Here is a 115,343-nt window from a genome sequence, read left to right as displayed (position 1 = left end):
CCGTGTTCATCCGCTGATCTCTGCGGTTAAAAAGTCTTCGCTAATTTGCCTTTCTACAAATTACTGGCAATTAACTCGCGGTACTGGCTTTTCGGCTTAACTCCTTTGAGCTCAGCCACCAAATCTTTGTCTTTGAAATACTGAATCGTCGGCGTACCAATCACGCCAGCATTTTCAGCAATTTCTGGATCTTCTTCGATGTCAATTTCCACATAGTGGATTTTGCCCTCGAACTCATCTACTACTTTGCTCAAAATTGGCTTGAGGCTGTGGCAAGGCCCACAACTCGGAGAGGCATATTTGACCACAATCAGTCGATCGCTATCGTGGAAAAGTTTCCGCAGAGCATAACCTCCTTCGTGGCGCGTGTCTTGGATATCAAAGTTCGCGCTGGTTTTGCGTACTTTTTGAGCTTCCGGCGCTGCGACGGGTTGCTCGGATTCCTCGGTTTGGTGGAATTCCTGAGCTAAACCATTGGACGACAGCCACCTTTCTGCCAACATCGCCCCCATACAACCGCTACCGGCGGCGGTGATGGCTTGGCGAAACTCGTGGTCTTGTACGTCGCCGACGGCGTAAACTCCCTCGACGCTGGTTTCTACCGAACCGTGTTTGGTAATGATATAACCTACTTCGTCGAGTTCTAGCTGACCTTGGAACAGTTGAGTGTTGGGAGTGTGACCGATCGCATAAAACAATCCTTTCACCAGCAAATCGCTCTCGACGCCGGTCTCGATATTTCTAAGTCTCACCCCGTCCATTTTGCCCCCTGGCTCTCCCAAGATATCCACTGCTTCGGTGTTCCAGTGCACGGTAATTTTGGGATTGCTCAGCACTCGGTCTTGCATGGCTTTGCTCGCGCGCATTTGATCGCGCCGCACCAGCATATGTACGTGAGAGCCGTATTTTGTCAAATAAATAGATTCTTCCGCTGCTGTGTCGCCCGCGCCGATTACAGCTAAATCTACTCCTTTAAAAATTGGGGTAGCGCCGTCGCAAATCGCACAGGCAGAAATGCCGTGACTCCAAAATACGTGTTCGCTAGGCAGCCCCAGCCTTTTCGCTGTCGCGCCTGTAGCGATTACTATCGTGTGGGTTTTGATTTCTCTGTCTTCCGATCGCACTGTAAACGGACGCTTGGTCAAATCCACCGAAATTACATCTTCTGTGTATAATTCGGCACCCCAGCGCGCTGCTTGAGCTTTCATCCGATCCATCAGTTGCGGCCCGGTGATGCCTTCGGGAAAGCCGGGGAAGTTTTCGACTTCTGTGGTGGTCATCAGTTGACCGCCGGGGACGCCTCCCGCTTGGTAGCCTTCAAACACTAAGGGTTTCAGGTTTGCCCTCCCAGCGTAGATTGCCGCTGTGTAGCCTGCAGGGCCTGATCCGATAATTACTAGGTTTTCTACGGTTTCGTTGGTCATAGCTATTTACTTAAACTCATAACGACTTCGTTTTACTAATTCTAGCAGAGTTAGATCGAGTTTGGTTTGATGCCATTGGGCGATCGAGCATCTGTATCTATTGTTGAGGGTCGATCGGTCTTCGGGGCAATTCCACCTACTTTAATAAGCAAAAACAATCTAAAAGTCGATTTAGTTTTAAATGTTCGATCTATTTTAAGGGCTGAAATCTTAAGAAAATCTAAAGACGACCAAAATTATTGACTTCATTCTCAATTATTTTACCTATTTACTTGTTTTGAGGCTTGTGGTACGATTTTCACAATCCAGGGGCATTATGACTAATTTAAGTTTTTGACCCTGAAAGCTTTTAAAATCGTAAAATTAACGAACTCTGCAAATGTAATAAGTACAATTATTTATGCAAAACCCGCATTTTATGGTTTAAGAATTGTAACGCCGATTTTGCCAAGTTTGACAAAATATAGTATTTGTGGTACAGAAGGTGCGATCGGGGGAAAATTAGAAGGAAATTTTTAACCGCTTTGGAAGCACAGGCGGGACGCCTGTGCCACGATAAACATAGAATTTTGTAATTGTGTCTGAATGGATAAAATCAAGATATTGTTTGTGTGCAGTCAGAATAAGTGGAGAAGTTTGACTGCCGAGAAGATATGCGAGAAGGTTAGCGGCTACAGTGTACGATCGGCTGGAACGGAAAAAGGTGCAAGAATTAGAGTCACTGAGGGTCTTGTTGGTTGGGCGGATTTGATATTTGTGATGGAGAAGAAGCATGGCGATCGACTTCGCAGCAAATTTCCCGAAAGTCTCGAAGGCAAGAAAGTTATTTGCCTGCAAATCCCGGACAATTACCAATATATGGAACCGGAGTTAGTCGAGCTTTTGCAGGCGAAACTGAACCCCTATATGGAAATGCCAGAGAACGAGATAAATTTTATGCAGCGAGTTTTGGAACCGGAAGTGATGGATTCCTTGGAAGAGGCGATCGAATACGATTCGATGGATTTTGCTGAGGTTAATGCTGCTTTTGCTCAGAGTGCTGCGGCGTTGGGGCCGGTTTTTGGAAACGTTTTGGATGCGGGGACGGGTACGGCGAGAATTCCGATCGCAATTTCTCAAATGCGGCCAGCATGGAAATTGACCTGCATCGATTTGTCGGCAAATATGCTGAAAGTCGGGGCCCAAAATGTGGAAAAGGCGGGCGTGCGATCGCAAATTAAGCTGGAACTGATCGATGCTAAAGCCATGCCGTATCCAGACAGTTATTTTGACATGGTGATTTCCAACAGCATTATCCACCATTTGCCCGATCCGCTGCCGTTTTTGCAGGAAGTCAAGCGGGTGTTGAAGCCACAGGGAGCAATTTTTTTGCGGGATTTGCTGCGGCCGGAAAAAGCGGAAATCAGGGATAATTTAGTCAATCTGTATGCGGGAGATTGCAACGCGCACCAGAAACAGTTATTCAGCGATTCGTTGCAAGCAGCATTTACGCTGGATGAAGTTGAGGAGATGATCCAAAATGCCGGGTTGGATGGGTTGAGGATTTATGAATCTTCGGACAGACACTGGACGGCAGAACGAGCTTGGTGCGAGTCTTTGTAGGCACAGGACGATCGCCCGATAACATTTCAAATGAGAATAGGAGCGATCACGCCTTTCCAGCTATGCGCCTTAGCGTTGCAGGATCTGTTTGTTGTTTAATTACTGTTTTCGGGTCGGAAAAATTAGTATGATTGAACCGCGAAGACGCGAAGGACGCGAAGGAAGAGTCAGGAAGAATCAGAAGTAGATAATCTTCTCCGGGGAAGCAAGTAAGATGTTTAAGCATCTGATCGGAAAAATCTGCGATCGAGGTTATGCCGAAAAAGCCCGTTCCGTGACCTGAAGATGAAGAGTCGCATTTGAAGAAGCTCAGGGAAGAACTGGAGATGAGTCAGGAAGATTTGGCGCGAGAGCTTGGCGTTTCGTCGCAAACAATCAGTCGTTGGGAGTTGGGGAAGAATGTGCCGACGTTCACCGTCAAGCAGATGAAAGCTTTGGAGAAATTGCTGGCTAGCATCGGCAAGTCGATCAGCGATTTGCCCGATAATCTATGATGGAAACCATTAAACAAGCCCCGGATAAATCCGTGGATCACTTTTTCCAATCTAAAATCTCAAATCTCAAATCTCAAATTACTCGATCGCGCCCTCGGTCTTTAGCTTGATAAAGCGAACGGTCTGCCGCTGCAAGCAGGTTTTCCGGGGAAGTTTCGGGCTGAGGAAACGTGTTCGCTACCCCCAAACTCAGCGTCACGAAAGAACACACCGCTGAATTAAGGTGTTCGATTTCTAGTTCTTTTACCCAAACTCGAATTTGCTCTGCAATCCAAACAGCTATTTCAGACGAAGTGCGGGGTAAAATTACCGCAAATTCTTCACCTCCGTAACGAGCCACCAGAGTCTCCCCCGAAACTGCGCCTGCGGAGTAATGTACAGCCTCAACAATAGTTTTGGCTACCTGCTGCAAACAAGCATCTCCCGCCTGATGTCCGTAAGTATCGTTGTATTTCTTAAAAAAGTCAACATCGCATAAAATCAAAGATATTTCTGATGCTGCTTCTCCCAACTCTTGCCATTTTTTCTCTAAGTATTCGTTAAAACAGTGGCGGTTGGCAATCTGAGTTAAACCATCTAAGTTGGCAAGGCGATACAATTCGGAATTAGCTGCTTTTAATTGAGAATTAGCTGCTTCTAACTCGGATTGCGTGAGCGATAAATTGTAATAAAGTTCGCTCATAGACCAAGTAGCTTGTTGGTGAATTTGGGATAAAGCTACCCAGAGTTGATGCACGTCTAAAAGTCGGTAAACTTGAGGTTCTAACTGCACAACAATCGGCTCGTAAAGCAGTTCCGGCGGTCGCTGCACGGAGCGCTGAGCTGCCATGACAATTAAGGCTACTCCTGGTAAAATCAAAATATCGGTTTGAGCTATTTGATACAAGGCTATAATCGGTCTGCAAGCAAATATATCTACTCCGTAAGGGCGGCTCATGCGTTCCATAAATCGCCGACGCGATATCATCCCTAAAAATTCCCCATTTACGGTCAAGATAACTCCCGGAAGCAGCGGGTGAGATTGAAACAACCGAGCTACTTCTTTGGCGAGATATGAGGAGTCAACCTGAAAATTGAATAGAGCCAGATCCTTAAGAGTAGACTCTAAAGATAAATTTTTGGGTGAGTTTTCTGGTGAGTTAGACGGCTCAATAAATTCAACAGACACAGCGCAGACCCGAATAAATAATAAAGCAGCAACAAAGCTAGTGTCAACTATTAACTTATATTAGTATTTATTTGTTACCATTGGTTGTATTATTTACTACAGTATTTTTTATAATGGAAGAAGCTGCTGCATATTTTGCCGTAGCTGCATTTCCGTGATTCGTCCTGACTAAATTACAGATTCATTGAATTATTCTCGATTTTTTACTACGGGCTTTTTACGGCGTAAAAAAAACGATTTCCGCGCCATTCCTCAACTCATTGATGGTGTATACAAACTCAAGAAACCTGGTTTTTAAACCGGGGTCGAGGCTGTAACGAGGTTTTGCGTAAAAAAACGCGGTGTCTGCCGCTGTCCTCAACTCAAAACTAAAAACTCAAAACTCCCTCACCACCCCCAAGTTCCTGGCCCTCCCTTAAACGGGCCGACAATATCTTTGGTAATCCAGCCGCCGTAAAAATCCCCTGGTTGAGATTGCACTAATTCCCCGTCCACATAACAGGCATCCATCTTGCTCGGATAAAAAGCCACATAATCTTTAATAGCTGCAAAAACCTGATTAGGATTGGGATAAAACCAAGCAGCATTTACTACTTCTTTCGACTCTACCGTCACAGTGTAATAACCGGCTTGTCCCTTCCACTCGCACCAAGAACCCCGTAAAGTTTTGTGCAAATATTCCATTTTGATGTCATCGGGGCAGATATAGTAGACAGGAGGGTGACTCGTCTCCAATACCCGCTGAGGACGGCGCGTGTCGGCGATCGTCACTCCATTAAAAATTATCTGTACGTGTTTGGTCGATTCCTCAAGTCGAGGGGGACGTGGGTAATCCCAAACAGACTCTTCACCAGGGCCGGGCTCTATTCGATCGAAGTTCATTCGCACAATCTCCCCTGCAAAAAAACACTTAGCGACTTAGCATTACAATTTAATGTACCCTTAATCGAGTCGCTGCTTCAGAGCAAACCAGCTTTTCTCAACTCTTCGTCATATGAGTATTCGCGGTATAGATGTTTCCGACTACCAGCCCAATGTCAATTGGCCAGCAGTTGCCAGGGATGGTATTACCTTCAGTTTTGTCAAATCGACCGAGGGTGCAACGTTCGTTGCCCAAACTTTCGCTCGCAATTGGGCGGCGATGAAAGCGGCGGGGATTCAACGCGGTGCTTACCACTTTTTTCAACCTGCAAGCAGCATTCAAGGACAAATAGATTTGTTCTTGAAAACTGTAAAACTCGAAGCGGGGGATTTGCCGCCAGTCTTGGATATCGAAACTACAGGCGGTTTGAGTGTGGAGCAATTGTGCGATCGAGCCGCAATTTGGTTAGAAGCAGTCGAAAAAGCCACCTTGATGCGGCCGATTATCTACACCTACCCCGGTTTCTGGGACAACTTGGGAACAAAACGGTTTGCCGATTACCCACTGTGGATTGCTCACTATACCACTGCTGAGGAACCTTGGGTTCCCGGCGGCTGGAAAACATGGACTTTTTGGCAGTACAGCGACAGCGGCACCGTGTCCGGTGTATCGGGCAATGTTGACACCAATATTTTTGAAAGCGTCCGAGAAGGCGCCGTAAGTTATAAAGTTGCAGACATCCAGAAGGAATTAAGAATTAAAGGTTTCTATCAAGGCGCGATGGACGGTAAATTTGGAGCTACCACCACAGCGGCGCTCATCTCGTTTCAGAAATCTCAAGGTCTCAATCCAGACGGCATTGGCAGCCTCAAAACCTGGGCCGCTTTGATGCGAAAATCTCCCAAAGTAATTGTTCCCCCTCCAGCCCCGACACCCGTCCCGCAGCCGACTCCTTCTCCGACTCCCACTCCTATATCAGACGTGCGGCTGACTCAGGTATTTTCGTCTTATCAAGCTAAGGCTAGCCAAGATACTGCCTTAATTTGGCTGCAAAGCCAAGTTTCTACCTCTGTTTTAGGGGAATTTGCTCAAAAATGGCGGGCAACTACCTTACCTCAAGACAGTAATTTGCGATTGATAGATGTGGGCAAATTTTATCGCGGTTTAGCACAACAAGACCAAGCTTTAGATTGGCTGCAAAAACAACTTTCTCCGGCTATTATTAACGAGTTTGCACAAAAATGGCGCTCTCAATCTATAGTCACTAATTCTCCGATTCGGCTGATAGATGCGTGCAAATTTTATCGAGCCGCACCCCAGCAAAACCAGGCTTTAGATTGGCTGGAAGGGCGAATTTCGCCGGCCATTCTATCGGAGTTTTTTCGCAGGTGGCAGAATGCCACTAGATTTTAGATTGACTATACAGATGAATCTTGCGATTTAAGATTGATTTGAGATGGGAAATCTACTCTAAAGAGGGAGCATCTCATATTTGTAAAAACACTTATTCCTCTTTCCTTCTGCCTCCTGCTTCCTGTCTCCTGCCTCCAATTTCTAGCTTTGCTGAAAAAGTGAGATGCTCACTCTAAAGATGGCGTTGCTGATTTACGGTATGAAAGGGTAAATATGCAAATCATAGAAACCAGTATCCATAAAGCTTCTGGATTTTCAACTAATTTTTTCATACCCTGATTAAGCAACGCCCTAAAGATGAGCCTGAGGGCAAGCAATTTGAGATGTGAGCTTTTTGATGGGAAATTGACTCCACAGATGAATCGGGAAGTTGAAAGGCTCTATAATGGGAAATCTGGCAAATCTTGCTATTTGAGATGTGAGATTGACTCCCCATCAAAATTCGTCAAACCCTCTCCCTCTCAGCCCGTATCCCGTTGGACTCTCGAACATAACAGACAATCTCTCGCTTAGCTACAGCTTACTCCCATCTTTGACGCCAAGAGAATTATCTGATAAAGTTATAGCGACTATCAAGGTTTTTTAATCTTATTTGGAAAAATCCAGGGCCGTGCCGAGTTTGTAAGCTGCGCCGAAAATAGCGCCTGCACTCCAATTACCCGCGATCGAACATTTAAAACTGAGCGGGCAGCCTGTAACAATTATATCTATGGAAATCCCCTTTAACATCACCCAGTTGATGGTCATGACCGTCATCTGTGGCATCAGCGCTCAAGTTCTCGCCGCTTATCTGAAAGTTCCGGCGATCGTCTTTTTGCTGTTGTTTGGCATTTTAGCAGGCCCAGACTGCTTGGGAGTGCTGCACCCGAATCTGCTGGGCAGCGGCTTGGAAGTGATGGTATCGCTTTGCGTAGCTTTAATTCTGTTTGAAGGCGGCTTGAATTTGGAATTGCGAGATTTGGGCAAAATTTCCGGCAGCATCCGCAATTTAGTTACCGTAGGCACTTTAATTACGCTAATTGGCGGCGGAATGGCCGCACACTGGTTGGGGGAATTTCCCTGGCCGATCGCATTTTTGTATGCTTCTCTAGTAGTCGTCACAGGCCCGACAGTAATCGGCCCTTTGCTCAAACAAGTATCTGTTGACAAAAAAGTTGCCGCCTTGCTAGAAGCAGAAGGCGTTTTAATCGATCCTGTGGGGGCAATTCTCGCAGTATTGGTGCTGAATATTATTTTGAACGGCAATGCTGATTTGCTGGTTTTGTTCCGAGATTTAATCGTGCGACTATTAGTTGGCGCAGTCATCGGAGTTGCGGGAGGTTGGTTGCTGGGATTCATTCTCAAGCGATCGCAATTTCTCTCCGAAGACCTCAAAAACTTAGTAGTTTTAGCCGGTTTGTGGGGATTTTTCGGCTTAGCAGAAGAAATCCGCAGCGAATCGGGACTGATGGCAACAGTCCTCTCCGGCATCGTCCTCAGAGCCGCTGCTGTGCCGGAAGAAAGGCTGCTGAGGAGGTTTAAAGGTCAACTGACAGTCCTGGCTATTTCCATGCTGTTCGTGCTGCTGGCGGCCGATTTATCCCTCGCTAGTGTGGTCGCCCTCGGTTGGGGAAGTTTGTTTACAGTTTTAGCTTTAATGTGGGTAGTGCGGCCGATCAACGTTTGGCTGTGTACTTGGAACAGCGGACTGAATTGGCGGCAGAAATTATTTATTTGTTGGGTAGCGCCCAGGGGAATTGTCTCAGCGTCGATCGCATCTTTATTTGCAATTTTGCTCACCCAACGGGGAATCAACGGCGGCGACTCGATTAAAGCCTTAGTTTTCCTAACAATTATTATGACAGTTTTCGTCCAGGGACTAACAGCCGGACGGATGGCTCAACTTTTGGGCATCACCTCAAAATCCGCAACCGGTGCGGCAATTGTGGGATCAAATCCTTTGAGCAGATTAATTGCTCGCTTGTTTCAAGAACGCGGAGAATCGGTGGCAATTATTGACACGAACCCCGAAGCTTGTGCGCTAGCAGAACGAGAGGGTTTGCGGGTGTTTTTGAGCAGTGCTCTGGATCACAGCGTGTTAGAAGAAGCCGGACTGGAATCGATGGGAACTTTTCTGGCAATGACTAACAACGGCGAGGTAAACTTAGTGTTAGCTCAGCGAGCTGCCGAAGAGTTTGCACCCCCAAGGGTTTTGGCAATATTCCCCAAAGATCCGCAAGCAAATACGCCTGCAAATCCGACTAAAATCAATCAAGCCTTTGTCTCCGATTTATCGCTGAAGGATTGGAACGAATATTTAAGCGACGGCGAAGTGAAATTGGGGGAAACTGAGTTAAAAACAGAGGGATTGCAGTTTCAGATTGCTCACTTACAAGCTTTGGTTAAAGCCGGGGAGTTGGCGCCGCTGCTGGTGGAAAGGCAAGGATACTTGCAAGTAGTGTCGGCGACTCAGATTTGGCAAGCGGGCGATCGAATTATTTATTTGCTGTACGATCCGACACCGAAATTGTTGAAAAGATTGTCTGGTTCGTCGCAGTCTCGCTTGACTTTGGAAAAGCATCAGGTAGTGGAAGAAGTGCCGATTCCTTCTCCGGTTTTAGAGGAGGTTTTGGAGTCAGCGGAAATAGCAAAGGATGCTAAAGTTTTGCAGCCGCCAGTTTCGCGGTAAGAGTTAGTATCCCGATCGTACTCTGTAATTTGCTTGTCGCGATCGTCCTTACTCTGCCTCCCCAATCAAAGTAAATGCCGCCCAATTTCGTGGCTGGGGATGAGTTTTCATCGTGGTTAACATTGCTTGCCGCAATGCCTGCGCTTTGTCGGGATTATTTTGCAAATTTTGGTAAAATGCCTGCATCAATTCCGATGTCGGCGCATCAGGAACCGCCCATAAAGAAACAATCACACTCGGCACTCCTGCCGAAATCAAAGCGCGCGACAAGCCAATCACCCCATCCCCGGTAATCCTGCCTTCTCCAGTGTTGCAAGCACTCAAAACGACTAAGCTTGCTTGCAGTTTCATATCGAAAATCTCTTCTGCGGTCAATAAGCCGTCATCGCTGCCAGAAGGAGCCATAGCGATCGCACTTCCCAATCCGCGCACATCATCCAGCAATCCATGCGTTGCCAGATGAATAATCGATGCTTGGGGCATTTTTTGGACGATCTGGGCTTTTGTACCTTGTGCGCCCGTAATGGCTTGAGTATTGAGCAGAGGGGCGATCGCTCTAGCTTCAGCTTCGGCCCCTGGTAGAGGAGACAATTGCCGTTTGGGTTCTCCGAGAGAGAGAGACACACTAGGCATGGTGGGATTGCCCAAGACTAGAGCGTTACTGCTGTTAGGTTGCTTCTGTGCTAACTTCTGTTGTCGAGTCAAATCCAATACTTGAATCGAGGGGGCGGTGAGAATCGTGTGTTTTTCGATTAAGTAAATGCCGTTGGCATCTTGCAGGGCGGGAAAGGGCACCTGGAACAGGGAACCTTGGGGAATGAAAATGACGCGGGCATTGGGGTCTTTGGGTAGGAGGCTGGCAATGGGATCGATCAGCAGTTGATGTAGCGACGGTAAGTCGGGTTGGGGTTGAGTGGAGCCAACACTGTTGCGACTGCGGACAGCCAGGAATTCTTGATTGCCAACGATCAAGCTTGTTAGAGAGGCTTTGTGCTTCTGCCACAGGGGCTTGAGGTCTACTTCGCGGAACGCGATCTCGCCCGTCGGTTGAATCACCCAGATATAGAGGGCGGATTCTCGCGGTTCTTGTTTGCCCTGAATCTGAAAGCCATCGTAAATGATGGAATACTGCACCAAAGTGGCATTCTGCGCTTTGGCGATTTGGCGGATTTGATCTTGGTTGGGAGAAGTGTTAATAACCGGATTGGTAGAACCTGAAGATAAGCGTTCTGTCAGGAGATCGACAAAGGCACGAGCGCGTCCCCGTTCGGCAATTTCTAAGGCGGCGATCGGGTTATTTTGAGCAACCCGAACTTGTTGTAGAAGGCGATAGGTGCGATCTTGTTCTTCAAATATGGAGATTTTATTCGCGTCGTTGGAGCCGAGCATTTGCCGCATCGATTCCCAAACTTGAATCCCATTGATGAGCATTTTTTCAGCTTCTGTTGGGTTGCCAGCCTTTAACAACGTCGCTCCCAGGCTATTGAGTGCCAAACCTTCCCCTCGGCGGTCTTTAATTTCGCGGGCGATGGCTAAACTGAGCTGTAAATGCTCGATGGCTTTGGCATTGTTTCCTAGATAGAAGTAAACGGCTCCCAAATTGCCCAGTATTGCACCCTCCCCCTGGCGGTCTTTAATTTCGCGGGCGATCACTAAATGTTGCTGTGCATACTCAATGGCTTTGCTGTAGTTGCCCAGAAAGCCGTAAACGGCTCCCAAATTGCTCAGTGATACACCTTCCCCGTCGCGGTCTTTAATTTCGCGAGCGATAGCTAAACTGAGCTGTATATACTCGATGGCTTGGGCCGAGTTTCCTAGATAGAAGTAGGCGGCTCCCAACTTACCCAGTGCTGCACCCTCCATCTGGCGGTCTTTAATTTCGCGGGCGATGGCTAAAGCCTGCTGTGCATACTCAAGGGCTTTGCTATAGTTGCCCAGATAGCGGTAAGCGCCATCCAAATTGCCCAGTGCTATACCTTCCCCTTTACGGTCTTTAATGGAGCGGGCGATGGCTAACTGTTGCTGTGAATACTCAATGGCTCTGCCATAATCGCCGAGCTTGAGGTAAGTAGAGGCCAAATTGCCCAGTGCCCTACCTTCTGATTCGCGATTTTTAATTTCACGGGCGATGGCTAAACCCTGCTGTGAATACTCAATGGCTTTGCTATAGTTACCCAGAGAGTCGTAAGCGAATCCCAAATTGCCCAGTGTCCTACCTTCTGATTCGCGGTTTTTAATTTCGCGGGCGATGGCTAAATTTTGCTGCCAATACTCAATGGCTTGGACCGAGTTGCCCAGAAAGGAGTAAGCACTTCCCAAATTACCCAGTGCCCTACCTTCTGATTCGCGGTTTTTAATTTCGCGGGCGATGGCTAAACTCTGCTGTGAATACTCAATGGCTTTGGCCGAGTTGTCCAGAGAGTTGTAAGCACTTCCCAAAAGATCCAGTGCCAAACCCTCCGCCTGGCGGTGTTTAATTTCGCGGGTGATAGCTAACCACTGCTGTAAATACTCAATGGCTTTGGCCGAGTTGCCCAGATCGTGGTAAGCACCTCCCAAAAATGCTAGTGCCCTACCCTGCTGTTGGCGGTTTTTGATGGCGCGATAAATTTGCAGTGCCTGTTGCCAGGAATTCAGCGCTGCTGGCAATTGACCAGTCTGATACTGTTGAAGCCCCTGCTGCATTAGCCGATCGGCCTCTGCTTCATGAGAATCGCTCGCGTGAGCACGTACCAAATTGGTCATTGCCCAAAGTTCTATTTGAGGGTCTTTAATTTCGCGGGCGATGGCTAAACTTTGCTTCCCATACTCAATGGCTTTGGCATAGTTGCCCAGAGATTCGTAAGCGACTCCCAAATTTCCCAGTGCCCGACTCTCCCCTTGGCGGTGTTTAATTTCACGGGCGATCACTAACCACTGCTGTGAATACTCAATGGCTTTGGCCGAGTTGCCCAGAGATTCGTAAGCGACTCCCAAAGTCCCTAGTGCTGCCCCTTCCCCGTAGCGGTCTTTAATTTCGCGTGCGATGGCTAAACTCTGCTGTGAATACTCAATGGCTTTGGCCGAGTTGCCCAGATTGAGGTAAACGTATCCCAAAAAGTTTAGTGTCAAACCCTCCCGTTGGCGGTTTTTGAGGGCGCGATAAATTTGCAGTGCCTGTTGCCAGGAATTCATCGCTGCTGGAAATTGCCCAGCCTCATAATACGCAAGCCCCTGCCCTAAGAGCCGATCGCCCTCTGCTTCACGAGCATCAGTAGTTTGAGCCATCGCTGGGAAGAGAGAGTCAGGAGTAGTTAATAGGGGGATAGTGGCAAGCAGGAATAGGGAAATGGAAGCTAGGAAAACATTAGTGAGCCTAGAGTGGGTCGATTTGAGTCGCTTAAATGGGGAATACAGCATAGGATTCTAGAGTTGGAATTTAGAGAATTAGCCCGATCACTCTTTCTGCCGTCGTGCGATCGCCTCACTCTGCCACCGGCGATCGACCATCATAGAAGTTTACTCTGCCTCCCCAATCTCGCTGCAGGGATGGGGACTCTAATCTGAATTAGACGACTATTTTAGCGATCGGGCGATCGGTTTGAATCAAACCATTACCCACTGGCATAGTCAAGTCCAAAATCAAAACCTGGGGTGTTTAGATCGTCCATATCCAGAGCCGTCTGCTCTAATGCTCGATTAATGTCCCCAGGACTTAAGTGGGGATTTGCAATGCTATCCTATCAACCCATTCCGATTAGCTGTTGTCGTCAAAATTTGCTCAACTTGAGCTGGAGTTAAAGTCGGATTGGCACTCAAAACTAAAGCCGCTACACCCGCTACCTGTGGCGTTGCCATAGATGTGCCAGTTAGGGTGTCATAGGTTCTATAGGGAGTTGTAGAATAGATGTCTACTCCCGGAGCAACTACGTAATCCAAAGCTGTGGAACCCGCACGGTTTGAGGTGTCAGGCATCCTGCCGTTTATATCAATACTGCCCACGGCAATTCCCAAGCGATCGGCATTACGAGCTGGGTAATCTGGTTGGCTAAAACCCGAATTTCCCGCTGCTATCACCACAACAGAGCCTTTGTTATTTGCATACTCAATTGCGTTATTTACTACGTTGGAAGGGTAAAACTCATTTCCCAAACTGAGGTTAATTACATTGGCTCCATTATCAGCAGCATACCGGATTCCAGCAGCAACATTATTCAACTCGCCGTAACCAAAGGTGTCTAACACTCTGACAGGCATAATCTTAGCATTGGGCGCAACTCCTGTGATGCCAAAATCATTTCGTTCCGCCGCGATCGCACCTGCTATGTGAGTCCCGTGACCGTCGAAATCCCGATCCATTGGGTTGTTGTCGCTAGCCACAAAATCCCAACCCCGAATATCATCAATATATCCATTGCGATCGTCATCGATGCCATTTCCAGCAATTTCACCAGCGTTCCGCCAAATATTGTCATCCAAGTCAGGATGGGTGTAGTCAACACCACTATCCACGACAGCTACAACAATCCCATTTCCTGTAATGTTTTGATTCCAAACTTCCGGTGCATTTATGAGATCTAGCGCCCAATTATTCCCGCCCAAATCAGGAATATCAGGGAAAGGATTTGAGCCGTTTAAGGTGCTGGAAACTGCTGCATTTGCATTCACCAAACCGTAGCCGTAATTACTATTAAAAGTGCCGCTAGGTGTGGGAATATTTAGTTCAGGAATAGAGGTGGCAGAAAGATTCAGATTGTAACTAGTAGAGCTGCCTAAAAAGCTAGAGACTTGGACATAGTATGTTCCTGGAGCCAGATTGGGTACATTAATCACATCGGGAACAGTGCCACTCTCAAGAGAGTAGTCAATAGTTTCCCCAAAATCAACTACACCGTTGCGGTTTCTATCTTGAATTAGCTTTACGTCAGCATCCGCTCTCAAACCGTCTAGACGCAGGTTAAAATTGCTTTTAGTGTTGATATCGAATCGATAGAAATGGTTGGAATCTCCAACTCCGACAAAATCAGTTAAGTTGATGCTACCATTCTCAACACCAAGAATATTACGAGCTGTCAAAAGATAGTTACCTGGATCGGAGGAATTCAACCCAGAAGCAGATGTCATTCCTGTTAGTGGATCTGCGTTTATATTCGCCGATTGTGACTGCGGTTTGAGTTGAGCATCGGCGACATCGCCACTAACTCGATCGCTCGCAGAGTAACTGAAGCCAGCGCCTGCATTAGCTACAATAAAATCTGCTATCTGTGTCTTTTGGTCTAAGCTGGACGCTGCGGGATTAGTGAAGCTAGATTCAGCACTATAACCAGGAATATTCAATGGCTGGATCGCTCCGTTGAGCAAGTCGCTGTTAGCCGGAAATGTTGATGTAGCGAACTCGTTTGGCTGTTGATTGAAATAAAGGCGATCGTTAGGATTTGTTGTGATGTCTAACATAATTTAAAACCTCATATATTTAGATTCATTCTTGATTTAAATCTTACGCAGCACAGATCGAAAAATCATCCGTTCTACCCACAAACTCGATCGAGTACGGGGTGCAAAATAGATTGCGGGAAAGTGCAATGTAGGTGAATATGTAGAGTAGATGGTTCACTTCCATCAGTGTTAAGATTGAGACGGGATCGCGAACAAAAATTCATTCCACAGTTCGCCAGGGAATTAATTCCCTGTCTGATAGCGCAAGTCCTCTCGAAGAGGACTAAAGAATATAACTCATTAGTCATTTTTTAAATATAAACTTCGCTTTTAAATACTGAAGTTTTCAAGAGCCATTTATGAGAAATAAATTATTCATAAATGGCTATAAAAAGTGATTAAAATCCTGGAGCCGAGATAATACTACCTTGAAGATCGGCCACTCTTACATTTGACACAAAGCCTACTATCTCGCCGGAATTCCTAACTTTAATTAGAGTGCCTTGACTCTGTATTGGTTGAGTATCGAATGTACCGGGCGGGGTAAATAGTTTGGCACTTTCTGGTGCATCATACCCAAATAAAACTGTGACGTTTGTCACGTATTGCAAGTCTACATCGCTAGCAGTCAAACCGCCTGCCAATCCAATTCTATCGAAAGCGGGTCTGAAACCTACAATAAAATCGGCATTATTGACATCTGTAACTCCGGGTTCTGCTTGGAGGACGTACAAATTGCTGCCCCCGATTTTGATTGAACTATTATTATCATCCAAAGCTCCTAAAATGTCGCGACCCAAACCTCCCACCAGAGTGTCATTTCCGTTACCGCTGACTAAAAAATCATTGCCTCTACCGCCCAAGAGAATATCATTTCCCGCACCACCTATCAGAAAATCTGCATCTTGACCGCCGCTGAGAGAGTCATTTCCATCATCTCCAATCAGGAAGTCTTTACCTTTTCCTCCGAATAAAGAATCGTTGCCCAAGTCCCCGCTGATAATATCTTCTCCTTCATTGCCATAAACCAAATCATTAGCTGTTGAGCCAGTGACGAAATCGTCACCTGCAAGCATCCAAACTCCCAAAGGAAAATTAGTTGCATCTGCGATCGACAAAGTAACAAATTCGGATGTATTGTCGCCAATTAAGCGTCGAAGTTCTGACGTATCGGGTTGTAAAGACATAAAAAAAATCCTCTTAATACTTGACTTAAATCTTAAGCAACGCAGATGGGAAAATCATTCGTTCTACCCACAGACTTGATTAAGTATGGGGTGCAAAATAGATTGCGGAAAAGTGCAAAGTATGTGAATATGTAGAGTAGATGGTTCACTTCCATCAGAGATTGAGATAACTCGGCGGTTGAAACCGCGTCTACAAAAACAAAGTCGGCCTGCGCCGACTAAAGAATAAAGATCGTTTCCGATTGCATCGGAATTATTAGTATCCGAAAAGGAGACGGCAGTGCCGTTTCCCTACAATGTTATTTTGGGTAGGGAAACGGCACTGCCGTCTGCTCTATCATTCCGGTACAACCGGAATTGATATAACTTAGGATAAAATTTAGGAGAAAAACATTGAGCCAATTCGCTATTAATAAAAACTTACTCTGCCTCCCCAATTAAAGTAAATGCCGCCCAATTTCGCGGCTGGGGATGAGTTTTCATCGTAGTTAACATTGCCTGCCGCAATGCCTGTGCTTTGTCGGGATTATTTTGCAAGTTTTGATAAAATGCCTGCATCAATTCCGATGTCGGCGCATCAGGAACCGCCCATAAAGAAACAATCACACTCGGCACTCCTGCCGAAATCAAAGCGCGCGACAAGCCAATCACCCCATCCCCGGTAATCCTGCCTTCTCCAGTGTTGCAAGCACTCAAAACGACTAAGCTTGCTTGCAGTTTCATATCGAAAATCTCTTCTGCGGTCAATAAGCCGTCATCGCTGCCAGAAGGAGCCATAGCGATCGCACTTCCCAATCCGCGCACATCATCGAGCAATCCATGCGTTGCTAAGTGAATAATCGATGCTTGCGGCATTTTTTGGACGATCGCAGCTTTTGTCCCTTGTGCGCCTGTGATGGCTTGAGTTTTGAGTAGAGGCGCGATCGCTCTAGCTTCAGCTTCAGCCCCAGGTAGAGGAGACAATTGCTGTTTGGGTTCTCCCAGAGAAAGAGACACACTCGGCATCGTGGGATTGCCCAACACTAGAGCGCTGCCACTGTTGGTTGGCTTCTGTGCTAACTTCTGCCGTTGCTGTCGAGTCAAATCCAATACTTGAATCGAGGGGGCGGTGAGAATCGTGTGTTTTTCGATTAAGTAAGTGCCGCTGGCATCTTGCAGGGCGGGGAAGGGTACTTGAAAGAGCGAACCTTGGGGAATGAAAATGACGCGGGCATTGGGATCTTTTGGCAAAAGCGTTTCAATGGGGTCAATCAGCAGTTGATGCAGTGTTGGTAAGTTGGGTGGGGGTTGGGTAGAGCCAAGACTGCTGCGACTGCGGACAGCCAGGAATTCTTGATTGCCAATAATTAAGTTGGCTAGAGAGGCGTTGTGTTTTTGCCAGAGGGGTTTGAGGTCTACTTGGCGGAAGGTAATTTCACCCGTAGGTTGAATTACCCAAATGTAGAGCGCAGATTCTCGCCCTACTTGTTTGCCCTGAATCTCAAACATCTCGTAGATGATGGAATACTGCACCAAAGTGGCGTTCTGTGCTTTGGCGATTTGGCGGATTTGATCCTGGTTGGGAGCAGTGGCGATGAGCGAACTGACATCACCAGAGGATAAGCGCTGTGTCAGGAGATCGACAAAGGCACGGGCACGTCCCCGTTCGGCAATTTCTAACGCGGCATTGGGGTTATTCTGAGCCACCCGGACTTGTTGCAGAAAGTTATAGGTGCTGACTTGTCCTTCAAAGATGGAGACTTTATTCGCGTCGTTGGAGCCGAGCATTTGCCGCATCGATTCCCAAACTTGAATGGCATTCACGAGCATTTTGTCAGCTTCTGTTGGGTTGCCAGCTTTCAAGAACGCCACTCCGAGGTGGTTGAGTACCCTACCTTCCCCGTTGCGGTCTTTAATGGAGCGGGCGATGGCTAAAGTCTGCTGTCCATACTCAATGGCTTTGGCCGAGTTGCCCAGAAAGTAGTAAGCATCTGCCAAATTACCCAGTGCCACACCCTCCCCCTGGCGGTCTTGAATTTCGCGGGCGATGGCTAACCACTGCTGTGCATACTCAATGGCTTGAGCATAGTTGCCCAGATCAAGGTAAATGAGTCCCAAACCGCCCAGTGCCACACCTTCACCTCGGCGGTCTTGAATTTCGCGGACGATGGCTAAACTCTGCTCTGCATACTCAATGGCTTTGGCCGAGTTGCCCAGAGATTTGTAAGCATCTGCCAAATTGCCCAATGCTTCACCCTCCCTCTGGCGGTCTTGAATTTCGCGGGCGATGGCTAACTGTTGCTGTGCATACTCAATGGCTTTAGCCGAGTTGCCCACAGAGCTGTAAATCATTCCCAAAAGGCGCAGTGCCACACCTTCACCTCGGCGGTCTTTAATTGCGCGGGCGACGGCTAACTGTTGCTGTAAATACTCAATGGCTTTGGCATAGTTGCCCAGAGAGCGGTAAGCGAGTCCCAAAAGGCCCAGTGCCAAATCCTCGCTCTGGCGGTCTTTAATTTGGCGTGCTAGGGCTAACAGTTGCTGCGAATACTCAATGGCTTTGGCATAGTTGCCCTGAGAGTGGTAAGCACCTCCTAAATTCGCCAGTGCCAAACGTTCAATGTGGCGGTCTTTAATTTCGCGTGCGATGGCTAAACTCTGCTGCCCATACTCAATGGCTTTGGCAGAGTTGCCCACAAAGCGGTAAGCGAGTCCCAAATTAGCAAGTCCTGCACCCTCACTGTCGGGGTCTTTAATTTCGCGTGCTATGGCTAAACTCTGCTGCCCATACTCAATGGCTTTGGCATAGTTGCCCACAGAGCGGTAAGCGAGTCCCAAATTGCCTAGTGCCACACCTTCACTTTCGGGGTCTTTAATTTCGCGTGCGATGGCTAAACTCTGCTGCCCATATTCAATGGCTTTGGCATAGTTGCCCACAGAGTAGTAAGCATCTCCCAAATTCGCCAGTGCCAAACGTTCAATGTGGCGGTCTTTAAGTTCGCGGGCGATGGCTAAACGTTGCTGTAAATACTCAATGACTTTGGCCGAGTTGCCCAGAGAGCGGTAAGCATCTCCCAAAGTGCCCAGTGCCACACCTTCCCCTTTGCGGTCATTAAGTTCGCGGGCGATCGCTAACAGTTGCTGTGCATACTCAATCGCTTTAGCATAATCGCTCAGAGAGTGGTAAGCGATTCCCAAACTGCCTAGTGCCCAACCCTCCCTTTCGCGGTCTTTAAGTTCGCGGGCGATCGCTAACAGTTGCTGTGAATACTCAATGACTTTGGCAGGGTTGTTTAAAAAGTGGTAAGCAGATCCCAAAATGCCCAGTGCTTTACCTTCCCCTTGACGGTCTTTAAGTTCGCGGGCGATGGCTAAACTTTGTTGTGCATACTCAATCACTTTGGCATAGTTGCCCAGAGAGCGGTAAGCGATTCCCAAAATGTCCAGTGCTAAGTCTTCCCTTTTGCGGTCTTTAAGTTCACGGGCAATGGTTAAACTCTGCTGTGTATACTCAATCGCTTTGGCCGAGTTGTTCAGAGACAGGTAAGCGAATCCCAAATTGCCCAGTGCTGCACTCTCCTCTTTGCGATCTTTAAGTTCGCGGGCGATGGCTAAACTCTGCTGTGCATACTCAATGGCTTTGGCATAGTTGCCCAGAGAGCGGTAAGCATCTCCCAAAGTGCCCAGTACCGCACCCTCTCCTTGGCGGTCTTTAAGTTCGCGGGTGATGGCTAAACGTTGCTGTGAATACTCAATGACTTTGGCATAGTTGCCCAGAGAGCGGTAAGCATCTCCCAAAGTGCCCAGTGCAGCACCCTCCAATTGGCGGTCTTTAATTTCGCGGGCGATGGCTAAACTCTGCTCTCTATACTCAATGGCTTTGGCATTATTGCCTAGAGAGTCGTAAGCGAATCCCAAAAAGCCCAGTGCCCAACCCTCCCCTTGGCGGTTTTTGATGGCGCGATAAATTTCCAGTGCCTGTTCCCAGGAATTCAGCGCTGCTCTTAATTGACCAGTCTTATACTGTTGAAGCCCCTGCTTCATTAGCCGATCGGCCTCACTTTTACGAGCATCGGTAGTTTGAGCAGCAGCGGGGAGTGGGGAGTGCGGAGGAATATAAAAAGCAACAGACAACAGGCAAAAGGCGAGGGGAAAGAGGAAGCCCGATCGCACTTTACAATTGCTGGATTTAAGCAGTTTTAGCGAGAAAGATTTCATAGGATTTAGTCTTTAGATTGCGAAGGTTAGCGCTGTCCTTGGCGCTGTTGTTCGATCGCCCTAATTTGCTTCAATCGATCGCTCCAATCTTTCAAAGGTTCGGCTTCCGAACTAGCAAGAGAATCTAGCAATTCCAGCACAGCCGCTTGGTTTTGAGAAATCTCAGAGGCTTTGCGCGCTTCCGCGATCGCGTCATACCACAGCCCAGACTCCGCATACAGGTCGATCCGCTGTTGGGGAGTTTGCGCCGCTGCAAGTTGAGTCTGCAACGAAGCCGCAGGCCCAACGACTTGGATTTCTGCCGCCGCCACGACATTCCTCGAAGGAACATTCGGATCGCACACCAACACCACTTGCCACTGATAGGATTGCCCGATCGACAGTTGGGGCAGATTTGAGGGCAAAGCAACCGACATTATTCCTGGTTGACTCTGCATCTCGGTTCTGTAAAGCAGTTGTCCCGTGCGAGTAAACAGCCGGAATAGCAACGGACGAGGAGTGCGATCGGGTACAAACCAGGTAAAAGTCGGATGCCCAGAAATCGTCTCTCCCACATGGCTAAACGGCACTAAGGCAGTCAATCTCGCCGATGAATTAGCTTCGCAACTGCCGCCGCGAGTGGTATTCGTCCCCGTTTCTTTCGGTTTAGAAGGGTTTTCAGGAGGAGTGTATTGTGCCAGCGCTACAGGAGCGATCCAGAACGAAACACTCAGCATTAAACTCGCAATGCCCGCAGAGTAAATGGTTCGACGCTTCAACTCGTGAGTCATCATCGCAATCCCCTCTGTAACTATTTCTAAAGTAATCAACAATACACAAACACAATAGAGGACTGCCCGCAAGCGTTGTTTGCGGGAAGGTGCAAAGATATTGGGAATCGGGCATGGGGCATGGGGCATTGGGCATTGGGAATAGTCCTGGACTATTGGTGACAACTTAAGCCTGAAACCCTATGTATCTCTCGCTGGTAGCCGAGTCTCGATCCCCCTAAATCCCCCTTAATAAGGGGGACTTTGACCAAGTTCTTGTCCCTGCCTTAGTAGGGGCGGTGCCCCCGTGCCCGCCCTTGGCTAGGGGCGATCGAACCCTAACCGTCTTGACGGTTGATATAACAAGCGTGAACCCAACCAATTACCAGAACCACCGCCGTTTCGCTGGCCAGGTTAACTCGCACACTGTCCCCTTCGGTTGATTCGGGTAGCGCCGAAATGCTCCGCCTAACTGTTTGGCTAAGTTCTTTGCAAGCTGGGTTCCTAATCCTGAAGGTTGAAGTTTAGGGTTTGGATCTTCGGTTGTTTCCCTCTCTCGCTCGATTTGGGCCAAGCTAAGCGTTTCTGACAGAGACGGTTTTCCCCTACCATTATCCGCCACCCGAATCACCTGCTGATCGCCTTCTTGAGTGCAAATTACGGTCAAGCGAGTGGCTTCGATCGCGTGTTTCCCCACATTGCAGAGCGCTTCTTCCAGAAAGCGGCAGAGTGCTCGCTTGTGTTCCAACCGCAGATGCGAGGTGTTCAAAGGATCGAACTGCACAATTTTGAATTTGATCGTTTTGAGGTGAGGCAGTTCTTGTTCGAGCGTGTTGGAATAGACTTTGTAGAGCAATTCATGCAATGGAGCCTGCAGGGCCAATTCGATCGCACTTCCCATGCGAAGATGCGGTTCATCTGCGATCGCGTCTCGTTGCACAGAGCCGTAAACGGCCCGCAATTCTTGATTCAAGCGTTGCAACTCCGGTAGAAATAACGGCGGTGTGGCTTGTTCTTGAGCAGTTCTCAAAATTCCAACCAATGTTTGTAACGGGCCACTGTGAATTGCATTAAAGGTCTGCTCGATCGCAAACTGACGTTCCTCCAACCGCAGTCGGAGTTCCTGTTCGTGGCGATAAAATAACGCTGCCGTCAACCCAGCCCCATTCAACACGAGTACGAGCAACACAGGCACGATCGGCACCCACCATCCCAAAAGAATGAGCCAGTAACAGAGCGCGATCGGGGTAATACTAGCGATTAAGAGCCCGATCACAATTTTCCAGGGCGATCGCACAAATCGTCCCAAACTCATCCCCAAGAGTCCCCAGACCGCAATCCAGAGCGTTTCCCAGCCCTCCCCCCAAACCTGAAGCAACGGCCGCCGATCGATCACCGCGCTAATCATCTGGCTCGTTTCGTGGGCTTGCATTTCGACTCCGTAAATCCGTCCGGGATTGATGCCTGCGATCGCACCCGAACTTGCCAAATCCTTCGCGCTAAAAGACATCATCCCAATCAGCACAATTTTGCCTCGAATCCAGTTCGCATCTACTTGTCCCCCCTTGATTTGCTCCAGGGAAAGCACGCGAAATGGCATTGTCCCGCTGCGAACATTCAGTAAAATTTGGTTCCCGCCTGCATCCGCCCCCACATATCCGCCAGAGTTTGACTGCACTCTGGTAAATTCAATGCTGCCAAAGCGCATCGCCTCCCGATCGCGAATTCCATTACCTAGCTTAATTCCTCGGGTTGCTAAATAGAGTTCTGCCAGCCGGATCGCGAAGGAAAAACGGTATTCCTGTCGATCGTTGTTAGTGCCCAGTAAACTGCGGCGCTGGTAGCCATCCGCATCGAGTACGAAATCTGCAAAGCCAACCTGTTCGGGTGGTAGCGCGGGCGGAGGTGCGACGGTAAAGCCACTGCGATCGGGCAGTGCAATCTCCACTCCGATCGTATTCTTGCTGCTGCGAAACACCGATGCCAGTTCAGCATTACCCGGTTCAACCGGAATATCGCGGACAAGATCCAGCCCGATCGCGATCGGTTGATAGGCCTGCAAGCGTTTGAGTAAATGGGCTATATCGCGATCGGGAATCGGATAAGTTCTAGCGCGTTGAATATCCTCCTCAGTGATGCCGACAATTACAATCCGTTCATCCATTGGCTCAGCAGGACGCAAACGCAGAAATCGATCGAACGCAACCAACTCCCAAAACTGAAGCGCACCGCTCAATCTAGCCATCATCACAGCGACAATCACCATCACCCCTGGAAGCGCTCCTCGTCCCCAAGTCGTGACGCCCGCTTTCACTGCTTGCCATCGATCGCGCTTCATAATAATGTCCGGTTGAATAGTTATCATACTTTTGTACGACTGTTTGGCCGATGCCCGATGCCCGATGCCCGATGCCCGATGCCCGATGCCCGTACAAGATTTATAAGTAATTAACCAGACTTGATATCACTAATCAATCAATCCTTCTTCCCTAGCTCGCACTTCCGTTTGAATCCGCAGATTCTTATCATCATCAGGATACACCTCTAGCACATCTCGAATCTTAGTCCAGTAATACTGCACAGTGCGTTCAGAAACATTCATCCGTTTGGCGATCGCAGTATCCTGTAAGCTCTCGTGAAAAGCAAATTGCAACACCTGCATCCAGGCGGGTTTGAGTTGCAGCCCATTGCGGATCTCTCTGGGTGTATAAATCCGCTCATGCAGCGCCCAATCAACCATCGCCAGCAAGTCTTTCATCGGCTGGCTTTTATCGACAACTGTGAAGCCGCCCATGTGATTGTCGATCGACGGTTTCAGCCAAACTAAAGTCCGAACATGGGCACTCTGCACCACAATATTCAGACTCGGATACTTCTCCATCAACGTTTTGAGAAGTTGAAGCCCTGAATTTGCTTGCGCCGTTTCGCCGATCGTCTCTGGCATCACCAGATCCACAATCACCAAATCCGGGGTAGTCTGCGCTATTTGCTCAAGGGCAGCCTGAGCCGTCGGAGCCGTCAGAATGTCTGCCTCTGGATATTCTTGCTTCAGAATGTTAAGCGTGCCACCTAACACCATCGCATGGTCATCTACAACTAAAAATGTTCGTTTCTGCGGTTGAGGTAAAGTCTGGGGCATAGTTGATTAGTTGCCACACAACATCGTCAGTTTAGTTAATCCGTCCACCCATTTTAGATTTGGGATTTACGATTTTCGATTTGTGACCTAGTTGAAACTAGGGGCTTTAAACCGCTGAAATTCTCATTCAAAATCCCAAATCTAAAATTGTCTCTGTCATCTTCTTACAATAGAGGAATTACGTGGCTCCCGTCCTGCATCTGTCCGCCAACTGGGGTTGTGGATGTCCGCAACGAGAATTGCGCTAAAGTGCAATTCTATTATAATCTAGGTGTCGAAGCAGGAAAAAGGATGATTTTATGGCAGCCGAAGGTTCGTATCAAGTAAGCACGTACAATCTGGAACTTGACGCAGAAATTCAGCGGTTAAAAGGTCAAGTTCTCCTCAGTTGGGAAAAGGAAGCGCGCACTTTAAAGTGGTTCGGTTTAGCCGACGGGATGAATGTTTTGGAAGCGGGTAGCGGGCCGGGATTTTTCACCGAAAAACTGTTAGAATTGCTGCCAAACAGTTCGGTAACAGCGGTAGAAATTGACCCGGTACTGCACGAAAAAGCAGTAGAATACTTGCAGGACAAAGGGGGCGATCGATTAAATCGCATTCAAGCATCGGTGGCGGATACTGGTTTGGATGATAACACGTTTGACTTTGCGATCGCCCGTTTGCTGTTCGTTCACCTCCCAGAGCCCGTCGCAGCAGCTAGAGAAATATTCCGCATCTTGAAGCCTGGCGGAAAACTGGTGATTATTGATAGCGATGCGGATCTGTTTTGGCTGACAAATCCACCTTGGTCAGTCGAGATTGTCCGCGAGAAATTCAAGCAGGTGATAGCATCGCGGGGCGGCAATTTATGCGTCGCGCGAAATCTGTGCCGCATTCTCAAAGAAGCTGGGTTTGTTAGCGTTGATTTAGAAGCGGTTGTCAGCCACAGCGATATCATGGGAATTGAGGCATTTCAACCTTTGCTTGACTCCGGACCCATTTTGCAGATGGTCAAACAGGGGTTGATTTCAGAGTCGGAAATAGCCAGCTATCTGGTTTCGCGGGATAAGTTTTTTGCGGCGGGCGATCGATCGATGATGAGTTTTTGGTTAATGGCTTGCGGGGAAAAAAAGCAATAAAATTAAGACAGATATTTCACACAATATTGATGTCTCGTCGCAGCACAGCCTCTAGCACTCTCGCTACATTCCCAGCCAACAAATCAAACTTATTTAACAGCAAACCAGGAAAAACTTCAGAATAAATTATCCCCTCAGCATTAGTTTAAAGCTGCACGAATATCTCTAGAATCGTATCATATCAAATCCGGTAGCATCGTCGGGCGTCAAACATAGTCAACAGCCAAAAAGCACCGCTCGTGCAACCGGACTTGATATAATCCATCTGCGTTTATCTATGTTTATCTGCCCTCATCTGCCGTTAAAAAAAGAGAAATTTTTAACCGCAGATGACAATGGATTGACGCAGATTCACGCAGATTAAGAGAAGAGAGATAGAAATAATTCCGATTCTAAAAAAATTAATATCAAAGTTATAAATTTTCATATTAGCGAGCGCTTTTTTAAAGCTTTCATGTTCTTCGCCTTTCTTCTAAAATTTTTGCTGTCATAGCTATCACCATCCTATTTTAAATATTACTAGCCCCTACCCAGCACAAACCAGGCAGGGGCATTCACTCACATTCTAACTTAATGAACTAGCTCGATTGCCCTTTTAGTCAACGCCTCAGCAGTCAACCCATTAAACGCCATCAACTGACCAGCACTAGCAGTAGTTTCCCCCCGCTTCCAAGCAAAAGTATCCCGCTTGCAATTGCTGCGGAGCATCACTGGTTCCAACATCCCAGAAGCACCGCCTGTCACACCAATCAAGGCATCTCCGCCAAACAATTCCGCAAATTTCTCATCGCTCAAAAAGCCGCCGTCAGCTTCCGAACAAGTATCCCAAGCAACATCGCTAGCACGATACAAACGCCGAGGATTCACAACAGAAACAATCCGCACTCCAATGCCTTCTGTTTCCAAAAATGCCGCCGCTTCAAACACAGGCATTAACGTCATGTCGCCGACAACTGCAAACACAACTTTCTTGCTCCCCCCTTGATTGTGGGAAGCTTGCGGGGAATCGACTTCGTGCAGAACTATTGCACCGTCTTGCAAACCTTGGCGAGTCTGTTCAAAAGTAGTGCGAATTGGCAGTGGCGACTTGCTTGCAGTAATCACAACTCCCTTATTTTTAGCAGTCAAAGCCCACTCGTAACAAGCTTGAATACTGTTAGCATCCGGTGGAAACAAAGGAAACACATTTCCGTTCCGCATCATCGCCGCAAAATAAGCCTCAATTTCCGGCCGCTGGTGCGTCCAACCGTTACGGCCTTGTTCCAATGCACCCGCTGTAAATAAGGTGACAGTTGCCGGAGTTGGACGGCGCAATTCTGCCATTGCTTGGGTTACAGTTTGCCAAATTGGTAAACCATTGATGGCAAAAGATTCGTAGGAACACCACAAACTCCGCGCTCCGAATAGCGATAAACCTACAGCTAAACCGGCGCAAGCATCTTCGCTCAAAGGTTCGTAAACTTGACCGTTTGGTGATTGATTGTACAGGTCATCTGTCGTTGGGTGAATAATTTTGAGAGCTTGGTTGATATTGGCAATTGCCGATGCTTCATTGCCGTCAGCATTAGTGACAAGAAAAGTACGATCGCGCTCGCCGACTTTCCCTACCAAACGTCCCATTGCTGTTGTCGAAATCTTCGCTTCTCCGCCAACTGAAAATTCTTCTAAAGGTAATTCGCCTAAATCTGCCAGCGGCAATGTAAACTCAGTAACAACTGTTTTCGCCGCCGGGCCGCCGCCCGCACGCTCGCAATTTGTCCGCACCAATTGCCAAGCAGCAGCAGTCAAAGCGCGCTCTTTTAAAGCACTGATAATGTGCGGAGCATCCAGCGTATCTTTCGGATAAAGGTTGTGAGATTTTGCTCCGCGCGCGTGGACACCGGCACCTTTCAACTGTTTGATAATAAACGCAGTTAATTTGCCGCCGAGAGCAGATTTTGCCGCTTTGTCAACTCCTTCTAAAACAGCTTTGGTAAATGCCATGCGCTGTTCGAGCGAAAAAGCAGTGCTGTCAACATAATCTTCCGGTTGATTTTTATCGTCAAATTCCTTAGCATCAACTAAGATAACTTCTTCAAAACCGTTGCCGTGCCAATAAGCAATCATTTCAGCATTAGTTTTAGTCGAAACCATGCTGTGATGTTCCTGAGAATATCCGTTCCAAACCAACACAGGCAAAAAGTTAGTAACGCTGGGATAAGCAGTGTGGAAATGCGCCATACTGCTCATTGGATAGGGTTCGCCCATGCCGCCGTCACCCATTGTGAAAGCAAACAGTTTTTCGCGGTGCAAAAGCGCTCCAGCCATTGCGAAATGCTGCCCTTGTCCGAGGGGGCCGGCCGGTGCTAAAAGGCCGGGAATGAAACCGGAAAGATGTCCTAACAAACCGTCTTTTTCTCGGAATTTATCGCGCACTTGCTGCACGTTGAAAATTCCCATATCTTCCAAAGATCGATCGAGAAACATGGCACTGTAAAATCCTGGCGCGTGATGGCCGACTTCGGTGACAATGTTCTTGTGTCCCAGCATCACCAAAGCGGCATAAGCCTCAGCTTGGCTAGCAAAACCCCCCGGATGTCCCGATGCCTTGCTAGCGGTAACTTGCAGTGTCAGGTAGCGCAGCGCGTCTGCTCCCAGCATCGTTTGAAAGACGGCGACGGGATCGGCAGGATCTGCGATCGACTTGCTCCCCTCGGCGATCGCAGGTGCTTTCCCATAAGTGTCAAAACCAGGGACTGTTTCAGAAAAATATTGAATGCCTTCACAAAAAGCGGGCGTTGTTGACGTTGCCTGCGGAGTAGTTGCTGTCATGCTTGATACCTGAAAAATTGGAATTGGATTAATGTAAGAGTAATTTTATAGCTTCCGTGTTCCAAAAAATCATTAGTTCTATTATGTCAGTGATAAATAAGGAAAATATCTCAATTTTTAAGCTAATAAGTAGTTGTTTGAGAACCCCGACTTTTTTCATGAGTCGGGGTTCTGTGTTTACGCATTACTAATCCATCTCAAATCTCAAACCCCAAATCTAAAATTGTTCCAGCCGTTCCCTAACATCTATATAAGGCACAGTACCGCTTTCAGAAAGAGAAGGCACAGCCTTTTGATTCCGCAGCCAAACAAAAAAACTGCTCAGTGCAGGAGTCGGATCTTGATCGCGCCGCAGGGTGTAGATCAAACCTTCGCAAGGCCCATTAACACGGCTAGTCGTGCAAATCGCTTTCTGGTTATTTACCATACCCACAGTCACATAATTTAGCTGTTTATTTCGGTTATAATTCTCAAGGCGCTGAGTGACTTGTTGGCAGCGAGTTAGAGGATCGTAGCCCGAACTAGAAAAGAAATTGGAACTCCAGCGAATCCAAGGCTCCCTGAAACCTTGCGGATTTTGATACACAGTCACCGGCTCGCCCGTTGAGGTATCGCAGACAAATCCTCCATAACCCTGATTCGGTTGGTTTTGATCCGAGGCGCTGCTGATAGAAAGATTGCTGAGAATATCAAAACCGTTATGCTTATTTTGTGATAGCAACTCCCTAAAAGCATCGATCGGGATTGCCGCGTTCAACCCCGTTTTTATCTCCTCAATCTGACCGTTCCACTGACTCCTAATTGTGCCAACAGTATCCCCCTGGCCGTGAATTCCTACCACCCTGCCATCAGCATCAAATACAGGCCCGCCGCTCATCCCGCGCCTGGTTACAGCTTGGTAGCGCAGACGATACCCTGATGAGGCGCTGCCTAAGCGAGAAGAGATGATACCAGCAGTAAACTCAAGTTTTCGTTCAAATCCCGAAATAGGCAGCGGATACCCAGAAACATAAATAGCAGAACCAACAACAGCACGTTCTGACTCGCCCATTGGTGCTACTGGATACTGTTCTCGGCTCTGAAACTGTATCAAAGCCAAGTCTATATCCCTGTCATTTTTCGGTAAGCGCTGTATTCTAATCGCAGCATAATCCTTCTCCAAATGAGTGCGAATGCTGTATTTTTGAGCGAGGCTTGCCACCACATGATTAGCTGTCAGAACAGTGTAAATATTACCCTGTTTGGCAATAATTACTCCCGATCCACTAGCAAAAAAACCCAGTGTATTGTTGACTTCCACAGTTGTCAAAGTCGCTAGCTGGGCAATTTCTTCGGCTGTTTTGGCACAGGCAGCATATTGTTGGCTGACAACCGCCGTCACTGTTAATGCACCTGTCAAGATGATTGTCAGCGCGTCAAACCGCAAACTCCACACATTCATCGATAACTCCCTTTCTGGAGACGAGGCGAACTGCAAATATATACTAATCGGAATTCCCCAACAGGATTTAACCTTTTTCTCCGATAATTCCGCTGTTGGTTCACTTCCATCTTCATTCTTCATAGACGCCAAAATTTGAATCTCGATACTTGCCCCTACCGTTAATCTTAACCAAGAAACCTTTGGCATTAAAAATCGGGCTGCCACTCGTACCGATTTTAACCTCATTTGTATAGCCCAAGCTATAACCTTGAGGCAAAGATTTGGGTAGCAGCACCAAAACGAAGCCCGCGTCAATCGATTTTAGATTTTAGATTTTAGATTTTAGAGGCGACCCCACGGATAAATGCGGGGGCTTGAGGATTTTCGATTTTCGATTTGGGATTGACTCCACGGATAAATCACGTGGCGGGTACCACCTTTGAAATTCGTGGTCAGCGAAACTCCCAACCTCAGCACCCGCAGGAAAGCCTACTGCCAACACTGGCTCAGACACCGCTCCTGGCTCAAAGCTCAATGGTGCTATTTTATACTCGATCGCGCTGCGAAACTGAAAGATCGCCCGATCGGTATTGCCCAGCCGTCTCGGAACTCCTAGCGGTTGGTGGATGAGGCCGTCGTCGGTGACAAGTCCGATCGCCACAACCTGCTAGTTAGTCAGCACCCTATAGGTTTAGCCCTGCTGCCGGACGATCGTCCCAGAACCAGGAGACATTCCCGTCGGGATGCGTACCGCTGTTTGACCCGCCAAAGTTGCCACATCAATCCTTGGAATTGGTGATGGGATGGAAAATTTGCCAATCTTTAAGGCTGTCCGAACGGTGGGGAAAAGGGGGTAGTTGCGCCTCATCATCCATACTTTCCCCTAGCTTTTCGCTGACATCAATGTAAGGAATTTTACTGGTTTCATCAAAAGACGGCATCCCGACATATCCTTGGCGCCAAGCCAACAAATTATACAAAGAGCCAATCGGGTCTTGGCCGGGTCTGAGGGTATAAATCAAATTTTGACACCGCCCATTAACTTGATTAGCCGTGCAGATGACGTTCTGGCCGTTCATTTGGCCCGCAGTAATGTACTTAAGCATTCGTTGGCGGCGATAGATTTCGAGGCGTTGACTCACTAATTGACACCGAGTTGCCGGATCATAGCCAGAACCGGAGAAATAATCGGAAGTCCACTCAATCCAAGGCTCTACAGCACCTTGAGCGTTTTGGTACACCGTCACCGGCGCACCGGTCGAGGTACTGCACCAAAATCCACTTTCCCCCGATGCTCGCCGACCGTAACTCGGTTGAGAAGCAACCGTCAGGCCGCTGAGGGCGAGCGCTGTTGCCACAAAAACTTTTGTCAATAATTGCTGTTTCATGATTTTTTCACTGTGTTTTTATGAGATTCGGCACAAAAATCACCGAATGCTGCGATAACACCCTTGACACGCCTGTTCGTTAAAGATCCGCTGACTGAGGAATTATGTGATTCGCGACTTGACCAGAAACCAGTTTTTTTTACGAAAACACTTCGTTGCAGCCCTTATGCCTGGTTAAAAAACCCGGTTTTTTTGCTCTTGATGCGTAAGTTTTGATATTGTTCGCGACTTGCACGTTCCCTCTAACCGCCATTTCGGCGCTGTTAAAAAAGCGCTCCGAAGCCGAGCTTAAAATGCCCGCGCAAGTCGCAATTCTGTCCTCATTACTACTAATCAAACTCAGGCTTTTACCAACCGGAAGAGGCTTTTCACCTCAGACCTTGGAAAGGATCGAGTTGCAACGGTACATCACACCACTGACAAGGTATTTGATATCACTTACGAGCTGGGTCGCGAGCTTGATCTGCTGAGACAGGTAAACTACGGGGTTACGCCATCGAGGGGTAAAACCCCTCTTACCTGATCTAACACTAAAATCCAGGTATTAACAAGAACTCTTAACTTGTTTTCATCTCCGTACTGCGGGAAATACTTCTAAGTGAGTGTAATCAGGGTCTAAGTGCTTTCTACCACCAAAATTTACCCTCCATACACTGACGTTTAGTAGAGTATTAAAAACTATGAACCGTATCTGCAAACAGTTAGGATATTTAGGCGTTTGGTTGATTTTGATAGGCGGTAGCAGTTGTTCTAGCTCAGATGCAGCTACCTCAACCGAAAACCAGAGCCAACTCTCAACAAGCGCCCGTCAGTTCCAACACCTACAGCTAATGGGAAATCAAATTGAGGCTCGATCGAGTCAATTGACGCAACCTTCTAACTCTGTTGCCTCAGTTTTAGGCAGTGCTACCATCTCAGAAAATACTGTCACCGTTACGGTTTATAAGGTAGATAATTTGTGTCAAACTCTGAAGCTGGAAACAGTTACAGGCCCAGAGAGCCAGTTAATGTCATCGGCAGTTAATGAAGTGTTAAACCAGCAGATTTTCGATAGTCTTGGTTTGGCTGGTTATCGCCTCACGATCAATCGCGACCTCGGAATAGCTACCGTGGATCTTCGTGCATCGGGAAGTTCACGGCAGAAATTGCAAAATCTGTCCAGTTGTCAAATGTTAGGTTTGTTCGGGGGCGTGCGCCAAACTTTAACCAGTTATGCTCCTTGGCAAATCAAAACAGTTCGTTTTACAGAGCTTGGAGAGGATATTTTGAGCACAGTTCGAGAATAAGCTATTAAAATTATTGGAGATGGGACTTACACAATTCTCCCCTTAAAAACAAGGGTTGGGAGGGATTGAATAAACCTTCAAACCCTGTGAAGTTTTTTGATGCTGCTAAGTTCTGTGACCCAAACCCAGGTAATTCCTATGACACTACCTAACGGCCCCACAGCTCCACCCTTGGTGCAGCTAATTCAATGGATCGGCGATCCCCTGACATTCATGGATAAATGTGCCAAGCAATACGGCGACATTTTCACAGCTCAATTGGGCAACATCGAGCCATTGGTGATGATCCACCACCCGCAAGCTGTCCAAGAGATTCTCAACAGCAACGCGTTTCACGCTCCAGGCAGCCTGAATAGTATTCTCAAACCCCTGCTGGGAGAACAATCTATGATTATGCTATCGGGAGAAAGGCACAAACGCGAGCGCCAATTATTGATGCCACCTTTTCACGGGGAACGGATGCGGAATTACGGTCAACTAATTTGCGATATCGCTCAAGATGTTGCCAGCAAGTGGTCGGTCGATCGACCTTTTGTGGCCCGCAGCGCGATGCAGGAAGTCACCATGCGGGTAATCTTGCAGGCTGTCTTCGGTCTGGATGACGGGCCGCGGTTACAAGCACTCAGGCCCTTACTTGCCTCAGTCCTTGATATGACCAACTCTCCCCTGCGATCGAGTATGCTATTTTTCGGCTGGATGCAGCAAGATTGGGGTTCTTGGAGTCCTTGGGGACGCATGAAACAGCGGCAGCGGAAAGTTGAGGAACTCATCTATGCCGAAATTGAAGAACGCAGACAGCAACCAGACGCCAGCCGCACCGACATTCTCAGCTTAATGATGGCCGCGCGCGACGAAAACGGTCAACCAATGACGAATGAAGAATTGCGTGACGAGTTGATAACGCTGCTGTTTGTAGGCCACGAAACCACAGCAACGGCCCTAGCTTGGGCATTTTACTGGATTCACCACTTGCCGTCGGTGCGCCAGAAGTTGCTGCAAGAATTGGACAGTTTGGGGAAAAATCCCGACCCGATGGAGATTTTCCGCTTACCTTACCTGAGTGCAGTTTGTCAGGAGACGCTGCGAATTTACCCCGTGGCAATGCTGACGTTTCCGCGAGAAGTGCTCGCGCCCGTGGAACTGATGGGACATCAACTCGAACCGGGCACGGTTGTCGTCGGCTCGATTTATTTGACCCACAGACGAGAGGATTTGTATCCAGAACCGCTGCAATTTAAACCGGAACGGTTTTTGGAGAGGCAATTCTCGCCTTACGAGTATTTGCCGTTTGGAGGCGGCAGTCGCCGCTGTATCGGCTTGGCGCTGGCGCAGTTGGAGATGAAACTGGTGCTGGCAACCATTTTGCGCGATTTCGACCTTGTATTGGCCGAGAAAAAGCCCGTACAGGCCAAACGCCGAGGGGTAACTTTAGGGCCTGCCAGCGGCGTGCGGATGGCCCTGCTGGGGCGGCGGATGCGGCAGCAGAAGCCTGAACCTGTCGCTACTGGGGTTTAAAGTCGCAGCGGTTACAGCGGCCGATCGAACTTTTTGCTGTGAGTGCTCACCATTTAGGGAGAAGGTGCGATCGTCCGCCAATGCCACCATTTTTTGTAGCACCCGCTACAGATAAATAGCTAGAATCCTTAACCTGTAAGCCTCCCCCCTCTCAATTTTCAAATTCTCAGTCTAAAATAATAGGAGCCTTGCAAACACAGCCTGAAAGCAAAAGTGGGTGATTGCAATAGTCCTCTTGATATCTCAAAAGCCTGCCTGCCATACTTTAAAAACATATGCATACCCTGTTATTCAGCAAGGTCGGAAGCGCGTTGGCATTGCCAGCAATCTTCCGGCCTCTTTATTTTTTGGGTTACTTAAGGCATTGGAGACAAGATGCAGAAGGCAAAGCAAAAGTATAAATTCTCCCCCTGTCCTCATCTCCCCCTATCCCCAATCTAGAGCTTGTGCCTCTAATTCCAATAGAATCCGATAGCAAGTTTAAGGAATCACTAAGGAATAATTAATAACTTGTTAAATTATCTCCTTTTGCCCTTATCTCAATCTTCAGTTTTCAGAAATTCCGATACCGAGACCGACTTTGGGAGACTCTCCAGATCTTGAATTTCGCTTTCGTGGGCAAAAAACTCGACTTCTTTGTCATCAATCTGGATCTGATAGCTAGCGGTAGCTGTCACAACCCGTCGCTTTTTTTTATCTTCTATTAAAACCCAACACACGACAGGTCTTACCCATCTCTCAACGTGCTGGCTTTGCTTCGTACTCCCAAAGGCATACCAGCCTTTAGCTTCAATAATTTGAAGCACTTTAAAATCGTTATTTGCCATATATCTCTATCGCATTAACTTCAGTATTGTTCTTAGATAAAAAGGCTATCTTGCTAAGCAGGGTAAAGGTTTGAACATCCCCAGCCGCACTTGATAACCTGATTTTTTGTCAGGAGAATCGGGTTGACAAGGCTTTGTATGCGTTGTGGCCCGCTAAATGTAGTGCGAGCTTTTTGTACTCTCCCACAATTACCGTAAAGTATCTATACCGCATCCTCAAAAAATATTCTCGCATTAGCCTCAACAGCAGCTAACTAGACCTTAGCTAGCTGCATATAACTGGATGCCAACTGCTTCTAACGCCTGGTTGGTGAGAGTGATCGGCATACAATATTGTTAAGACTTTTTGCTGTAATCAACTATCATCTTTACCCGATGGGGTAAAACTTAACTAGAGGTTGCCGCTTTCAATTCTAAGCCTCGGCGCGCCTAATTCCTAATTAATTGTATGGTGTAGTTGATAATTGCCAAACCGTCGATCGCACTCAACAGCCGTGTCTAACTCTTCTATTACCATCACCGTTAAACTGTTCGCCGCCTTCGGTGAAGCCTACGGCGTTTCGGAACTTACATTAGAACTTCCTCCCGAAACCCCAGTGTCTCATGTGCTCGAAAGCTCGATCGCCCAATATCCTCAATTAGAACAATGGCGCGATCGTACCCGCTTCGGCCTTAACCTAGAATTCGTCTCCCCCGACACCATCCTCCAAGACGGCGACGAAGTTGTACTCATCCCTCCCGTCAGCGGCGGGTAGGCTAAGTTGGTTAATCTGAAATGTTGCACCATTCTCAATAAGCTTTTTATGAACAGGCTTTCCGGCCTGTTCCACAAGAGATGAATTTTATTGTGGAACAGGCCGGAAAGCCTGTTCTTGAGATTGGTGCCACATCTCAGTTAATCAAAAATTCGAGGTTTTGTAGTTGTGTTCGATCGCACGACGGCCCAATTGTTAGCCCAAAAAAGATTTATTAAGTTTTGTAACAATTCCGTCGTCAAATCATCCTTGAGCTCGCTCAGTCTCGCGTGCGGGTCTGACAATCTGGATTAAGATCCCGATCCAGAAAAAAAGCCAAATCCTTGTGGGGTGGGCGTCTCGCCCGCCCAAATATCAAAGTAAAATACACCACTGTTTAACTGAAAAGTCACTGAAAAATCAATCCCGACTAAAAAAGTCGGGTATGGTTGACGCACTAATTTGAGCGTGGTATTCTGCGAAAAGAATTAACAAACATCGCAAAACTAGAGAGTTGAGCTATGACCCAGGCCACCAGAACACAATCCACAGCAGCAACCTTCACAGCCCTTAAATGTAAAGAATGCGGCGAAGAGTACGAACTCCAAGCCAAGCACGTCTGCGATTGCTGTTTTGGCCCGCTTGAAGTCAAGTACGACTACGACGCCATCCGCCGCACCGTCACTCGCCAAACCATCGAAGCCGGCCCCAACTCGATCTGGCGCTACCGCGCATTTTTACCAGTCGCTACAGATAACGTCATCGATGTCGGCACGGGGATGACTCCTCTATTAAAATCCCACCGCTTGGCGCGCCGCCTTGGTCTAAAAAATCTTTATATTAAAAATGATGCTGTCAATATGCCCACTCTCAGCTTTAAAGACAGAGTGGTGTCAGTCGCCCTCAGCAGAGCGAGAGAATTGGGTTTCACAACGGTATCCTGTGCCAGCACCGGCAATTTAGCTAACTCTACGGCTGCGATCGCCGCCCACGCCGGACTCGACTGCGTAGTCTTCATCCCCTCCGACTTAGAAGCAGGCAAAGTCCTCGGCACTCTGATTTACAATCCAACTGTCATGGCAGTTCACGGCAACTACGATCAAGTTAACAGACTCTGTTGCGAAGTCGCCAATACACATGGCTGGGGATTTGTCAATATCAACTTGCGTCCCTACTATTCCGAAGGCTCAAAAACCCTCGGCTACGAAGTTGCTGAACAGCTAGGCTGGCAATTGCCCGATCACATCGTCGCTCCCCTTGCATCCGGCTCTTTGTTCACAAAGATTTACAAAGGCTTTAATGAATTCATCGAAGTCGGTTTAGTGGACGAAAAGAAAGTCAGATTCAGCGGTGCCCAAGCTGACGGCTGTTCCCCAATCGCCCAAGCCTTCCGCGAAGGTCGCGATTTCGTCAAACCGGTGAAACCGAATACAATTGCTAAGTCGATCGCGATCGGCAATCCAGCCGACGGTATGTACGCCTTGGAAATCGCTCGCAAAACCAACGGCAACATTGAATCCGTCAGCGACACCGAAATCATCGAAGGCATGAAACTGCTAGCAGAAACCGAAGGCATATTCACTGAAACCGCAGGCGGCACGACAATCGCAGTCTTGAAGAAACTCGTAGAAGCAGGTAAAATCAATCCCGATGAAACCACCGTCGCTTACATCACGGGCAACGGTTTGAAAACGCAAGAAGCAGTTCAAGGCTACATCGGCGAACCCATCACCCTCGAACCGAAACTAGAAGCGTTCGAGCGCGCCCTAGAACGTGCCCGCACACTCGAACGCTTAGAATGGCAACAAGTTTCGGTTTAATAAATAGTCATTAGTCATTAGTTATTAAGCTGTTGACTAATGACTGAGGACTACTGATTAATAGTCATCAGTCATTAGTCATTAGTTATTAGTTATTAAGCTGCTGACTACTGACTACTGACTACTGACTACTGACTACTGACTAAGGACTACTGACTAAGGACTACTGACTAAGGACTAAAAAAATGACCGTCAAAGTTTTAATTCCCACTCCCCTGCAAAAATTTACCAACAATCAAGCCACCATCGAATGCGCTGGCGATAACATTTCCGAACTAATTGAATCGCTGGAAACAAATTGTCCCGGCATCAAAAAAAGCCTGTGCGACGAAAAGGGAGAACCGCGCAGATTTCTCAACTTCTACGTCAACAGCGAAGACATCCGCTTTTTGGATGGCTCAAACACAGCCCTCCAAGATGGCGATGAAGTTAGCATTGTTCCAGCAGTTGCTGGTGGGTGATTTTGCAACCGCAGATGGTGGCCGATAAATACAGATGAACGCAGATAGAATTAATTACTATCTGCGTTCATTTGCGTTTATCGGCGGTTAAAAACTATTTTCTCACTTAGTGAGGAAATCTATTTGTGAAATCCCATCTAGGCTTGTAGTTGCGCTTGGGCATCCAAGCGCAACTACAAAACCTAAAACTCCTTTCTTGGTTCGCAGTGCGTCCGAGAATTACCGCCCTAAGAAGCTGCCCTTGCAGCAGTCCGGGGACGGCGCCGGCCCGTCACCTGATTGGCAGGAGATGGCAAGGATGGCGATGATGGCGATGGCGATGATGGCGAGGATAGTAGCTTAGGTGCTTCTAGGGAACCGGGAGATACTGCTGCTTTTTCCGATCGCACTGCTTCTTCAGGAATTTGCATCAGGAATACCAGCAGCGGATTGCTTTGCAGTTCCCGGCGCATCACCCGCTGAATTGCTTTTTCTATTTGGGTTTGCACTCCTACCCAGTCAATGTCAACTTGCGAGTCAGCAGTGGCGGGTTTGACAAATTCTGACCAGCGATCGCTCAAAACTGTTTCAATGGTTTGAGTGATTAATTTGATCACCTCCGCGCGATCGGCTGATGTCACTACACCTTTTAAGTGAACTTCTGGTTTGGCAACTAATTTGCCTTCCCAATTCAAAGCCGCCGCTACAGTTACAACGCCATCTCCGGCCAACTGCTGACGTTCCTTGAGGACGCTAGCTTTGACCACGCCCGATCGAGAAGCATCTACCAATTCAATTCCTGAAGGCACTTGACCAGCGACTCGCATTGAATTTTCAGTTAATTCTACGACATCGCCGTTATCAATAACCACCATATTGCTAGCGGGAATGCCCATGCTTTGAGCCGTCTTGGAGTGCTGGATCAGCATCCGGTGTTCTCCGTGAACCGGCAAGAAGAACTTAGGACGAGTCATGTTAATCATTAACTTTTGGTCTTCTTGACAACCGTGACCCGAAACGTGAATGCCTTTGTCGCGGCCGTAAACCACGTGTGCTCCCAGCATCATCAGTTTATCGATCGTGTTTACCACTGCGATCGTATTTCCCGGAATCGGATTAGCTGAGAAAATGACTGTATCGCCCTTTCTGATTTTCAGTTCGTGATGTTCGCCGTTAGCAATGCGAGTCATCGCCGCCATCGGTTCGCCTTGGGAACCCGTAGTTAAAATTAGTACCTTGTCTTCAGCCAAATTGCGGATTTCTTTCAGCGGTTTGAAAATACTATCTTCGCACTTGATGTAGCCGAGATTGCGGCAGTGAGCGATGACGTTAAGCATCGACCGGCCAACCACTCCGACATACCGATTGTTTTTCTTAGCCAAGTCCAAAACTATTTGCAATCGGTGTACCGACGAAGCAAAAGTCGTCAGCATCACTCGTCCCGGTGCTTGAGCGATAATTCTGTCTAAATTCGGCGCCACAGAACTTTCCGAAGCGGTAAAACCGGGAACTTCCGAGTTAGTAGAATCGCTGATCAAGCAAAGCACGCCTCTCTCGCCGTACTCGGCCAGCTTTTGCAAATCAAAATGCTCGCCGTCTACAGGAGTGTGGTCAATTTTAAAGTCTCCGGTGTGGATCACAATTCCGACAGGAGTGTGAATGGCCACAGTAAAACTGTCTGCCATCGAGTGAGTGTTGCGAATGTATTCGACTAAGAAATTCTTGCCAATTCTGACAGTATCCCTGGGTCGAACCGTTCTCAATTCAGTGCGGTGAGACACTCCGGCTTCTTCGAGTTTTCCGGCTAGCAAAGCCATCGCCAAACGGGGGCCGTAGATGACCGGAATTTCAAATTGTTTGAGGTGATAAGGGATACCGCCTATGTGGTCTTCGTGACCGTGAGTCACGATCATACCTTTAATTTTGTGGCTGTTTTCCCGCAAGTAAGTCATGTCTGGAAGGACAATATTTACCCCGTGCATTCCATCTGTCGGGAACGCTAAACCGGCATCTAAAAGAATGATTTCGTCGCCGTACTCGAACACACAAGTGTTTTTACCGATTTCGTGAAGCCCGCCGAGGGGAATAACTTTTAGAGCAGATGCAGTTGTATTTTTGATCATGCGTATCCTTTGTTAGTTATTTTTGTTATTGGTCTGTGGTCTTTGGTCTGTCGTCTTTCGTCTTTCGTCTACTGTTCGTTGGTAGGGCGATATTTTTCCAAATATTTATGGAAAAATCCCTGGCGGGTTTTACTATCCCGTACAGTCAGTTGTCTTTGGTCTTCATTCTTTTATCTTCAGTCTTTAATCCTTGACTGTTAGCTACTTACTAACACTTAATTACTAATGACTGATGACTCAGAACTAATGACTGATAACAACCAATATTCAGTTGTCTGAAAACTCGTTCTCGCTCGTCTTGCTAGCTGATACTGCTGCTAGCTGACTCAGTACGTCCTTTAACTTTTGAGTTACCTCAACGGGCGGATCGCACAGGGGCGGACGGGTGGAACCTACATCCCAGCCTTGAAGTTTAAGAGCTGTCTTGACGGGAATGGGATTTGTGGTGAGAAAAAGAGCTTTAAACAGGTCAAAAAGTTGCAAGTGAATCTGGGTAGCGACTTGAACTTGACCGGCCTCGAAAGCTTTGATCATCTGTTGCAGTTGCTCTCCTACCAGATGGCTGGCTACGCTAACTACACCAGATCCTCCTACCGCCAACATTGGCAAAGTTAAGGAATCATCTCCAGAATAGATGGCAAATTCAGGGGATGTCAAGCACCGAATTTGACTTGCTTGATCCAAGTTGCCACTTGCTTCTTTTACGGCCACAATGTTGGGGATTTCTGCCAATCGAGCCACCGTCTCCGGCAACATATTCTGACCAGTGCGACCGGGGATGTTATATAACATTATAGGCAATTCTGGAGCAGATTGCGCGATCGCCCGAAAATGATTGTACAAACCTTCTTGCGGGGGTTTGTTGTAATAAGGAACCACCTGCAAACAGCCGTCTAACCCGAGTTTAGCTGCTTTTTGGGTAGCTGCGACTGCTTCTGAAGTAGAATTCGATCCGGCTCCTGCGATTACCAACGCCTTACCGACCACCGCCTTTTGTACCACCTGAAATAATTCGTACTCTTCATCCCAGGTCATAGTGGGAGACTCGCCTGTAGTGCCGCACACTACCAAGCTATCTGTACCGCGATCGGCTAAATGAACTGCCAATTGTTCTGCTACCGCATAGTTAACACTGCCGTCTTCCTTAAACGGCGTAATCATTGCAGTCAGAACCCGTCCAAACTTTACCACACTTTCTCCGATTTTAGACTGTTGATTTTTGATTTTAAATTTTTGATTTCAGATGAAAGGTTTATCTAAAATCCCCAATTTCAATTTCCCAATTGCCAGGGTTCCCCCTAATTAGAAGCCACCGCCACTTGGGTTCGCAACAAATTTTTTTCTACCAGCAACTCAGCTATCTGCACCGCATTTAAAGCCGCCCCTTTGCGAATTTGATCGCCAGACAGCCACATCTCCAACCCGCAGGGGTGAGAAATATCTTGACGAATCCTGCCAACTAACACCTCATCCTTACCGCTAGCCTCGACAGGCATCGGGAAATAATTAGCTTGCCAGTCTTCTACCAGCTTAACCCCGCTTGCCTGCTTTAAGATTTCCCTGGCCTCGATCGCGCTAAACGGCTCTGCAAACTCTAGATTAATCGCTTCCGAATGAGCCCGCAGTACGGGAACCCGCACACAAGTTGCCGTAATTTTAATCTCGTCCGTACCAAATATCTTCCGAGTTTCGTTTACCATTTTCATCTCTTCTTCACAATACCCCAAATCGTTAATCGGGGTGTTGTGCGGAAACAAATTAAATGCTAACGGGTATGGAAATATATCTGTTTGGGGCGTTTCCCCCTGCAAAATTGCTCTTGCTTGAGCTTTCATTTCCTCCATTGCCCTCGCCCCCGCCCCGCTGGCAGACTGGTAAGTCGCTACAACGATGCGCTGTATCGGCCTAACTTTGTGAAGTGGCCAAACGGCAACCGCCATCAAAATAGTCGTGCAGTTGGGATTAGCAATTATACCTCGGTGAGTTGCTGCTGCTTGGGGATTGACTTCGGGAACCACTAGCGGTACCGTCGCATCCATGCGGAAAGCGCTAGAATTGTCAATGACCACTGCTCCGGCTGCCACTGCTTGCGGAGCCCATAATTTAGAAGTAGAACCGCCGGCAGAGGCGAGCACCAGATCTACATTATCAAACGATCGCGCCGAAACTGCTTCGACCGGCAGCATCTCGTCGCCAAAAGGCAAAGTTGTGCCTGCTGAACGTTCCGAAGCCAGCAGCTTCAAGTTAGAAATCGGAAAACTCCGGCTGTGCAATAGTTCTAGCAACTCGGCACCGACTGCGCCAGTAGCTCCTAAAATGGCAACTCGATAGGATTGAGACAAATTAGTTTCCTCCAAAAATTAAAGTCTAAAGGATCGAAATCAAAAAATTAAATAACTGCAATTCTCAATATCAAACTTAATTAATGTTATGCGATATCAGGAGCATGAGAGGATAGCAATGGTGCAGTTAACGGAAACGGCAGATCGAACTTCCCGATTGATCCGGGCGATCGTACCCAATGCCAGTTTAGCATCTTTCTGCCGCTCGCCCACGCCCAATCCGCATCCGGTTAAGTTTTGCGATATATCTGCATTTTCGCAGGCGCATCCATTGACCTTAACTAGCCGCAGAGACCGGCAAGATTGACATCACAGGGCGATATGTGCTATGGTGCATCGGCAATTAGTGGACTTCACCTCCACATTCCTAGCAGCAAAAGCTAGTATTCTCAAACCAAAACTATTTGGCAAGAGCCAAAAAAGTAGCCGGCAATGACTTACAGTCTCATCCGGTAAAGGTGTTGTAGTTGTGCCGTTACGAGTCAAAGCGTACAAAATTAAAATGCAGGCAAAGTCAGATTTGTATGTATTTTATGACACTATTGTTAAATATCACAAAAGCCGATGAAAGTAACCCAGGAAAAACTTCCAGCTAGCCAAATTGGTCTGGAAATCGAAGTACCGTCAGAAAAGTCAAAACAAGCTTACGAGCAAGTAATTAAACAATTTGCTCGCGAGGTTAGTATTCCTGGGTTCCGCAAAGGCAAAGTTCCCCGTCAAGTTTTGCTACAGCGCCTAGGCCAGAGTCGTTTGAAGGCGACGGCTTTGGAAAATTTGATTAATGATTCCCTGCAAAAAGCCCTAGAACAAGAAAAAATTGCGGCAATTGGCAGTTTTGAACTTCGCACCGAGTTTGAAGAATTATTAGAGAAGTTCGATCCAGAACAGCCTCTGATTTTTTCGGCGAAGGTTGATGTACAACCAGAAGTGAAAATGGGTCAGTACACAGGTTTGCAGCTTCAAGCAGAAGAAGCTAAGTATGATGAGACTCAGGTAGATGAGGTATTGGCAAAATATCGATCGGACAAAGCTACTTTAATCCCCGTAGAAGGCCGGCCGGCTCAGTTGGGAGACACGGCTTTGGTTGATTTCTCCGGTAGATTTGCAGAAGCAGCCGAAGGCGAAACTCCCGCAGAAATTCCTGGTGGCGAAGCAGAAGACTTCCAAGTAGAATTATCGGAAAATCAGTTTGTACCGGGCTTTATCCAAGGCATGATCGGGATGAATCCAGGAGAAACTAGAGAAGTTTCTGTGCAGTTCCCCGAAGAGTATAGCAGTGAAGAATTAGCCGGAAAACCCGCAGTCTTTACGATTACTCTCAAAGAACTTAAGGAAAAAGAATTGCCGGAGTTGGACGACGACTTCGCGCAAGAAGTCAGCGAGTTTGAAACTTTAGCCGAACTGCGCGAATCGCTCGAAACTCGGTTTAAAGCAGACCAAGAAAACAAGACATCCGCTAATAAGGAAAAAGCTATATCAGCAGCCCTCGTGCAGCTAATAGAAGTGGAAATTCCCGAAACAATGGTCGATCGCGAAATCGATTATTTGTTGAATCAACAAGCCGTCCAATTGAGAAATTACGGCATAGATATCAACCAACTGTTTACCGAAGAAAATATGGGCCCGATGCGGGAACGCTCGCGCCCGGAAGCAATCGAGCGCCTCAAGCAGAATTTAGCTCTGGCAGAAGTAGCCAAGCTGGAATCCTTATCTGTTGAACCAGCAGAAGTAAAAGCAGAAGTAGCAAAAATCAGAAAGCAGTTTCCCAAAGGAGATTTTGACCCCCAAAGGTTGCAGGAATTTGTAGCAGAAGACTTGCTCAAACAAAAAACCCTGAAATGGTTGGAAGAAAAAGGAACAATCGAACTCGTACCTGAAGGCTCTCTGACTCCTGCAGCAGAAGAATCAGAAGAATCGGACGCTGAAGATTCAGCAGAAGCAGCCACGAGCGTTGAAGTGGAAGTCGTAGGCGAAGATTAGGGCGCAGAATCAAAGTAGTAGGGACACCGCACGCCAGCCCTTCTTCGTGTCAACAAACACGTTAAACCCGCAGTCCGGCAGGGGTTTAAACCCCTGCCTCAAAGCTAAAGTCCTCGCTATGAGGACTGAATAATCCATTAGTCCTCATAGCGAGGACTTTAGCTATAAGCCCCGTGGAATTCATTCCCTGGCGGACTAGCGGGTCCACTGGTGGACTTGGCGGGCTGAAAGCTTAAGTGGACACTAATGGGGTATTGGAGTGTCCCTACGGCGGGGATAGATCGGGGGTATCTGAAGTGCGATCGAATTTTACGTTTAATGTCGAGCTACTGTTGAATTTGGGTTAAATAGTCACAAGATTTTTGCTCGACTATACCCAATGCCCAATGCCCCATTCCCCATTCCCCATTCCCCATTCCCCCGATATCTGTTCAGAAGAGGCATAATAGTTAAAAGCTGGCGGCTTAATTTAAAGCTTTCATCAGCAGCAGCAAATTGTCTAGAATCCTTGACTGGTGTCTTATGGTTGTATCTCAATCTTCCAATTACCTAATTACAAGCTATAACGATTTTGATGTCAGTTCCAGCCCCAGCAATGTAGTGCCGATGGTACTAGAACAGTCGGGGATGGGCGAGCGGGCTTTTGACATTTACTCGCGCTTGCTGCGGGAGCGAATTGTGTTTTTAGGAACTCCCGTAACCGACGAAGTTGCTGACTCAATAGTGGCTCAGCTATTGTATCTAGATGCCGAAGACCCAGAAAAAGATGTCCAAATGTACATTAATTCCCCCGGCGGCTCGGTGACGGCCGGCATGGCAATTTATGACACAATGCAGCAAATCCGCCCGGATGTGGTGACGATTTGTTACGGTTTGGCAGCGAGTATGGGCGCATTTCTACTGACAGCAGGAGCCCACGGTAAGCGGATGTCTCTTCCGAGTTCCCGAATTATGATTCACCAGCCGCTTGGAGGCGCTCAAGGTCAAGCAGTTGATATTGAGATTCAAGCCAAAGAAATCCTTTATCATAAGCGTAAGCTGAATCAACTGCTAGCGCACCACACGGGTCAACCGATCGACAAATTAGAGGCGGATACAGAGCGCGACTTTTTTATGTCAGCCGAGGAAGCCAAAAATTACGGTTTGGTCGATCGAGTTATCGCTAAGGAAAACCTTCCGACGGCGGGAGAGAATGTCACTGCACTGAATTAAGAGGCTGTTATGTCTAAGTACGACTCCCATCTAAAATGTTCGTTTTGTGGCAAGTCTCAAGAGCAAGTACGCAAGTTGATCGCAGGACCAGGGGTGTATATCTGCGACGAATGCGTTGACTTGTGCAATGAAATTTTAGATGAGGAGTTGTTTGATTCGAGTGCAGTACCCGCAGCGGCGGTGGCTCCGAAGCAGGAAACGACGCAAAAGCGCCGCGGTACTTCGGGCAAAAGTATGTCGCTGAGCCAAATTCCCAAGCCCAGGGAAATTAAAAATTATCTCGACGAAAATGCGATCGGGCAAGATGAGGCGAAAAAGGTGCTCTCGGTGGCAGTTTACAACCACTACAAGCGCCTCAGCTTTATCCATGCAAAAAATAGCGGCAAGCACCCGCCGGAAGAAGTAGAACTGCAAAAATCGAATATTTTGTTAATCGGGCCGACGGGCTGCGGAAAAACTCTGCTAGCTCAGACTTTGGCAGATATGCTGGACGTGCCGTTTGCTGTGGCTGACGCGACGACGCTGACGGAAGCGGGCTATGTCGGGGAAGATGTGGAAAATATTTTGCTGCGGCTGCTGCAAGTAGCAGATATGGACGTGGAAGAGGCGCAGCGCGGAATTATTTATATTGATGAAATTGACAAAATAGCCCGCAAGAGCGAAAATCCTTCGATTACGCGGGATGTGTCGGGTGAAGGTGTGCAGCAGGCGCTGCTGAAAATGCTTGAGGGGACGATCGCCAATGTACCTCCCCAAGGTGGCCGCAAGCATCCCTACCAAGACTGCATCCAAATTGATACCAGCAATATCATGTTTATCTGCGGCGGTGCTTTTGTCGGTCTTGAGAAAGTGATAGAGCAGAGAACGGGTAAAAAGTCAATGGGTTTTATTCAGCCCGGAGAAGCTCAGCCGAAGGAAAAGCGGGCTGCTGATGTACTCAAGCAACTGGAACCGGATGATTTAGTGAAGTTTGGGATGATTCCTGAGTTTATTGGGCGGGTGCCTGTGGCTGCGGTGCTGGAACCGCTGGATGAGGAAACGCTGATGGCGATTTTGACTGAACCGCGCAATGCTTTGGTTAAGCAGTATCAAAAGCTGCTGAAGATGGATAATGTGCAGTTGGACTTTAAGCCGGAGGCGATTCGGGCGATCGCCCAGGAAGCATACCGCCGGAAAACTGGAGCACGGGCGCTGCGCGGAATTGTCGAAGAATTGATGTTGGATGTGATGTACGAGTTGCCGTCGCGCAAGGATGTTGCCCGGTGTACGATTACTAAGGAAATGGTCGAGAAGCGATCGACTGCTGAGTTGTTGGTACTTCCGTCTTCGCTGCCCAAGCCAGAGTCAGCTTAAAAGTAGATATTCCCAATCACTAGGTGACTCTAATTCAACCTAAAACTTTTAGGGTATTAAGGAACCTAGAAGGGCTGCTAGTCTTAGCAGCGCCCCTACTACAAAAACCGGGTTTCTCGGTTTTTTTTAGTGATCTATAGCAATCCTCGCATCATTTGTGAATGTCTTACTCCCTCCCCTTGGTAAGGAGAGGGTTGGGGTGGGGTAAAAAATTTACGACTCCTGCAAGGATTGCTATACTTACCAATCTATAAAATCATCCTCACCTAACTCAGAAGATAACTCGGAAAAATCCGGTTCAGATTCCAATCTAAAAGTTTCCGACTCCCAACTCTCCAAGTCATCCGACAAATCGACTACTTCCCCATCAAACATAGCAGCCAATTGCCTAGCCGTATTCGCGACATATTGAGCGTCATCACGCACCGCTATAGCCTGAGCTTTAGAGTCATTCTGAGAGTCGGTAGAGCCGTTGGATCGTGATTCGGAAATTAGGGGCACATTAACGGCGGTATTTTCAGGCTCTGGCGGGTGTTTTTGTTCTTCTCTCCTATTCCCCAAAAAATCATCTGGAATCTCCGAACTCGCCGAGTTCTGCACCTGTTGGCCGACATCATCCGCAGGATGAGAATTCCTGGGATTTTCGCCAACACGTCCGTTAGAACTTGGCAAATCCTTAGCGCGGGAATTATTAGTTTCAGCGGGATTTGTCAATCCCACTTTTACTGTTACTCGACGGTTAAAAATTTGCAAAAAAGCTTCTTCAATATTAGCTACTTTGTCTTTAACCATATTCAGCAACGGCTGGGAACTAATCTTAACATGAGCAGTATTATTGCTAAAAATGACTAGCTGTCCATGTTGGCGAAGCAGCGATTGAGTTCCATGCGGCCGCACGCGGTCAAGTACCTGTTCCCACACTCGATTTAAATCGATTTCATCGGCTGAATTAGTCGGTGAATAATTTGTTTGATTCGTTTCAGCAGTTGGTACAGGTGCGGGAATCGCTGCAGGAGGTGTGCTTTCTGTGCGATTAGTCACAGGCGGCGAAGTCGGTGGAGGATTTTGAGGTTTGGCAGCGGGAGGCGGTTCAATATTAGATGTCTGGCTCCCCCCCTTAGAAAGGGGGGGTTGGGGGGGGTGATTTTGTGGTGGTTGAGTAATATTTTTAGCTGGTTCCGCTGTTGGTTGCTGCTGAGTTCTAATTGCTGAAGGCAATAATCCCAATAGCGTTACTTCCAGCCACAAACGCGGCTGAGTAGTGTTTTTAATTTGCACTTCGTGGGTTTGCAAATGTTTCTGACCTGCCAAAATCAACTCCGCATCCCAATGGCGGGCAAAATCCCCCAGTTTTTCCCAAGTTGCCGATGTTAAAGCTACTAAATCTGACCGTTTCGGTGCAGCTTTGGCTATTAGTAAATCTCGGTAAAAGCTGGCGAGACTTTGCAGCACGATTAGGGGTTCCCGACCGCGATCCATGAGGTGGCGAGTCATGTCTATTAGTGCTGTAGCGTTATCTGTATCAATAGCTTGCAGCAAATCCATTAAATCATTTTCGGGGACTGCCCCGACTAAATCCCAAACTTTTTCGACTGTTACTTCACCCTGAAATAAGCTTAGTTGGTCGAGCAAACTTTCGGCATCTCGCAGACCTCCTTGGGCCATTTGAGCAACCATTTGTACGGCATCACTGGCAATATTGATATTTTCTAATTGGGCAATTTTGTGTAAGTGAGCAATCATTGCATCGAGGGGGATGCGGCGGAAGTCAAACTTTTGGCACCGAGAAATAATAGTTGGTAATACTCTTTGTGGGTCGGTTGTGGCGAGGACGAATACAACGCGATCGGGCGGCTCTTCTAATGTTTTTAATAAGGCATTAAATGCCTGGGTACTGAGCATATGAACTTCGTCGATTACATATACTTTATAGCGGCACTGTACGGGGGCAAATTGAGCTCGTTCGATCAAATCCCGAATGTTATCTACTCCGGTGTTGCTGGCTGCGTCAATTTCGATGACATCTAGTGTCGAACCTCGGGCAATTTCTTGGCAAACGTTGCATTTGCCACAGGGTGTCGGGGTAGGGGCAACCGTAGAAATACAGTTGAGAGATTTGGCGAAAATTCTGGCACTAGAGGTTTTACCGGTGCCTCTGGGGCCGGTGAATAGATATGCTGGTGCTATGCGCTCTTGTAGGATGGCGCTGGTGAGGGTTTGGGCGATCGCCTCTTGACCGACTAATTCGGCAAATGTCTGAGGGCGATATTTGTGATGCAGGGGTTCGTAGGTCACGATCGAATATTGGTGGTATTAGCTGTAATCTTAGCTAAGGAGACGTTGTTCGATCGCACCAGAGTTCGACTTTCACAGCAAGCAGCCCGGTGGGCTTACACGGCGTCCGTGACCCAACAGTAGGAATTAGCACCCTCCTAACGTCCGCCCCTCGATCGTCCGGGCGATCGGCTGTTCTGCTTGATGTTTTCCGCTGCTGGCTCCCAGAGTTACTATTAATTTATGTGTATTTCTTTTTATTTTTCTAGAAAAGGAGACCCCCGAACAAACATTTTTTTGGGCTGTATTGGTATAATATATTACAGACAATTCACCATTTCAATTGGTCAGTACCAGCACGCGATTTTCCGATATTTCGGAAACTGGCTTGCAGTTAAAGATAAAGTATTAATTAGAGGGTGCGTGCTCCAGTTGCAGAAATCCAGTTGTACCAAGATGATGGTGGAATGATGTCAATGTGGGTTGATCCAGTTGCACTACCAGCTCTACTCTGGAGTCCTGTATAAATATAGCGTCAAATTTTACCCTTTAAAAGCCCATGTCAACCCAAATAATCCTTGTAGAACCAAGGTTGGCAGTAGCCTCTCCCAAACCTAAACAGGCTAAACCCGGAGATCCGTCCTCAGACCAACTCTTCATGGGAGCGTCGGGATTACTGTTGTTATTGCTTATCGGTTTAGCGGTGTTTACCAAGCTAAAACTCGACGATTTGAGTAAAAAGCTCAAATTTGAGGAGTTTAGAAATCGAGAACTCCAGAAAAAATACAAAATGGCTCTGGAAACCATGTTAAAGATGGAAAAGAATCCCGACCTTATCCACTCGCGAGACTTTAATTTAGACTACCTGAGAATGCGAATGGCGGAAGAAGTATTTCACTTTGCCATTGTGAACCAGATTAAGGTAAAAGTCAAAGAAAAAATTAGTATTGCCCTGCGTCCGACTCAGGGGGCAGTGGGAGATAAAAACGGGAATGCTGGTAGTGGCAGGCAAGTGGATTCGATGTTTGATATCGAATACGAAACTGGCGATCCGGCGGTAAAAATAGAAAAACGAGTGCTGTTTCGGATTCAAATTAAGCTGATGAAACTGCCGACTCAGGCAACATCAGCGACAATTAATCAAATTATTGACTGTTTGGAAACTTATCTGAGTCCTTCAGACGACCACGACAGTTGGCAGCCGACAATTCAAGGTCGCATCGTTCATATTGAGTGGGATCAAAAAGCCAAGCCGACGCCGATGTTGGTGCTGGAACAGTCGAATGAAGGGGTGAATGTTACCTTTAGGACTACGAGAACGCCTGCCGGCAGACCTACCAATGCCAATGATAGCCAATTGGTAGGAGCTAAGGGTCAAAAAAGTGGTAAAATTAGTTCTAAAACTCCAGCTAAAGGTGCAACAAAAAGTCCTGCGAAGGTAGGAGCAAAGCGTCCCGGTTCTCGGAAATAAGTTGAGGTGGGTTAATATTATTTTTCCGAAAAAACGCCGATTGTCACCGTTGTTGATGTATCTTGTGCGAGGTAGCCGTCTTCCATGTGAATAATGCGATCGGCTATGTCTAAAATGCGGTTGTCATGGGTGACAAGCAAAATAGTGCAGTGCTGTTCTTTGGCCAAACCTCGCATAATTTCTACCACATCTCGACCTGATTTACTGTCTAGTGCTGCTGTGGGTTCGTCTGCTAATACTAATTTCGGCTGGCTGACTAACGCCCGGGCGATCGCAACTCTTTGTTTCTGGCCACCAGAAAGACTGTCCGGGTAATAATCTATTCTTTCTCCCAAGCCTACAGCTTCCAGCATTCCTTCTATTTTATCATTAGTTTCTTGGGGAGAAAGATGGTTGTGCAGGTCGAGGGACATTTGCACATTTTGCCTAGCTGTCAAGCATTTGAGCAAATTGTGAGCTTGGAAAATATAGCCGATGTCGCGGCGGACTTTAACTAATTTATTTTTCGGCGTTCCCCGCAATTCTTGGTCGAGAATTTTCAGACTACCTTCTTGGATCGATCGCAAAGCTCCAATCAAGGTTAACAATGTGGTTTTACCAGACCCCGAAGGCCCAGTCATCAGCACGATTTCGCCCGGATAAATTTCGAGGTTGATATCAAATAATGTCTGTTTGCGAAGTTGTCCTTCGCCGAAAGAATGATTGAGATTTTTAATTGAGACAACTGGTAAAGTATTCATTCGTAATTTGTAGCTGTTAATTCGTAATTGATAATTGGTATTTCCTTCTTCCTTCTTTCTTCTTCCTTCTTTCTTCTTCCTTCCTTAAAAAATATCCGCCGGGTCAGCAGCCTGCAACTTCCTAACTGCGATCGCCCCGGACACAGCACACATGACAACTGTCATAATAAAAACAGTCATAGCTTTCGCCAAAGTCATATACATCGGTAAACTCGTAGCACTTCTCCCTAAATTGTACAGCACCAAAGAAACTCCAAACCCTGGCAAATAACCAATAATTGCCAAAATCAAAGCCTCTTGAAACACCACACCCAAAAAGTAAATATCCTTGTATCCCATCGCCTTTAGCGTAGCGTATTCGGGTAAATGATCGGTAACATCAGTATAAAGAATTTGATAAACAATCACTATCCCAACGATAAATCCCATTGCCGCGCCGAGAGTGAAAACAAATCCGATTGAGGTACTTTCCTGCCAATATTTTTTTTCAAAATCTACAAACTCTTCTTTAGTAGAAATCCTCACATCATTCGGCAACGTTGCCCTCATTTTATCAACAACAGCCTTAACATCTGTACCCGGCTGCAAGTGAACAATACCTATATCGATTAAACCTCTTGTTCTCCGCGTCGAAAAAATCCGCATAAAGTTCAAATCGCTGGTGACAAGATTCCCGTCGGCACCGAAAGAGGCACCTATAGTAAATAAACCATCTACCTTAACGCGGCGATTGTCAACTTCAGTTTCAACAACTTTTCCCTGTTTGAAATATTCTGCTACCGGCCCAAACTCCGGGCGGGAAGCTTGGTCAAATAAAACCACATCTGAAATTTTGATTCTGTCCAAATTATTTTGGATTTCAGGCAGATCAAAAATGGGATGAGCGGGGTCAAAACCGATTACCATCAATTGGCGGGTATTTCGCTGGTTGGGATCGGGGTTTTTCCACAATCCAAAGCCTAAATATACCGGACTAATTGCTGTAACGCCGTCAAAACTCAAGGCTTGATACAAGCGACGCTGGGGAAAACTTTTCATGGCTATTAAAGCCGTTGACTGAGTGCTGGTGATAAAAATATCCCCTTTTAACTTTGAGTGAAAGGTGATGGAGCTTTCAAATAGCGCGTCTCTAAACCCGAACTGCATAAACATTAGCAAGTCGGCGAAGCCAATGCCTGCTAGTGCGACGGCTAAGCGCATTTTTTCGCGGGTTAACTGTGCCCAAGCTAGTGGTATTTTGGCCATAATCCTCCGATTTTAAATTTGAGATTTTGGGTTTTGGATTGAATAATTTTAGGATTTAAGCACGGGTGTTGAGGAAGCGGTTTTTTTACCCTTATAGTTGATTCAAACCCTTAATATCGGTTAAAAACCCGATTGCTTGAGTCCCCATGCGTAAGTTCTGTCAAGGTAAAATTTAGATATCTATTTTGACTTCAACCTGCAAGTTTGTGAGGGCTGCAACTTTTTTGCTCGATTCCGGATCGAGGCGAATTCTTACTTCGATAACTCTCGCGTCGGTGTCGGCGGCAGGGTCTGTATTGAGGACATCTTTTTTGCCGATTTGTTTGCCGATGCGATCGACTGTTCCTTCCAAAGTGCCTGCAAATACGGGGCTGCTGACGGTAGCCCGCTGGCCGTTTCGCACTTTGGCGATGTCGGTTTCGTAAACTTCTGCTACGGCGTACATTTGGTCGGTGCCGCCTAGTTCTACGATGCCGTCTTGGGTGTTGACACGTTCTCCTTGTCGGCTGTGAACTTTGAGGATGTAGCCGGATACGGGTGCTTTGACGTAACTTAAGTTTAAGTCTACTTGAGCTTTTTGTTTGGTGGCGATCGCACTTTCTACGGCGGCTTGGGCTGCTTGCACGTCTTCGGGACGTACTTCGGCAATTTGGTCTAGATTTGCTTTGGCTTGATTGATTTGTTCTTGGCCAGTTTCTGCTTTTTGTTTGAGTATTGCTTCCGCTTGATTAATTTGTTCTCTACCAGTTTCTATCTTTTGATTTAAGGTTGCTCTGGCTTGGTTAATTTCCTGCCTACCTGTTTCTAACTTGCGTCTGAGATTGGCTCGGGATTGATTGATTTCCTGCTGGCCTGTTTCTACTGTTTGTTTGACTGTGGCTTTAGTTTCGACTATTTCCTCACGCAAAGTTTGCACTGTTTTTTCTAATACAGCTTGAGCTTCTTTGACTCTCTGGCGAGCCGTTTCTACTGCTAAGCGTTTGGTGTCGTAGGCGGAAGCAGAAATTGTGCCTGTTTCGGAGAGTTCTTTATTGCGTTTTTCCTCGGCTTCGGCGTTGGCTAATTCGGCTTTTAGCCGATCGACTGTAGCGTTTTGAGAGGCAATTTCGCCACGCAATTGAGCTTCTAGCCTAGCCAATTTGGATTGCTGCACCTCTGTTTCTCTTTGGAGTTGTGCCTCAAATTTGGCAAGATTAGCTTGTTCGGCTTCGGTTTCTCTTTGGAGTTGTGCCTCAAATTTGGCAAGATTAGCTTGTTCGGCTTCGGTTTCTCTTCGCAGTTGAGCTTCTAAGCGGGCGACATTCGCTGCTTCGCCTTCGGTTTCTCTTTGCACTTGTGCTTGAAACTTGGCAACTTCGGCTTTCCCAGCACCGATTTGACCAGTTTTTGCACCTGCTTGAATTTTCGCTAATTCTGCTTGTTTGACTTTGACTTCTTTGTCGGCTTGTTGGAGGATTGCTTGGAGTCGATCGCGCGTATCGAGAACTGCTATGATTTGTCCTTGACTGACTCGATCGCCCTCTTCCACCTGCAACTGTTCAATTCTTGCTCCCTCCGACGCCGAAGGGGCCGACAATTTGATGACTTCCCCCTGCGGAGTCAACCTACCCAAAGCGGTAACACTGGTGCGGGTAGCGACGGAAGTTGCAGCCGCCGTTGCAGCCGCCGCCTTTAACTCTTCGGCTTTTCTAATTTGAGATACTTGCCAAAAACCTACTCCTGTGGTAATGAGAGTTGCACCGATCGCTAAACCGATAATTCCTCGCCCTGGGGGTTTTAAAAATGATTTATCCTTGAGCCGTGATTCCTTGACCATTACTTATAAAGTAGGTGATTTCCTGATTAAGTTTTTTCCCCCTACTGTAAAGTATTGTAAACAATTTTCAGCTATTTAGGGATATCAAAAAGCACCTCGGTCATGTAATGTTCGGCCCAATCTTGACCGAAAGCTTTTTCGAGTACGCGGCGGGTTTTGTCGTTTTGCTGCTGCTGGGTGCAGTAGTAAATTTGAGCCTCTAGAATTTCCGATGCTTCGGCTGCAGAGACAGGTTCGGAAGCGACTGCCTGTTTGCAGTGAATTTCCACGTAGGATTCAACAATATCCAAAAACCGACTGTTTTCTTCGATCGACTCTGGTCGCACAAACAGGCAAAATTCTGAGAAAATATCCCCCCATTCGGGAATTTGGCGGGGACAAGAAAATTGCTTGATCGGCAAAATTTCCAGTTGGGTTCGGTAGCTTTGCGACAAAGTTCGATCTCGATTGAGGGGAGAAAGGTCTGCGATCGCTGCGCTAACTTGGCCTTTGCCTGCTACGATATCCGTACCGAACATCGGCAAAGCATAATTCGGTCTGGGAAACATCACGCAGTGCAGAATGTCAAGTACCGGCCCGACTTTAGCGAGTTCGAGGTGTATTTTGCGGAACTGGGGCGTTTGATAGCAGCGGTTTTCAATGATCAGTTTTTCTCCTTCCAAGCGGCCTTCTACGTATCCCAACTCAGCGGGCAGGTGGTAGGGTTCGAGGTCGAGATAGCGGTGCCATACTGCTTCCATCCGGTCTGCTAAATCGCGGATGAGATGGTGCTGTTGTTCGCGCAAAGAAGGCTGGGATATTTCTAACATTCCTATTTATCGGGGGATAGCTTAATAAAACTTGATTCTACTGTTGCAAGATGCAGGAAAAAAGGTAGATACTTTAACAATATCAGTAGATTGACTTACGATCGAGCAAGTTTTACAGGAGATTTTGTATGTTTGGTCTGGGATTGCCCGAAATGGGCATTATTGCGGTGGTGGCCATACTAATTTTCGGCCCCAAGAAGATTCCTGAGTTAGGAAATGCCTTGGGCAAAACGCTGCGGAGTTTTAAGGAAGGGGTTGGTCAATCTGAGGATGAAGCTGTTGAGAAGGATAAAGAGGAAGAGGGCCAGCCGAAAGTGTAAATTAGGTTTGTAGTGAGGATTTTAGTCCTCATTTTTAAGGGTTCAAGCCCTCACTACGAACCTATTCGGGAAATTTGCCTTCTCTAACTTCAAGGGAATAATCTTTCACAGCTTGGGTAATTGTTTCTCGCAAATTGGCGTAAGCTTTCGCAAAAGGCGGCTGTTTTTCGGAAAGTCCCAACAAATCGGAAGTAACTAAAACTTGACCGTCGCAGTGTGGCCCGGCGCCGATACCAATGGTGGGAATAGTTAATTTTTGGGTGATTTGAGCGGCTAAGTCTGCGGGAATGTGTTCTAAGACGATCGCAAAGGCACCTGCTTCTTGAAGGGCGATCGACTCTGCTATGATGCGATCGGCTGCTTGGGTCGTTTTTCCTTGTTTTTTGTAGCCGAGTTGGTGTACCGACTGCGGAGTTAAACCGACGTGTCCCATCACTGGAATTCCGGCAGATGTTAGCTGCGAAACTGTGGCGGCCATTGCTGGATATCCACCTTCCAATTTTACAGCTTGAGCGCCGGTTTCTTTCAAAACTCTCCCCGCCGAGTGCATGGCTTGCTGGGGACTTTCTTGGTAAGTCAAAAACGGCAAATCGACCACAATTAATCCTTGTTTAACTCCACGGCGCACTGCTTTAGCGTGGTGCAGCATCTCATCTAGGGTTATGGGTAGCGTTGTGTCGTACCCTAAGACTGTCATGGCGAGGGAATCGCCGACTAGGATGATATCTACGCCTGCTTGATCGATGAGTTGGGCGATCGCATAATCATAAGCTGTCAGAGCAACAATTGACCGCCCTTGTTGTTTCCACTGAATTAATTGATGAGTAGTGACTGACATTTTAGTGCAATAATATAATATTATTTCTGGATATTAGTAATCATATCAAATCCGGGTTCCATACTCCTCGATCATTCGGAGCTTGAAATCGCTTATTTTCCAACTAAGTCCGAGCAGAGAGAGACTAAGAGTAAGAGGCGAAAATTATCGGGATTTTATACCCGAATATAACTTTGGCTTCCCTCTGCTGGCAAAACAATCAACCGCTGATTTTTCAAATCCGCTTCTAAACCCAAATCTTGGAGGGGACTTAAGCCGAGTAAAGGTTCTTCTCCTGCGGGAATTTCTACACAATCATACCTGCCTTCTCGTCCAGCTACGGCAAGACCTACATTTTTGAACAGACGAAATTGTCTAGATCCTATTGCAGTATTTCCTTGGATTTCACCAACTAAAGTTAAACCTAACTGAGCGATAATATCTGCTGGTAAGCAGAGTCGAGTTGCGCCTGTATCAACTAAGACGTTATCGATGGTGATACAGCGTATTTGCTCTGCGGGGATGAACCCTCTTTCTGCTAGCATCTTGTCTACTTCGTTGGTGACGGTTATTGTTGCGGTGACTCTGCCCATTTTTTTATCCTTTTGTTTTGCTAGAGAATGTTTTCGTTGTCTTTCGACTAAATTATATACGATTCAGGGTGCATCTTCTATATTTTAACAATATTTGTAACTGAGAGCGCTGTTGTTATTTATTCTTTAAATTGGATTGACAAATATGGCAAATTAATAGCAAAAATGCTCTCTACTTATTGAGTTACGAAGCTTCTTCCATTCTTGTTTAGAAATATCTGCACGAGTTTTGTCACCAGATGGATCGCGGATTGCCCAAATTGTATCTGCAATGCGATCGATTGATCGCCAATGAGAACGATAATCGAAGTCCCAGAAAGCATCACCGACGCAATCTCCTTGTGTAGTAATCATTTCTCGATCGACGGTACTACGAATAGCATTCCATTCGCGGATGTAGGCAGAAGAATCGTCAGATCGCAATTTGCGATCTCCTAATTGAGGATTCACTCTATAAAAAAACCAATCCGTAAACCTATCCACAGCTTGAGTGCGTGATTCATAATCACGCGCTGTAGCACTATCTAGATTGGAACCACCGAGTACAAGGGCTATAGCTAATGCACACACCCCTAAAAACTTCGATTTTGACTTAAGTGAAAGTGATTTAGTTAGCAAGATTAAACCCAATAAAAATTATCAATATCCCAGATATAGCTGATAATAAATCTTCTATTTCCATCCATTTTCAGAACAAGAAACTCCTCCGGTTTTAGGTGCGAGCGTAGATAAACACCAATAATTTTTACCATCAAACACAACGCCTTTTTTGATATATTGTAACTCAGAGAGAGGTTGCCACGGTCGCTCGATATTAGACTCGTCATAATATCGATATAGTTTTCCCTTGACCTCTAAACCCTGATCCGTACCTCCCAACCAATAATGACCTTCTTCAATTATGTTTAATGACGATTTTTGTTGATTACTATCTGTCTTTTTCTCAATCCACCAATTTCTCACAAAACGTTTTGTATTTTCAGAACCTCTTGTTGTAGCGACTATAACTAGCAGTTCTCCTTGTTGATTGATAAACTCAAAACGACAAGGCCCCTCTCCTGTACCCGAACAATCCTTAATCTCTTTATATCCTAAATCAAATAGCTCTTTAACCGAACGATCTCTGAGGTTAGGTTGACCCTGTAAGCTTGGCTGCCACCGTTGTTGAATCAGGATTTGACGCGCCTCTTTGTATGGCATACCTTGTTGAAGAGGTATTTTTTGAGTGGAATTTACAGAATTTTCAAGGCTGACTTGAACCTTTTCACTTAAAGCAACAATTGTTGAATTTTTGTCGGAATTATTGATGTATTTTTTTTGACTTCCTGTATCGACTTTCGCACTATTTATGCTGGGAACTTGTTGTTGTGTGGCAGCATCCGCCAAACTTGTATATCCAATGGCGATTAGTCCCATCAATGGTGCAATAATTCTGGTTGTAATAAGAGGGCGATCGCCTATCCAACTTTTCATACTCATCGGTTAAAAACCTTTCTTTTTACAGAGTTGTGTAGAGATGACCTCTACTCTAGGAGTTATCTTCGATCAATGCTGCGCTGTAAGGCGATCGAATCTCACAGTCCACAATTAGAAATAAACATTTCGCGTCTAATTGCTGACCATTCACTAATGCCGATCCGATCGCTTTTGGGAATTTGCTGTCCGGTTCGTTGAGGATGGCGGCTATAAAAAATTGTATCTGCAAGTAAATCGTAGGTTTGCTCGTAGGTTTCGCCGTTAATTGTCGTGAATTCCCATCCTGTCTCTTCTGGGGCGGGCCTAAAACAGACTTCTTGTACCGACTTGACTCGTGGATCGATCGCTTCGCGCAATCTCCGCCATTGATTGCTATATTCGCGATCGCCCGCATGGAGTTTGCGATTGTTTAACTGAGGATTAACCCTGTAAAATAAGAAATCGGTCAATCGATCGACGGCTTGTTCTCGCGATTCGGCTTTGGCGAGATTGGGACTGCTGAGGACAAGGGCGATCGCCAGAGCACCAACCCTTGAAAATCTTGAGACAGACTTCATTGATAACAACTCGACTAGCATAGTAATTTGGTGTTAATTCCTACTTCCAGCCCAACCACCTTAACAAAGGCACAACCAAATAATGACTAACTCCCAAACAAAGCCCGATCGCACTTCCCAACAAACCAAAAAACACAATAGAGCCCCAAACTTGCAGCCAGCCGAAGGTAACGTTAGACAGTGACAAAATCCCAAAGAAACTCCCCGGAAAAATGTTCCAAGCATTCAGCAACAGAAACATTCCCGTAGAAAAAACAGCGACTACCAAAGCGTGAACTAATTGATGGCTCCGCAAACCCATTCCCACAGTCAGAGAGGCGATCGCAAAAGCTCCCAAAATAACCCCCTGCACACCACTAGAAGCTGTTGCTTCCATCCAGCACAAACCCGCCAACAAATAGCCCTGAGCTCCCATCAATCCAGACAGCCAATACTGTTTTTGCTGGCGAAAACTCCCCGCATCCGTCAAACCGATCGCAGTTCCGAACCCGGCAAACCCAAACAGCAGCACTTCCGGCCCCACAGCGAAAGTGATGTTAGGAATTAATTGCTGCAAACCTTGATTCAGAAAACTGGCAATTTCCGGGCCTATAGGCGAAGCATAGCCCAAAACCAAACCGCCGATCGCCCCCGCAGTTCCACCAACGCCACCGAGTACCATTTCCCAGCCCGTATCCAGAGAAGCTACCACGATTTGGGCGATCGCGCCGAACACAACACCAGTCAGGCTGACAGTTTTTTGCGCCCCCGCCACCACTACTTGCCGGCAGAATTCTAAAATAGCTTGACCCGCAGGGGCGATCGCGATTTTGCCCTTACTCCTAGCATAAATCTCCTGCAAACGCGCCCGAACATCCCCAGCCGTCGCCGGACGTTCCCGCACGTTCGATCGCACCATATCGTCCAACAAATTCGCCAAAGGCGGACTCACAGATACAATGTGGCGCCACCGCAACTCACCCGTCATCGGATCTTCAATTTCCGCCGGATACTTCCCCGTCAGCAAATGAATACAAGTCCGCCCCAGCGCATAAAAATCCGTCGCCGGCACGACACCGCCGCCCACAATTTGTTCCGGCGGACTGTACCCGGGCGAAATCAACCGCGTCGAACTCCGAGAATCTTTCCCGCCGGATTCGACACCGCCCATCTGTTTAACTCCCCCAAAGTCGATCGTCACCAATTGCAGTCCGCCCAAACCCTTGCTTAGCAAAACTTGGGGCGATTCCGGGTCTCGCAGCATCAAATTTGAGGGTTTAATGTCGCGGTGAATAATCTGACACCTGTGCAACTCCTCTAAAATTTCCACAGCTTGACTCAGCCAACTAAACACCCATTCCTGCGGACATCCTTGAGGGTGCTCGTCGAGAACCTCTTCTAAAGTTTTGCCGTGAATCTTTTCCATTACCAAACAAGGCAGCCGCTTCGCCGCAGGATTTCCCTCCCCGCCTGCAAAATTTTGCGTTTGAACGTGAAAATAACCATCAGGCTCGACTCTAGGGACACCAGGGTGCCGCAAAAGTGCCAAAACCCAAGCTTCTTGCTCGAACAATTTCAGCGCTTTCGGGGCAGTTTCGAGTAACACTTTCAGGACGCGCTCGGTTTCAGTTTCTGTGTCCCAAACTGTGAAAATGGCTGCAAAACCCCCGGAACCCAGGCTTTGTAGAGGCACGTAGCGATTTTTTAGCCGCAGGGGAGCCCCGCAACTATGACAAAAATTGTTGCCCCAAGTCTGAGGGTAGGGCCTTGGGCAATCTGGATTGATGCAGTGAACGGCTTTTGAAGGGGGGTGAGGCACAACCAGAGTAAAAATGGGACTAAATATCCATACTAGACTTACGCGCAGTTAAGGCAGAAACCAGGTTTTCAGCGAGGTTAAATTGCTGTAACGACGGATTTGGTTTGAGACACGAGCTTGCTCTTGCTGCACAAGCCCTGTCCATATTATGTGGTATGCTGTCGATTTTTGAGTTGGTGGTCTCCGATTAACGGGATTTGAGATTTGAGATTTTGGATTTTGGATTGCTACATACTGAATAACAGTTGAGATCGGGCGATCGATCTTAACTCCCAACCATAACTTTAGGTATTTCTAACTACTTCCCCCTTGCCGATTACCGATTACCAATTCTGATTTTTAAGTATTAAATTCTTTACATAAACCGTATTGATCCGCTGTTCGGCTCGCTGCACAATATATTTCGATCGCCCAAAATTCCCCCCCACTCTGCGATCCCCAGCCTTTCCTCCTGCATCCTTCGCCACGGGAATTTCATAAGATATGTTACAAATATTTTCGGAATGTAAAGCAAAATAAACAATACTTATGATGATTAAAAGAATATTAAAATTGGAGAGTGACACTTTGTTGATATATTTTTAACAGCCTGCGATCGGGCAAAAAAATTAAGCGAATACTAGGAAGCGAGATATGGCTTACGCGCAAACCCAAACTCAATCAAAGGCTGGGTATAAAGCCGGAGTTCAAGACTATAAACTAACGTATTACACGCCGGACTACACGCCGAAAGATACAGATATTTTGGCTGCCTTCCGCGTCACACCGCAGCCGGGAGTTCCCCCAGAAGAAGCAGGCGCTGCTGTGGCTGCTGAATCTTCTACAGGTACATGGACGACTGTTTGGACTGACCTCCTGACCGACCTCGACCGCTACAAAGGTCGCTGCTATGACATCGAACCAGTTCCTGGTGAAGACAACCAATACATCTGCTTCATTGCCTATCCTTTGGATTTGTTTGAAGAAGGTTCAGTCACCAACTTGCTGACCTCTTTGGTGGGTAACGTGTTCGGTTTCAAAGCTCTGCGTGCTCTGCGGTTGGAAGACTTGCGGATTCCCATTGCTTACCTGAAAACCTTCCAAGGCCCTCCTCACGGTATTACCGTTGAGCGGGACAAGTTGAACAAGTACGGCCGTCCTTTGCTGGGTTGTACAATTAAGCCCAAATTGGGTCTGTCTGCTAAGAACTACGGCCGTGCCGTTTACGAAGTTCTGCGCGGCGGTTTGGACTTCACCAAAGACGACGAAAACATCAACTCGCAACCGTTCATGCGTTGGCGCGATCGTTTCTTGTTCGTTCAAGAAGCTATTGAAAAAGCCCAAGCAGAAACCGGCGAAGTCAAGGGTCACTACCTCAACGTAACTGCCCCTACCTGCGAAGAAATGATGGAGCGGGCTGAGTTCGCTAAGGAAATCAAAACCCCCATCATCATGCACGACTACCTGACCGGTGGTTTCACTGCAAACACCACCTTGGCTAAATGGTGCCGCCGCAACGGTATTTTGCTGCACATTCACCGCGCCATGCACGCAGTTATCGACCGTCAGAAAAACCACGGTATCCACTTCCGCGTGCTTGCCAAGTGCTTGCGGATGTCCGGCGGCGACCACCTGCACTCCGGTACAGTTGTGGGTAAACTCGAAGGCGAAAAAGGCATCACGATGGGCTTCGTAGACTTGATGCGCGAAGACCACATCGAAGAAGACCGCAGCCGCGGTATTTACTTCACCCAAGATTGGGCCTCCATGCCTGGTGTCATGCCAGTTGCATCCGGTGGTATCCACATCTGGCACATGCCAGCCTTGGTTGAAATCTTCGGCGACGACTCCTGCTTACAGTTCGGCGGCGGCACCTTGGGCCACCCTTGGGGTAACGCACCTGGTGCAACTGCTAACCGCGTTGCTTTGGAAGCTTGCGTCCAAGCTCGTAACGAAGGCCGCAACTTGATGCGCGAAGGCGGCGACGTAATTCGCGAAGCTTGCAAATGGTCTCCTGAACTGGCTGTTGCTTGCGAACTCTGGAAAGAAATCAAGTTTGAGTTTGAGGCAATGGATACCCTTTAAGAATTTTTGGTTTGAGATTTTAGGTTTTAGGTAGCAAACTTGCTGTGGAGTCTTTATCTTTGAAGAAGATTTACAAGTAAGTTTGCATCCAAAATCTAAAATCCAAAATCTAAAATTTGAGGGGGCTGGGGTCAAAATGGATCTCAAACAAGTTGCGAAAGACACCGCTAAGGTGCTGGCAAGTTACCTAACCTATCAATCCGTGCGGATGGTGGTCGCTCAGTTGAGCGAAACCAATCCTCCTCTGGCAATCTGGTTGAATGACTTTTCCACTAAGGGCAAGATCCAAGATGGAGAAGCTTATATTCAAGAGTTGCTTTTGGAAAATCAAGATTTAGGCTTTCGGATCATGACTGTGCGAGAGTATCTGGCTCACGATGTGACGGAATTTTTGCCAGAAATGGTTTGTACTGGCATTCAGCAGGCGAATATGGAACACAGACGCCAGCATTTAGAGCGAACTACGCAACTTAATTGGTCTGTTTCTAGCAGTAATCCTGAAACATCAATAGATTCTGAACCGAATCTGGATAATTTGTCGAGTTAATCGATCGACAAGTGCGATCGAACACACACCTTAGAGATACAAAAAATGAAGACTTTACCTAAAGAGCGTCGTTACGAAACTCTGTCCTATTTGCCCCCGCTGACAGACGCGCAAATTGCCAAGCAACTCCAGTACATCCTGGATCAAGGCTACATTCCCGGCGTAGAATTCAACGAAACCTCTGCTGCTGAAATGCGCTACTGGACTTTGTGGAAGTTGCCTTTGTTTGGTGCTCGCAGCGTCCAAGAAATCATGGCTGAAGTTCAAGCTTGCCGTCAAGAAAATCCTAGCTGCTACATCCGCGTCATGGGTTTTGACAACGTGAAGCAATGCCAAGTGCTCAGCTTCATCGTCCACAAGCCTAACACCAGAGGCTACTAAAAAGTATTGGCTGGCTAATCTAACTTTTAGGTTAACAGTCATTGCAGATTGGAGGCGGGGAATGCTCCCTGCCTCTTTTTTTATAGTTTGCAAATAGCTTTTAAAACTTGCAGCAACAAAACTGACGATTCTGGCTCCATCAGGTTTAGCAAAGGCATTAGCTGATAGGTTGGGTTGTGGCCCCCCTGAATATTGACGAACTGATAGTGCATTCCGTTGGTTGTCAAACCCCAGATTGTGTCTTGATATTTTAAATTTTGATAAGCATAGGTTAGCAATTGGGATAAACCCATCAATGCGTTAATTCCAGAATTTTTACTTTCAATCACCAAAACCCAAAAATATGTATCGCTTCTGATGGGTTTTATTTTGTTGACAGCCAAGATATCAAATCGTCCTTTAATGATTGTATCTTCATCTTCAATGCTAATTTCGGCGATGTCTTGTTCTAAACTAATTTTAATCGGGCGGCGGTAGAAGCCAGCCAATCGCATTAGGGGAAAGGTAGTCAGAGCTTTTACCAGTCCTTCAGAAACTCGATCAGTTGAAATGTAGTCATCGAAATCATCCCTAGTTTGTATAAGTTCCTGCTGTTCGTGTTCTGTTATATCTTCAAGGGATAACAGAGAGGTAAATGAGTTCGTGTACTGCTTTTGAAAGTTGAACAGACGGTGTACTTCTGCTAATGTTAGGTTTTTGGCATTAATAGTTGTCGTCATATTTTAATAGTTATTGAATTTTTAGTTATAATTATAACATAGACATTGCGGTAGTCCACGAACCTAATTTATCCTTTCCCCCACAATTCCATCAACTATTTCATAACCCCAATTAAAATGTCGATTTGCCAACTGCTGGGCCATGTCATATTCGCCTAAATTGCAGAGTTCAACTAACTTTTGATATCCTTCATCTCTTTCTCGCTGCAACCTTTCCCGCCGCAGTTTTTCCCTCTCTTCCTCAGAAGGATTTGGTCGCTCTTCTCCCAGCGGATTAATCTCGCTAACTCGTTTCATATCAGCCTCATTAAAAAGGGATTGATTCGACTATTTCACCGTCAACTATTTCGTACCCCCATTCTGGGTTGGCAGCGATTTGTTTTTCGACTATACTTCGACCCAGAGGAGTTTGGTAAGCTTTTTGCAAAGAGGAAATACTGGGGGTTTCGGCGACTGTTGGCAGCTCTTTTTGTTCGAGTTTTGGCGGTTCAGCAATTGTTTCAGATGTGGATTGATTGAGGGCTAATTGCGGCGCGATCGCCCCTAACTTCCGCATTACACTATCCTTGGTGATTTGCGGTTTTTCGTTGAAGGAAGATGGCAGATATGGTGTGTCAACGCCCTGCTGTTTTGCTTTGAGTGCATCATCGGCAAGGCGATCGCACTTTCGCAAAAATCCCTCCCACAAATCTTTGCCCAAAACCGGGTTTCTCAAATCAGCACGGGCTTTAGAGACTGCGGCTTCCAGCGGTTCGCCTTTGTGCACGTAATACTGAATTCGCTCCTCTTCAAAAGCAGGATAAGGCACTTCTGGTTCGATTTCCCAATCTCGCTTAACTTTCTGACTTTCTCCTAAAGGAATTCCGGCGATAAATTCATCCCAAAAAGTCGAGGTTAAGCCTTTTGTCATGCTGTCAATAATTTTAAATGCCCATCCAGAAGGATTGCCAAATCCTAAGTTGCGCTCTTGAGCATAGGCTTCTAAGGATCGTTGAAAGTTGTGGAGTTCTTCTTGGGAATTCCAAGGGCCGCTAAATCGGTAATTAGGGGTGACAGCCACAGCTATTTGTTGGCGGGGTTGCCCGAAATATTTGTCGGTTTTAACTACATGATTTGGGTGTGATGTTTCGCGGAAAATTTCTACAGGGTGATTGTTGTTTTCGCAACTTATCGGTGTTATAATATCTGGCGGATTCGGTGACCAAAAGTTATTTAGTTTTTCCTCGAAAGCGTCAATGTCCGCCCAGAGTTCTAGGGTGTCCGTGTTGGGATTTGTTAATTTTTCTTTCAGGAGCGATCGCACTTTTAGCAGGCGTCTCGCGAGTTCTTGTTCTTCGCGATTTAAACCAGTAGCTTTTTCAATTTCGCTGTTGTTAGTTTTCACCCATTCGCCGGAGTTGGACTGTTGTGATTGCCATTGCAATAATTGGCAAAGAAAAATACTCGCCGCGACTCCGCCGGTAATTGGGGCAAGTTTGGGATAGTAGATGGCGGGGTTTCCTAGATTTCCTAAAAATATTCCTATTTTCATTTTGTATATTCTTAATTCCCTTGAATCTTAGGGTTATTATTGGCGCAGCTTAGCTTGCATTCTCGGGGGCGCATTGGGACAACTTACCTCGACTAAACTAGCATGGAGAAACTTAAGATTTTCTTTAAGCTTCTGTCTATTCCTGACTGAATGGAGTTTCTAGAGTTAAAACGGGGATCGCTTATTCGATCGCCTGATTGACAGGAGTGAGTTAAACGTAATAATAAATTATTTACTGTAAAGCTCCTGCCAAAATGAATCCAGAACGTCAAGAGGCTTATTTGAACTTAATCGAGCGAGTGCTTACCTGTCCCAACGGCCAAGAACCAGAGGTCTTAAGTTCCTGTTCCGATTTAATTGATGCGGGATTTGTGCAAATGCTAATCCAGATATCGGCTTCAATGGCGCGCGAAGGTGACGAAGATACTGCTAATTTTTTAGTGCAACTTGCTCGTTTGCTGGGGAAATCTTTGGGTTTGTCGCCGGATTTGAGGCCGGCTGGCTACAGTAGTGCAAAGGGGTAGAGAAGAGTTGCCATCGCCTCGTTGTATCATGTTTTGAGAAATGAGGGCGATTCCCTACCCTTCGGGATAGCTGTGTTTCACCTAATTTTTAAATGCAGCGATGGCTTTACAGTTTATATTCGAGAGGTTCACAAAACTCATTCACCCCAGTTTTAAATACATAAATAATCACGGAAGTCACCAAAATATCAGGGCAAATTTTTGCTGCCACTAAATCTCTAAATGCAGCATTCAATTGTCCGTTTTTCAACTCTTCTTTAACCTCTGATTTGCAGATAGCAACCCGGCATCTTTTGGCCAATCCGTCTAACCAATTTTCCGAGATATTCGGTTCTTGCCCGGCTTGAATTGCTAGAGATATCGCTGCATCTTCGATGTTACCTTCGCAGTCTTCGATTGCGTCTAGGGCTTTTAGGGCTTCGGGATATTCCGCTAATTGCGAGCGAAATTGGGCAATTTGTTGTGAGGTAATAATCACCATATTATTTTCCTGTGTTCTCTGTTGGCGGGATAAGTTTAGCAATTAAAGTTGCTATTATAGCATTTTTTGATGGAGGTGGGAATTGGGCGATCGAACTTAATTACATTTTCAAATAATATTTTGCACTTCGCAATAGTCGGGCTGGGGCTTAAGCCCTCGTATTAAAGCTTAAGTCCGAGCTAGGAGGAGTGATGTTAAAATTGACCAAATGCGGCGCTAAAATAGGTTGGCAGGACTCATATTTATAAAGAGTTAGGAAAAATGACAATCATTACTTTAAACTTAGATACTGTCGAACTAACCGATGAACAGTTTTACCGTTTATGCCAGATGAATCGAGATTGGCAATTTGAACGGACACCTAAAGGAGAAATCATTATTATGTCACCCGCAGGCGGAGTTAGCGGCAATCGAAAAGCCTATTTAATTACAGATTTGGGCTTGTGGAACCGTAAAACCCAGCTAGGGAGAGTGTTTAGTTCTTCTACACTTTTTCGCTTGCCTAATAATGGCTATCGAGCTCCAGACGTGGCTTGGGTTAGCTTAGAAAGATGGTCTGCTTTAACACCAGAACAACAAGAGAAATTTCCGCCAATTTGTCCTGATTTTGCCATTGAATTGCGATCGCCCCCAGACCCGCTGTGGCCACTTCAGGAGAAAATGCAGGAGTATCTAAACAGCGGTTTACGCTTGGGTTGGTTAATTAATCCTCTAGACGAAAAAGTAGAAATTTATCGCCCTTCTCGCGAAGTAGAGATTGTACAATTTCCTGTAAGTTTATCGGGAGAAGATGTCTTGCCCGGATTTGTGCTTAATTTGCCGATGATTTGATATTGCATCAAATTTTTCCTGTTTCCAACTGTATTTTCTTCGGACAAATATCATCATCGTACCAACCAGTCAAAGCCACCGCCAAAGCATCCGCCGCATCGTCGGGTTTCGGAATATAACCTAACTCTAACTCCCGCGCCACGGCCTCTTGCACTTCGGACTTATCTGCATTACCCCGGCCGGTCAAAGCTTGCTTAATTTGAGCCGGCGTAAACTCGAACAGCGGCACTCCACACTGCGCCAATACTAGCGTCAAAACGCCCCGCGCTTGCGCTACAAGTATGGTATTTCCCATCTTGTAAAAGAACAGTTTTTCGGCAATTGCTAGATCAGGTTTAATCTGTTCAATTACCTCGTGCAAATCGTCGTAAATTGTTTTCAAGCGCTGTCCCATTTCCTGTTTTGGCGTTGTTTGTATGACGCCACAATCAATCATGGAAACGCTGTTTTTATCTTGTTTGCCGGGGACAATTTGACAACTAATTGCCCCGTAGCCAAGATTTGCTAAGCCCGGATCTAATCCTAAGATTCGTTTTTCCATTGCCCGAATTAGTAATTGGAAATGGGGAATTAGGTATGAAAATTTGGGAAGGTTTCATCACCACCAATTACCCATTACCAACTACCAATTACTAATTACCCCTCAGTTGATTCCAGACCGAATACCCGATCGAACACTTTAGTCACTTTATACCCCGAATCTATTGATTCTAGCGGGTCTTTCCGCAATCGGTGCCGCAAACACAGAGTCATCACCCGGCGAATATCGTCCACAGTCACCTCTGTGCGGCATTCCAAAGCCGTGAAAGCTTTCGCAGCCCGATTCGTCACCAAATCGCCCCGCAGCCCGTCTACGTCCAATTCCGCGCAAACTTGGGAGATTTTTACCCGCAACTCTCGATCGATAGTTACCGATTTCAACCTTTCCTGGGCTTCCACCAACTTCTGCTGCATATCATCTTGTTCGCGCTGATATTTCGCGAGAAACTCCGCCGGATTTTGGTCAAAACTCGATCGCTGTTCGACAATTTCCACTCTTAAATTAGGGTCTTTTACAGTCCGAATTTCTGCGTGCATCCCGAATCTGTCGAGTAACTGCGGCCGCAATTCTCCTTCTTCTGGATTTCCGGAACCGATTAAAATAAACTTAGCCGGGTGGCGGATCGAAATGCCTTCTCTTTCAACCGTATTCCAACCGCTGGCGGCCGAGTCGAGCAAAACATCGACTAAATGATCGTCGAGCAAATTGACTTCATCCACGTACAGAATGCCACGGTTAGCTTTAGCTAAAAGACCGGGTTCAAAAGCTTTAACACCTTCCGACAAAGCTTTCTCGATGTCGATCGTACCGCAAACTCGGTCTTCGGTAGCGCCCAGAGGCAAGTCTACCATTTGGACTTTTTTGCGGGCGATTTTAATGTCAGTTTGAGATAAAGTGCGATCGCGCACCTCATCACTCATCAAATCTGGATCAGTGGGATGACTGTTAAAAGGATCGTCAGCCACCACCTCAATTTCCGGCAGCAAGTCAGTGAGGGCGCGGATTGTGGTAGATTTGCCAGTACCTCGATCGCCCATAATCATCACCCCGCCAATTTTGGGATCGATGACATTCAACAGCAGCGCCAGTTTCATCTCCTCCTGGCCAACAATTGCAGTGAAGGGAAAAACAGCGCGGCGGGCTGCGGTAGCGGTAACGGTTGGTAGAGCGCCCGCATTTAGGGTATTGCTGACTTCGGCAGTAGGACTCACAGGATAACTCAAAATATAATAATTGCTTGTTTATTGTAGGGGATAAGGGATTGTCTGGAGCGATTCCCTACCGCAACGGGCCCGCACGCGCGTTCGGGATAGCTTCGCTTTAGGCAGTTGTAGGATGCCCACAGAGCACGGGGCCCCTTCAACAGGATAACGAGTACGAGTGTTTATTTTAAAAAGTTTCAATCAACTTGGCACATCCGGCACTGTCGAGCAATTTTTATGGACGATCGCACGGCCCAGAACGATCGGCGCGATGGGACGATATTGATGAGATCCCGTCAAATTATCCCAACCATGAATAATTGGCCGAAATTCCTCCCCGATCCTACATCGTGCGCCAGAGGGTTTGCCTTAAGCATTAGCTTTTGGCTGATTGTTTCTTTACTGTGGCCCAATGCTTACTACTATCCAAATTGCAATTATGGGAGATTGAGGAAATCACAGCCCGAACCAAAGTGCGGCGCGGGGAAGCCGAGTGGCAGCGCGGCGGTGAAATTCCAGAATTAGCGTCGTACCTCACTCAAAAATAAGACAGTTAAATAATTCACTCTCAAAACTATTCTCGTCGGAGTTGAACGCTTCTCCACAGCTTTAAATATTCAGGTCGAACAGATTCATCAATCTCGTAAGCTAAACTTTCAGGCAAATGGAGTTCGATAAATGAGACTTGAAGTCGTGACACGTGGATTTTCAGTCCACTGCTCCCGATCGATTGCTTGCATAGTAACTGCGAAGTCACAATAGGAATCCGGCAAACAATTGAAGCTACGCCGCTACTCTCTCAAAAGTAACTGCAAGATAGGGAATGGCAAGGAGATTAAATTGATAGACCACTAATTTGGGATTACGGTCTAGCTTTTTTTGGTATTCATCTATTATGTTAAAGTCTTTTTTATTCCTTTATTGTAGAGAATGGTACTGTTGTCATGGATTTTTTCCATGCTTCGATCGTTTTTGTCTGTCAAGTGTTTGGTAGAAAAAGACGATAGGATTCGCTGTCTATCAGAATTCGGAAACCCAGCCACATTAGCACAAAAGGGAAAATCTTGCTCGCATAACGGCTGAGAACCAAAGCAATACCAGGTAGATGCGTCAGAGTATAGGACATAAACAGCCAGCAGCAAACAATAAAATAGCAAATCGGTACGATCACAGCCAGATTTTGAATACTGCTACTAGCAAATAGGGGAATATAGATGCCAAGATTGTTACCACCATTAGAAATCGTGACCGCAGAAACGCGATAAGTTTGCGGATCGCGAATTATTTCCCAGAGCGATCGCTGCCGAGAATCAAATCCGTGAAATTTAGAGTTTCTTTTCAGATTAGCTGACTTATCTTCGGCTGAATCATCCTTGTTAAGGTTGAGTAAATTATTCAAGCCAATCAGTATCGGCAAAATCCCCAGTAACCCCGTCCAAGTTGACGGAATTGCTAGCCCCAGCAAGAAACCAACTAAACTTACCGTGATTAATGCCGTGAACCCTATAAGCTCACCCACCACAATGTGTTTAGGACGAAAAGTACGATTAACCTCACTGAAGAAGGCCGTCAGATAAATGTTGTCGTCAAACGTTGTTGCGACAGCAACAGCCAGTCCAATCTTAATTGTTGCAATTAACCAATCCATTACCGTCTCTCACTCAATACCTATCCCATCGCCGAAACTACTGATTTCTCAACCGTCGTGAAAAATCACCATAATCTCGATATGATAATGTGAGTATCCCATATTGGGTGTAACAAGTGAGCAAATTTGGTAGTTTATCCGTATCAAGCGGTGCTTTGAATTGAGCCCGGAGCTTCAACTCATCCCAGAATGTCCATCACCTGTGTTTATCAAAGGAGTCATTATGATTAGCCGTTTGATTGACCGTGTGCCTAGAGGCACAGGTCACAATATCTTACGGTCGCTCAGTTCGGCCACTCGTATATCGGCCACCTATCGGTTTGTAGGTCTGTTTTGTATCGGCCTGGTCTTGGTTTTAGTCTTGAGTCTGGCTTTTGACAGTCATGCTGTTGCCACTCCAGCCTCTGGCAATGTACTCTCCCCTCTAGTCATCAGTCAGGTAAATCAGGTCAAATTGTCTAAAGACTCAACAATCCGGTTACTGGAAACGGTGGGACTGTTTGTGGGGGGCATACTTTTCTGTGTCGTTTTGGATCGCTGGTTTTCTAATCGTTCTGCTCATTCGGGCAATACACCCTTAGCTGAGCAAGCGCGGCGGCTCAAGCAACTCAAAATCGGTTATCCAGAGGGTATGACGAATCTGGAAGTCCTGCGTGCTCAAGGTTTGCTCGAAAGCCGTTTGCGACCATTTGGGCTGATTGTTACTTGGACAAGCTTCTTATCAGCTTCTGCTCTGATAGAAGCATTAAGCAATGGGACGATCGATTTCTGCGGCGGCGGTGGTACGGCCAGCATCTTCTCTCAAGCAGCAGATCATGTGTTTGTGCGGGTGGCTAAAGAAAAATATACTGCTCCTAAAGGTCAAGCGATTCTAGTACCAGAAGATTCGCCAATTCAGACGGTTGCCGACCTGAAGGGTAAAAAGATAGCTTTTGACAAAGGCTCAAGCGCTCATTATGTGCTGGTGCGAGCACTGGCAAAAGTGGGATTAGAGTTTAGTGACATTGAGCCAATTTATCTGACCCAGCCACAGGCGCTGCCCCTATTCCGCGCGGGTGAGGTGGATGCTTGGGTGATTTGGGTTCCCTACACGACAACTCAAGTCCGAAGTGCTTATCCAGGGCGCTCGATTGCAGACTTAGAGAGTATCTTTGGTGACAAAGCCTCTTTAGAAGTTCCGACCTATTACTACGCAATTCCAGAGTTGGTACGCGACTATCCCGACTTGCTCAAGGTGATTTTAGAAGAGGTAAACGAAGCTGGAGCTTGGGCTAAGAAACAGGAATTAGAAGCTGCTGTGCGATTGGCAGAACAGCATGAAATAGATCCATCCATTGTAGAAATTTTACAGCGACGTAGTGCCGAGCGCGCTATTATCCCGATCGACGACCAATCGCTCACGGCCCTACAGCACCAGGCAAATATGTTTAAAGATTTAGATCTGATTCCTGAGCGGGTGAATGTGAAAGATGGAACCTATAGCTTGCAGACCAAGCAAAACTGGACTTATTAATCTGACAACTATACTCAAGTGTAATTTTTGTCTGATATCAAATCCGCACTTAATCGTCGGGCGTAAAATCGAGTCAACATTCAACACTCAACCATCATTCAGTTTTTCGACCCGCCCGTCAACAGTCAACAATCATCTGGCTCGTGCAACCGGAATTGATCTGACCTATCTTTTTTTAGCACAAGTCCGTCAAATATCAGCTCTGTCTGAGTTTCCGGCGGGGCTTTCACCCCGCCATCGGCAAACCTACATCTTGATTAGCTGAATTGCCCGCATTTTTCCTAAAAAAAAACCCTCAACTTTGTGAGGGCTTTGCGATGCCAGGAACGAGACTTGAACTCGTGACACGTGGATTTTCAGTCCACTGCTCTACCAACTGAGCTATCCCGGCTTGTTTTTTCGCGCTTTACTATCTTAGCAGACACATACAGAATTTAGCAAGCACTTTTTCAAATTAATTTTCGATCACCCGGAACCGCCCACCTGTAAGCTAAAAGCTGCAACCTAAAATCCAAGAATCGCAATGGCACAGCAACATCGGGACAGCGAGGGCAAGAGTCTGCTTGTCTTAGGCATAATTTGGCTGCTGGGGGCAATTAGCGATCGCCTCTGGTTTGCCCTCGATCGATCTGTCCCGGCGTGGGATCAAGCAGATTACCTGACTAGCACCCTGAAATACTTGCAGGCGTTGCAGCATCCTCAGTGGCTTTCCGGGGAGTGGTGGACAAACTTCTGGCTGCTTTCGACGAAAATTCCGCCCTTGGCATACATCTTGACGGTGCCGTTTCTTCAAGTTTTCGGTACTGGGGGCGATCGGGCAACCCTCGTTCATCTATTATTTAGTGCAATTCTCCTCGCTTCAGTCTACAGTCTGGGTGTCCAATTATTTAACAGGCAAGTCGGTTTGTGGGCCGCTGCAATTTGCGTTTTGTTACCGGGACTTTATCGGTTCCGCTTGCAATTTTTACTCGACTATCCCCTCACTGCGGCGATTACTTTGGCTTTCTATTGTTTGACCATGTGGAAGGCTTCTGAAGGAAAGAAGGAAGAAGGAAGTTCGGCAACGGATTTTATAACGGATGTAACGGATAGAACTCAGTTGGAAGAACGAACAAAGAAAAAGTATAAATTCTCCCCCTACCCCACTCTCCCCCTCTCCCCGTCGTCTTTCTTTTGGGCAATCGCCTTTGGAATTTCTCTCGGTTTATCAATATTAGTTAAACACACTACCGTATTATTTCTATTTACCCCGATTGTCTGGTTAGCTGTGGGTGCTGTGCGACAAAAAGCTTGGGGAAGATTAGCTCAATTAGCAGGTAGTTTGTTGCTGTCGGTGGCGGTGTTTGGGCCGTGGGCAAAAACTAATTGGCTGTTAATTTTGACCGGGGGAAAACGGGCAACAGTGGATTCTGCGATCGCCGAAGGAGATCCGGCCCTCAATACGATCGACGCTTGGATTTACTACGGTCAACACTTACCAGAACACATTTCTTGGCCTCTGTTACTTATTCCCTTAGTAGGATTGATACTTTATTGGCGTCGTCGGCAAGAGAGTTCGTCCATCTTTTATCTCAACTCCTGTCGCTGGCTGGCTGTTTTCTGGGTAGGAGCTTATTTAATTAATTCTCTAAATATTAACAAAGACGACCGATATGGTATACCTTATTTGCCAGTTTTATCTATTTTCTTAGCCTACTGTTTAACGCTGTGGCCTTCTCGGTGGGGACGAGAAATTCGCTGGGGTACAATTGGCTTGGGAATTCTGGCAATGCTATTGCATATGTGGCCGCTGGGAGGGGCTTTTGGACATAGCTTAGTTCAAATTATCAGTCCCGGCAATTCTCACTATCCTTACTGGGGGAAAGAGTGGCCGCACCGAGAGATAATTGCCGAAATTATTGATAGGGAACCTTATTTGCAGTCTACTTTAGGCGTGTTGCCTTCGACCCCGGAAATTAACCAGCATAATTTGAATTTTTACGGTGCTTTGGCGAATTTTCAGGTTTATGGGCGGCAGGTGGGAACGAATTTAAAAGACGTGCCGCAAGATGTGCGATCGCTCTCTTGGTTCGTAACTAAAAGTGGCCCGCAAGGTTCGATCCGCGAAAAAATTAAACAAGCTCAAAATGCAGCCGTAACCGCGATTGAAAAAGGCGATAAATTTCAGTTAGAAAAAACTTGGGTTTTGCCAGATTATACTAATTTAAATCTTTATCGCAAGCGAGTGCAGCCTGTCGAAATACAGCCATTGAATGAAGCGCGATCGCAAGTACAATTAGATCGAGTTACTGTCGCTGCAAAAGCAGTTCCCGGACTCGCGCTACCGGTTACTTATACTTGGTCTGGGCCTTGGCAGCAGTTGCAGTCTGGTTTAGTGTTGGTAACGTGGCAAAATCAGCAGTCGGGCGATATTCCACCGGGACAGACTTTCAGGATTTTACACGATCGCGCGATCGCCCAGGCGACTTTGCATCCGGGGATGCTGGAAGCGGATAAATTTGCTGTGGGGTTTCGAGTTGTCGATCGCACGGCGATGCTTCCTCCTGCTAATATTGCACCGGGAACTTACAATCTGCAAGCTACTTATCTAAATCGCAAAACCGGGGAAACTTATCCGATTAATGTGCCGGCAGTGAGTGTTAAGATCGAGGCAGAGCCTCGGGATATGCGTTCCCAGGTAGAGCCTGGAAACGAGAAGAATACAGATAAGCCTGAGTTAGATTTGGTGACTCAATTGCGGGCGATGGCGGTTAATTTACCAAAAGGATTGCCCGGTTTAGAACCCGTGTTCGAGCAGATTGGCCGCATCAATCAGTACGATCCAATTCAAGATTATACCGTGCAAGCGGAACAAGCGTTAGAATATCGGTTGAAGCAGGAACCAAATAATCTAGAATTGGCTTATGCTTTGGCATTTTCTCGGGTATTGCAGCAGAATGTCACAAGTGCGATCGCCGCCTTAGAAAAAGTCACTCAACTCGACTCAAAAAACCCTTACGCTTACGCCTATCTCGCTTTCGTACACCTGTACGGCTGGCATCCCAAAGCCGCTCAAACAGCCTTAAAACCTGCTCTAGCTCTCAACTCTAACCTACCGGAGATTAGAGTTTTAAACGGTGTAGCCACTCTGATGCAAGGTAATCTCATTCAAGCATGGCAAGATTTGCAATACTTAAAAAAACTAAAAATTTAACAATCCCTTTTATTGTGGCACGGGCGTCCCGCCTGTGCTTCAGAATCAGTAAAAAACAGAAAACCAATGAACCAACCAAGAATAATTTCTTTAATTCCCAGTGCCACGGAAATTGTAGCACTTTTAGGATTAACCGATGCAATCGTGGGCCGTTCCCACGAATGCGACTATCCCCCAGAAATCCAAAATTTACCTGTTTGCACTCAGCCTAAATTCAATCCCGAAGGAACTAGCAGCGAAATTCACAACCGCGTGACAGAATTGTTGCAAAATGCCCTCAGCGTGTATAAAGTAGAAATAGATACTTTGGAAAAATTGCAGCCGACTCACATTATTACTCAAGCTCAATGTGAAGTCTGCGCTTGTTCTCTAGCAGAGGTTGAACAAGCGGTAAACACGCTGGTAAATAGCAAGCCGGAAATTATTTCTTTGCAGCCGAATCTGCTAGCAGAAATCTGGACGGATATTCAGCGAGTTGCTGATGCTTTGGGCGTAAATGGCAAAAGTGCGATCGACCTTTTGCAATCCCGCATCAATGCTATTACCTCTCAAACACAAGCATCATCTATTCTTACTACAAAAGAGAGACTTCCCAAAGTAGCTTGCATCGAGTGGATTGAGCCTTTGATGGCTGCGGGTAACTGGATTCCCGAATTAGTAGCAATGGCGGGAGGCAATTCGCTATTTGGAATTGTCGGGGAACATTCCCCTTGGTTAAAATGGGAATCGCTAGTAGGAGCTAACCCCGATGTAATTATTTTTATGCCTTGTGGTTTTGATTTGAACCGCACTCGCATCGAAGCAATACACATAACTAAATACGCAGAATGGCCTAATTTGGAAGCAGTAAAAATGGGGAACGTTTACATAACTGACGGCAATTCTTACTTTAATCGGCCGGGGCCGAGATTGGTTGATTCGTTAGAAATTTTAGCAGAAATTCTCCATCCCGAAATCTTCGATTTTGGCCATCGGGGTAAGGGTTGGCAGCCATTTTTGTAAGTACCTGCAGCTAGCTAAAGCTTTATCTATATTAATTCTGAATTGCCTGCCATACAAATAAGGACACAACATTGTTGTGTCCTTACTTCGTCTTCATTTAACCGAATCTGACATCAATTGATGCACAAAACGCTAGTCCTACTTGGCATCAGGGGGCATCAACACCTTGTCAATTACGTGAATAACGCCGTTGCTAGCTTTGATATCAGCTTTCACAACATTAGCACCGCTGACAGTAACTTTGCCTGCGTTAACTCCCACCTTCAGCGAACTGCCTTCGACACTTTTAACATCGCCGGATTTCAGGCTAGTAGATACAACCGAACCAGGAACAACGTGGTAAGTTAAAATCTTAGTAAGTAGGGCTTTGTTTTCCGGTTTGAGCAAATTCTCCACAGTTCCTTCTGGCAAAGCAGCAAATGCCGCGTCTGTCGGAGCAAAAACAGTGAAAGGGCCTTTTCCTTGTAAAGTTGTCACCAAACCTGCTGCTCCCAAAGCCTTCGTCAGCGTCTTGAATTGAGCGTCGCCAGATGCAATAGCAACAATATCCTTAGCAGCGGAAGTTGGTGCTTGTGAAACGCCAGTTGGTGCCGGTGAAGCAGCGGCTTTTACCTTTCCTGCAACTTGTGGAGTTTGAGTTGCATTAGCAACATTAGTGTTCGAGGTGATGTGAGCCCAAGCCGGGAAACCGATTAGCGCGCTAGCGCCGATGATTCCTGCGAAACCTGTGAGTTGTTTCATCCAGCTAGGTAAATTTTGATTTTTCATTGCGCTTGCATTTCCTTATGAGATAAAACCGTGAACATGAATTGTTATGTTAGCCAAATCTCGACAAAAGGCAAGGTTGCCAGAGGCTAAGATAGAGAGAAATTTCTCTTGCATCCCCGATCGACCAAAACTTCCTTACTATAACGCAAGCTGAGCAATCGGGCATCAACCGCTAAATCTGTAACTCAAAACCTCAATCACCGAACCAGTTTGGGGTAAGTCAGCAGATTTAATGGAAATCGTGTCATTATTCAATCGGCGCACCGGCGTACCATCCATCAGCGCCAAGAATTCATCTAGCGGCACTAAATCGCACGCAGCAGCATCGGCGGCTTGGGTTTTGAAATGTGTCGGAATCACCATCTTCGGTTTGAGAAGTTGCAAAGTTTGCTTCGCTTCCGCCGGAGTGTAAGCTTTCGGCCCGCCGCCCACGGGAATCAGCACTACATCGGGCCGCCCGATCAAGATTTGTTCTTCAATGCCGATCGGGCCAGCAACTCCGCCCAAGTGTAAAATCTTAACGCCCGCTTGCTGCCACAGCCAAGCCACATTAACCCCAAATCGCCGTCCTCCCTCACGGTCTTTTTCCGTCCGAATCCCTTGAATCCGCAGCCCGTTAGACCTGTAAGCCCCTGGCTCGTACAAAAGGCCGGGATTGCCCGCAAATCCGTCGATCGCCCCTTCATCAAGCAATCGGCTGCTAATCAGAATCAAATCTGTTGGCACTTTAGGAGAGCGATAGCCTGCGGTACAGCCCAGGGGGCGAAAAGGATTCACCAGCACCCTCGCACCGCCTCCGGCGAACAAGAAGCAAGTGTGGCCCAACCACTGAACCGACAAAGAATCAGCAGTTTGAGCTTGATAGCTTTCCCATCCAGATGGTAAACCAGTTGCTAAAGCTGCTAGCAAACCCGTCTGTGCGTAACGTATTAATTGTCGCCGTTTCATCTTGTGGTTGGGGTTGTCGGGTGTTGGTCGTTTGTTGTTATACCACAAAACACCGTCAGTCGATTTTAGATTTTAGATTTTAGATTTTAGATTTACTTGTAGCATTGAATCTGAAATCTCGAACAGGAGTCTAAAATTTGGGGTTCACCACGACAGGAGTGGGGGGCTTGTATCCTTTTTGGGGCGGTTCAGGTGCGAAAATGTTTACCCTACTCTCACCGTAAGGTGCTAGAAGAGCGAACCCTACAAATTCAGATAAATTCAACTAAAGTCTTTCTAAGAAATTTCGCAATAATTGTTTTCCCGAAGTCGTCAAAATACTTTCCGGGTGAAACTGTACACCTTCAATGTGCGGATATTCCCGGTGCCGCACACCCATAATAGTTCCGTCTTCAACCCAAGCGGTAATTTCCAAAACTTCTGGACAACTCTGCTTTTCAATTACCAAACTGTGATAGCGAGTTGCAATCATCGGCGATTCCACACCCTGAAAAACTCCGACTCCTGCGTGTTCTACCTGAGAAGTTTTGCCGTGCATCAACACGGGTGCAGAAACAATTTTGCCGCCGAATACTTGACCGATACTTTGATGTCCGAGGCACACGCCTAAAATTGGCAGAGTTGGCCCCAATTCTTTGATTAATTCCAGAGAAATTCCCGCATCTTCCGGCCGCCCCGGGCCTGGAGAAATCACCACTGCTGCTGGCTGCAATCGGCGAATTTCAGCTAAGGAAATTTGGTCGTTGCGGTAGACTTGCACTTCGCTTGCTACAGGCAACTCAGCACCCAGTTCTCCTAGATACTGTACCAAATTGTATGTAAAACTGTCGTAGTTATCGATGACTATAATCACGGGTTAAGTTAGATTTTAGGTTTTAGATTTTAGATTTTAGATTGACTCGCTCCCTGAAAGCAAGGGTTTCAAGATTTTAGATAGATGTCGATGATAAAAATAGCTGCAATATAGACGAATAAAACTAAAAATCTCAAATTGGTCATCTAAAACCTAAAATTTTCTGGCTCCAATAAGTTACTGACGGCCGATCGCAATTTGAACGACTGCCCACAAAGGAGGAAGCAGAAGTGCAGTACCGACGATGATCGCAGCCATTGCCGATACCAGAACTGCTCCGGCAGCGCAGTCTTTGGCAATTCTGGCTAGTTCGTGATAAGATTGCCCGACTGTCAAGTCTACCACCGATTCGATCGCCGTATTCAACAGTTCCATTGCTAAAACTATGCCAATGGTGACGCCGATCACAGATATTTCTACAGGTTTGAGTTGCAAAAATAGCCCGAGTCCGATCGCCAAAGTGCCTATAACTGTGTGAATCCGAAAATTGCGCTGAGTTTCAAAAGCATAACTCAGACCCCCCCAAGCGTATCTAAAACTCGTAGCTAAGCTAGATGCGATTTTCCAGGACAGCTCTCGGTTGTATTTCAAGGCTTTTTTCGGCTCCTGGACTGTCTGGCTAGAAGAGTCTTGAGGCATGGGCAGAAACTGTGCGATTTGTGATGAAATTGAGGGTCTATCTAGTGTCATAAAGAACCAACTTTAATTTACAGAGATGAATGAAAGCTAAACTTTTCAAATTAACTTCATCAAGTCTAGGTAACTTTTCTAAGTTTTTACTAAAGTTTTGGTTTAATTTCAGAAAGTTATGTTGGGCTTGACATGATTTTTTAAATCAACATCAACTTCAGTTATGCTGTTTGGATCGCAAGACCGATCGCCCGCAGCAATGTTTCTTGTCGATCGAGCATTTGAGTCAGACTTTCTTCATCCGGGTGATCCCAGCCCAAAAGATGCAGAAAACCGTGGGCTGCCAGCCAAGCTAGTTCGTTCTTCAGGGGATGTCCTTGCTGCTGGGCTTGTCGGTTAGCTGTATCGATCGAGATGACGATATCACCCAAGTATAGGGGTTCAGATGACTGCATTTCCTCTAGCTGAGGACAGTCTACCTCTAAAGATGCGAAAGCTAGTACATCAGTCGGTCTATCGAGCTGGCGGTACTGGAGGTTGAGGGCTTGCATCTCGGTATCGGCGGTTAAACGCAGACTGACTTCGTAGCCCGGAGCGACTGGCACATAATCTTCCTGGTTTTCCAGCCAAACGCTAAACCAATTTTCCCAGGTTTCGGCTGAAATCTCCCCGCTGGCTGTACTCTCAGGGAGGTTGGAAGCGTCGGCTGACTGCTGGGCGAGCCCGTAACAGTCCTCGACGTTCACCTCAATTAACATTTTTTTGCTCTCCTGTCAAGGGATATATTCAATTTTTTTACAAATTCCAATTGCGCGATCGAACGGCAGGGGATTTTGCTGTTGCTGGAAAGATACAGTAATCTGTTAGAGATTGCAACAGGCAGGCAGAACAATCAGCTTAACTCCCGATTAAGAAAGATCAAAAACATCAGCAGAAATTAGAGGCTGATTGTTGGAATCCCGGATTAAGAATTGAAATAGCGATCGAGAAAAGCCAAACCGACGAGTACGCCTAAGAGTCCGGCGGCTGTCAAAGCAAAATGAAACAAAGAAGTCGCCCGCTTGCGAACCATATTCCGCATCGCCAGCTTGACATAACTCGGTGGAGGTGCAGTGTTTGTCGGCGCTGTCTGGGTTTCGTCGGACTCTTCGGAGGCGGGAATTGCTGAGGGATGTTGACTCATAACGGTTAGTTTAGAAGGTTAATAGAGGGGCTGCTGAGGACAGACTTGCCACGATGGTAACAAAGATGTAACGTTTTGTGTAGGTGTTTTGAGTTTTTCGAGCCTCGTTACCCTATATTTCTGTAGGGGTCGTTTCGCCGACATCAAAAACCACCAAAAATTCTCATAAACCCGCCCCCCACCAGGGAAGAATCTACTTTCCTTATCCCTTTAACCCTCTTTCCCGCAACAAAGCATCCGCCCAAGCAGCATCTGATTCTGAAAGCGCAGGTAGGGGTGCGGTGTAATCTATTCTAAAGTCATAGGCGGCGCGATCGTAAACCCCATTTAATAACGCTTGTAAATCTACAATTGGTTCCGCATCACCCGCACGCAAAGGCAAGGGAAACTGAGGAATCATATCCGGTAAATTGAAAAGGTACAAATCCGCCAAAGGCCTTTGATTTCCCCGACTCGCTAAAATTCGATAACTTGCCTCAATATCGTTCCCAAAAACTAACATTGGTTGGTAACTTCGCAGCAAGTCAATTTCAATCATATGAGTGCGACTACCAAACACCTTTTCTCGCTTTGCTTCATATATTTCTCGCCCTTTCCCAGGGCGCTTATTGGCGGGTGACAACACTTCAATCACTGTCACAACTTCCCTAGTTTCTGTATCTCGCACCTCTAAATATGCTTCCCTAAATTCCACAGGTACTGGCAGTCTTACTTTCAAGGCTGTCACAGGCGGCGCGGCAACTGCAACATTAGAAGAAGTTGGGTTTGTTTGACTTGGAGAGCGCTGCACAGTGACATCAGGAATCCCCACTAAAAGGGAATTTTCCCCGCTAAGCTCATAAACTCTTTTTTCAATATCGACGATATATTTTGGCAGCAACTGTGGCACTAATGATTCAAAAATGCTACTAATTAGCAAGTGATGTACTTGAGGCCACAATTCAGGACTTTCTAAATAAGGATTCATCCCTAGAAACGGATTACTCATTAATTTAACTCCTGTTAATTTACCTAATTATATGAGTTTAGTCGATCGATTAGAAAAACGCAGACAATATCAAACTATCATCTGCGTTAATCCCCGTGCATCTGCGTTTAAAAAATCCCCCTAAAAATCTCCGTAACTACTAATCGCCGCCTGCAACCTCCCAATCACTTCCTCAACCGAAATAGCCCCCAACTCCCCAGAAGTCCGAGTCCGAATATTCAAACTATTCGCCTCAACTTCCTTCGCACCCACAACACCCATCACCGGAATTTTATCCTTCTCAGCATTGCGAATCAACTTGCCCAAACGCTCGCTATTCTCATCAGCTTCAGCGCGCATTCCGAGCATTTTCATCTTCGCGGCCACTTCCTTCGCAAACGGCAAAAACTCGGCGCTGACAGGCAACAACCGCACCTGAATCGGCGCTAACCACAGCGGAAAATCGCCCGCATACTGCTCAATCAAAATCCCGATCAAACGTTCCAAAGAACCGAAAGGAGCGCGGTGAATCATCACCGGACGCTTGCGAGTGCCGTCTTCAGCAACATATTCCAAATCAAAACGTTCTGGCAAGTTGTAATCTACCTGAACAGTTCCTAATTGCCATTCTCTATCCAAGACATCTTGGAAAATGAAATCGAGTTTCGGCCCGTAAAAAGCCGCCTCTCCAATTCCCTCAAAATAATTCATTCCCAAAGTTTCCACTGCGCGGCGGATTGCACCTTGAGCCTTTTCCCAAGCTTCATCGGAACCGATGTATTTCTCTAAATTGTTTGGATCGCGGAAACTCAAACGCGCCTTAAAGTTTTTCAGTTGCAGACTCTTGAATACTGACAGAATCAAATCCACCACATTCAAGAATTCTGCATCCAACTGTTCCGGTGTGACAAATAAGTGGGAATCATCCACCGTAAAGCCGCGCACCCGCGTTAAACCGCCCAATTCTCCCGATTGTTCGTAGCGGTAAACCGTGCCGAATTCCGCTAAGCGCATCGGCAGTTCTCGATAGGATCGCAATTCGCTTTTGTAAATTTGGATGTGGAAAGGGCAGTTCATCGGTTTCATCACAAAACCCTGTTCGTTTGCTGCCGCTTCCTCATCCTCCGCCATCAGCGGAAACATATCTTCTTTGTATTTCTGCCAGTGTCCAGAAATTTTGAACAAATCTACTCTGGCGATGTGTGGAGTCACAACTTGCAAATAGCCGCGTTTGATTTGTTCTTGTTTCAAGTAATCTTCTAAAATACTTCTCAAAACAGTGCCTTTCGGCGTCCACAAAGGCAAGCCGGGGCCCACAGGATCGGCAAAAATAAATAAGCCTAATTCTTTACCTAATTTGCGGTGATCGCGCCTTAATGCTTCTTCTTTGCGGTGTTTGTATGCTGCTAATTGTTCGGGAGTTTCCCAAGCAGTGCCGTAAATCCGCTGTAATTGAGCTTTGGTTTCGTCGCCGCGCCAGTACGCCCCTGCTAGGCTTTCTAGCTCGATCGCCTTTGGATTCAACTCACTGGTATTATCCAAGTGAGGCCCCGCGCACAAATCCCACCATTCCTCGCCCAAATGGTAAAAAGTAATTGGTTCGATCAAACCTTCTAAAATTTCTAATTTGTAAGGTTCGTTAATCTCCTTAATTCTGCGTTCTGCTTCCTCGCGGCTGACTTCTTCCCGAATTACAGGCAATTTACGGTTGATGATTTTGATCATCTCTTTTTTAATGGCTTTTAAATCCTGTTCCGTAAAAGGTTCGGGAGTGTCAAAGTCATAATAGAAACCGTTTTCAATCCAAGGGCCGATAGTCACTTGCGCCTTGGGAAATAACTTCTGTACCGCCATCGCCATAACGTGGGAAGTGGTGTGGCGAATTTTTTTTAGTGCCTCGGACTCACTCGTGCGGGGCAACTCAATTTTAACGGACTCTTCTGGAGGGGACATGGATTCTGAGCTAGACATCGGCTGAATTAGCAATTAATTTAGTTGCAGTTGCTTCTATATTACTCAGATTGGGACAGCAAGCGCCGACTTCCGACTGGGGGACACTCCGGGAAATTAGGTCATTCTGGGCATGGGGCATGGGGCATTGGGCATTGGGCATAGTTTTTTTCTTCCTTCTTTCTTCTTCCTTTCATCTCTTACATCCGTTACATCGGAAGAAAGCGAATCCCTTGCCGAACTTCCTTCTGCTATGAGCTATTGCTAGCGAGTCTGAGCCGATATTGCACAATTTGGGGATTTCGACTCAAAAATCGCTGCTGGCACAGTTAAATTTATTCACACCCACGGGCTAATTGTTATTAAATTATTGAATTTTTGTTAAAAATATGTTACAATTTGTAAAGACCGTCTAAGACTATAATAGATAAATAACCCAATTTTGATCCATGCTTAATTCCAACTTGCCCGAGCCAGAATTGCTCAAAGCGTTACTGGAACCGCTGTTAGAGGATTTCAATTACTGGTTCGACCGATCGGCAAAGCTCTTAGAAACTGAGGAAATTCCCTTTCTCAGCGAGGAAGATCAATCTGACTTGCTGGCGCGAGTCAAACAGGCTCAGCAAGAAGTAGGCGCAGCAAAAGCTCTATTTCAAGCAACCGGGGGTCAAGTTGGGATTGAAACAGCAGCACTGATGCCGTGGCACAGACAGCTCGCCGAATGCTGGCAAGTATCGGCACGCTTTCGCTCATGGCAGTCAGCTCCCCCTGGAAAATAAGGAAGCGAGTTCAAGTTAAATTTGCAGTCAAATCCCCAACCTTGGGAAATGTGGCGGCCCACTTGACAACCTCAAACAGATTTCCAGTTAATAAGTTATTACTTGCTGAAACACTTTTGTAAATTGCTGTGTGGCTGTTTAGCCCGGAGGAGAAGATAATGTTGCACTTGCTTTATATTTTAGCTTTTACCGTTCTTGCCTTTCTGGCGGTCGGTAACTTAATCCGCAGTCTAGTCACCGTTGGTATGGAGTCCCAGCGCCCTCAACAGTTCAGGGCAAATAATCCCTACGCATCCTATCCTCGCTCTCAATCTGTACCGCATCCAGAACTTTTAGACGAACACGGAAATGTTGTCAATGAGCCGCTGTTAGTGATGCGTTCGCTGACTGTCCAAGACGCCCGCGAACAATTAGATGCTCTCTACAAATCATCTCCCGGTGGCAGCGACGAAGGGGGCGAACTAGCCTAATACAACCACAGCCGCAGCATTTATACTTAGGCGCTATGCCTCAAAAAAAATATAGGACTTACAAGCTAGGTGTCCGAAACCCTTTTTCTTCATAGATTTTGGTGAAAATCGTTTCCGCGCTTCATCGGAATAATAATTTTCCGAGCATCCTTGGCATCATTCCGAATCTAACCAGATTGGATATAAGTCCTCAAAATAATTGGCCGTTAGTTTTTAGCTAATGGCCAATTACTTGTGATTTTTGAAAGTTTAATTGCCGATTAGCCAGATCGATCGCCCAAAACCGATTCGCCAAAAACCGATAAAGATAGCATTGATATCAAATAGCTCAAGAATAGTATAATGCAAGAGATCCGGAAGCGGTGCCTAACAAGTCTGAATGGTGAGAGTGCTAACGCCCGAATCGAACCCTGAATAGATGAGTTGGCGTCAAAACCTAGAGGTAAAAACAGGTGACTTTGGGATGAACTCAAGGTCTTGGAGGCATACCTCTGCTTAGATTCGTCTAAATGATATGGCTAGCATGATATGACTTAAACAGTCGTGTTATGAAGCATAAATGTATCAGATACTGAAAAGGGATCGCTCTAAACCTCCTATCGATCCTGTTTTGTCATCGGCAAAAATGCACGTTTAAGGCTAGATGATCGTCCCTATTTCGCTACTGGCAGAACTTCTGCAAGCTTTGCCCCAACTGCGGGCACAAATTTATTTCAAATCTTCCATGACAGCCTTGTCTCACGCGATGGAAGACTTAGTTTTGGCGGGTTCAGACGACGAACCGCTAGTGATTGCCAGCTTTCAGCGAGAGCGCTTCTACCGCCAGGAAGCTCACCGCTACCGGCGAATTGCCTCACGCTCGTCTCAGGTATACGTGCTGGCTGCACCGGAAACTGACTTTAAAAATTCCTCGGAATGTCACGAAACTGTGGCGTTTGCACCGGAGGACGGATTGAGTAAAGAGTGGCACTTAGTGGTGCTGGGGCAGCACTACTCAACTTGCCTGATTTGTCAAGAAAAAATTGTGCCGATCGACAACCAGGACGCTCGCGGGCCACTGTTGATGGATCAAGCTCGCAGATTTGAAGGAATTTGGACGTTCGATCGCGAGGTAAGCTCCAAAGCGGCCGCATTGTTGCTCGATAGAATTGTCAAATATCGCCCGGAATTGGCAGAAAAGATCGATCGAGCGCGAACGACTTACAAACTCAAAACACCGAAAAAAACGAGGAAATCCGCCACTTCCAAAGCCGCCAAACCCGAAATAAGTACGAGAAAAAACTCAAAAATTCCCAATCCAAAATTGAGCGATGCTTTTACCGAACGCTTAGTAACCTACTTGCAAGCAGGCCAGCACAAACTGCTCAAAGCATACAGCGCGATCGCCGCTCAGGAACGCAAAGAACGCCTGGTAAACTTAATTACCACGGCAATGCGGCAGTCTCTCAACCCGCAAGAAATCGTCGAAGTCGCAGTCCAAGAACTCGGCACTGCCCTCTCGGCAAGCCGATGTTTGATTTATCGGTGCAAGGCAACAGATGTGGCGGTCAAAATCGATCGCGAGTTTTTGGGGCCGGGCGCTAGTTCCATGCTGGATCAGACTTGGCTGTTGCAGGAAAATCAAATATGGAGCGACGCGGTGGCGCGGCAAGAGCGAGTTTACATCCAAGACACAGCACAACACCCGTTGATTGTCAATACACAATTCCTGGAAAAAACTGTAAAAAATTGGCAAATTGTCTCTTGGTTAATGGTGCCAGTGCTTTATCAGGGGCGGGTTTTGGGAATGGTGGAAATGCACCAGTGCCGAGCGGTTTTACCTTGGGAAGAAGACGAAATTGCTTTAGTAGAGGCGATCGCCACCCAACTTGGAGCAGCCTTAATTCAAGCAGAAACCTACGCTCATTTAGAAGAACTCAACCAACAATTAGAAGCATTAGACCGCACTCGCAGCAATCTAATTGCCATCACCGGACACGAACTCCGCACCCCACTTTCTACGATTCAAGTGTGTTTGGAAAGTTTGAACTCCGAACCAGATATGCCCCCAGAATTGCGGCAAATCATGTTAGAAACTGCCCTTGGTGATGCCGATAGAATGCGGAAACTCGTGCAGGATTTCTTAACTCTTTCTCACTTAGAAAGCGGGCGAGTCCAATGGAATGTAGAATCGCTGACGCTGCAAGAATGCGTTGATTTGGCCCTTAGCAGCGTGCGATCGGGGGGCGGACTCGATCGACAGTTACCGGAAATTATCGCCGAAGTGTCCGCAGAATTGCCTTTAGTGCAAGCTGACGGAGAGTGGTTGGTGGAGGTGCTCTCCAAACTGCTAGACAACGCTTGCAAATTCACCACACCTCAAGGAAGCGTCACCATAAGAGCGAAATGCAACGGTTCTCGGATGGTGGAAGTGCTCGTAGCCGATACGGGGAGGGGAATCGAGGCGAACAGTTTAAAAGTAGTGTTCGATCGATTTTATCAAGAAGAAGGAGCTTTGCGCCGCAGCGCCGGCGGTACCGGTTTGGGATTGGCAATTTGCAAACAGATTGTTGCCGGCTGGGGCGGTAAAATTTGGGTAGATTCCGCAGGAAAAGACCGAGGAAGTGAATTTCACTTTACTATTCCGATTGTTTAGACTAAATTGATACAGCGTATTCAAGGTTTATGAGGTATACCCCAGAAACCGGGTTTCTTTACAGTTCTCGCATGATTACTGATTCTGTTGCTCGAAACCCGGTTTCTCCGTACTAAATTTACATGGAATATACTGTAAAAAACCGGGTTGGTGGGCGTCTGAGCGCGCAAGTAGCGATCGAGTGATATCAAATCCGGCTGCGCTGGAATGATATCAAATCCGCGCTTCCGGAGTCGGGCGTAAAGTCGAATCAAGCTGCCAACAAATAATTCGCGCAATTTTCATTTTCTTGACTCACAGTGAACAGTCAACAATAACGGACGGTGCAACCGGAATCGATATTAATCGATCGACCGAGATACGATAGCACAGAAAAGTTTTCGCAGCAGAACCAGCCTCCGCTGCTACACCCTCTCTCATATCAATTGCGGTAGCATCGAAATAGTAAAATCCAGTCAACAGTCAACCACGGATGGTGCAACCGGAATTGATCTAATTCATCTGCGTGAATCTGTGTTTATCTGCCTGTATCTGCGGTGAAAAAAAGAGAATGTATTAACCGCCCCGGACAAGGAATTGACGCGGATTCACGCAGAGATCGAGAAGAGAGATAGGAATACTTTCGATGCTAACAAATTTGATAGGAGGCGCTATTTAAGCCGGACTTGATATCAAATACTAATCTACAGTCGTCTTGAGACGACTTGAGCTATGAGGCAGGGGTTGAAACCCCTGTCGGACTTAACGACTAATATTAATGCCGATTGCATCGGAATGATTTAACCACAGAGAACGCAGAGCTCGCAGAGAAAGAGAAGAGAGACATGAATAATTCCGATGCAAACGGAAAGGATATCACCCTCAATCCTCACCCTGTGAGATCAGCCTTAAAGGAGATGTGGCCACGCGGTGTTCAGCTTTAAAATCAAAAGTATCAAAGCAGATTCAGGATGCGCTTGCCGTCTTAAACCGGGTTTGGCGACAGAGTACCTAGGGAGGCTGCCGAAAATTAATATCAGTTTAAACAAAGAATCCAACTGTACGTAAGCTGCAAACCCCGATAGTAATCAGTCATGCCCAATCTAAAATCTAAAATCTAAAAGGGTATAAGTCTCCTGTCCACAAGTCGCGAGATGGTAAAGGTTGCTCGAATCTGTTGAGGCACTGCCGACGCCAGTGTTGATTCGAGAAAATTTGAGAAGGCAAATGTTTCGCCCGGAAAAAGTTTTTTTCCATAAGAATACTCAAACCTAGAGGTTAGCAAAACCGATTATGTCACCTACAATCCAGATGAAATCTACTCAACCTATAGCCAAAAAGCCACAACTACAATTAGGTTCTCAAGGTAAAGCGGTATTGGAACTAGAAGAACTGCTAACCAAGTTGCACCTTTACCGACAGCCTGCTAAAGGAATTTTTAACAAAGCAGTTGATTTTTCTGTGAAACTGTTTCAGTTTCGGGTTTTCTTGTCACCGGATGGCATTGTCGGGCCGCTGACTTGGCAGGCGCTTTATACTGCTGCTCCAGTTAATATGCCGATACTCAAATTAGGCAGTTCTGGGGAAGCAGTCGCTACTGTTCAGGAAGTTCTCAAAACTTCCAACCATTATGGTGGTGAAATTGACGGCGACTTTGCTACTTTGACGGACAAAGCTGTTCGCGCATTTCAAAAAAGCTTTGGGATTCAGGCCAACGGGATTGTCAATCAAGAAACTTGGACTGCTTTGAGCCAAATTCCCCGCGGCTATGACCCTAATTGGTTCTTGACTTAGGGTTGACGCGGTAAATTTTTCGATCATTGCTTGTGGAGGAAAATTGGGAGAATGTGCGATTATTTGGGGGCCCACAAGCACCCGAATAATTGCTATTTTTGTTTGATTATTTTTTCGGGATTCGTGCTGCCTAATTTTGTTTTATAACTTTGGTGTAAATTACCAATTATCAATTATTAATTACTAATTATCAATTATCAGAAGAGATCGATCGCCCAAAAACTGTTAACTTTCCTTACAATTTCGACAGCAGTGTCGCGTCATGATGATAGGATGCCGTAAAAATCCTTTGGATATGTTTATGGCAGAAGAACTCACTGGACAACCCCCTCTTTTCGGCGGCAGCACCGGCGGCTTGCTGACCAAGGCGCTAGTTGAAGAGAAGTACGCGATCACTTGGACTAGCCCCAAGGAACAGGTGTTTGAAATGCCTACAGGCGGCGCTGCAATCATGCGTCAAGGCGACAACTTGCTGTATCTGCCCCGCAAGGAGCAGTGCATCGCTTTGGGCGGCCAGCAACTGCGGGCTAAATTCAAAATCTCGAACTACAAAATTTACCGCGTGTTTCCCGACGGTTCTACTGAGTACCTGCATCCCAAAGATGGCGTGTTCCCTGAAAAGGTGAACGAAGGTCGTCCCTACAACGGTAAGATTGACCGCAATATTGGCAGCAATCCCAATCCGGCTAAGCTGAAGTTCAGCGGCAAGAAGACTTTCGATCCTTAAACTATGACTGCATCGCTGAGCAAAACATAGCTAATATTGCCTTGAAAGGCTCAGCTTGTAAACTTGTTTTTGCAGTAGTATTCTGGCGCGGGAGGCTAAGCCCGCAGCGCCAAAATACTACTGCAAACTTCTAATTTTATTAAAAGTTAATCGTTAAATTAAAAATGAATGTCGCAATCAGGCGAGCGCAGCCTTCTGATATCGATGTTTGCGCTGGCATTACTTATGAAGCTTTTAAAGATATTTCCGATCGCCACTTGTTCCCTACAGATTTTCCGACGCTGGAATTTGCAACCAAAATAAGTAGCTTGCTAATCGAAAGTCCGTTGTTTTTTGGCATCGTAGCCGAGAGTTCCGGTGCCGTTGTCGGCTGCGGATTTATGGACGAACGCAACCCGATTCGTGGTATCGGGCCCGTCAGTGTCGATCGAACTTTTCAAGGCCGCGGCACGGGACGGGAAATCATGAAAGCTTTGCTGGAACGGGGACAGGACGCTGTGGGCATCCGTTTGGTTCAGGAATCTTTTAATATGGCGTCGCTGTCGCTGTACGCTTCTTTGGGTTTTGAGGTGAAGGAATCTTTCGTGTTAATGGAAGGAAAGTTTCGCAGCCAGCCGCACCATGGGTTTGAGGTGCGACCGATGGCTAGTGAGGATGTTGGTGAATGTACGGCTTTGTGCAAGAAATTATACAGGTGCGATCGAACTAGCGATATTGAGTACGCCCTGAATTTCTTTTCTCCTTGGGTTGCTTGCAAACAAGGTCGGATTGTGGCTTATACTTGTGCGGTGTCGGCTTTGAGCCACAGCGTCGCGGAAACTGAGGCGGATATGCAGGCTTTACTTTTGGGGGCGGCCGCGTCGAACTCCGAAGCACAGGTTTCTTTCCACTTGCCGGTGCGTTACGCAAGTTTGTTTCGCTGGTGTTTGCAAGAGGGGCTGCGCGCGCTCAAACCGATGGCGGTGATGGCAGTTGGCGAGTACCAGCAGCCTCATGGCTGTTGCTTTCCGTCTTTTGTTTATTGAGCCCAAGACGGGTAGGACGCTTTTAATCGCTGAAATTATTGCCAGGATTGCATTTTCCTTCTTCTTTCTTTCTTCTTCCCTCTTCCTTCTTCCTTCTGATATATATGATATTTCCCGATTTCTCACAATTTTCGGAACTGGCGACACAAGGCAATTTTGTACCCGTGTATCAAGAATGGGTTGCTGATTTGGATACGCCGGTGTCTGCGTGGTATCGGGTTTGTGCGGGTCAACCTTACAGTTTTCTGCTGGAGTCGGTGGAAGGTGGGGAAAAACTTGGGCGTTATAGTTTCTTAGGGTGCGATCCGTTGTGGATTTTGGAGGCAAAGGGCGATCGCACAACTCAAGTTTACCGTGACGGTTCCGAAAAAGTATTTACGGGCGATCCGTTTGTAGCTTTAACCGAGTGTTTGGAGTCTTATCAACCGGTGAAATTGCCGCAGTTACCGCCGGGAATTGGCGGGTTATTCGGTTTTTGGGGTTACGAGTTAATTAAGTGGATAGAACCGCGAGTTCCAGTGCATCCAGCAAGCGAGAATGATTTGCCGGATGGGTTGTGGATGCAGGTGGATAATTTGCTGATTTTCGACCAGGTGAAGCGGAAAATTTGGGTCGTCGCCTATGCGGATTTGCGCGAGGTTGGCGTTGATTTGGCAGATGCTTATCAGCAAGCGTGCGATCGCGTTGGCAAGTTAGTTCAGAAGTTGCAATCGCCGCTTTCCCGGCAATCTACTCTAATAGAATGGACACCTCCCAATGACGGGCAAGATGCCCGTTCCCCAACCGGAAATACAGAATTGGCTTACACGAGCAATATTACCCGTGAAAAGTATTGTGCCAATGTCTTAAAAGCGAAGGATTATATCAAAGCCGGAGATATTTTTCAAGTAGTTATTTCGCAGCGACTCGAAGCTGAATACAGTGGCGATTCTTTTGCACTTTACCGATCTTTGCGTCTCATAAATCCTTCTCCGTACATGGCTTATTTTAATTTTAGAGATTGGCAGATTATCGGTTCGAGTCCCGAAATTATGGTGAAAGCGGAAAACGCTGCTGATGGCAAAAAGATAGCGACTTTGCGACCAATCGCCGGCACTCGTCGCCGGGGTAAAACTCCTCAAGAAGATGATGCTTTGGCTGCTGAATTGCTTCAAGATCCCAAGGAAATTGCGGAACACGTCATGTTAGTTGATTTGGGCAGGAACGATTTAGGCAGAGTTTGCCGAAACGGTACTGTAAAAGTTGACGAATTAATGGAAATTGAGCGTTATTCTCACGTCATGCACATTGTGAGCAATGTGGTGGGAGAATTGGCCCAGGATAAGACAGCTTGGGATTTGTTGAAAGCTGGTTTTCCTGCAGGTACGGTTAGCGGTGCTCCGAAGATTCGGGCGATGGAGATTGTGCACGAGTTGGAAGGTTGTCGCCGGGGGCCGTATTCTGGGGTTTACGGGTATTATGATTTTGAGGGGCAATTGAATAGTGCGATCGCAATTCGGACTATGGTTGTTCGTTCTTTAGGTGGTGACAAACATTCGGTTTCTGTGCAAGCAGGTGCTGGTTTGGTGGCAGATTCTAACCCGGATATGGAGTACGAAGAAACGCTCAATAAAGCCAGGGGAATGTTGGAAGCAATTCGCTGTTTGAAATAGCAAGTTACAAACTTCTTTTATAAGGAGGAGGCGGTTGAAACCGCTGCTACACAAACTACTGTTGAACGAGGGAAATGTGAATTTTTATATAGTTGACGTGTTTGCGGAGTCAAAATATGCTGGCAACCAACTAGCTGTATTTTGCGGTGCAGGAGTTGCCGAACTATCTGAGGCGCAAATGCTCCTGATAGCGAGGGAAATCAATTATTCAGAAACTACGTTTATTCGATCGCCCGATCCGCGAGATGGCGGCTATGACGTGCGGATATTCACGCCCAAGAAGGAATTGCCCTTTGCCGGTCATCCGACTTTGGGCACGGCGTTTGTGTTGCAGCAAGAGATTATTCGCGAAAAGGTCGATCGAGTAATTCTCAATCTAGCCGTCGGTCAAATTCCAGTTACTTTTAATTATCACAATGAATCGGCAGATATTTTGTGGATGCGACAAAACCCGCCTAGTTTTGGTCAAGTTTTATCAGCAGAAACTCTGGCCAATGTCCTGAATTTAGCACCCGATGAAATTGATGCAAACTTCCCAATTCAAGAAGTTTCTACGGGAGTGCCGTTTATAATTGTCCCATTAAAAACTCTCGCCTCGCTCAAAAAAGCTCAAGTCAACTTAGATAAATATTTTGAGCTAGTTGAGACAATGGAAGCGAAAGAAATTTTGATATTTTGCCCAGAAACCTACAGCGATATTAATGATTTAAACGTGCGAGTTTTTGCCCATTCATTAGGAATTCCAGAAGATCCGGCGACTGGCAGTGCTAACGGCTGTTTGGCGGGATATTTGGTAGAACATGATTATTATGGGGAAGCCAAGATTGATGTCAGAGTTGAGCAGGGTTATGAAATCGCTCGACCTTCTTTGCTGTTGTTACAAGCCGCTAAGAATGAAGGCGAAATAACAGTTTTGGTGGGTGGTAAGGTGGTGATGGTTGCTAAGGGAGAATTTGTGTAGAATATTCAATGGGAAATTATTAACCGCAGAGGCACGCAGCTAGATTTAGAGGCTTCTTTGGGGATCGAGATCTTATAATTTTGCTAATATGAGGTAGCTCATATTCATTGATTCGCGTGATTGTTAGGCTAAAAAAGTCATCAATACCAGAGACTTTCCAATGCTGCAAACATTTTCGCGGACTTTAAATGTATCCCCTGACGCTTCAGAAGCGCTGCTTTCACTGCCATTAACCAGCTTGCTCGATTCACCGGAATTCAATCAATTATTCGCAAGTCTGGATACTGCTTTACTCAAAGAAACTTTGCCTACTGCTGGAACTGTTTTAGCTCAAAAGCTGCCGTCTTTTTACGACTGGTTGCAAACAGAACTAGGAATTAAAAACGTCCCTGAGAGTCCCGATCATACTACGAAATGGGTAATCGGTTTTTTGAAGAATCAAGAAAGTTTAATTCGTTTAGTTGATCTGCACAAATCAATTCCCAGACAGGCATTAGAACGAGCGATCCCTCGTTTAGTTAGCACCTTTGATGAGGTTCAACCTACCGCTGTAAAGCAAGAATGGGAAAAAGCGATCGCAGCACTTTGTCTGGTTCTCGCCGTCGCAGCGCGGGAAAATCAGCCATCTGCCGCCTGAAGCAATTCTGTCTGAGTTTAAACAAAGCGCTTTTTTCGGAAAATTTGCAATTGAGTGCGATCGATCTGAACGACTACTGACCGCCGCTTGTTGAGGACGATCGCATTGTGTCTATTTAGCAAAAGCAACTGAGCCAATATTGCCACAATCGCGCGCCTTTTGAGAAACTTGCCTTCAAAACGCGCCATTCGGACGATCGTCTCCTCGATTTTATAACAACAGTTTTTCCCTTTCTGGGAAATCACAAAAATCGTTCCCGGTATGTAATCGCCTTCATTTGCCCAGAAAGCATACCTTTCACCTAAAGTAAAGTAGTGAAAAACATTGTTAGCGGTGGAAGTTTTAGCTAACTTTTCCGAAACGCCCAAAGAATTAAAAACTACAGTGGATCTAATATAATCCGGGTATTTTGCTGCTATTTGCTGAGCAACTTTGCCCCCCAAACTTTCTCCGATGACATCGGGCGGATTCCCGCTGTGAAATTGCTGCTTTATCCAATCAATAGCACCCGCAGTTTGCGCCGATTTTAACTGTCGTTCTAGTTTTGCCATAAATACATCGGGCGTATCTTCCAAAACGCGATCGAAAGGATACCAAGAACCGTAGCCGCGAATCACTAAAACAGGTGGATGATTGCCAGAAATGGGGACGCGACTTTCAGCATAAAAACCAGTGCGAGAGTCTTCAAACACTTTTGTTATGATATAATTTCCATCAATAACTTGCCCTTCCTGGTGCCGAATGTAAATTGAAGGATTATTGGGTTTAAAAGTATCGTGCAGTTGGGGTTTTGCAAACTTTTCGTAGAGAGAATCTAGCAAGTGCCTTCCCGTTTTGCGATCGACGAAATCGAATTCTGTTCCTTTCATTATCTGGTAGCCGCCGGTTTTACCAACAATATTGAATAAGTACAAAAAATCTACATAAACCCGCCACCGCACAACGAATAATCTCAATTAACTTTTACTTGTATCAAATGGCAAAAATCTACATGACATTTACCATTGGGGGAGTGAGAGGACGGGTTTTAGAGATAATCAATGATTGGCAAATATTCTATATAATATCAAATCCGGTAGTATCGTCGGGCGTAAAATCCAGTCAAAAGCTATGCCCGCTCAGCTTCGCCGAAGGGTCAACAATCACCGACGCTGCAACGGGAATCGATCTAATTCATCTGCGTTAATCTGTGTTAATCTGCCTGTATCTGCGGTTAAAAAAAGAGAAAGTATTAACCGCAGATGACAAGGGATTGACGCCGATGCACCCAGAGGTCGAGAATAGAGTGAGAGGGCGGGTTTTATAGATTGTCACTTATTAGTAGCAAATATTGTATGTGAAACCCGCCCCTAGCAAATCACTTTTACAAAACTCGCAACGTGCTAGCAATACTATCGACTGCTTCCATCGCGCGAATTTCATCGAGTGCTTGTTGAAAATTACCTTCCCTAACATCGTGAGTCACGACGACAATTTCTGCTAAATCGCCGTGAATTCCCGTCTGCACAACTGATTCTAAACTAACTTTGTGGTTGCCGAAACAAGTGCCTAGTTTTCCAATTACCCCCGGAGTATCGTGGGTTAAAAAACGGGCGTAAAAGCGAGTAACAAGTTCCTGCATCGGAGCAATTTTGCAGTAGTGTTGGTGACTGCAACTCAGCAAAGGATGAGGAATCGGAACAGTTTCTGTTTTCAGGATGGCCGCTACATTCATGATGTCGGATACTACGGCGCTAGCTGTGGGGCCCGCACCGGCGCCGCGCCCGTACAGCATCAATTGCCCGATCGGCTCTCCTTCGACTAAAATGGCATTGTAAACCCCGTTAACACTCGCCAGCGGATGAGTTTTCGGCACAAAACTCGGATGCACTCGAATGGACAGCAGTTCGCTTTCTCCCTCCGCTTGCTTGCCATTGTAGCGGGAAGTTTCTTGAGCAATCGCCAATAATTTAATCACAAATCCCAGCTTGTCGGCGTAGTCAATATCCGCCGCACTAACTTTTCTAATACCTTCGCAGTGAACATCAGCTAATTTGATGCGTCCGCCAAAAGCTAGCGAGGCTAAGATAGCAATTTTATCGGCAGCATCTAATCCATCTACATCTGCTGTGGGGTCAGCTTCAGCATAACCTAATTGCTGAGCGTCGGCGAGGACTTCGGCAAAGTCTGCGCCTTCTGTTTGCATCCGCGTCAGGATGTAATTAGTTGTGCCGTTGACGATGCCGGTGACAGTTTGAATGCGGTTTGCAACTAAGGATTGTTTGAGGCTTTGAATGACTGGAATGCCGCCGCCGACAGCAGCTTCTAGCATTACGTAAACGCCTTTTTTGTTAGCGGCCTCGAAGATTTCATTACCGTAGCGGGCGATAACTGCTTTGTTGGCAGTGACGACGTGCTTGCCGCTGGCAATAGCTTGCAGAATGAGCGATCGCGCCGGTTCCAATCCGCCAATCAATTCTACTACAATATCAATTTCCGGGTCAGTTGCGATCGCTTCTAGGTCAGTTGTCAGCACATTTTCTGGCAATTGTAAAGACCGAGTTCGAGAAATATCGCGCACTCCCACCCGATAGATTTCCAATTCCTGCAACAGTGGATGGCGGCCATCTGGGGAGAGCAAAATCTCTGCTGTTCCCGCGCCAACTGTACCCAAACCTAGCAAACCAATTTTGAAAGCCACGACTTTGACCCGTAGAAACTCACTTCATCTAGAATCATTGTATGATAACCGCGGCTTCACTGAATACCCTGAGACCCGACTTCTTAAAAAAGTCCGGGATCTACATGACTAATTAATCCAGATTTTACATGGCAATTTAAAGTTCTGTATCCATCTCTATCCCCATTTCTCGCAGCCGCTGCGCCAATCTTTCGGCCCGCTGCCTTTCGGCATTAACTTGCTGTTCTAGTTGCTCATTTTGCTGTTCTAGTTGCTCATTTTGCTGTCCTAGTTGCTGTAGCTGTGCTTGTTCTTCTCGAATTAAATCTTCAACTAGGGGCGGACATAGCACTTGATTAACCGATAAAATAAATTCAGCGAACTGTACAGACTGAACTTGCTGTCCCGGCACAAATTCCTGATGAGAATAACTGCCTTCATTTTCCGGGCGACTGCATACTCGTATTTTCGGTTGATTTGGGTCTACAATCCAATATTCAGGGATATCAATTAAGTCATATTCTGCCCGTTTGCGAATGTAGTCGTCTCGCCAATTTTGACTGGTAACTTCGATAACTAACAGCGGTTTTTCTTCAAAATCTAGCACTGCAGAACCAGGTTGCGCGCAGACTTGTTCCCACAGACTCTGAGTGCAAATCACCACATCAGGAATGCGAGAAGAGTTTTCCTCAGTTCGGACTGCGGTAGTCACAATTGCAACTATGGGTAGGTTGTGTGCTGCAAAGAAGCGCCGGAACTGATAAACTAAAAATTCACAAATTTTGATATGTATTGCTGTAGGTGTTGGCATTTCGATCAGATTGCCCCGATATAATTCATAACAAACACCCGATTCTCCCTGATAGTTCAGATATTCTTCAAAGGTGAGTTTTTGGGTAGAAGTTATAACCATGTCAGTTATCTCCCTTTTTCGGTGAGCTTACTGTATATTTTACACTTGTCTTGGGTGAATCAGCCCCTCAAGACTCAAAACTGCTTCAAAAATTGTAGGGCGAGCCAAGCCCACCCTACAAATCAGATTAAATCAGGTAACACATTAATAAGTTTCAACGTGCCAACGGTGCTCTTTCTTCAACTGTTTCTGATAGGCGGCCCACTCAACACCGTGCTTGCTAGACGCGGCCGACATTCCCTCATCAATTCCGCCTTCCATACCCTTCAAACCGCAGATATAAGTGTGAGTATTCGGCTTTTGAACCAATTCCCACAATTGGTCTGCGTTCTCTTGAATCCGGTTTTGAATGTACATCTTGCCGCCGTCAACATTTTTTTGTTCGCGGCTGATGGCATAAGTCAAGCGGAAATTATCGGGGAACTCGCGCTGCAATTGCTCCAACTCTTCCTTATAGAGAATGTTGGGAGTGTAAGCAACTCCAAAGAACAGCCAAGCTAAACCTCTGAACTTGTAATCGGGATTGTTTTCTTTAAACATCCGCCACAAATAAGCCCGGAAAGGAGCAATACCCGTACCGGTAGCCATCATAATAATGGTGGCTTCTTCGTCGTCGGGTAACAGCATTTCCTTGCCTACGGGGCCGGTGATTTTGACATCATCTCCAGGTTGCAAACCGGTGAGAAAAGTCGAACAAACACCAAAGACTTTTTCACCAGTTTCTGGGCTTTTGTACTCTAGGCGGCGGACGCACAGAGAAACTGTTTTGTCGTCTACATCGTCTCCGTGACGGGTGGAGGCGATCGAATAAAGCCGAATTTTGTGGGGTTTGCCGTTTTTATCCGTGCCATCGGGAATAATCCCGATACTTTGACCTTCGAGATAGTGTAACTTGCCTCCAGAAATGTCAAATTTGACGTGACGGACTGTGCCTTCGCCGCCTTCTCTGACTAATTCTTCTGTAGAAATGCACTTACCAATATAGGGATTGGCCGGTTTGTAGAGGTTAACAGGAACCTGAACTTTTTCCTTGGCTTGAGTCATGGGCTTAGTTTTTTCTCCAGATTTCTGACTCTGTAGCCCTGCTTCTGGTGCGACTTTGCCATTTGTTTCGGGAGCGCTATTTGAGGGGCGGATGCTGATAATTTTGCCACCCATCCGAGCAATCCGGCGCATTTCCTGATTCATGCGATCGTAGGGTACGGAGATAAATACGCTGCCGCTACGGCGAATCGGGTTACTTATTTGGTCAGTTGCTTGGCTCTGACGCATACCCTCCACTTCGTAAACAAAGATGCGGCTGCCTGATTCTGAGTTTGCCGCAACACCAGATATGCTTGGGCTGTACATTTGTTGCTTGTCCTTCACGATACAGAGTTATAAAGAAAGAGAATGTGACGTTAGACTCAATTTACTTTTTTCTTAAGGCCATCGGGACTAATTGGCCGCGCCAATTTTTGGGCCTCGCCACGCCGGCAGGAGTGTTGAAGTTGCGATCGCTCGCGTATCAAATCCCTACTAGCCGAACGCCGCGCTCACCGAGCCCGCTTTGCGTTCGGCTGTTGACCTATAGCTATTGTTGTCTGCGTACTGCCAATATTTTACCCGATCGGGGGATCTGCCCCGATAAGTCCTTCTGATTTGGGGAGCGCCCCACCAGAGAAAGGAAGATTCGAGCAGTTTTAATGAGGTTGAGCTTGTAGGGGGCGAACGCCTTCTGGTAAGATTAACCACTAAAGTTAGTATTAATTACTTGCCTTGAAGATTGCTTGGGTCTGCCCGGGCAGGCAGTCAACTCACTGCTGTATGCTGGTGAGAACTCGATCGTCTCGGGGTAGCACAGCAGCACAAAGCCTGCTTGCCGCTACCTGCGGGCTGAAATTTTGTGGAATCTAGACTTGAGTTAGTTAGTAAACAGTGATTTTGTTAGAGGGAAACTATGACCAGTAAGCCGGATCGCGTGGTTTTAATTGGCGTTGCCGGAGATTCCGGATGCGGAAAATCTACTTTTTTACGCCGATTGACAGATTTGTTCGGGGAAGATTTCGTTACTGTAATCTGCCTTGATGACTATCATTGTCTCGATCGCAAGCAGCGCAAGGAAACAGGGATTACAGCCCTTGACCCCAGAGCGAACAATTTTGACCTGATGGCTGAGCAAATGAAGGCTCTCAAAGAAGGTCACGCGATCGACAAGCCGATTTACAACCACGAAACTGGTCTGCTCGATCCTCCTGAGCGGGTAGAGCCGAATCACGTGATTGTGATTGAGGGGCTGCATCCCCTATACGACGAGCGAGTTCGATCGCTCCTCGACTTCAGCGTCTACCTCGACATCAGCGACGAGGTAAAAATTGCTTGGAAAATCCAGCGCGACATGGCGGAACGGGGCCACCGTTACGAAGACGTGCTGTTTGCGATCAATGCTCGCAAACCTGATTTTACAGCCTACATCGACCCGCAAAAGCAATATGCTGATGTGGTAATTCAAGTGTTGCCGACCAACTTGATCAAAGATGACAAAGAGCGGAAAGTTCTGCGTGTGCAGATGATTCAGCGCGAAGGCATCGCCAATTTTGAGCCTGCGTATTTGTTTGACGAAGGTTCAACAATTAACTGGGTTCCTTGCGGCCGCAAGCTGACTTGTTCCTATCCCGGAATTAAAATGTACTACGGGCCGGACGCTTTCTACGGTCACGAAGTCTCGATTTTAGAAGTAGATGGTCAATTCGAGAATCTCGAAGAAGTTATTTACATCGAAAGCCATTTGAGCAAGACTTCTGCGAAGTATGAAGGCGAGTTAACTCACCTGTTGCTCCAGCACCGCGAGTATCCTGGTTCCAACAATGGAACTGGTTTGTTCCAAGTGTTAGTCGGATTGAAGATGCGGGCGACTTACGAGAAGTTGACTGCAAAAGAAGCGAAAGTGGCTGTTAGTGTTTAGAACCCTGACATGAAAGATTTGGGAGGCGCAATTGCGCCTCTTTTTTTGTGGAGAAATGAACCGCAGAGGGCGCAGAGGGCGCTGAGTAGAGTTAGGGCAGGGTGTTTGGAAGTAGAGAGGTTAAGAAGGTTTTTCCGGCTTCATTCAGGTCGCTATCTAGGGAAAAAGTTAGACTGCGAACTCGGATATCGTCATTTTTTATATCTAGTGGCTGTTTGAGGTTTTGCGGGTAGACGAGAATTGCATTTTGGCACTTTAAGGCATTTGCGTAAGCAACTATTTGATGACGGTCATCACTGCCTACTCTATCGGGAGCTTGGTATTTTGTATCGAGGACGTATTGGACTTTTTTTGTTGCAATATCGCACAGCAGTAAGTCAATCCTATCGAAATAGTTTTGGTCATGTGTGACTCGGTGTTGTTGTTTGACAAAAAAGCCTTTTGGTGTATTTGCTTTCAGCCATTCAGCGACAAATTGTTCATATAAATTAGCCATGTCTATGAGAAAAGGGAGCATTTCGCGATCGCCTGTTTCGTGACTAGGCCCTGTGTTATCTAAAAAGAATCGACATAAGGCGTGTAAAAGTTGATAATCTTGATTCAAACGGTGATAATTTTTATCAATACAAGCTTCTGATTTAAAATGTTTTAATGTAACAAATCCTTGGAGTGCGTGAAAGGCTTTTCGCACAGTGGATGAAACAGATTCACCGCACAAACCGCTGCGGCCAATGATAAAGAGTGTCCAAGCCATAATTTGATTATCTTCGATGTCGCCTGTTTGTTCGTTATAGTGGCATTTTAGTTTAACATCCCAAGGTTTTTGCAGGGCTGACCGCAAATCGACGCGGCCGCGAATGTAGGCGAGTCTTTCTGTTTTGGATAAGTAATCGCGATATAATCCTTTGCGACAGCGTTCTAGAATTTTGTGGGCAAGAATATTAGCTAAGATCTCGTAACTTTGTTCTAATGATTGGCACTGAATCGATCCTTGGGGAAATTTTATCTTAAGGTTGTACGCATAGTCGATCATTCCGAAGAGGTTGTTTATGGGAACCTTGGGGCGGATGGCGATGTGGAATTCTGGAGTGATGGGAATGTTGCCAACTCTGCCTTTAGATTTTAAGTGCCATTGATATTTTGTTTTAAAGTTGGGAAATTCTATCTCGATTTCCTTGGCATAATTATGGTATATTTTCTGTCCTACTGATTCGGGGATTGAGTCTTGTTCAAAAGTTGCTAATTGATATTCTGTAAGTTCGATAATTCGGCGGGATTCTGATTTCATAATTGTGGTGGATGCAGTAACGCCACGGTATCGGCGTTAATGACGGCGTTAGATTGTCAATAGCCCAATTTATTCTTGATATTTTCCCAAAAAAACTCATCCATTTTTTCCAGGTTATCAAAGAAGTATTCTTCGAGGTATGGCTCAATTTCCATTTCCCAAATATCTTGGATATCTTCAGCTAAGGTTTTTGTCAAAAAGAAGGAGATGCCTAATTCATAGTGTTTGTTGTTAATTGCGCGATTGACATCTTCTAGAATGCTAGTTAATTGATTAACTGGAAAACCTGTTTCCTCTCTGTGGTGATACTGTCGCAGCACTTCATAGTTTGGATAGACGGGCATGAATGCGAAGCGGCGGCGGAGTGCATTATCGACTAAGGCAATAGAACGGTCTGCGGTGTTCATTGTGCCAATAATGCGGACATTTGTAGGGATTCTAAATTCTTCGCCACTCGCTAATTTAACGGTGCGATCGCGGTCATCAAGCAAATACATCAACTCTCCAAATACCTGAGATAAATTTGCACGGTTAATTTCATCAATAATCAGAATGCAAGTGTCTTCACAGGCTTCGGCTTTTTTGCAAAATTCGAGGAATCTGCCGGGAACTATGGGATAGGTTAATTGCCCATCTTGACTTTGCGGACGGATGCCTTGAATAAAGTCTTCATAAGTATAAGCTGGATGAAATTGAATCGTGTCTGAAAAGCCGTCACCGCCACCGATTAAGTGTTGGGCAAGTTTTTGAGCGAGGAAGGTTTTTCCGGTTCCGGGCGGGCCTTGTAAGATGGCTTGTTTCTTGCGGTGGATGGTGGATATCCAGCGGTTGAGATCAGATGTTTGAAAACCAGTTTGTTCTGAAATTTCTTCGAGATTGTACGATCGATTAAATTCTTTTTCATATACTGAAAAATATTCATTGATAGGTAGAGGTGAATCATTCTCCACTATATTGGCACACAAAAAAAATAATGGAAATACTTTTTTAAAGGTTTGTGCTATTATGTAAATTAACTGTTTGGCAGAATATCCTAATACTTCTTCGGCTGCAAGCGATCTAGCAACCTGAATATTAATAATTTCATTTTCTTTGAAATCTGGTGGTTGTTCGCTCGTTAAATAAATAATACTATTTAATAATTCATCAATATATTTTTGAGGTTTAACTACGATCTGGCGATATTCAGGTCTATAGGAATTATGACTAATGATTCTATTAGTTAAATAGCAATGATATTGATTGGGAAGGTTATAAAGTTTAAGGCTGTTGATTGCCCTTGGATTATTTATATAATTGCTCTCATATTTATCTCTTATATAATCAAGCTCGTTAAATTCTGCATACAAACCAAAAGTTAAGTCTTGGTTGTCAAATCTTAGCATTAAGTGAGCATCCTCTATATAATTGATGTCTCCATAACCAAAAGCCACACTGTAAGCTACTGATTGTAAACCGTTTGTTTCAACAATGGAGCCAAGTTGCTCCCACTTGATATTTATATATTTTTTTATAAAATCAGGCAACAGCTCTTCTACATGACTGAAAATATACCTCAATGGCTCTTCTACATATTGTAAAAAATCTTTTTTATGTGCCATGTAAAAATCGGAGCTAGGGTTTTCATAAAATTGGGCCAATAAGTTAAATGTCTCTGATGAAAAAGGACACTCTGGATGTACAAAAAATTTTTTCATTTTGTCTTATTCTTTGAGAGTTCTTAATTGTTATCCTGACTTTAATTGTAGCTGATAGCGGTTCTTTAAACCACCGTTCGCCCCTACTTCGATCTTCGATCACCCTACCTGTTGCTTCATGTTTTCTCATCTAAAATACGATCGCCCTTCCCGACACCAGATATCTGAGATGCGATCGCACCCGCCATCCTTACCCACATCAAATGCCCTGCCAAACCAGTAACACTGGCAAAACCGCTAACAACTGTTCCCGGAAAATTTAAACTTGCGCCGAGTGACTCAGAATTACCAAATTGTGTCTATACTAGATAATTGAATCCGGCGATCGCGACTAATAACGGGTACATTAAGATACAAAGCAGTAGCAGCAATAATGCGATCGGGCAAATCGGGAATTTGCGATCGGTCAACTTGCCTTAAAGTCAAAGCTATATTGCGATCGAAAGGAATTTCCACCAATAAGGCATCATCGCTCTCAACTTCTCTCACTAATAGATCGAGAGTAGTTGAATTAATCCGCCCTCTCTCGCTCAGATAGACAATTTCTGCTAATGTAATTGATGAAAAAGCCACCTGATTTCCCTCGGCAGCTATCTGTTCTATTGTCATTCTAGCAGTCACCGAAAGTCGTGAATCGGCAAAGATATACCAGATCACAGCATGAGTATCAGCTACAGCACGCAGCATTAGAAATCCTCCCTTGGGAAATTCGCCCATTCTTCGCTGCGAGCTTCATCTATATCAGCGGCAGAGGGTGCAATTCCCAAGTCAGCACATAAACCCCACAATGATTTGCGGGGAGCGGGCCGAACCACTAATTCTCGTTCTATTTCAGGAACAATCCACTTAATCAACCGTAACTTTTCGGCTAGAGACAAGTGCTTGACAAGATTTAAAACCGCCTCAAAAGTCATGTTTTTTATGTTTAAATTGTTGATTGATGTAATTGTAGCATTTTGGCGGCCAAGGACAGCATCACCAGGTTTGGGTTGAGAAGATTCGTTTATCACGGTTCCCGGAAAAGTTAAAACTGTGTCGAAACTATCTAAACGTGCTATATTCAACTCCGTAAACCCTGAACTTCCCTATCAGGTATTGCAAATTTATCCACGAGTCAACTGAATGCTCTCTACTTTCAAGAAATTAGCTTCAATTGCAATCATCTTTGCCGCCGTAAAACTTTTACTTAATTATCCGCCTTTCAGAGAAATAGAAAATTATATCGCAAATAGAAACCCAGCAAGTGCCACCTTAGACAATGGAACTCTGCAGCAAAAATCCAGCAGCCCGCCTCCGGTACTTCCCAAAAAACCACCAGAGCAAACGTTCGATGTAGTAGTATATGGTGATGAAGTACCGGGGATATGTGCGGCGATATGGGCTAAGAAAACTTTAGGCCCAAAGGGCAAAGTTGCGATCGTGCGATCGAACTACGGAAGAGCACCTTTGGGCGGGTTACTCACCCGCGGCGGTTTAGCTTACATCGATGTAGATAAAATCCCCGGTTGGTATCGCCAACCCTACGCCCAATGTTTTAAGGAATTCTTAGATAAAGCGGATGCGCCCGAATCTTGCTTAGACCCAAAAAGGGCAGATCAAGCTCTCAGGCAAATGCTTTCAGCAGCAAAAGTCAGAGTTATTTCCAACTCCACTCTTACTCCCCACGTCGTAGATAATAAAATCGAATATGCCGAAGTCAAAGGCAGCACATTAAGAATTAAAGCCAACTCTTTTATTGACGTAACTCAAGACGCGGAATTAGCCAGAAAAGCCGGATTATCTTATTATACAGGATATCAATCTCAGAATATAAAATCCAAAAATGAAACTTTAGCAGTCTCTGTAGTTCCGAGAATTACAGGGATAACGATGTCCGAATTCCGCAGTATAGAAGATGAAATTCTATACAATCGGCCTTTGGTAAAAAAGATTAAAGAAAGCATTATGAAATCTAAAGATCCGGCTAGTACAAAATTCTGGATGAGGAATTTCTGGAGTACGATTTATCAGCCATATACAGACGGCTACGACATCAGAAGCGTAGCCATAGGTGCAGCGTATCACATAGACAGAAAGCTGCCCTTTAGTCAAAATAAAGGATTCTTTTTTGATAAAGGCAATGTCTGCGTTTATAACAAGAATGTGCTGTCCTGGAACGGGTTTCTGTTTAAATACCAAGTTGACCAAATCATGAAGATGGAAGCTAATGGCAGAAAACCGACTCCTGAAATGATTAGAGAAATGTCATTTCTCCAATACTGGCTACAAAAGAAGTCTGGTAAAGATGTGAGAGTATTTCTTCCAGACGAGATTTATATCAGGCAAAGTTTGAACGTTCGCGATGTTGTAGATCCGCTGACGGGGCAGGAGATTATCAAAGGGGGAACAGTACCTGAAAAGTCGATCGGCAGTTTTTCCTACGATTTCGATATGCGGGGCGGAGTCAAGAATTTATCTGCGAGAATTCCGCCGCTGCCAGTCTATAATTTCGGGATAGAAAGCGCTTTGGCTAGCAAAGTCAAGAATTTAGCCATTGTAGGGCGATCGTCCGGTTATGTGGGTATGGCTGTATCCGTCGGGCGAATTGCGACGGTGAATATTTATCAAGGACAAGGTGTGGGCGTGGCCGCTGGTTTGGCTAGCAAGTTCGGCGTGCCGCTGAATTCGATTACTTCGGCTGAAACGAAAAAAACTCTTGAGACTTTAACGGGGAAAACGACGTATTTGTCGGGGAGAGATACGAGTTATGGAGTTGATTATAAGGAGGTAAAGTAATCGAGGTATAGTAGCAGTCCGTGTTGCTATACGAGGTTAAACCTGCCTACAAACTATAAACTTTTGTTTGAGTTTTAGAACAAAAAACGCAATTCCTGGAGTTTGATAGCTGTTATTCATTGCGATCCTTAATTATTGCCAGTTGTTTTACCAGTAGGACTAAGGCAAAAAGAAAACCGGTTTGTCTGCAAAATCGTGGCTTTCTCCCAGAGAATGCGGGTTTTGGATTAGGGATTTCTGTCAAATAAAATATTAAAAGGATTTTACCACTGAAGATGTCGAAACCTCATATTCGACGGCGCAAGATTCCCCAACTCTTAGATATCCTCTCGATCTTCGCTCTGCTGCTGCTCGTATTCTGTAATAATGTTCTGAATATCCTCTGCTGCAATATCGACTTGTTCGGACTTGGTGTAAAGGGTCAGCAAAATGATTCCCGTTGCTGTTTGGACGTAGTAAATTAAACGGTATCCACCACTTTTACCTTTTTGAGTGTCGCTATTTCGGACTCTCAACTTGAAGACTGCATAACCCACTCCAGCAATTCGATCTCCTGGGAGTTCTCCCCGTGTGAGTTGTTCGATAATGGGTTGAATATCATTGCGAATGCTGCGGTATTTTTTTGCCAGAGTGCGTAAATTGCGATTGAAGGTTGGTGAAACTATAACTTGAATTAAGGGCAAGTCAGTCATTTTCAATTCCTTCCCACATTTGAGCAACCGAAATGGTTTGCCCAGTCATGGCTTCGTGCCAAGCTTGCCGAAAATCTTGTAGAAGCGCTGCTTGAGATTGGCCCTCTCCGTCAATTTCTGAGGGTTCTGGAATACTAAAAGAATTAGCAGGAGGCATCTCCTGGATTTCTGCTGAGAAAACCTCTGGCAGATTATTTTGCGAAATGATTACCCCCTGACGTTGCTTTTGGCTTAGAAACTCTATAAAACTCGCAACTAATGCCAGATGTTCTGGAGAAAGTCGATCGAGCCATCGATCGATTTGATGTCGAAGTGCTGCTACATTCATAATGCCATCAAACCTTTTAATTTTACCTTCATTTTAACTTGACACTCCCCGCCTTGAATATCGGTCTTCCCTCTGCCTCTGACACGGATGCGGTTCAAAACTCTTCTCCTCCCTTCTATGGCACAATCTAAATAAGATAAAACCCTCAAGCCACCATGACCGCAAACCTACCCCCGCAATACGACCCCCAAGCCACCGAAGCCAAGTGGCAAAAATACTGGGAAGACAACCAAACCTTCAAAGCTGACCCAGAAGCCGGCGGCGAACCTTACTGCGTCGTTATCCCGCCGCCCAACGTCACCGGCAGCCTCCACATGGGACACGCTTTTGAAGAGACGCTGATTGATGTCCTCGTCCGCTATCACCGCATGACTGGACGCAATACTCTGTGGTTGCCGGGAACGGATCATGCTAGCATCGCAGTTCAAACTATTCTCGAAAAGCAACTCAAAGCAGAAGGCAAAACTCGCCACGATTTAGGCAGAGAAAAATTCTTGGAACGGGCCTGGGAGTGGAAAGCTGAATCGGGCAATACTATTACTAACCAATTACGCAGTTTGGGCGTGTCTGTCGATTGGTCGCGTGAACGCTTTACGATGGATGAAGGCTTATCCGCTGCGGTTTTAGAAGCGTTTGTCCGCTTGTACGATGAGGGGCTGATTTATCGCGGCAATTACCTGGTGAATTGGTGTCCGGCGAGTCAGTCTGCTGTGTCGGATTTGGAGGTAGACCAGCAGGAAGTTGAGGGCCATTTGTGGCATTTCCGCTATCCTTTGACGGACGGTTCGGGTTATTTGGAGGTGGCGACGACTCGGCCGGAAACGATGTTGGGCGATACTGGGGTGGCGGTGAATCCACAGGACGATCGCTACAAACATCTTATCGGTAAAACTGTGACTTTGCCGATCGTCAATCGCGAAATTCCAATCATTGCTGATGAGTTTGTCGATCCGACTTTTGGAACTGGTTGTGTTAAGGTGACTCCCGCCCACGATCCGAATGACTTCGAGATGGGTAAACGTCACAATTTGCCGTTTATTAACATTATGAATAAGGACGGCACTTTAAATGAAAATGCCGGAGAGTTCCAGGGACAAGACCGATTTGTTGCCCGGAAAAATGTGGTGCAGCGGTTAGAAAATGACGGGGTTTTGGTTAAAATAGAAGATTATAAGCATACTGTTCCCTACAGCGAACGCGGCAAAGTCCCGGTCGAACCTTTGATATCTACACAATGGTTTGTGAAGATCGAGCCTCTTTCTCAACGTGCTTTACAAGCATTAGATCAAAGTAACTCACCAGTCTTTGTTCCTGACAGATGGACAAAGGTTTATCGGGATTGGTTGGTGAAGCTGAAGGATTGGTGTATCTCCCGACAATTGTGGTGGGGACACCAAATACCGGCTTGGTATGCTGTTAGCGAAACCCAAGGCGAAATTACTGACACGACGCCGTTTGTAGTGGCGAAAACTGAAGCTGAAGCTAAGGAAAAAGCTACGGCTAAATTTGGTAATGACGTAGAGTTAACAAGAGATCCAGACGTATTGGATACTTGGTTTTCATCTGGGTTGTGGCCTTTCTCAACTTTGGGATGGCCGGACGAAACTAAAGATTTGGAGTTTTACTATCCGACAACTACTTTGGTTACAGGTTTTGATATCATCTTTTTCTGGGTGGCTAGAATGACGATGATGGCAGGACATTTTACTGAAAAGATGCCTTTTGATACTGTTTACATTCACGGTTTGGTGTTGGATGAAAACGGTCAGAAAATGTCTAAGAGTAAAAATAACGGTATCGACCCGCTGCTGTTGATTGGCAAGTACGGTACTGATGCTTTGCGCTACACTTTGGTTAAGGAAGTGGTTGGGGCCGGTCAAAATATTCGCATGGAGTACGATCGCAAAACTGATGAATCGAAATCGGTGGAAGCTTCGCGTAACTTCACGAATAAGTTGTGGAATGCCGCCCGGTTTGTGATGATGAATTTGGAGGGACAGACTCCGCAACAATTGGGAATTCCTCACCCCCCCCAACCCCCCCTTGCTAAGGGGGGGAGAGAAGAAGATTCCCTTGTTGAGGGGGGGAGAGAAGAAGGGCTGGAATTGTGCGATCGCTGGATTCTTTCTCGCTACAATCAAGTTGTGCAACAAAGCCGCAATTGTTTGGAAAATTACGGTTTGGGAGAAGCGGCGAAGGGACTTTATGAGTTTATTTGGGGCGATTTCTGTGACTGGTATATTGAGTTAGTCAAGTCTCGCTTGCAACAGGATGCTGAACCAAATTCTAAGAAAGGGGCACAGCAAACTTTTGCTTTTGTGTTGGAAGGGATTCTGAAACTACTGCATCCTTTTATGCCGCACATTACTGAGGAGATTTGGCACACTCTGACTCAAACAGGTGACGATCAATGTTTGGCTTTGCAAGCTTATCCTGAAGCAAACGCATCACTCATTGATTCTGATTTGGAACAGCAGTTTGAGTTGTTGTTCGGTACCATTCGCACTATTCGCAATTTGCGGGCAGATTCTGATATCAAGCCAAGTGTGAAGGTGACGGCGATTTTGCAAAGCGAAAACGAGAAAGAACGCCAAATAATCTCAGATGGAGGCGTTTACATTCAGGATTTGGCAAAAGTGGAAAATCTGACCGTAACTGCTAGTTTGGATACAGATTTGGGACAGACAATTACTGGGGTTGTAGGTACTGTGCAAGTATTGATTCCTCTGGCTGGGGTGGTCGATTTGGCGGCTTTGCGTGCTAAATTAGAAAAGAAGTTGAGCAAAGTGGAAGCTGAAATTAAGCATACTGCGGCGCGTTTGAGTAATCAGAAGTTTGTGGATAAGGCTACTCCTGATGTGGTTCAGGGGGCGAGGGATGCTTTGGCGGAAGCCGAAAAACAAGCTGAGATTTTGCGCGATCGGCTAAAGTTGTTTTAAGAGTTGACTGTTGACGGTTTTTAGTCAATTTGTAGGTGGCGTGAGGGCGAAAAACCTGGGAATCCCCAGGAAAATATTGACTCTCACGCACCACAGGCGCGATCGGCTAAAGTTGTTTTAAGAGTTGACTGTTGACTGTGGCCGGGGCGGGTTTACGAGATAGTGAGTTTCAGGCATAGATTGTTTGTAAAACCCGCCCCTACGATCTCGCAAATCCTACAACAAATAACTAATAACCAATAATTAATACCCAATTACCACTTACCAATTACTAATAACCCTCATGCTATATTTAGCCCAAGTACAAAATCAGGAAAATTTAGGCGAGATAAGTCTGCAATTGCTGGCTTGCCAAAATTCTGATGATACTTGGGCTATTCTTAGTGAAGAAAGTTTCTTGACATTACAGAAAGATTTTGCTCAAAATCCAATTAACTCTGCAACGAATGTTTTAAATGCAGGGATTTTAGTATTAGCAAATGTTGACCAAAATAGCCAGGTTTTGGATATTCAAGCAGCTACAAACTGGGTACTACAATTAGTAGAGAAATATTTAACAACAGGTTTTACTCCCGATTTTTTGCAGCAAGAAGCCCAAAAAGTAGAAGATTGGAGGCAATCTCTCACTTTGCAGAGTCAAGAATTGTCTCGCCGCTTGATAGAAGTTGAAGCCCGCCGAGAACAAATTCAAAATTTAGAAGCAAAACTCCAGCAGGAAAAGCAATTGTTGGAAAGTTCGATCGCCCAATTGAAAATTTTACCCGCTACACCGCCACTTTGACCAAGAATTTCTTGATGGTACCCGCCACGTGATTTATCGGTGGAATCAATCCCAAATCGAAAATCGAAAATTCTCAAGCCCCCGCATTTATCCGTGGGGTCGCCTCTAAAATCTAAAATCTAAAATCTAAAATCGATTGACTCCAATTAACACACAACAGGTAGGGACACGGCACTGCCCTGTCCCCAAAAACCTAATATGCAATTTGCTGGACATCATATAATTTGTAACTTGACAAATACCCCTTACCCGTTGCCGAATCGCCAGCAAAATTGCCTGCGGTTAAAGCACTTTTGACTTCATCCAAGCGGCGGGGAGACACAGCAATTTCTGAGAATTGGTAACATAAGCCCGCTTCTGAAACACATCATATTGATTGCGTTCGATCGCATTTAAGATCCTGCTGTACAGCATTGTAGCCGCCCAAACAGTCCAGCGGATATCGGGACTGAGCACTTTAATTCCCGGTTCGGCGCTGGCGTATAATTTGCGAGCTCGCTGAATTTGAAACCGCATCAATTCCCGCCAGCGGTTGTCAATTACACCGTTGAATAAATCTTCTTCGGTGTAGTTAAACAGCGCTAAGTCTTCTAAGGGAATGTAAATGCGGCCGCGGCGGGCGTCTTCTCCGACATCGCGCAGAATATTAGTCAACTGCTTGGCAATACCGAGGGAGATGGCTTCTTCTTTGGGAATTTTATTACCCCAGTGCCAATTCCAGTTAGCAGCGGGATTCGACTCGTCCACACCCATGACAGACATCGACATCAGCCCTACAGTACCCGCTACTCGATAACAGTAAAGATTGAGCTCTTCAAAAGTTTCGTAGCGGCTGCGGTACAAGTCCATTTGCTGGCCCGCAATCATCTCTCGAAACGGCTGAATGTCGATGGGGAAACGAGACAGCGTATCCACCAAAGCTACGTCGTAGTCGTCGTGAGGATGGCCGGCAAACACAGATTCTAGGCGTTTTTCCCACAGATTGAGGGTTTCAGGGGTCGTTGCATCAGAACCCGGCCCGTCTACGAGTTCGTCGGTGCGGCGGCACCAGACATAAATCGCCCAAATCGCCCGACGCTTCGCTTCGGGCATGAGTTGAGTGCCTAAATAAAAATTTTTGGCATAACTCGCCGTGACTTGGCGGCACAGTTCGTAGGATTCATCCAAAGAGGCCAGAGTTCTCATGCACTGGAGTTTTGACAGTTGCAGCATCCGAGAATAAGAAATTTAAAGATTAGAATTGACACTCCCCCGTTTAGAAAACGGGAGATTTTTTACGTCTTTATGAAAAATTCTTAATTTTTCATTGGTTATTGGCCGTTGAAATAGCCTGCGCTGTCAGCTTACCAGAAAGCACGGCACCTTCCATACTCGCAAGATAACGCTGCATCGTATAATCCCCCGTTAGATAGAAATTGCTAATGGGAGTTGTTTGTGTGGGACGGCACTGCTGGCGTCCGGGAGTGGCTTTGTAGACGGAACGTGGGGTTTTGACTACGTGATATTTGAGCAGTTTGGCGGGTTCTGGGATTTGATCGGGAAAGAGTTTTTCTAACTCGACCATTGTGGCTGCGACGATATCTTCGTCAGACTTGCCTATCCAGTCTTTGGCCGGTGCTAAAACCAGTTCCAGCATTGATTTGTCTGGGTTGGCATATTCGCGGCAGGTGTTGCTCATGTCGGCGTAGACGCTCAGCAGGGGCGATCGCGAGAACAGCAAATGGTCGATATCAGTTAATTTGCGATCGAACCACAAGTGTACATTAATGACGGGTACTCCCTCCAAGCCTTCGAGCTGTTTGAAATAATCCATTTCGCCCCAAGGTTTCGGCATCATCAGCTTCAGCGGGTCAACCGGCATCGCGGAAACGTAAATATCGGCCGTCAGAATTTCTGACTCTGCCCCTTTTACTCCCCGAATCTGGAAGCCGCGCACCGTTTTGTCATCGTTGAGCAAAAACTCCCCGATGGGTGCATTCAGCCGGACTTCACCGCCGCGCTCAGTTATGTAGTCTACCATCGGCTGACACAACCTCTCTGTGGGGGAACCGTCTAAAAAGGCCATTTTCGAGCCGTTTTTCTCTTGCAAGAAGCGGTTGAGGGCTGTCAGCAGTATGGTTGCAGATATTTCGTGGGGGTCAATGAAGTTGAGCGCCTTGGACATGGCGATGAATACTTCTTTTTCGACTCTGGGGGGGACGTTTTGCTTTTTGAGCCAGTCGGAAAACGAGTATTTGTCCATTTCTTCGACGTATTTTTGGCCCTGAAGCATCGCCGGAATCAAACCTATACCGAAGCGGATTTTTTCGGGCCAGGTGAGCATATCGTTGTTGCTCAAGATGGCTGCGACGCCGTTGAAGGGGGCGGGAAGGTCGGGAAAGTCAAAGCGGGAATAGGTTCCGGGGGTTTCCGGCTGATTGAAAATCATCGAGTGTTCTTTCCATTGCAGCCTGTCTTCAATGTCAAGTTCTTTGAAGAGTTGGAGCATATTTGGGTATGCACCGAAGAAGATGTGGAGGCCGGTTTCATACCAGTCGCCATCTGCATCTTTCCAGGCGGCTACTTTGCCGCCGAGTACGTCCCGACTTTCTAGGAGGATGGGGGTGTGGCCCGCGTCGGTAAGATATTTAGCGCAGGAAAGTCCTGCTAAGCCTGCTCCGGCGATCGCAACTCGCATTTGATACTACTTGGCCTCTGTGTTCGCTTCGGTTTAATTATACTTTACAACTCGTTACATTTTTTTGGGAAATGGGGAAGGTGGATGCGGCGAGCCCTCTCTCAGTCCCACAGTCCGCCAGGGAATGAATTCCCTGTCTCATAGCGCAAGTCCTCTGAAAGAGGACTGAAGAATACATTAGGGCTTGCTGAATAAGTCCAAAAAACTCAAAAAAGTTCGATCGCGCTATTGCCCGCCAACGCTTAATATAAGTTTTTCTTCTACTTGTAATACCGGAGGATAGCTTTTGATAATCTCAGTCACCTTTCTAGTCCTTATTAATATAATTTGACACAAAAAAAGCCACAATAACCTCCTTAATCCCGCAACAAGGTTCATGACTAAAAAAGCAATTGCAATCGCTGTTTGAGATGTATTATCGAGTTTGGTCATCACTCGATCGAGATTAAACCTTCTTTTTGCTTGACCAAATTTCCCTTCTATAGCCTGACGCGCTTTTTCATCTTCTTGAGCTTGCTTTTTTATTGCTTTACTCACATGAGCTGACCGTCTTCCCAAGGGCGGACCGCTCATCCTAATTCCTCTTTCTTTACACCAGGCTCTATTCGAGCGAGTACGGTAAATCTGGTCAACGTGAACCGATTCTGGGTAATGCCCTGTGAATTCTTTAAATGCTTCTACTTGGGCTATTAAGTCTCCTGATTCATTGAAGTTATCCCAACTAATTCGATCTAAAAATACATAGGGCTTGCTGAAAAAGCCTAAAACCCTTACATCAAAAGACTTTGGCTCCTGACAGCGCTGAGCATGTGTAAGATTCTGAGCTAAAATCAGTCAAAAGCCTAGTACAGCATCACTTTCGTAATGTACCGAAAAGTTGACCCAAGCCCAAACCCACCATCCAACTTT

The 115,343-nt window shown here is 46.3% G+C and carries 99 protein-coding genes, 1 tRNA gene and 1 pseudogene; 40 read left to right on the top strand and 61 right to left on the bottom strand.

Annotated features, from left to right (window positions below; translation table 11 throughout):
* Nucleotides 1-53 precede the first annotated feature (53 nt).
* On the bottom strand, nt 54-1,424 hold the full coding sequence (gene trxB / locus QT979_RS03650; RefSeq protein ID WP_333308208.1) for a thioredoxin-disulfide reductase: 1,371 nt from the start codon (nt 1,422-1,424) through the stop codon (nt 54-56).
* 585 nt (nt 1,425-2,009) lie between these two features.
* On the opposite strand from trxB, the gene QT979_RS03645 reads away from it, so the two are divergent.
* Nucleotides 2,010-3,026 carry a methyltransferase domain-containing protein gene (locus tag QT979_RS03645; RefSeq protein ID WP_333308207.1) on the top strand — a complete coding sequence of 339 codons (1,017 nt, stop codon included), beginning with the start codon at nt 2,010-2,012 and terminating at the stop codon, nt 3,024-3,026.
* Nucleotides 3,027-3,325: 299 nt separating this feature from the next.
* On the top strand, nt 3,326-3,520 hold the full coding sequence (locus QT979_RS03640; protein ID WP_333308205.1) for a helix-turn-helix transcriptional regulator: 195 nt from the start codon (nt 3,326-3,328) through the stop codon (nt 3,518-3,520).
* Between the two features lie 73 nt (nt 3,521-3,593).
* Here QT979_RS03640 and QT979_RS03635 read toward each other — a convergent pair whose 3' ends face one another.
* Nucleotides 3,594-4,688 carry a diguanylate cyclase domain-containing protein gene (locus QT979_RS03635; RefSeq protein ID WP_333308203.1) on the bottom strand — a complete coding sequence of 365 codons (1,095 nt, stop codon included), beginning with the start codon at nt 4,686-4,688 and terminating at the stop codon, nt 3,594-3,596.
* A gap of 387 nt (nt 4,689-5,075) precedes the next feature.
* Nucleotides 5,076-5,570 (bottom strand): DUF427 domain-containing protein, encoded by a 495-nt coding sequence (locus tag QT979_RS03630; RefSeq protein ID WP_333180182.1) that lies wholly within the window; start codon nt 5,568-5,570, stop codon nt 5,076-5,078.
* A 112-nt stretch (nt 5,571-5,682) separates the two neighbouring features.
* On the opposite strand from QT979_RS03630, the gene QT979_RS03625 reads away from it, so the two are divergent.
* Entirely contained in the window at nt 5,683-6,963 is a 1,281-nt protein-coding gene (locus QT979_RS03625; RefSeq protein ID WP_333308201.1) for a GH25 family lysozyme, read from the top strand.
* A 588-nt stretch (nt 6,964-7,551) separates the two neighbouring features.
* On the opposite strand, the gene QT979_RS03620 is transcribed toward QT979_RS03625, so the two are convergent.
* The gene (locus tag QT979_RS03620; protein ID WP_333308290.1) at nt 7,552-7,710 is read right to left on the bottom strand and encodes a hypothetical protein; all 159 of its coding nucleotides are present in this window, start codon (nt 7,708-7,710) and stop codon (nt 7,552-7,554) included.
* On the opposite strand from QT979_RS03620, the gene QT979_RS03615 reads away from it, so the two are divergent.
* Nucleotides 7,673-9,631 carry a cation:proton antiporter domain-containing protein gene (locus QT979_RS03615; protein WP_333308199.1) on the top strand — a complete coding sequence of 653 codons (1,959 nt, stop codon included), beginning with the start codon at nt 7,673-7,675 and terminating at the stop codon, nt 9,629-9,631. The genes QT979_RS03620 and QT979_RS03615 overlap by 38 nt on opposite strands.
* 48 nt (nt 9,632-9,679) lie before the next feature.
* Here the strand turns inward: QT979_RS03615 and QT979_RS03610 are convergent, their stop codons facing one another.
* The 7 genes from QT979_RS03610 to QT979_RS03580 all read right to left on the bottom strand — a co-directional run bounded on the left by QT979_RS03610 (nt 9,680) and on the right by QT979_RS03580 (nt 24,318).
* Nucleotides 9,680-12,898, bottom strand: a complete 3,219-nt coding sequence (locus QT979_RS03610) for a tetratricopeptide repeat protein (protein ID WP_333308198.1) — start codon at nt 12,896-12,898, stop codon at nt 9,680-9,682.
* Nucleotides 12,899-13,345: 447 nt separating this feature from the next.
* Nucleotides 13,346-15,064 carry a S8 family serine peptidase gene (locus QT979_RS03605; RefSeq protein WP_333308196.1) on the bottom strand — a complete coding sequence of 573 codons (1,719 nt, stop codon included), beginning with the start codon at nt 15,062-15,064 and terminating at the stop codon, nt 13,346-13,348.
* A 380-nt stretch (nt 15,065-15,444) separates the two neighbouring features.
* Nucleotides 15,445-16,233, bottom strand: a complete 789-nt coding sequence (locus tag QT979_RS03600) for a calcium-binding protein (RefSeq protein WP_333308194.1) — start codon at nt 16,231-16,233, stop codon at nt 15,445-15,447.
* 420 nt (nt 16,234-16,653) lie between these two features.
* Nucleotides 16,654-20,430: a tetratricopeptide repeat protein gene (locus QT979_RS03595; protein ID WP_333308193.1), complete on the bottom strand. Its 3,777-nt coding sequence runs from the start codon at nt 20,428-20,430 to the stop codon at nt 16,654-16,656.
* Nucleotides 20,431-20,456: 26 nt separating this feature from the next.
* Nucleotides 20,457-21,329 carry a DUF928 domain-containing protein gene (locus QT979_RS03590; protein ID WP_333212941.1) on the bottom strand — a complete coding sequence of 291 codons (873 nt, stop codon included), beginning with the start codon at nt 21,327-21,329 and terminating at the stop codon, nt 20,457-20,459.
* 232 nt (nt 21,330-21,561) lie between these two features.
* A complete protein-coding gene (locus QT979_RS03585) occupies nt 21,562-23,544 on the bottom strand; it encodes a CHASE2 domain-containing protein (protein WP_333308191.1) in 1,983 nt (660 codons plus the stop codon).
* 102 nt (nt 23,545-23,646) lie between these two features.
* Nucleotides 23,647-24,318, bottom strand: coding sequence for a response regulator transcription factor (locus tag QT979_RS03580; protein ID WP_333212939.1), 672 nt, complete (start codon nt 24,316-24,318; stop codon nt 23,647-23,649).
* Between the two features lie 299 nt (nt 24,319-24,617).
* On the opposite strand from QT979_RS03580, the gene QT979_RS03575 reads away from it, so the two are divergent.
* The gene (locus QT979_RS03575) at nt 24,618-25,436 is read left to right on the top strand and encodes a methyltransferase domain-containing protein (RefSeq protein ID WP_333212938.1); all 819 of its coding nucleotides are present in this window, start codon (nt 24,618-24,620) and stop codon (nt 25,434-25,436) included.
* 570 nt (nt 25,437-26,006) lie between these two features.
* On the opposite strand, the gene QT979_RS03570 is transcribed toward QT979_RS03575, so the two are convergent.
* The 3 genes from QT979_RS03570 to QT979_RS03560 all read right to left on the bottom strand — a co-directional run bounded on the left by QT979_RS03570 (nt 26,007) and on the right by QT979_RS03560 (nt 29,965).
* Nucleotides 26,007-28,247 (bottom strand): phosphoketolase, encoded by a 2,241-nt coding sequence (locus QT979_RS03570; RefSeq protein WP_333308188.1) that lies wholly within the window; start codon nt 28,245-28,247, stop codon nt 26,007-26,009.
* Nucleotides 28,248-28,464: 217 nt separating this feature from the next.
* A complete protein-coding gene (locus QT979_RS03565; protein WP_333212936.1) occupies nt 28,465-29,811 on the bottom strand; it encodes a COP23 domain-containing protein in 1,347 nt (448 codons plus the stop codon).
* A complete protein-coding gene (locus QT979_RS03560; protein WP_333212935.1) occupies nt 29,801-29,965 on the bottom strand; it encodes a hypothetical protein in 165 nt (54 codons plus the stop codon). The genes QT979_RS03565 and QT979_RS03560 overlap by 11 nt, the downstream gene beginning before the upstream one ends.
* A 128-nt stretch (nt 29,966-30,093) precedes the next feature.
* Between QT979_RS03560 and QT979_RS03555 the strand changes: the two genes are divergently transcribed.
* A complete protein-coding gene (locus QT979_RS03555) occupies nt 30,094-30,300 on the top strand; it encodes a hypothetical protein (protein ID WP_333308186.1) in 207 nt (68 codons plus the stop codon).
* Nucleotides 30,290-30,469, top strand: coding sequence for a hypothetical protein (locus QT979_RS03550; protein WP_333308184.1), 180 nt, complete (start codon nt 30,290-30,292; stop codon nt 30,467-30,469). The genes QT979_RS03555 and QT979_RS03550 overlap by 11 nt, the downstream gene beginning before the upstream one ends.
* Here the strand turns inward: QT979_RS03550 and QT979_RS03545 are convergent.
* Complete coding sequence (locus QT979_RS03545; protein WP_333308182.1) at nt 30,450-31,058, bottom strand: COP23 domain-containing protein; 609 nt, start codon at nt 31,056-31,058, stop codon at nt 30,450-30,452. The genes QT979_RS03550 and QT979_RS03545 overlap by 20 nt on opposite strands.
* Nucleotides 31,059-31,738: 680 nt before the next feature.
* Between QT979_RS03545 and QT979_RS03540 the strand changes: the two genes are divergently transcribed.
* Together QT979_RS03540 and QT979_RS03535 are read left to right on the top strand one after the other, a co-directional pair.
* Nucleotides 31,739-32,344, top strand: a complete 606-nt coding sequence (locus QT979_RS03540; RefSeq protein ID WP_333212932.1) for a hypothetical protein — start codon at nt 31,739-31,741, stop codon at nt 32,342-32,344.
* A 138-nt stretch (nt 32,345-32,482) separates the two neighbouring features.
* Nucleotides 32,483-33,859, top strand: coding sequence for a cytochrome P450 (locus QT979_RS03535; RefSeq protein ID WP_333308181.1), 1,377 nt, complete (start codon nt 32,483-32,485; stop codon nt 33,857-33,859).
* Nucleotides 33,860-34,398: 539 nt separating this feature from the next.
* On the opposite strand, the gene QT979_RS03530 is transcribed toward QT979_RS03535, so the two are convergent.
* Entirely contained in the window at nt 34,399-34,686 is a 288-nt protein-coding gene (locus QT979_RS03530; RefSeq protein ID WP_006632921.1) for a hypothetical protein, read from the bottom strand.
* 494 nt (nt 34,687-35,180) lie between these two features.
* On the opposite strand from QT979_RS03530, the gene QT979_RS03525 reads away from it, so the two are divergent.
* The 3 genes from QT979_RS03525 to QT979_RS03515 all read left to right on the top strand — a co-directional run bounded on the left by QT979_RS03525 (nt 35,181) and on the right by QT979_RS03515 (nt 37,701).
* Nucleotides 35,181-35,441 carry a MoaD/ThiS family protein gene (locus QT979_RS03525; RefSeq protein WP_333213508.1) on the top strand — a complete coding sequence of 87 codons (261 nt, stop codon included), beginning with the start codon at nt 35,181-35,183 and terminating at the stop codon, nt 35,439-35,441.
* 500 nt (nt 35,442-35,941) lie between these two features.
* Nucleotides 35,942-37,240 (top strand): threonine synthase, encoded by a 1,299-nt coding sequence (gene thrC, locus QT979_RS03520; RefSeq protein WP_333041631.1) that lies wholly within the window; start codon nt 35,942-35,944, stop codon nt 37,238-37,240.
* Between the two features lie 185 nt (nt 37,241-37,425).
* On the top strand, nt 37,426-37,701 hold the full coding sequence (locus QT979_RS03515; RefSeq protein ID WP_333054763.1) for a MoaD/ThiS family protein: 276 nt from the start codon (nt 37,426-37,428) through the stop codon (nt 37,699-37,701).
* 227 nt (nt 37,702-37,928) lie between these two features.
* On the opposite strand, the gene QT979_RS03510 is transcribed toward QT979_RS03515, so the two are convergent.
* The 3 genes from QT979_RS03510 to QT979_RS03500 form a co-directional block, all read right to left on the bottom strand.
* Entirely contained in the window at nt 37,929-39,803 is a 1,875-nt protein-coding gene (locus QT979_RS03510; protein WP_333213510.1) for a ribonuclease J, read from the bottom strand.
* Between the two features lie 267 nt (nt 39,804-40,070).
* On the bottom strand, nt 40,071-40,994 hold the full coding sequence (gene dapA, locus QT979_RS03505; protein WP_333187328.1) for a 4-hydroxy-tetrahydrodipicolinate synthase: 924 nt from the start codon (nt 40,992-40,994) through the stop codon (nt 40,071-40,073).
* 107 nt (nt 40,995-41,101) lie between these two features.
* Nucleotides 41,102-42,145, bottom strand: a complete 1,044-nt coding sequence (locus QT979_RS03500; RefSeq protein WP_333213511.1) for an aspartate-semialdehyde dehydrogenase — start codon at nt 42,143-42,145, stop codon at nt 41,102-41,104.
* A 564-nt stretch (nt 42,146-42,709) separates the two neighbouring features.
* Here QT979_RS03500 and tig point away from each other — a divergent pair.
* The 3 genes from tig to clpX all read left to right on the top strand — a co-directional run bounded on the left by tig (nt 42,710) and on the right by clpX (nt 46,690).
* Nucleotides 42,710-44,125, top strand: a complete 1,416-nt coding sequence (gene tig / locus QT979_RS03495; RefSeq protein WP_333213513.1) for a trigger factor — start codon at nt 42,710-42,712, stop codon at nt 44,123-44,125.
* Nucleotides 44,126-44,647: 522 nt separating this feature from the next.
* Nucleotides 44,648-45,337 carry an ATP-dependent Clp endopeptidase proteolytic subunit ClpP gene (gene clpP, locus QT979_RS03490; protein WP_333041644.1) on the top strand — a complete coding sequence of 230 codons (690 nt, stop codon included), beginning with the start codon at nt 44,648-44,650 and terminating at the stop codon, nt 45,335-45,337.
* Nucleotides 45,338-45,346: 9 nt separating this feature from the next.
* Nucleotides 45,347-46,690: an ATP-dependent protease ATP-binding subunit ClpX gene (clpX, locus tag QT979_RS03485; protein WP_333054758.1), complete on the top strand. Its 1,344-nt coding sequence runs from the start codon at nt 45,347-45,349 to the stop codon at nt 46,688-46,690.
* 240 nt (nt 46,691-46,930) lie between these two features.
* On the opposite strand, the gene QT979_RS03480 is transcribed toward clpX, so the two are convergent.
* On the bottom strand, nt 46,931-48,985 hold the full coding sequence (locus QT979_RS03480) for a DNA polymerase III subunit gamma/tau (protein WP_333308177.1): 2,055 nt from the start codon (nt 48,983-48,985) through the stop codon (nt 46,931-46,933).
* Here QT979_RS03480 and QT979_RS03475 point away from each other — a divergent pair.
* Together QT979_RS03475 and QT979_RS03470 are read left to right on the top strand one after the other, a co-directional pair.
* Nucleotides 48,965-49,108: a hypothetical protein gene (locus tag QT979_RS03475; RefSeq protein ID WP_333308175.1), complete on the top strand. Its 144-nt coding sequence runs from the start codon at nt 48,965-48,967 to the stop codon at nt 49,106-49,108. The two genes, QT979_RS03480 and QT979_RS03475, sit on opposite strands and share 21 nt — an antisense overlap.
* Before the next feature lie 415 nt (nt 49,109-49,523).
* Entirely contained in the window at nt 49,524-50,435 is a 912-nt protein-coding gene (locus tag QT979_RS03470) for a hypothetical protein (protein ID WP_333308173.1), read from the top strand.
* A gap of 17 nt (nt 50,436-50,452) precedes the next feature.
* Here the strand turns inward: QT979_RS03470 and QT979_RS03465 are convergent, their stop codons facing one another.
* From QT979_RS03465 to QT979_RS03450, 4 genes are all read right to left on the bottom strand, one after another.
* Nucleotides 50,453-51,175 carry a DevA family ABC transporter ATP-binding protein gene (locus QT979_RS03465; RefSeq protein WP_333308171.1) on the bottom strand — a complete coding sequence of 241 codons (723 nt, stop codon included), beginning with the start codon at nt 51,173-51,175 and terminating at the stop codon, nt 50,453-50,455.
* An 84-nt stretch (nt 51,176-51,259) separates the two neighbouring features.
* Nucleotides 51,260-52,420 (bottom strand): ABC transporter permease DevC, encoded by a 1,161-nt coding sequence (gene devC / locus QT979_RS03460; RefSeq protein ID WP_333213519.1) that lies wholly within the window; start codon nt 52,418-52,420, stop codon nt 51,260-51,262.
* 172 nt (nt 52,421-52,592) lie between these two features.
* Nucleotides 52,593-54,236 (bottom strand): HlyD family efflux transporter periplasmic adaptor subunit, encoded by a 1,644-nt coding sequence (locus tag QT979_RS03455; protein ID WP_333308169.1) that lies wholly within the window; start codon nt 54,234-54,236, stop codon nt 52,593-52,595.
* Nucleotides 54,237-54,307: 71 nt separating this feature from the next.
* The gene (locus QT979_RS03450; RefSeq protein WP_333308167.1) at nt 54,308-55,045 is read right to left on the bottom strand and encodes a phycocyanobilin:ferredoxin oxidoreductase; all 738 of its coding nucleotides are present in this window, start codon (nt 55,043-55,045) and stop codon (nt 54,308-54,310) included.
* Between the two features lie 128 nt (nt 55,046-55,173).
* Here QT979_RS03450 and tatA point away from each other — a divergent pair, with 128 nt between their 5' ends.
* Nucleotides 55,174-55,365, top strand: coding sequence for a twin-arginine translocase TatA/TatE family subunit (gene tatA, locus QT979_RS03445; protein ID WP_006632937.1), 192 nt, complete (start codon nt 55,174-55,176; stop codon nt 55,363-55,365).
* A gap of 61 nt (nt 55,366-55,426) precedes the next feature.
* On the opposite strand, the gene panB is transcribed toward tatA, so the two are convergent.
* From panB to QT979_RS03415, 6 genes are all read right to left on the bottom strand, one after another.
* The gene (panB, locus tag QT979_RS03440; RefSeq protein ID WP_333213522.1) at nt 55,427-56,203 is read right to left on the bottom strand and encodes a 3-methyl-2-oxobutanoate hydroxymethyltransferase; all 777 of its coding nucleotides are present in this window, start codon (nt 56,201-56,203) and stop codon (nt 55,427-55,429) included.
* A 155-nt stretch (nt 56,204-56,358) separates the two neighbouring features.
* Nucleotides 56,359-56,775 carry a retroviral-like aspartic protease family protein gene (locus QT979_RS03435; protein WP_333213523.1) on the bottom strand — a complete coding sequence of 139 codons (417 nt, stop codon included), beginning with the start codon at nt 56,773-56,775 and terminating at the stop codon, nt 56,359-56,361.
* Between the two features lie 153 nt (nt 56,776-56,928).
* Nucleotides 56,929-57,345, bottom strand: a complete 417-nt coding sequence (locus QT979_RS03430) for a hypothetical protein (RefSeq protein WP_333308164.1) — start codon at nt 57,343-57,345, stop codon at nt 56,929-56,931.
* Nucleotides 57,346-57,447: 102 nt separating this feature from the next.
* Nucleotides 57,448-58,248 carry a hypothetical protein gene (locus tag QT979_RS03425; protein ID WP_333308163.1) on the bottom strand — a complete coding sequence of 267 codons (801 nt, stop codon included), beginning with the start codon at nt 58,246-58,248 and terminating at the stop codon, nt 57,448-57,450.
* Nucleotides 58,249-58,349: 101 nt separating this feature from the next.
* A complete protein-coding gene (locus tag QT979_RS03420) occupies nt 58,350-58,808 on the bottom strand; it encodes a hypothetical protein (RefSeq protein WP_333308161.1) in 459 nt (152 codons plus the stop codon).
* A gap of 40 nt (nt 58,809-58,848) precedes the next feature.
* Nucleotides 58,849-60,606 carry a serine/threonine-protein kinase gene (locus QT979_RS03415; RefSeq protein WP_333213527.1) on the bottom strand — a complete coding sequence of 586 codons (1,758 nt, stop codon included), beginning with the start codon at nt 60,604-60,606 and terminating at the stop codon, nt 58,849-58,851.
* A gap of 633 nt (nt 60,607-61,239) precedes the next feature.
* On the opposite strand from QT979_RS03415, the gene QT979_RS03410 reads away from it, so the two are divergent.
* From QT979_RS03410 to QT979_RS03400, 3 genes are all read left to right on the top strand, one after another.
* Nucleotides 61,240-62,670, top strand: coding sequence for a form I ribulose bisphosphate carboxylase large subunit (locus QT979_RS03410; protein ID WP_333045238.1), 1,431 nt, complete (start codon nt 61,240-61,242; stop codon nt 62,668-62,670).
* 136 nt (nt 62,671-62,806) lie between these two features.
* Nucleotides 62,807-63,217 (top strand): RuBisCO chaperone RbcX, encoded by a 411-nt coding sequence (gene rcbX / locus QT979_RS03405; protein WP_333054738.1) that lies wholly within the window; start codon nt 62,807-62,809, stop codon nt 63,215-63,217.
* 45 nt (nt 63,218-63,262) lie between these two features.
* Nucleotides 63,263-63,598 (top strand): ribulose bisphosphate carboxylase small subunit, encoded by a 336-nt coding sequence (locus QT979_RS03400; RefSeq protein WP_190745620.1) that lies wholly within the window; start codon nt 63,263-63,265, stop codon nt 63,596-63,598.
* A gap of 80 nt (nt 63,599-63,678) precedes the next feature.
* Here QT979_RS03400 and QT979_RS03395 read toward each other — a convergent pair whose 3' ends face one another.
* From QT979_RS03395 to QT979_RS03385, 3 genes are all read right to left on the bottom strand, one after another.
* Nucleotides 63,679-64,317, bottom strand: coding sequence for a restriction endonuclease subunit R (locus QT979_RS03395; protein WP_333308159.1), 639 nt, complete (start codon nt 64,315-64,317; stop codon nt 63,679-63,681).
* A 63-nt stretch (nt 64,318-64,380) separates the two neighbouring features.
* Entirely contained in the window at nt 64,381-64,614 is a 234-nt protein-coding gene (locus tag QT979_RS03390) for a hypothetical protein (protein WP_333213530.1), read from the bottom strand.
* A 10-nt stretch (nt 64,615-64,624) separates the two neighbouring features.
* Complete coding sequence (locus QT979_RS03385; protein WP_333213531.1) at nt 64,625-65,848, bottom strand: hypothetical protein; 1,224 nt, start codon at nt 65,846-65,848, stop codon at nt 64,625-64,627.
* Nucleotides 65,849-66,102: 254 nt separating this feature from the next.
* Here QT979_RS03385 and QT979_RS03380 point away from each other — a divergent pair, with 254 nt between their 5' ends.
* Nucleotides 66,103-66,372, top strand: coding sequence for a hypothetical protein (locus QT979_RS03380; protein WP_190660572.1), 270 nt, complete (start codon nt 66,103-66,105; stop codon nt 66,370-66,372).
* A 106-nt stretch (nt 66,373-66,478) separates the two neighbouring features.
* Here QT979_RS03380 and QT979_RS03375 read toward each other — a convergent pair whose 3' ends face one another.
* Nucleotides 66,479-66,853 (bottom strand): hypothetical protein, encoded by a 375-nt coding sequence (locus tag QT979_RS03375; RefSeq protein WP_333213532.1) that lies wholly within the window; start codon nt 66,851-66,853, stop codon nt 66,479-66,481.
* A gap of 261 nt (nt 66,854-67,114) precedes the next feature.
* Here QT979_RS03375 and QT979_RS03370 point away from each other — a divergent pair, with 261 nt between their 5' ends.
* The gene (locus tag QT979_RS03370; RefSeq protein WP_333308156.1) at nt 67,115-67,684 is read left to right on the top strand and encodes a Uma2 family endonuclease; all 570 of its coding nucleotides are present in this window, start codon (nt 67,115-67,117) and stop codon (nt 67,682-67,684) included.
* A 7-nt stretch (nt 67,685-67,691) separates the two neighbouring features.
* Here the strand turns inward: QT979_RS03370 and ruvC are convergent, their stop codons facing one another.
* Nucleotides 67,692-68,225, bottom strand: coding sequence for a crossover junction endodeoxyribonuclease RuvC (gene ruvC / locus QT979_RS03365; protein WP_333308154.1), 534 nt, complete (start codon nt 68,223-68,225; stop codon nt 67,692-67,694).
* A 95-nt stretch (nt 68,226-68,320) separates the two neighbouring features.
* The gene (bchI, locus tag QT979_RS03360) at nt 68,321-69,436 is read right to left on the bottom strand and encodes a magnesium chelatase ATPase subunit I (protein WP_333308152.1); all 1,116 of its coding nucleotides are present in this window, start codon (nt 69,434-69,436) and stop codon (nt 68,321-68,323) included.
* A 228-nt stretch (nt 69,437-69,664) separates the two neighbouring features.
* Between bchI and QT979_RS03355 the strand changes: the two genes are divergently transcribed.
* Nucleotides 69,665-69,952 (top strand): hypothetical protein, encoded by a 288-nt coding sequence (locus tag QT979_RS03355; protein WP_333213536.1) that lies wholly within the window; start codon nt 69,665-69,667, stop codon nt 69,950-69,952.
* A 49-nt stretch (nt 69,953-70,001) separates the two neighbouring features.
* Here QT979_RS03355 and QT979_RS03350 read toward each other — a convergent pair whose 3' ends face one another.
* Entirely contained in the window at nt 70,002-70,127 is a 126-nt protein-coding gene (locus QT979_RS03350) for a hypothetical protein (RefSeq protein ID WP_333308150.1), read from the bottom strand.
* Nucleotides 70,128-70,406: 279 nt separating this feature from the next.
* Nucleotides 70,407-71,075 carry a cadmium resistance transporter gene (locus QT979_RS03345; protein WP_333213537.1) on the bottom strand — a complete coding sequence of 223 codons (669 nt, stop codon included), beginning with the start codon at nt 71,073-71,075 and terminating at the stop codon, nt 70,407-70,409.
* Between the two features lie 361 nt (nt 71,076-71,436).
* Here QT979_RS03345 and QT979_RS03340 point away from each other — a divergent pair, with 361 nt between their 5' ends.
* Entirely contained in the window at nt 71,437-72,588 is a 1,152-nt protein-coding gene (locus QT979_RS03340) for an aliphatic sulfonate ABC transporter substrate-binding protein (protein WP_333308148.1), read from the top strand.
* Between the two features lie 318 nt (nt 72,589-72,906).
* On the opposite strand, the gene QT979_RS03335 is transcribed toward QT979_RS03340, so the two are convergent.
* Nucleotides 72,907-72,979, bottom strand: a tRNA-Phe gene (locus QT979_RS03335).
* Between the two features lie 132 nt (nt 72,980-73,111).
* Here QT979_RS03335 and QT979_RS03330 point away from each other — a divergent pair.
* On the top strand, nt 73,112-75,781 hold the full coding sequence (locus QT979_RS03330) for a phospholipid carrier-dependent glycosyltransferase (RefSeq protein ID WP_333308146.1): 2,670 nt from the start codon (nt 73,112-73,114) through the stop codon (nt 75,779-75,781).
* Nucleotides 75,782-75,847: 66 nt separating this feature from the next.
* Complete coding sequence (locus QT979_RS03325; RefSeq protein ID WP_333308144.1) at nt 75,848-76,783, top strand: cobalamin-binding protein; 936 nt, start codon at nt 75,848-75,850, stop codon at nt 76,781-76,783.
* Nucleotides 76,784-76,921: 138 nt separating this feature from the next.
* Here the strand turns inward: QT979_RS03325 and QT979_RS03320 are convergent, their stop codons facing one another.
* From QT979_RS03320 to QT979_RS03280, 9 genes are all read right to left on the bottom strand, one after another.
* Nucleotides 76,922-77,551: a fasciclin domain-containing protein gene (locus QT979_RS03320; protein WP_333308142.1), complete on the bottom strand. Its 630-nt coding sequence runs from the start codon at nt 77,549-77,551 to the stop codon at nt 76,922-76,924.
* A gap of 165 nt (nt 77,552-77,716) precedes the next feature.
* Entirely contained in the window at nt 77,717-78,499 is a 783-nt protein-coding gene (locus tag QT979_RS03315) for an MBL fold metallo-hydrolase (protein WP_172190728.1), read from the bottom strand.
* A 265-nt stretch (nt 78,500-78,764) separates the two neighbouring features.
* Nucleotides 78,765-79,352: an aminodeoxychorismate/anthranilate synthase component II gene (locus tag QT979_RS03310; RefSeq protein ID WP_333308140.1), complete on the bottom strand. Its 588-nt coding sequence runs from the start codon at nt 79,350-79,352 to the stop codon at nt 78,765-78,767.
* 177 nt (nt 79,353-79,529) lie between these two features.
* Entirely contained in the window at nt 79,530-80,042 is a 513-nt protein-coding gene (locus QT979_RS03305) for a diacylglycerol kinase family protein (RefSeq protein ID WP_333085282.1), read from the bottom strand.
* Nucleotides 80,043-80,203: 161 nt separating this feature from the next.
* Nucleotides 80,204-80,740 carry an rRNA maturation RNase YbeY gene (gene ybeY / locus QT979_RS03300; RefSeq protein WP_333214688.1) on the bottom strand — a complete coding sequence of 179 codons (537 nt, stop codon included), beginning with the start codon at nt 80,738-80,740 and terminating at the stop codon, nt 80,204-80,206.
* 206 nt (nt 80,741-80,946) lie between these two features.
* A complete protein-coding gene (locus QT979_RS03295) occupies nt 80,947-81,165 on the bottom strand; it encodes a DUF3285 domain-containing protein (RefSeq protein ID WP_333308137.1) in 219 nt (72 codons plus the stop codon).
* 202 nt (nt 81,166-81,367) lie between these two features.
* Nucleotides 81,368-82,153 (bottom strand): DUF4058 family protein, encoded by a 786-nt coding sequence (locus QT979_RS03290; RefSeq protein ID WP_333214684.1) that lies wholly within the window; start codon nt 82,151-82,153, stop codon nt 81,368-81,370.
* Nucleotides 82,154-82,273: 120 nt separating this feature from the next.
* Nucleotides 82,274-84,103 carry a threonine--tRNA ligase gene (gene thrS / locus QT979_RS03285; protein ID WP_333308135.1) on the bottom strand — a complete coding sequence of 610 codons (1,830 nt, stop codon included), beginning with the start codon at nt 84,101-84,103 and terminating at the stop codon, nt 82,274-82,276.
* Entirely contained in the window at nt 84,096-84,245 is a 150-nt protein-coding gene (locus QT979_RS03280; RefSeq protein WP_333308134.1) for a hypothetical protein, read from the bottom strand. Before QT979_RS03280 ends, thrS begins: the two co-directional genes overlap by 8 nt.
* A gap of 286 nt (nt 84,246-84,531) precedes the next feature.
* Here QT979_RS03280 and QT979_RS03275 point away from each other — a divergent pair, with 286 nt between their 5' ends.
* The 9 genes from QT979_RS03275 (at nt 84,532) to QT979_RS03235 (ending at nt 94,741) form a co-directional block, all read left to right on the top strand.
* On the top strand, nt 84,532-84,861 hold the full coding sequence (locus QT979_RS03275) for a DUF2605 domain-containing protein (protein ID WP_333214680.1): 330 nt from the start codon (nt 84,532-84,534) through the stop codon (nt 84,859-84,861).
* A gap of 158 nt (nt 84,862-85,019) precedes the next feature.
* Nucleotides 85,020-85,331, top strand: coding sequence for a DUF2973 domain-containing protein (locus QT979_RS03270; RefSeq protein WP_333106625.1), 312 nt, complete (start codon nt 85,020-85,022; stop codon nt 85,329-85,331).
* 643 nt (nt 85,332-85,974) lie between these two features.
* Nucleotides 85,975-87,966: a DICT sensory domain-containing protein gene (locus tag QT979_RS03265; protein ID WP_333308132.1), complete on the top strand. Its 1,992-nt coding sequence runs from the start codon at nt 85,975-85,977 to the stop codon at nt 87,964-87,966.
* A 1,272-nt stretch (nt 87,967-89,238) separates the two neighbouring features.
* Nucleotides 89,239-89,739 (top strand): peptidoglycan-binding domain-containing protein, encoded by a 501-nt coding sequence (locus tag QT979_RS03260; protein WP_333308130.1) that lies wholly within the window; start codon nt 89,239-89,241, stop codon nt 89,737-89,739.
* 301 nt (nt 89,740-90,040) lie between these two features.
* Nucleotides 90,041-90,466 (top strand): photosystem I reaction center subunit II PsaD, encoded by a 426-nt coding sequence (locus tag QT979_RS03255; protein ID WP_332956926.1) that lies wholly within the window; start codon nt 90,041-90,043, stop codon nt 90,464-90,466.
* A gap of 164 nt (nt 90,467-90,630) precedes the next feature.
* The gene (locus QT979_RS03250) at nt 90,631-91,491 is read left to right on the top strand and encodes a GNAT family N-acetyltransferase (RefSeq protein ID WP_333308128.1); all 861 of its coding nucleotides are present in this window, start codon (nt 90,631-90,633) and stop codon (nt 91,489-91,491) included.
* 104 nt (nt 91,492-91,595) lie between these two features.
* A complete protein-coding gene (gene trpE, locus QT979_RS03245) occupies nt 91,596-93,143 on the top strand; it encodes an anthranilate synthase component I (RefSeq protein WP_333214671.1) in 1,548 nt (515 codons plus the stop codon).
* A gap of 76 nt (nt 93,144-93,219) precedes the next feature.
* Entirely contained in the window at nt 93,220-94,104 is an 885-nt protein-coding gene (locus QT979_RS03240) for a PhzF family phenazine biosynthesis protein (protein ID WP_333214697.1), read from the top strand.
* Between the two features lie 160 nt (nt 94,105-94,264).
* A complete protein-coding gene (locus QT979_RS03235; RefSeq protein ID WP_333308126.1) occupies nt 94,265-94,741 on the top strand; it encodes a hypothetical protein in 477 nt (158 codons plus the stop codon).
* 17 nt (nt 94,742-94,758) lie between these two features.
* Here the strand turns inward: QT979_RS03235 and QT979_RS03230 are convergent, their stop codons facing one another.
* The 4 genes from QT979_RS03230 to petH form a co-directional block, all read right to left on the bottom strand.
* The gene (locus QT979_RS03230; protein ID WP_333308124.1) at nt 94,759-95,697 is read right to left on the bottom strand and encodes an alpha/beta hydrolase; all 939 of its coding nucleotides are present in this window, start codon (nt 95,695-95,697) and stop codon (nt 94,759-94,761) included.
* Nucleotides 95,698-96,104: 407 nt separating this feature from the next.
* Entirely contained in the window at nt 96,105-97,421 is a 1,317-nt protein-coding gene (locus QT979_RS03225; RefSeq protein WP_333228308.1) for a homoserine dehydrogenase, read from the bottom strand.
* A 136-nt stretch (nt 97,422-97,557) separates the two neighbouring features.
* Complete coding sequence (locus tag QT979_RS03220) at nt 97,558-98,313, bottom strand: Uma2 family endonuclease (RefSeq protein WP_333308122.1); 756 nt, start codon at nt 98,311-98,313, stop codon at nt 97,558-97,560.
* A gap of 144 nt (nt 98,314-98,457) precedes the next feature.
* A complete protein-coding gene (gene petH / locus QT979_RS03215; protein ID WP_333214661.1) occupies nt 98,458-99,663 on the bottom strand; it encodes a ferredoxin--NADP reductase in 1,206 nt (401 codons plus the stop codon).
* 589 nt (nt 99,664-100,252) lie between these two features.
* On the opposite strand from petH, the gene QT979_RS03210 reads away from it, so the two are divergent.
* Complete coding sequence (locus QT979_RS03210; RefSeq protein ID WP_333035850.1) at nt 100,253-101,257, top strand: phosphoribulokinase; 1,005 nt, start codon at nt 100,253-100,255, stop codon at nt 101,255-101,257.
* A 91-nt stretch (nt 101,258-101,348) separates the two neighbouring features.
* On the opposite strand, the gene QT979_RS03205 is transcribed toward QT979_RS03210, so the two are convergent.
* The 4 genes from QT979_RS03205 to QT979_RS03190 all read right to left on the bottom strand — a co-directional run bounded on the left by QT979_RS03205 (nt 101,349) and on the right by QT979_RS03190 (nt 105,306).
* The gene (locus tag QT979_RS03205) at nt 101,349-102,545 is read right to left on the bottom strand and encodes a 5-methylcytosine restriction system specificity protein McrC (protein ID WP_333308119.1); all 1,197 of its coding nucleotides are present in this window, start codon (nt 102,543-102,545) and stop codon (nt 101,349-101,351) included.
* A 56-nt stretch (nt 102,546-102,601) separates the two neighbouring features.
* Nucleotides 102,602-104,242, bottom strand: coding sequence for an AAA family ATPase (locus QT979_RS03200; RefSeq protein WP_333308117.1), 1,641 nt, complete (start codon nt 104,240-104,242; stop codon nt 102,602-102,604).
* Nucleotides 104,243-104,527: 285 nt separating this feature from the next.
* Entirely contained in the window at nt 104,528-104,929 is a 402-nt protein-coding gene (locus tag QT979_RS03195; RefSeq protein ID WP_333214655.1) for a type II toxin-antitoxin system VapC family toxin, read from the bottom strand.
* Entirely contained in the window at nt 104,929-105,306 is a 378-nt protein-coding gene (locus tag QT979_RS03190) for a hypothetical protein (RefSeq protein ID WP_333308115.1), read from the bottom strand. The genes QT979_RS03195 and QT979_RS03190 overlap by 1 nt, the downstream gene beginning before the upstream one ends.
* A 58-nt stretch (nt 105,307-105,364) precedes the next feature.
* On the opposite strand from QT979_RS03190, the gene QT979_RS03185 reads away from it, so the two are divergent.
* Complete coding sequence (locus QT979_RS03185) at nt 105,365-107,017, top strand: FAD-dependent oxidoreductase (protein WP_333308113.1); 1,653 nt, start codon at nt 105,365-105,367, stop codon at nt 107,015-107,017.
* A 317-nt stretch (nt 107,018-107,334) separates the two neighbouring features.
* Here the strand turns inward: QT979_RS03185 and QT979_RS03180 are convergent, their stop codons facing one another.
* Nucleotides 107,335-107,709 (bottom strand): type II toxin-antitoxin system RelE family toxin, encoded by a 375-nt coding sequence (locus QT979_RS03180; RefSeq protein WP_015179269.1) that lies wholly within the window; start codon nt 107,707-107,709, stop codon nt 107,335-107,337.
* Nucleotides 107,702-108,037 (bottom strand): hypothetical protein, encoded by a 336-nt coding sequence (locus QT979_RS03175; protein WP_333216712.1) that lies wholly within the window; start codon nt 108,035-108,037, stop codon nt 107,702-107,704. The genes QT979_RS03180 and QT979_RS03175 overlap by 8 nt, the downstream gene beginning before the upstream one ends.
* A 155-nt stretch (nt 108,038-108,192) precedes the next feature.
* On the opposite strand from QT979_RS03175, the gene QT979_RS03170 reads away from it, so the two are divergent.
* The gene (locus QT979_RS03170; protein WP_333308110.1) at nt 108,193-110,976 is read left to right on the top strand and encodes a valine--tRNA ligase; all 2,784 of its coding nucleotides are present in this window, start codon (nt 108,193-108,195) and stop codon (nt 110,974-110,976) included.
* A gap of 283 nt (nt 110,977-111,259) precedes the next feature.
* Nucleotides 111,260-111,757: a hypothetical protein gene (locus QT979_RS03165; RefSeq protein ID WP_333308108.1), complete on the top strand. Its 498-nt coding sequence runs from the start codon at nt 111,260-111,262 to the stop codon at nt 111,755-111,757.
* A gap of 282 nt (nt 111,758-112,039) precedes the next feature.
* Here QT979_RS03165 and crtB read toward each other — a convergent pair whose 3' ends face one another.
* The 3 genes and pseudogenes from crtB to QT979_RS03150 all read right to left on the bottom strand — a co-directional run.
* Entirely contained in the window at nt 112,040-112,969 is a 930-nt protein-coding gene (crtB, locus tag QT979_RS03160) for a 15-cis-phytoene synthase CrtB (protein WP_333308106.1), read from the bottom strand.
* Nucleotides 112,970-113,060: 91 nt separating this feature from the next.
* Nucleotides 113,061-114,434, bottom strand: coding sequence for a 15-cis-phytoene desaturase (gene pds, locus QT979_RS03155; protein ID WP_333308104.1), 1,374 nt, complete (start codon nt 114,432-114,434; stop codon nt 113,061-113,063).
* Nucleotides 114,435-114,659: 225 nt separating this feature from the next.
* Nucleotides 114,660-115,178 (bottom strand): annotated as a pseudogene (locus QT979_RS03150) (transposase); the annotation flags it as partial.
* Nucleotides 115,179-115,343 lie beyond the last annotated feature (165 nt).

The sequence above is a fragment of the Microcoleus sp. w2-18bC1 genome (assembly GCF_036700365.1).
Lineage (GTDB): Bacteria > Cyanobacteriota > Cyanobacteriia > Cyanobacteriales > Microcoleaceae > Microcoleus.
The sequence above is the reverse complement of the archived record's forward strand: the minus strand, read 5'-3'. Positions and strand labels throughout refer to the sequence as shown.

Coding starts and splice junctions, on each gene's coding strand:
- trxB (WP_333308208.1), bottom strand. CDS start 1,424: ATGACCAACGAAACCGTAGAAAACCTAGTAATTATCGGATCAGGCCCT.
- QT979_RS03645 (WP_333308207.1), top strand. CDS start 2,010: ATGGATAAAATCAAGATATTGTTTGTGTGCAGTCAGAATAAGTGGAGA.
- QT979_RS03630 (WP_333180182.1), bottom strand. CDS start 5,570: ATGAACTTCGATCGAATAGAGCCCGGCCCTGGTGAAGAGTCTGTTTGG.
- QT979_RS03625 (WP_333308201.1), top strand. CDS start 5,683: ATGAGTATTCGCGGTATAGATGTTTCCGACTACCAGCCCAATGTCAAT.
- QT979_RS03615 (WP_333308199.1), top strand. CDS start 7,673: ATGGAAATCCCCTTTAACATCACCCAGTTGATGGTCATGACCGTCATC.
- QT979_RS03620 (WP_333308290.1), bottom strand. CDS start 7,710: ATGACCATCAACTGGGTGATGTTAAAGGGGATTTCCATAGATATAATT.
- QT979_RS03610 (WP_333308198.1), bottom strand. CDS start 12,898: ATGGCTCAAACTACTGATGCTCGTGAAGCAGAGGGCGATCGGCTCTTA.
- QT979_RS03605 (WP_333308196.1), bottom strand. CDS start 15,064: ATGTTAGACATCACAACAAATCCTAACGATCGCCTTTATTTCAATCAA.
- QT979_RS03600 (WP_333308194.1), bottom strand. CDS start 16,233: ATGTCTTTACAACCCGATACGTCAGAACTTCGACGCTTAATTGGCGAC.
- QT979_RS03595 (WP_333308193.1), bottom strand. CDS start 20,430: ATGAAATCTTTCTCGCTAAAACTGCTTAAATCCAGCAATTGTAAAGTG.
- QT979_RS03590 (WP_333212941.1), bottom strand. CDS start 21,329: ATGCCCCATGCCCCATGCCCGATTCCCAATATCTTTGCACCTTCCCGC.
- QT979_RS03585 (WP_333308191.1), bottom strand. CDS start 23,544: ATGATAACTATTCAACCGGACATTATTATGAAGCGCGATCGATGGCAA.
- QT979_RS03580 (WP_333212939.1), bottom strand. CDS start 24,318: ATGCCCCAGACTTTACCTCAACCGCAGAAACGAACATTTTTAGTTGTA.
- QT979_RS03575 (WP_333212938.1), top strand. CDS start 24,618: ATGGCAGCCGAAGGTTCGTATCAAGTAAGCACGTACAATCTGGAACTT.
- QT979_RS03570 (WP_333308188.1), bottom strand. CDS start 28,247: ATGACAGCAACTACTCCGCAGGCAACGTCAACAACGCCCGCTTTTTGT.
- QT979_RS03565 (WP_333212936.1), bottom strand. CDS start 29,811: ATGAAGAATGAAGATGGAAGTGAACCAACAGCGGAATTATCGGAGAAA.
- QT979_RS03545 (WP_333308182.1), bottom strand. CDS start 31,058: ATGAAACAGCAATTATTGACAAAAGTTTTTGTGGCAACAGCGCTCGCC.
- QT979_RS03540 (WP_333212932.1), top strand. CDS start 31,739: ATGAACCGTATCTGCAAACAGTTAGGATATTTAGGCGTTTGGTTGATT.
- QT979_RS03535 (WP_333308181.1), top strand. CDS start 32,483: ATGACACTACCTAACGGCCCCACAGCTCCACCCTTGGTGCAGCTAATT.
- QT979_RS03530 (WP_006632921.1), bottom strand. CDS start 34,686: ATGGCAAATAACGATTTTAAAGTGCTTCAAATTATTGAAGCTAAAGGC.
- thrC (WP_333041631.1), top strand. CDS start 35,942: ATGACCCAGGCCACCAGAACACAATCCACAGCAGCAACCTTCACAGCC.
- QT979_RS03515 (WP_333054763.1), top strand. CDS start 37,426: ATGACCGTCAAAGTTTTAATTCCCACTCCCCTGCAAAAATTTACCAAC.
- QT979_RS03510 (WP_333213510.1), bottom strand. CDS start 39,803: ATGATCAAAAATACAACTGCATCTGCTCTAAAAGTTATTCCCCTCGGC.
- tig (WP_333213513.1), top strand. CDS start 42,710: ATGAAAGTAACCCAGGAAAAACTTCCAGCTAGCCAAATTGGTCTGGAA.
- clpP (WP_333041644.1), top strand. CDS start 44,648: ATGGTTGTATCTCAATCTTCCAATTACCTAATTACAAGCTATAACGAT.
- clpX (WP_333054758.1), top strand. CDS start 45,347: ATGTCTAAGTACGACTCCCATCTAAAATGTTCGTTTTGTGGCAAGTCT.
- QT979_RS03475 (WP_333308175.1), top strand. CDS start 48,965: ATGCAGGGGTTCGTAGGTCACGATCGAATATTGGTGGTATTAGCTGTA.
- QT979_RS03470 (WP_333308173.1), top strand. CDS start 49,524: ATGTCAACCCAAATAATCCTTGTAGAACCAAGGTTGGCAGTAGCCTCT.
- QT979_RS03465 (WP_333308171.1), bottom strand. CDS start 51,175: ATGAATACTTTACCAGTTGTCTCAATTAAAAATCTCAATCATTCTTTC.
- devC (WP_333213519.1), bottom strand. CDS start 52,420: ATGGCCAAAATACCACTAGCTTGGGCACAGTTAACCCGCGAAAAAATG.
- QT979_RS03455 (WP_333308169.1), bottom strand. CDS start 54,236: ATGGTCAAGGAATCACGGCTCAAGGATAAATCATTTTTAAAACCCCCA.
- QT979_RS03450 (WP_333308167.1), bottom strand. CDS start 55,045: ATGTTAGAAATATCCCAGCCTTCTTTGCGCGAACAACAGCACCATCTC.
- tatA (WP_006632937.1), top strand. CDS start 55,174: ATGTTTGGTCTGGGATTGCCCGAAATGGGCATTATTGCGGTGGTGGCC.
- panB (WP_333213522.1), bottom strand. CDS start 56,203: ATGTCAGTCACTACTCATCAATTAATTCAGTGGAAACAACAAGGGCGG.
- QT979_RS03435 (WP_333213523.1), bottom strand. CDS start 56,775: ATGGGCAGAGTCACCGCAACAATAACCGTCACCAACGAAGTAGACAAG.
- QT979_RS03425 (WP_333308163.1), bottom strand. CDS start 58,248: ATGAAAAGTTGGATAGGCGATCGCCCTCTTATTACAACCAGAATTATT.
- QT979_RS03420 (WP_333308161.1), bottom strand. CDS start 58,808: ATGAAGTCTGTCTCAAGATTTTCAAGGGTTGGTGCTCTGGCGATCGCC.
- QT979_RS03410 (WP_333045238.1), top strand. CDS start 61,240: ATGGCTTACGCGCAAACCCAAACTCAATCAAAGGCTGGGTATAAAGCC.
- rcbX (WP_333054738.1), top strand. CDS start 62,807: ATGGATCTCAAACAAGTTGCGAAAGACACCGCTAAGGTGCTGGCAAGT.
- QT979_RS03400 (WP_190745620.1), top strand. CDS start 63,263: ATGAAGACTTTACCTAAAGAGCGTCGTTACGAAACTCTGTCCTATTTG.
- QT979_RS03395 (WP_333308159.1), bottom strand. CDS start 64,317: ATGACGACAACTATTAATGCCAAAAACCTAACATTAGCAGAAGTACAC.
- QT979_RS03390 (WP_333213530.1), bottom strand. CDS start 64,614: ATGAAACGAGTTAGCGAGATTAATCCGCTGGGAGAAGAGCGACCAAAT.
- QT979_RS03385 (WP_333213531.1), bottom strand. CDS start 65,848: ATGAAAATAGGAATATTTTTAGGAAATCTAGGAAACCCCGCCATCTAC.
- QT979_RS03380 (WP_190660572.1), top strand. CDS start 66,103: ATGAATCCAGAACGTCAAGAGGCTTATTTGAACTTAATCGAGCGAGTG.
- QT979_RS03375 (WP_333213532.1), bottom strand. CDS start 66,853: ATGGTGATTATTACCTCACAACAAATTGCCCAATTTCGCTCGCAATTA.
- QT979_RS03370 (WP_333308156.1), top strand. CDS start 67,115: ATGACAATCATTACTTTAAACTTAGATACTGTCGAACTAACCGATGAA.
- ruvC (WP_333308154.1), bottom strand. CDS start 68,225: ATGGAAAAACGAATCTTAGGATTAGATCCGGGCTTAGCAAATCTTGGC.
- QT979_RS03355 (WP_333213536.1), top strand. CDS start 69,665: ATGGACGATCGCACGGCCCAGAACGATCGGCGCGATGGGACGATATTG.
- QT979_RS03345 (WP_333213537.1), bottom strand. CDS start 71,075: ATGGATTGGTTAATTGCAACAATTAAGATTGGACTGGCTGTTGCTGTC.
- QT979_RS03330 (WP_333308146.1), top strand. CDS start 73,112: ATGGCACAGCAACATCGGGACAGCGAGGGCAAGAGTCTGCTTGTCTTA.
- QT979_RS03325 (WP_333308144.1), top strand. CDS start 75,848: ATGAACCAACCAAGAATAATTTCTTTAATTCCCAGTGCCACGGAAATT.
- QT979_RS03320 (WP_333308142.1), bottom strand. CDS start 77,551: ATGAAAAATCAAAATTTACCTAGCTGGATGAAACAACTCACAGGTTTC.
- QT979_RS03315 (WP_172190728.1), bottom strand. CDS start 78,499: ATGAAACGGCGACAATTAATACGTTACGCACAGACGGGTTTGCTAGCA.
- QT979_RS03305 (WP_333085282.1), bottom strand. CDS start 80,042: ATGACACTAGATAGACCCTCAATTTCATCACAAATCGCACAGTTTCTG.
- ybeY (WP_333214688.1), bottom strand. CDS start 80,740: ATGTTAATTGAGGTGAACGTCGAGGACTGTTACGGGCTCGCCCAGCAG.
- QT979_RS03295 (WP_333308137.1), bottom strand. CDS start 81,165: ATGAGTCAACATCCCTCAGCAATTCCCGCCTCCGAAGAGTCCGACGAA.
- QT979_RS03290 (WP_333214684.1), bottom strand. CDS start 82,153: ATGAGTAATCCGTTTCTAGGGATGAATCCTTATTTAGAAAGTCCTGAA.
- thrS (WP_333308135.1), bottom strand. CDS start 84,103: ATGTCTAGCTCAGAATCCATGTCCCCTCCAGAAGAGTCCGTTAAAATT.
- QT979_RS03280 (WP_333308134.1), bottom strand. CDS start 84,245: ATGCCCAATGCCCAATGCCCCATGCCCCATGCCCAGAATGACCTAATT.
- QT979_RS03275 (WP_333214680.1), top strand. CDS start 84,532: ATGCTTAATTCCAACTTGCCCGAGCCAGAATTGCTCAAAGCGTTACTG.
- QT979_RS03270 (WP_333106625.1), top strand. CDS start 85,020: ATGTTGCACTTGCTTTATATTTTAGCTTTTACCGTTCTTGCCTTTCTG.
- QT979_RS03265 (WP_333308132.1), top strand. CDS start 85,975: ATGATCGTCCCTATTTCGCTACTGGCAGAACTTCTGCAAGCTTTGCCC.
- QT979_RS03260 (WP_333308130.1), top strand. CDS start 89,239: ATGTCACCTACAATCCAGATGAAATCTACTCAACCTATAGCCAAAAAG.
- QT979_RS03255 (WP_332956926.1), top strand. CDS start 90,041: ATGGCAGAAGAACTCACTGGACAACCCCCTCTTTTCGGCGGCAGCACC.
- QT979_RS03250 (WP_333308128.1), top strand. CDS start 90,631: ATGAATGTCGCAATCAGGCGAGCGCAGCCTTCTGATATCGATGTTTGC.
- trpE (WP_333214671.1), top strand. CDS start 91,596: ATGATATTTCCCGATTTCTCACAATTTTCGGAACTGGCGACACAAGGC.
- QT979_RS03235 (WP_333308126.1), top strand. CDS start 94,265: ATGCTGCAAACATTTTCGCGGACTTTAAATGTATCCCCTGACGCTTCA.
- QT979_RS03220 (WP_333308122.1), bottom strand. CDS start 98,313: ATGGTTATAACTTCTACCCAAAAACTCACCTTTGAAGAATATCTGAAC.
- petH (WP_333214661.1), bottom strand. CDS start 99,663: ATGTACAGCCCAAGCATATCTGGTGTTGCGGCAAACTCAGAATCAGGC.
- QT979_RS03210 (WP_333035850.1), top strand. CDS start 100,253: ATGACCAGTAAGCCGGATCGCGTGGTTTTAATTGGCGTTGCCGGAGAT.
- QT979_RS03205 (WP_333308119.1), bottom strand. CDS start 102,545: ATGAAATCAGAATCCCGCCGAATTATCGAACTTACAGAATATCAATTA.
- QT979_RS03200 (WP_333308117.1), bottom strand. CDS start 104,242: ATGAAAAAATTTTTTGTACATCCAGAGTGTCCTTTTTCATCAGAGACA.
- QT979_RS03195 (WP_333214655.1), bottom strand. CDS start 104,929: ATGCTGCGTGCTGTAGCTGATACTCATGCTGTGATCTGGTATATCTTT.
- QT979_RS03185 (WP_333308113.1), top strand. CDS start 105,365: ATGCTCTCTACTTTCAAGAAATTAGCTTCAATTGCAATCATCTTTGCC.
- QT979_RS03180 (WP_015179269.1), bottom strand. CDS start 107,709: ATGACTGACTTGCCCTTAATTCAAGTTATAGTTTCACCAACCTTCAAT.
- QT979_RS03175 (WP_333216712.1), bottom strand. CDS start 108,037: ATGAATGTAGCAGCACTTCGACATCAAATCGATCGATGGCTCGATCGA.
- QT979_RS03170 (WP_333308110.1), top strand. CDS start 108,193: ATGACCGCAAACCTACCCCCGCAATACGACCCCCAAGCCACCGAAGCC.
- QT979_RS03165 (WP_333308108.1), top strand. CDS start 111,260: ATGCTATATTTAGCCCAAGTACAAAATCAGGAAAATTTAGGCGAGATA.
- crtB (WP_333308106.1), bottom strand. CDS start 112,969: ATGCTGCAACTGTCAAAACTCCAGTGCATGAGAACTCTGGCCTCTTTG.
- pds (WP_333308104.1), bottom strand. CDS start 114,434: ATGCGAGTTGCGATCGCCGGAGCAGGCTTAGCAGGACTTTCCTGCGCT.